This window comes from Lentilactobacillus laojiaonis (genome assembly GCF_020616595.1).
In the GTDB taxonomy this organism is placed as follows: domain Bacteria; phylum Bacillota; class Bacilli; order Lactobacillales; family Lactobacillaceae; genus Lentilactobacillus; species Lentilactobacillus laojiaonis.
Genome location: NZ_CP085278.1, coordinates 1,095,757 through 1,211,099, shown reverse-complemented (window position 1 = coordinate 1,211,099; position 115,343 = coordinate 1,095,757). Strand labels below are relative to the sequence as shown.

Sequence of the window (115,343 nt, the reverse complement as noted above, 5' to 3'; positions counted from 1 at the left end):
GCGATTGATGCGGGGAAAATGTCACCTGGTGATGATTAAAAGTTTCATGTGAAACAAAAAAAGACCACTTTACAGTGGTCTTTTTTTAAACTAATTATTTAAAAGTTTTAAATCTTTCAGCATCGTCCATGTATTCTTTTTCGCCGGCTTCGCCTTCTTTAGAACCAAAGACTAATTGTGAACGAAGTTTCCAGTTAGCTGGAATGTTCCATTCTTTAGCAACGGCTTCATCAATAATTGGGTTGTAGTGTTGTAAGTTAGCACCTAAACCTTGGTCTTCTAAGGCTACCCAAGTGTTAGCGTTAGCAATTCCGTTTGATTGTTCAGCCCAACCAGGGAAGTTGTCAGCATAAGGAATGAATTGGTTTTGTAATTCAGTAACTACATCAGTATCAGTGAAGAACATTACGGTACCGAAACCATCACGGAAGCCTTTTAACTTAGCTTGAGTACGTGGGAAGTTTTCAGCTGGAGTAAGTGGTTTAACAGTATCTTCCACAATGTTCCAAAGAGTTTCGTGAGCATTTCCAAATAGGATTACGGCTCTAGTAGATTGAGAGTTGAAGTCAGTAGGACTTTGTTTGATAGCTTCTTTAATTAAAGCTTCAAGTTCTTCTGGGGTTTGTTTAACGTTACGGCCTAATGCGTAAATTGAACGACGGTTTTTTAAAGTATCAGTAAATTTAGTCATAATCAATCTCCTAACTTATTGTAAGTGTTAAATATAATATATCATCTAACAAAAAGTAAGTAAATAGAAATTGCAAATAAAATTTCACATATTTTAAATTTTTTTCGGTAGAATAGAGCTAAAAACAAGATAAAGGTGGTTAGTAAGTTGAAAATTTTGCAAATTTTAAAAAGTACCAATCAACAATTTATTAATCATTGGAAAGATTATATCAGTCTGATGGTGTCGATCAGTCTCCTCACGGACTTAATTTTAGTGGGGGTCTTTATCTTGCTAGGCGACGTAATTCAAAATACTTATCAGGTGGGCTTTATTTCCTATCGTAATTTTTTCGAACTTTGGGAAAATAAACCCTTTTTAATGCTAGGCATCTTATTAATATGGGGATTAGCGGTATTAATTTTATACTTTAAATTTATTTTTGTGATCTTAGGTAATTACCAAATCAGTCATAATATGTACGTTCGTTTTACTAGCCTAATTAAACAAACTTTTGCGGCTATCCGCCAGGCTGGTAAAGCGCTGGGCATATTTTTAATTTATTTTATTGCTTTAGCGCCATTAGTCGGCTTAGGTTTGCGAATTGATTTATTAGGACGTTTGCGGTTTACCAATCAAGTAATTTCGCTAGTATTTAGTCAGTACTGGGGGCCGGTAATCGTGGCGGTATACTTGGTAATTTTATATTTAAGTATACGGTTAATTTATGTGTATCCCTTAATGCTCTTTAAGCATTATACGGTCCGCCACGCTGTTCAAGGTAGTTTTTCCATTACTGAGGTTAATCAATTAAATTTATTAGGGGCAATTAGTCTACTATTTTTAGTGACTGAAGTAGTGACTTTAGGTATTTTTTGGTTAATTTATCATCTTCAAATTTTAGTGGATCAACATTTAATGACATATGCCAAAATTGTAGTCAGTTTTAATTTTAGTTTGGTTAGCCTCATTATTATTTTTAATGAGATTTACTTAACGACCATGATTATTTTAATCGTGTTACATAAAAGTAAAACTAACCAGCCAATTGATTTTGAACGACCCCATTATCCAATTAGTCGTTGGCTAGTGTTAGGCTTGTTGATTGGTTATTTAGGCGTAAATACTTGGACAGTAAATAGTAAGTTATTAGTGGAACCAATGGTGATTGCGCATCGCGGGGTCAATCAAAATGATGGCGTGCAAAATACCTTGCCAGCGATGTTAAAAACCCACCAAGTAAACCCCAACTATGTAGAAATTGATGTCCAAGAAACTAAAGACCACCAATTTGTAGTTTTGCACGATGATAATCTTAAACAATTAGCCAATCAGAACCACAGCCCACAACATTTTACTTTAAATCAACTGGAAAATATGACGGTTAAAGAAACTGGTCATCATGCCAAGTTAGTGAGTTTTAAAAAATATTTCGCAGTTGCTAAGCAACATCATCAAAAGTTGTTGGTCGAATTAAAGTACACTAAATTTACTAGTGCACAATTTGCTAAAAAATTTATGCAACAATATGGTCAACAACTGGTAAAGGACCATGATTTAATGCATTCAATGAATTTTGAGGCCGTTCAAACCATTAAATCACAAGCCCCAACCTTAAAAACGGGCTATATTATGTCATATAATTTACTAGGAACTCCGCAAATGCATGGGGACATGTACACGATGGAATATCCAACATTAAATACGATGTTTATCATGCAGGCCCATCTACAACATAAAAAAGTATTGGCCTGGACGGTCGATAATGCTAATGATATGAAGAAAATGTATTTTTTAGGCGTTGACGGGATTGTAACTAATGATGCTCAAAAATTAAATCGGGTGTTAGCAGATAACCGCCACAATTATGCTAAACGATTATTAAATTACATGTTAAACGTTCAATTTCCAATTAGATAATATGGAGGAAGAATCATGGCAATCGCAAAAATTATTGAAATTAATGGTAAAAAGGGCATTATTTTACCAGCTAGCATGTTAGAAGAATTAGAACTAACTGAAAAAGACCAAGCAGTGTATTTAGATCATGATGATGAAAAAATTACCATTAAAAAAAAGCCAAACGTATCCAAACTAGATCAACGTTTCGCTAATTTTGATGTTAATAGTTATCATGAAAAAATTAAGAATAACCATGAATTTCATTGGGGAAAATCCATGGGAAATGAAATTTTTAAATAGTGGGGGAAGTAACGATGATTTATGAACAAGGCGATATTATAAAAACTGATTTAAGCCCCGTCAAAGGTCACGAACAATCGGGTTACCGCCCTTTATTAGTAGTATCGAATAACGATTTTAATCATTACACTAATTTAACTAAGGTAGTTCCGATTACTACCCACGGAGAAAAATTTCCGCTCCACATTGAATTACCAGCTAATCTAATTACGAGCGGGCAAATTTTAACCGAGCAGGAACGCACTTTAGATACCCATGCGCGAGATACCCACTTTGTAGAAAAATGTCCGCAAAATATTTTAGATGAAGTATTAAAAATGATTTCAGAAACCTATTAGAGAAGCATTCCTAAAGAATAGTGAATGATCATAGTAATAATTCCGACGATCACGTTACGGGTAACGGCTTCTTTGGTGTTACCGTCACCTAATTTAGCACTAATAAATCCAGTTAATGCGACTGATAAACAAACTGATAGAATCGTAACGGGCCATCTAAATGGTTCCGGAGTTAGTGTCATGGCAAGTAATGGGAAACTACCACCTAGGGCAGCAGCAAAGAGGGATGAAAAAGCTGCTTCCCAAGGGTTAAGATAATGTCCAATTTGAATATTATATTTAACGCTAACCACGGTTTTAAGAGGATTTTTATGCATTAAATCTTCGGCGATTTTATAGGCGGTTTCTTCGGAAACTCCTTTTTGTATATAAAAATCTTGAACGACTTTTAATTCATCTTTAAAATTCGTTTTAATTAAAAGGTTTTCCTTAACAACGGCAGATTTTTCCGTATCTTTTTGGGTACTAACCGAAGCATATTCACCCGAGGCCATCGAAAAGGCACAAGCTAATAAATCGGCTAAACCAGCAATAAAGATCGTGAAGGGATCAGTAGTAGCAATCGCCACACTAAATAAGACTCCCACAACGGTTAAAATTCCGTCATTGGATCCTAAAACCCCGGCACGGAGGGTATTGAGTTTTTCGTCCATAGTTTGTTTAGACTTGTTCTTCTTTGTCATATGGCCCTCCTAAAATTTTCCAATTAAGTGACCAATAAAGTAAGTCACTGCCATGGTGATAATTCCTGAGATAATATTTCTAAGCATCCCATGCTTACGGTTTGAGTTACCTAATTTAGCCGCACTATATCCGGTAATCGCTAAAGCAATTAAAACCGCAATAAAAGTGGCAATAATTTTAATGTTATTCGGAAATATGGAAATCGCCACCATGGGCAAAATTGATCCCAGCGGAAATGCAATCATTGATGAAATCGCAGCATCATAGGGACTGGTAAATTCATTAACGTTAAACCCATATTTTTCACGAATGATGGTAGTGAGGGGATCATTTTCCATCATTTCAGTAGTAGCTTGTCTAGCTAGTTTAGGATCAATACCTTCGTCTAGGTATTTTTGCTCAACAAAGCTAAAAACTTCCTCGTATTTATTTTCTAAATTATCTTTTTCGGTTTTAATCGCAATTTTTTCCGAATCTTTTTGAGTATTAACGGATACATATTCTCCCATTGCCATAGAGACGGTTCCCGCTAAAATTCCGGAGATTCCCGCAATAAAAATGGAAAATTGATTGGTAGTGGCTCCCGCAACTCCAATTACAATTCCGGCAATTGAAATAATACCATCATTGGCGCCCATAACGGCAGCTCGCATAATGTTTAAACGTTTAGCTAAACTAAACTTTTTTTTCATGAAGTCGACCCCTTAGTATAAATTTTAGGTAAATAAGTATAAGTAGATTTATAATAAAGCTAAAGTACATAAAAGTAAATGTTAGGAGAAGTTAACTAATGGAAAATCCAATCTTAGGATTAATGAATGAACATCGCAGCATACGTAAATTTAAAGATAAGCAGTTAACGCAAAAGCAAGTTGATCAATTAATTTCAGCCGCTCAGCATGCCGCTACTAGCACCTTTTCACAACAATATTCAATTATCAGCGTAACGGATCCCGATATTTTACATGAAATTGGTGGATTAACCACCAGACATTGGATGGAAGATAGTGGACATTACTTTGTAATTATAGCTGATCAATATCGAAATTTACAGTTAGCAAAAGAAGCTGGAGTAAATCCTAAAATGCTTAGCTCAACTGATAAATTTTTAGCTAGTGTTTATGATGCATCAATTGCTACTCAAAATATGGTGATTGCCGCTGAAGGAATGGGCTTAGGAACTACTATTATGGGAAGTGTTTTGAATAACTCTCGACACTTAATTGAGTTATTACATTTACCCGAATTGACCTTTCCGTTACTCGGATTAGCCGTTGGCTATCCAGCGGAAATTCCTGATTTAAAGCCACGCTTACCCAAGGAATTAATGTATTTCCAAAATGGTTACAAGGTACCGTTTAATTTTCATGCTAAAATGGCTGACTATAATAAGGTAGTTGCAAATTACTATAATAGTCGTGATACCAATAATAAAAAGATGACTTTTAGTGAACATATTGTGGATGAATTGACCAACCGAATGGAACGTCCTGATGTGTTTGAATCAATCCAATCTCAAGGATTAATGCTCAATTAAAAAACCTCCCTATAAAGGGAGGTTTTTTTATTAAGCAAGTTTCTTTTCGCGACGGTGTTCGGAAATGAAGTAAATTGTGATATATAAGTAACAAAGAGCAGGAACGATGAATGATAGTTGCATTGAACCAGTGATATCAGACACGATTCCTTGAATAGCTGGCATTAAAGCTCCACCGATTAGGGCCATAACAATGATAGCTCCGGCAGTTTCAGTGTATTTCTTATCAGTAACTTTATCTAAGGTGTGAGCGTAAATAGTTGGCCATTCAGGACCAAAGAAGAAACTAGTCATAATTGCGGCATAAACGGCAATCATATTTGGAATGGTAAAGGTAATAACTAAAGCAATCGTTCCTAATAATGAATAAATTGCTAAAACTTTAGTGATTGAGTATTTAGTCATGAAGTAGTTGGCAACGATTTTACCAATAAACCAGGCAACGTAACTGTAGACCATGAAAGTTGAAGCAGCACTATCAGTAATGTGGTGGTTTAAGTTAAGTACTAAACGAATAGTAAATGACCAAACTGTGGTTTGTAAACCAGCATAGATGAATTGAGTGAAAACACCTTTTTTGAAGCCGGAATTTTTTGAAAGATATTTGATAGTATCTTTAAGTGATGGGCGATCTTCAACTTCTTTATCATCATTAGTAGTTGATAAGGCTTTAGCTTTAGGCATTGGAGTAATTGCAAAGATAATTAGCATGATTACTAATACAGCTAAAATGTATTTGTATGGACGAAGAGTTAATTGTAACATCTTTTCGCCATAGGCAATACGAGCGGCCCCATGCATGTGGCTCATTTTTTCACTTAAATTACCAACTGAACCAAAAATTAAAAATTTACCTAATAAAATTCCAGTGATATCTCCTAAAGGAATTAAAGTTTGAGATAGGTTAAGTCGAATGGTAGAAGATTTTTTAGGTCCTAACATTGATACATAGGTATCACATGAAGTTTCTAAGAAACTCAACCCAATGGCAATGGCGAAGATCGCCACTAAGAACATACTATAAGTAGCTACTTGTGATGCTGGGAAAAAGATTGCACAACCAAGAATATAAAAAATAAGTCCCATCATAATAGCAAATTTATAACTATGCTTTTTAATAATTAACGAAGCGGGAATCGCAATTAAGAAATATCCGCCATAAAAGGCACTTTGAACAAAAGCAGTAGCGGCATCATTGAGTTGGAAAACCGTTTTAAATTGTGTGATTAAAATATCGTTTAAACTAGCAGCGGCCCCCCATAGAGGGAAAATAAGTGAAACAATTATATATTGAAATATGGGAGTTTTTGATAGATACCCATCAGAAAGTTGGGTCCAAGAAGAACTCTGTTTAACGGTAGACTGCATTGTAAATCTCCTTTTGGTTTAAAATAGTGTGTTAATAATTTTTTCACAAATGCATTATATCAATAATGTGATAATTTTACCAATTGAATTTGTGATTAATTTAGAAAAATTTATTTAAAAATCAAAATTTAAAGCTTATTGATTGATTTCTATTATAATGGAGCTTATAAAAATTAATTAATTAATGACCGCTGGATTCAAAGTAACCACCTCTTTAGTTTTGTTGATAACGTTTTCATACATGAATTTATTATAACCTAATTGTTTAATAAATTAAATTCAAATTTTATTTAATTATGGAAATTTCTTAGAATAAATTGCTCACAAAAGCTAATTGTTAGGTGTTTTAAAACGTAAAGTTAGGCGATCCAAATTAATTGTTTACAGTTGTCTAAATCGTTGATAAAATGGCATTGGAATAAAAAGGAGGAGTAACATGGCAAACAAGGATAAAAAAGAAAAGAAAACAAAATTAGTTAAATATGCCAACGGTCCATCATTAAGTGAAATTAATGGAACCGTTGAAGTTCCTAAAGATAAAGGTTTCTTTAAAACTTTATTAGCATATTCTGGACCAGGTGCATTAGTAGCAGTTGGTTACATGGATCCGGGTAACTGGTCAACTTCAATTACTGGTGGACAAAGTTTTCAATATTTATTAATGTCTGTTATCTTAATGTCGAGTTTAATTGCGATGCTTCTGCAATACATGGCGGCTAAACTGGGCATTGTGACACAGATGGATTTGGCGCAAATTATTCGTGCCAGAACCAGTAAAGCATTAGGTATAATTTTATGGATATTAACTGAATTAGCAATTATGGCGACGGATATCGCGGAAGTTATTGGTGCAGCGATTGCCCTTTATTTATTATTTGGAATCCCATTATTAGTTGCAGTATTAATCACCGTATTAGATGTTATGGTCTTGTTACTTCTAACTAAAATCGGTTTTAGAAAAATTGAAGCAATTGTAGTTTGTTTGATTTTTGTAATTTTCGTTGTGTTTGTATATCAAGTTGCATTATCTGATCCTAATTGGGGAGCGGCAATTAAGGGGCTTATTCCAACTGCCGGCACCTTCGCTAAGTCTCCAGAAATTGGTGGAATTACTCCAATTACCGGAGCATTAGGAATTATTGGTGCTACCGTTATGCCTCATAACTTATATCTTCATTCAGCAATTTCACAAACTCGAATTGTTGATCATGATGATGAAGAAGATGTTGCAAGAACTGTTCGTTTTACCATGTGGGACTCAAATATTCAATTATCAATGGCCTTCTTGGTTAACGCTTTACTATTAATTGTAGGGGCTGCCGTATTTAAGGCTGGTTCTATCAACGATCCATCATTCTTTGGTCTTTACAAAGCATTATCTGATCCAAGTACTTTAAGTAATGGAATTTTAGCCACCGTAGCTAAAACAGGAATTCTTTCTACTTTATTTGCGGTAGCCTTATTAGCTTCAGGTCAAAATTCAACTATTACGGGTACTTTAACTGGTCAGGTTATTATGGAAGGTTTTATTAACTTACGAATGCCACTATGGTTACGTCGATTAGTAACACGTTTACTATCTGTTGTTCCCGTAGTAATTGCCGTTTTATTAACTAGTAGAAAACCAGAATTACAACAACACGAAGCTTTAAATGAATTAATGAATAATTCCCAAGTGTTCTTAGCTTTTGCGCTACCATTTTCAATGCTCCCATTATTAATGTTTACTGATAGTGAACGTGAAATGGGTAAACGATTTAAAAATTCCACAATTGTTAAATTACTCGGCTGGATTTCGGTAATTGGTTTAACTTACTTGAATATGTCCGGTCTACCAGGTCAATTTGAAGCATTCTTTGGGGCTCATCCAACTAGTCAACAATTGATGATGGCCGATACGCTAGCTTATGCTGTAATTGTACTTTGTCTAGCATTACTTGCCTGGATGATTTACGATTTATATCGTAGTAACAAACGTTATTTAGAATCACAAAATAAGAACTAATTATTAGGGGAAATTGATTATGAATAATAATGAAGTTAGACATAATTTTGAACGAATCCTAGTGGGGGTTGATGACTCACCAGATGCGCAGTTAGCCTATCGCTATGCAGTAAGACAGGCTCGAGATACCGGCGCTACGTTAATTTTAACGACCATCCTAGAAAATGAGGATATGTCAGTATTTCAAGCGCTAGATAAAAATCATATTCATGATGAACGTAATGAAATTATGAAACATTTGAATGACTATAAAAATTTAGCCGAACGAGCTGGTGTTAAGAAAGTTGAAATGGTCGTCGATGAAGGCGATGCTGGTGAGACTATTGTAAATAGTGTCATTCCGGCAACTGATGCGGATTTATTGATCATTGGTTCAATGTCTACCAAGGGTCTTAAAAAGATGTTTGGTTCGCAAGCCGCTTATATGTCAAAACACTCACCAATTTCAGTAATGGTAGTTAGATAAAAAAGATCCCGCTAATGTGCGGGATCTTTTTTAGTATATCGTTGTTGATGATATTCTTTTCTTATTTTTAAAAACGTAAAAATCAGGCAGCCGATGATTAAAATGGTAATTATTAAAAACTCTATCCAACTAACGATATTGTGGTGCGATTTTTTATTAATGATTCTGGGTTTATCAGTAATGTTTTTATTAAATTCATGATAAGTGATTTTATCCGGGTCCTTAGTTTCTGGATTATTTTTAACTTTCTTAAGTTGAAATTGTTGATCTAGAGTAATTGAAGGTACAACTGAAAAACTATTGGCCATAGATGCTTCGTTTTTAGCTACGGTATTAGCCGATACATGATCGGCCAATGCGCCAAAAGATATTAATAATATAATGCTAGATAGCATTGTAAGAAACAATTTAACAACGTCTGTTGAAAATATTTTTTTAACCATATTATCGCATCCCTTCAATCAAATTGTATTTGCTTATAATTTAAGGCCATATACCACTGCTTGCAAGTAAATACAATCGAATTTGCAAACTGTAACGGTTTGTACATCTTTTTGTTAAGGTCCTTTAATATACAATTTAATTAAGTTATGGTTAAATACGAATATTTTATGAAACGATTTGCTATAATATATAGATTAGGATTCGAAAGGAGAAGTTAAAAATGCAAGAAACTGAAAAAATGACCAAATCACGAATAAAAACTGGTATTTTTTGGGCATTAATTGCTTCAGCAATGTGGGGAATTTCAGGAACCGTTTTACAATTTGTTTCTCACCAAGCTTTACCAGCAACTTGGGTTTTATCAGTTAGAACTAGTGGAGCTGGCTTGATTTTAATTGTGGTAAGTTTCATCCGTTATGGAACTAAAATTTTTGATATCTTTAAGTCTTGGCGAGCAGTTGGTTGGTTATTTGCCTATGCAATTTTTGGCTTAATGGCTAATTTATTTACTTTTTACATGAGTGTTCAAAAGGGAAATGCTTCAGCGGCAACTATTTTACAATATTTAAGTCCGTTATTTATTGTAATTGGTGGAGCCTTATTCTTTCATCAAAAATTAGTTTCTGCTGATGTTATTTCCTTTATAGTAGCCTTAGTTGGGGTATTTCTTGCAATTACTCGAGGAAATATTCATGAACTTGCCATTCCAACTAATGCCTTGATATGGGGAATTTTATCTGGAATCACGGCAGCATTTTATGTGGTCTTACCGACACCGATTAATCGGGAATATCCACCAATGATTGTATTGGGATGGGCATTAGTGATTGCCGGAGTCTTATTTAACATTTATCATCCATTCTGGGTAAATGTGCCACCAATTCATACTAGTACGATCGTTGCTATTCTAACAATAATTTTAATTGGAACTATTTTGCCATTCTTAATATTGTTACATAGTTTAAACTTCGCTCCATCATCGGTAGTAAGTATTTTAGATGCGGTTCAACCGGTAGTAACTTTTGTTTTAAGTATTTTGTTCTTAGGCCTTAAGTTTAACTGGGTAGAATGTTTAGGATCTGTCTTAGTAATTATCGCTATCTTTATATTACAACGTTATCGTCGTTAAAAAGCCTATTATATGGGCTTTTTTTGTTAACATTATTTATTAAGTTGCATTTAACTTTCTAAATGTTATAGAATAGTTTTTATTGACAAAAATTCGCTAATAAAAAATAAGGAGAACGTATACATGTCGAAAAAGATAAAACGTACAATCGGAATTTTAATCTTTAGTAACTTCCTCGTCTGTTTAGGAATGAGTTTAATTTTTCCGGTTATGCCCTTTATTAAAACTGAATTGCATTTATCAGCTACTGATATGGGAATTATGAATTCTTTATTTGCTTTTGCTGAATTAGTAGCTTCACCGATTGTGGGGAGAATCTCTGATAAAGTTGGTCGAAAATCAATGTTAGTTTGGGGACTAGCTTTATTCATGTTCTCAGAAATCTTATTTGCTTCTACTAACTATTTATTTATGTTTGATATTTCTAGAACCATTGGAGGATTAGCTGCAGCGATGGTCGTGCCAACCTCAAATGCTTTAGCTGCGGATGTTACTACGCCCAAACAACGGGCTAAGGTAATTGGATTATTGTCGGCAGCCTTTAGTGGGGGACTAATTTTAGGACCCGGAATTGGTGGTATGTTAGCCAAATCGAGTTATAAAACACCTTTTTGGTTTGCTGCGGTTCTAGGACTAATTAGTATGGTCTTATTAATTGCTTTAATGCCTAATGATAAAACCTTACAAGAACAATCTCATATTAAAGTTCACCATCACGAAAGTACGGTTGAGCCTGGTTCAAGTGTCTTAAAAGAAGCCGTTGAAATGCTTAAGGGACCGATGGGAATATTATTTGTAATGATTTTAGTATCCGCATTTGGACTAGTTGGTTTTGAAAGTATTTATAGTATCTATGTAAATGAGGTCTTTCATTTTACCATGGGAAATATTGCCTTAGTTTTAACCTTAAATGGATTAATTTCCCTCTTTTTCCAAATTGCTTTATTTGAAAGAATGGTTACTTGGCTAGGTGAGAAACGAGTAATTCGTTACTGCTTCTTATTAGCCTTTATCGGGACTATTTGGATTATTATGTCACATGGAAAATTAGAAGTTATTATTGCCACCTTATTAGCCTTTACCGCCTTTGATTTGGTTCGACCTGCTATCACTACTTTGTTAACTAAAGCTAGCACCAACAATCAAGGTTTTGTAAATGGTTTAAATATGTCCTTAACCAGTGTGGGTAATATTATTGGACCAATTGTTTCCGGCGCCTTACTAGATATGAATTATCATTATCCATACTTAGTAGTAGCAGTTTTCTTATTTGCATCCTTTATTTTGACTTTTAGAATTAATTCACGAATTCCTAATAGATAATTATGTCTAAGTTTAATATAATTAATTTGTAATTAAAATTAAACTTTGGGGGTAATCATTATGAGTAAACCAGTTGCCATGGTAACCGGGGCTAGCCAAGGAATTGGCTTAGCCATTGCACAACGTTTGTATAAGGATGGTTTTAAAGTCGCTTTATTAGTTGATCGTAGTATCGATAAAGCTACTGAAGAAGCCAATAAATTAGGTGAAGATGCGATTGCTGTTAAAGCAGACGTTTCTAGCCAAGCAGATATGCAAAAAGCAGTTGCAGAAGTGATTGATAAATTAGGTGACTTCAATGTGATTGTTAATAACGCTGGGGTAGCACCTACTACGCCGATTGATACTATTACTGAAGATCAATTCAAACAAGTATACAGTATCAATGTTGGTGGAGTACTTTGGGGCACCCAAGCCGCAGTGGCAGCTTTTAAAAAGTTAAATCACGGTGGTAAAATCATTAATGCTACTTCTCAAGCCGGTGTAGTTGGTAATCCTAACTTAGCCTTGTACTCAGGTACTAAGTTTGCAATTCGTGGAATAACTCAAACCACTGCTAGAGATTTAGCTGAACAAAATATTACTGTGAATGCCTATGCACCTGGTATTGTTAAAACTCCAATGATGTTTGATATTGCTCACCAAGTCGGACAAAATGCTGGTAAAGATGATGATTGGGGTATGGATCAATTTGCTAAAGATATTACCTTGAAACGCTTATCAGAACCTGAAGATGTTGCTAATGTAGTTTCATTTTTAGCTGGTAGTGACTCCGATTATATTACTGGACAAACCATTATCGTTGATGGTGGAATGCAATTTCATTAAAAAATTAAGACTCGCTAATGCGAGTCTTTTTTGTTAGTGTTAGACTAACATGTATAGAGGAGGGATTAATATGAGTAATTTAAAATCAACTTTAGAATTAAATAACGGGGTAAAAATGCCTAAGTTTGGTTTGGGGGTATGGAAAAGTAATAACACAGAAGCTAAAAATGCAGTTTCAACTGCCATTCAGAATGGCTATTTATTAATCGATACAGCTAAACAGTACGGTAACGAAACTGGAGTAGGTCAAGGTATTCGTGAAGGACTTCAAAAAACGGGGATGAATCGGAAAGATATCTTTATTACTACCAAAGTCTTTAATGGGGATCAAGGATACGATAGTACGTTATATGCCTTTGAAAATCAGCTTAAACGATTAAATTTAAATTATCTGGACTTATTACTAGTTCATTGGCCGGTTGATGGTAAATTCATTGATACATATAAAGCAATGGAAACTTTATATAAAAATGGTCGCGTTCGAGCTTTGGGAATTTCTAATTTTAATACTGAAAGATTAAATCAACTATTGGATCGTACTACGATCACTCCTACAATTAATCAGATGGAATTTAATCCCTATAATCAAGAAAATGAAATTTTAAGTAACAATAAATTACAAGGAATTCAAATGGAAGCTTGGTCTCCTTTAGGGGGCGGAGAAGCACTAGCCGACCCGGTAATTAACCAAATTGCGGTCCGCTACAAGAAATCGGTTGCTCAAATTATTTTACGTTGGGAATATCAACGTGATTTAGTTATTATTCCTAAGTCGATTCATGAACAACGAATTATCGAAAATAGTCAAATTTTTGATTTTTCGTTAACTGATCAAGATATGGAACTAATTAATAATTTAGATAAAGGCCAAGATCATCGAGTTCTTCATTATGATGATTTCAAATGGCATAATCCCAACGGATCATGGGGCGATGAAGTTGATCATTGTGAAGATTCTCCGGCTAACTATGCTGATTAACAAAAAAGATTACTTCTAATTAAAGAAGTAATCTTTTTTTATTGCCATAAGATATCGGCGACATGTTTGAGAACCGATTTTTTAGAATGAAGTTGGTAATGAGAAACATTTGGTAAAATTTCTTGATGATAATCTACATTAGGATATCCTTGAACCACCGGTTTTAACGCGGTTGCTTCATTGATATTAACGGAATTATCGGATTTAGTTTTACCTAAGCGCCCCATAATATTATAGATAGAGATTTGCTTTTGATATTTAAGATTATCACGGTTTTTTAATAGTAGTTTATAACTTTTACTTTGCGAAAGGGGCCACCCTGATTTAGGAGTAATTCCACGGGTGTGGAGATTTTCATCAATGGGGGCGCCTAAAAGAATCATTTTATTCAGTTGAGGTTGTTGGTGATTATTGCCATATAAGATCAAATTAGTGGCCGCCACGCTACCTCCCCAGGAATGACCGACGATATTATATTTCTGGACATGATAACGAGTCTTTAACTCAGCTAAAATGTGAGCCAAAACGGGGGCCTGGCTATCGTATTTTAACGGTAAATTCTTGTAAAAGATTACCTGGATCATGGGATTGATCGCACGATTATCCCATTTACCATTAAAATGAAGATGGTCATGAAAATCAACGTAAACCGTTAAAGTTTTTTCAGCGACATGATAACTCTGCATGGCATCAATGGTTTGATTAAAAGTTCGCGAATCGCCTGCCCAACCGTGTAAAAATAAAGTTGGTGTAGTGGAAAATTGATAATTAGAATTACGTTGGTCTAAGTCTAAATGCTGGTCGCTAATGGTTTGCAGACCCATCGACCAATAAATTCCATAACCCACTAAAGCGATCGCCAAAATACTTGAGAAAATGATTGCTAAATGTTTTAGTATTTTTTTCATATTTCTAACCTTCCTTAATTAAAATATTATCACGAAGGTTAGTAAGCATAATTAATTTTGCTTATTTTAAGGCAACAAAAAAAGCCTCAGATTACTGAGGCTTTTTGATTAAAGAATTTTAGTACCAACCGTTAGCTTGCCAGAATGATTGGGCAGCTGACCATGAACCATAGCGGCTAGCAACATATTGGTTAGCAACTCGTTCTTGGTTAGCAGCTGAATAATCACCATTTAGGTATGATGCATCTAATTGATATTTACCAATGTAGCGACCATTAGTAGCAGTGTATGAGCCACCTGATTCGCGAGCTGAGATCCAAGCTTTAGCAGCATCGTCACTTGATGATACTGTTGAAGTTGTGTAGTAGTTTGTAGTGTTATTTACAGTTGTGTTAGCAACTGGAGTAGTTGAAGTAGTGTTAGTATTAGCAGCACTAGTAGTGTTACCAACTTCTAAGCTTTCTCCAACGTAGATTAAGTTAATGTTTGAAATGTTGTTTTTGTTGGCGATATTGGCAACAGTATCATTGTTTGCACTAGCAATAGTAGATAAAGTGTCGCCTGATTTAACAGTGTATGTATTTGCGCTAGCAGTAATTGCTCCTAGACCGAAGAAACCGAAAATAATTGCGAAAGATAATAAATTCTTTTTGATAATAAATAACCACCTTTTAAAATTTAATTAGTCCCTACAATAGGATCTAATATTAAAGGCCATATATACGTAAATGACCACGAGATTAAATATTAACAAATTATAAACATTCGTCAAGCAAGTTTTTAAATAAGACAAAATTATTACATTGATAGATATTATTAAAATGGGGGTTTAATAAAATTATTACAAAATAGTTACAATCACAAAAAATGCTCAAAATTGGTTAAAGGTTTTACATGTTAATTTAATAACAAAGATTGTAAAAACGATTTTAAATTTTGTTAATTAAACAATTATTTTAACTATAAGAAATGTGTAAAGTGAGTTTAAAAATAATATTAATTAGGGATAACTAGTTTTTAATAAAAAATCCACGGTATAATTAAAACAACAATTATTATTGGAGGCACTTTAAATTGGTTAAACAAGGATATTTTGCAAAATCATCTCGAACTAAGCGTATGAATCAATTAAAACGCCGGGTTAAAAAGACGTCACAAGCGACTATTAAAGAACAACAAGTTTTAGATTTTATCTTAGTGCGATATGGCTTAACCTTAAAAAAACATTTTAGCGCCATTCAAGGCGAGACTATTCAACGATTTATTATTGAAATGATCAATGTGGATGACGATTACCAAAATTGGGATATGGAAAAACGATTTAACTTAGCTATTAAAAAAATCGCCACGCAAGTTCCATGGCGATTTTATAAAATTATTTTTGAAGATTGGGGAAAGTTACAAAGTTTTTTTAATAAGGAGTTACCGGCAATACCACTAACTTCTAAAATTATTGTAGATCATCTTGTCGAACAAGTGGGCATAATTGACTTGATTGCTCAACAACTTAGTATAAACTTTTATCTTTTAACTTTTGGTAATAATCCCCAAATGTTGGCTAAAGTTTCCAAGCAACAAATTGAACAATTACAAGCTAGTCTCGTCAGTGGTTCACAAATCAATTGGGATAAAGTAGCTAGTTTGTTGGACGATCACCAAATAAATCTGAATTTAGTTTCGGATTCAGCCACTAAAAAATGGCTATCAGATTTATTAGGTTAGATTATTTTAAGTAGTTTAAAACTGCTAAAGACGATTGTGCCAGTAATTAAAAAGATAAGTAATTCATAACCAAGATTAGTGTATCCTAACGCAGAAATTTGAACTTCGAATATAGTTCCTAAAATCAGGGTAATTAAGCCAATTAGTGAAAATCTTATTTCTTTATTCATTGAAATCATCCTTTCCGTTTTAAAATGATAACGTTTTCATTTACAATTTTATTATAACCTAATTTATCAATAAATTAAATTCAAATGATTGCCATTTAGATTATGAATATTTAAACTGGAACTGTGAATATTAAAAATCTAGGAGGAATTACTATGGATCGCTTAAAAGATAAGGTTGCAATTATTACCGGGGGAGTTGCCGGAATTGGTTTAGGAGTAGCTCAAAGTTTTGTTGACGAAGGAGCTAAAGTTGTAATTACTGCTAATCATAATGTAGATGGTGGTAAAGCTGCTGTAGAAAAATTTGGCGAAGATAAAGCTCTCTTTGTTCAACAAGATGTTGCTGATGAAGCTGCATGGGAACGGGTAATGGACGCTACCATTGATAAGTTCGGTAAAGTAGATATTTTAGTAAATAACGCTGGTATCGGGGGTACTGATGGCAAGATTGAAGATATGAGTTTAGATGCTTGGAATAAAATCATTTCCATTAATCTAACTGGTAATTTCTTAGGTGAAAAGTATGCTATTCGTGCCATGAAAGCAACCAATAATGGTAAGGGTTCAATTATTAATATTTCTTCAGTAGCTGGCTTGGTTGGTTTACCAATGTCACCGGCCTACTCTGCAAGTAAGGGTGGTACGAGAATGTTAACTCATGCTACGGCCCTATCATTAGCTCAAGAAAAATTAAATATTCGAGTAAATTCTGTGCATCCCGGTTGGATTGATACCGCAATTGTACCGGAAGCATATAAAGAACAAATAATTAGCACTATTCCAGTAGGACACATGGGAGAACCACGTGATATTGGTGAAATTTGTGTTTACCTAGGTAGTGACGAATCTAAATTTGCCAATGGGGCTGAATTTGTAGTCGATGGCGGTCAACGCGCCTAATAAAAAGGTCTAAAATCAATTGATTTTAGACCTTTTTATTAGCTATTTTGTTCGGGAACGTTCATTGATCGATCGATAGTTGACCGACCTGTTAAATAATCAAATTTGACATTAGGTTGAACGTTATAAATATAAACATTGAAATTTAAAGATTTATCGGTACTAATTGCTTGTAAATGTACCCCTCGGGCCATCCGTTCATTATCTCTAAAAATGGGATGAGCGTAAAAAATAACTTTTTTATGATGATAGAGGGCATTTCTAACCTGGCTTTCATAAATAGTCTGTAATTTTTGGTTAGAGAAAGCAGTTTGTGTAAATAAATTTTTAGGATTATTTTGATCTCCCGATAAATCACTAGCTGAATAGGTACCACTTTGAGAAATACCTTTAGAGATTGAATAGGCGATCATATGACCTCGATTAATGATAGGCTGACCATCGACAAATTTTTGATGCCAACCAGTGGGATTAACATATTGACGAACTCGTAAATCCCCGGAAGCAATATTCCGATTTTCTAAGTAGCCGATATTATAGCTACTAGTTCGGTTAAGTTGGTCAAGATCCTGATAATTAACTTTGTTGGTATGCCAACTATTAGGATCTAAGGTTGATTGGTTGTGATTAATTTCAACCACCGGATTTGCACCAGATTGGTAATTAAGTTTAGCTAAATCCTCTTCTTTATTACTGGAAATTTCAGTATTTGATTTAGTAAATTTATTGACTACATTACTAACGGTAGTGTTATTCCCGTGGTTAATGGCTTTATCTGTAAAGTACCCACCAAATAATAAGATAATTGCAACTACTAATGTTTGAATTTTTTTATTTTTCATGCGGATTTCCTTTAATTATAAAATGTGAAAGTAAATATAATAATACTATTATATAATAAACTTTTGTTAAAATATTGAATATTTTGTGTCCAGATTAAATTAATTTTAAATTAAGTAAAATAAACGTTTTTTAAGAAAGCGCATACAAAAAGTGTTGACATTTTTTATGTAAACGTTTACCATGAATTTATACAAGATATATTTATAAACTATTATATTAAAATTTATATCGAAATATATTTTTTTGACGTTTTGGTAAACGTTTACCAAAACGGACGAATAGATAATTGAATTGGGGGAGTTTCGTATGTCAGTGTTTATTAATACATGGGTTTTTGAAAATGATGTGAAGATGGGGAAAAGCCAAGTGGATTTACTTTCACGAGTAGCCGACTTAGGTGCCGATGGAATTGAAGTACGTCGAGAATATTTTAAGCAACCCGATAAAGAAATTGAAAAGATCGGTGAATTGGCTAAGAAATATAATTTAGAAGTTAATTATAGTATTCCTGATGAAGTGTTTTTGCCAGACGGTACTGTAAATCCCATGCTTGCAAAATATTTTGAGGAAGCCCAAATTATGGGAATCAAAAAAATTAAATTTAATACTGGTAATTTTGCAAAATTTAATGGTGATTTAAAGCAGGAATTTAGTAAATTGCCACTAAATACTGTAAAAATGAATGTTGAAAATGATCAGACCGAAATTTCAGGTAATATTAACGCCATTAAAAAATTTTTAACTGAAACTAGAGAATTGGGATTAAATAGTATTGGATATGTTTATGATTTAGGAAATTGGGCCTTTACCCATCAAGATGCGTTATTGGCAGCAAGCGAACTATATCCGTATGCAGACTATATTCATTTAAAAAATACCCTTGATGAAAATGGTAGATTAATAACTTCCGATGATTTAAATGCTGGAATTTATGATTGGCGAGATATCATTCATAATTTACCAACTAATGTAGACTATGCCTTAGAATTTCCGATGGATAGTGATGAAAAAATTGTGGAACAAATTAAATTATTAAAAAATGAGGTAGGTGATTAAGTTGGCTGCTACAGCTAGTTCGATTTTGTTATTAATAACATTTATTGCTTTTATTTATTATATTATTAAGGGTGGTAATTTAACGGTTGGATTTTTTGTAATGGCAATATTATGGGCAATTATTGGAATGGTTCCGATGAATCAAGTTATCCAAAAAGTTTTTGCCGAACCTGCTTTAAATTATGGCCCTACAATTATATACATTGTTTTTGGTTCATGGTTTGGTCGAGTATTAGTAGACAGCGGAATTGCAACAGCAATTTCAGAACAAACCAATCGAGTGGGGAAAAAACATCCCTTACTTGCTGCAATTTTAGTTATTTTTGTAACCGCTTTAATTTTTATTAGTGCTTATGGTGTTGGTTCAGTTATAGCTATTGGAGTAATCTTACTACCAATTTTACTATCAGTTGGTTTACCACGAGACTTAGCTTTATCACTTTTTTCATTATCAATTGGGGCTCCAATGTATTTAAATGTTGTTTTATACAACCAAATTAAAGCCTTCTTCCCTAACGCCCAATATGGTGGTAAATATTTAGTCTTTGGTGTAATCGCCATGCTAATTCAAATAGTTGGTGTTATTGTATTTCTATTAATTAATCGTCGTAGAATTGATTCAAATAAAGTAGATGAAAATCTAAAAATTATTGGTGCCAAAAGCTTAGATTCTTCTGATCTTCATTCCGTCCCTAAGATTTCCTTCATTATTCCCGTTATCCCCGTATTTATGAACATGGCATTTAAATGGGATGCCATTCCTGCATTAACTTTAGCAACTATTTGTGCCATGTTAGTTACCGGCCAGTTTAAAAATTATAAGAAATTTGTTGATTTCTTAAATAATTCTGTTCAAACCGCGATTAGTGACATTGCTGGATTAATTATGTTTTTAATGTCATTAATCATGTTTAGTGGGGCAGCTCAATTAGATGCTAAATGCTTTAAACCAATTTTTGAAGCAATTTTACCCCACAATAATCTTATTTTAACAATTGTAGTAGGAGTACTAGCTCCATTAGCCCTATTTAGAGGACCTTTACATGTTTGGGGAGCTGGAGCAGCTACTGCAGCTGTGTTATCAGGAACTGGGCTATTTAGTGATGCATTCTTATTGCCACTTTTATATGTTCCAAGTATCTTGGCAGTTTCAACCGACATTACCCAATCTTGGAATGTTTGGGGCTTAGATTACATGAAAGTATCTACCAAACAATTCTTAAAAAATGGGGTACCAGTAATGTGGGTAATATCAATAATTAATGAAATATTAGTCTATTTCTTCTTTGGATAAAACTATAAAGTGAGGTAAAAATCATGAGTGAATTTATTACAATTGGCGAACCAGTTTTAACTTTTGCATCAAAAGAACCGGATGTATCACTAACGGATGCGATGGAATTTCATAAATTATTAGGAGGTGCAGAATTAAACGTAGCGATTGGTGTGCAACGACTCGGTCATTCAACCGAATATATTTCTCAGGTTGGTAAAGAGCCTTTTGGAGACTATACGCTTAAAACTATTGCCGCAAATAATGTAGGTACCAACTACATTACCGTAGACAATAAACATTGGACTGGCCATCAATTAAAGCAATTAGTAACTAAAGGAGATCCCAAAACATATAATTATCGAACTAATTCAGCAGCAGCTAATTTATCAAAAGAAACCATTGATAAAGTTAATTTAGATGGAGTTAAAATTGCTCACATGTCCGGAATCTTTCCCGCAATTTCTAAAACTGCTGAAGAAACTTTTAGAACATTATTAACCAGATTAGTTGATAATAATATTTTGATTACTTTTGACCCTAACTTAAGACCATCATTATGGGAAAGCCAAGATAAAATGATCTCGACAATCAATGAATTATCGGGTTATGCTGATATTGTTTTACCGGGAATCAATGAAGGTAAAATTCTAATGGGATCAGATGATCCAGAAGAAATTGCCGACTTCTATCTAAAAGGTGACCGTACGCAAACCGTTATTGTAAAACTCGGACCTAAAGGAGCTTTTGTTAAAAATAAAGATGGAGAAAAGTATGTAGTAGATGGATTTAAAGTTGATAAGGTATTAGATACTGTCGGAGCGGGGGATGGATTTGCACTGGGGGTTATCACTGCTTTACTTGAAAATAAATCACTTAAATCTGCTGTCCGTCGTGGAAATGCAGTTGGTGCTTTGCAAGTACAAACTTATGGTGATAATGACGGTTATCCAACAGTTAGTGAGTTACAAAAATTTTATCAAAATGAAGAGGTCAATGAATAATGAAATTACAAGTAGCAATTGATCGAGTTTCGTTAGATTATGCGATTGAATTAGCTAATAAATTAGATGGTATAGTGGATGTGATTGAATTAGGCACCTCACTTGTTAAAGATTATGGCTTAATAACTATTAAGCAAAAGTTACCGTCTTTAAAGAAATCCCAATTATTATTAGATCTAAAAACAATCGATGAGGGTGTTTATGAATTTGATAAGGGATTTGAAACTGGGGCTGATATCTTAACTGTAATGGGTGGAGCATCAGTTGATACTTTGGAAAAAGTTTATAAACAAACTGAAGAATTAGGAAAAACTATGTTAATTGATTTGATGGAAATTAATGATGAAAAAACGAGTCTAATTAATAAATTTCCTAAGGCAATTTATGGAATTCATCATGCTAACGATTCCCAAAATGATTTTAATGCGGTCGATACGGTTATGGAATTTCATAAAAATTATGTGAACATTCAAAAAATTTCTATTGCCGGAGGAATTGATTTAACAGTTGCTCAACAATTAGCTTCGCAAGGAATTGCTGACTATATCATTGTCGGTGGTAGTATTATAAAAGCAGATGACCCAATTAAAGCAGCCAAGAAATTTATGGAGGTAATTAGATAATGAGTCTTATAAATGAAGTTATGAGTGAAATAAATGAGGTTATGAGTTTAGTTAGTGAAGATCAAATTGATGCAGCGGAAAATATAATTCAAAAAGATAAACGTATTTTTGTTTTAGGCGCTGGTCGCTCAGGATTTATGGCTAAAAGTTTTGCTATGCGTTTAATGCATTTAGGCTATACGGTATATGTAATTGGAGAAACTATCACACCATCTATTCAAGCAGATGATGTTTTAGTATCAGTTTCAGGATCAGGAAAAACTTCTAGTACTATTGAGCTTACTCAAAAAGCTAAAGATAACGGGGTAGAAGTAATTTCAATTACTAGTAATGAAAATTCTCCCCTTAGCAAATTAGGAGATGCAGTAATTATTGTACCTGGAGCAACTAAAACTGGAGATGGCGTTAAATCAATCCAGTTATTGAGTACTTTATTTGATCAATCTGTTCATATTACTTTAGATGTATTATGCTTAAAATTAAGTAGACGAGACAATGTGTCTAATGAATCAGCTGGTAATACTCATAGCAATATGGAATAATAAAAATAAAAGCCTACCAATTTTGGTAGGCTTTTATTTTTTTAATATATAATATAGTACAATTGATATTAGCTTGCTTAATGATTGGAATGATAAATAGTGAATGATAAAAAAGTTTCAAATATGAAAGATGTTGCATTACTAGCCGGAGTATCGGTAGCTACCGTTTCTAGATATTTAAATGGTAGTCTAGATAGAATGTCTAAAGCCACAGCTCTAAAGGTTAGCGATGCAATTAATAAATTAAACTATGTCCCGAATTCAATTGCTAGGCAAATGAAAACTAAATCTAGCAAATTTATTGCGGTAATTGTTACTAATATTGATGATTATTATTCTTCCGGTTTATTTAAAGGAATTAGTTCAATTTTAGAAAGTCGTGGTTATGTCGGGGTATTATTTGATGCAGATTCTGATATTGAACGAGAAAAAAGGTTGCTTAATTTAATTGGAATGCAGATGTTTGATGGAGTTATTATTCAAACTATGAATGATGCGACGGTTATTCAAAATGAATTACATAAATCAATACCAATAGTTATTGTCGACAAAGCTCTTGATAACATTGCTTGGCCACAAGTGATCACTGATAATTTTAATGAATCGAAAAAGGCAACCGAATATTTTATTAATAAAGGTTATCAACATATTGTAGTTTTATCTTCAGAAATTAATATGGCGAGATCTAGACAGGATCGTTATAAAGGAATATTGGCGGCGGCTGGTGAAAGTAATGTAGACCTTATTGAAGTTTCTGAAGCATCTTATAACCATAATTCAGTTCGAGATAAGTTGGAAAGTGAATTGAAATTATCAGATAATAATTTAATCTTTTTCCTAAAAGAGCGATGGCTATTGGAATTTTTCCCTAATTTAGTATCGCGGGGATATTTAAATGATAAGAAAATTACGGCTACCAGTTTTGCCGATACCCCATTGGCTAAAAATCTAGAACCAAAATTAAAATTAATATATCAAAATCCCTATTTAATGGGAGCCAGTTCAGCCGAATTAATTCTATCTTTAATTAATAATGAACAAATTAAAGATAATAAAATAATTGTTCCGGCTAAATTTGAATAAAAAAACTCATCACCTAAATTAGGGATGAGTTTTTTATTTTAAAAGAATAATTTACTTACAACAATATCAAAACATAGTAAGACTACTGAACTAGATAAACAAGCTAAGAAAGCCCCTTTACCACGTTTGAAGATAACTTTAAAGTTAACACTAATACCAAGTGCAGCCATAGCCATACCTAAGAAGATGTAGGCTAATTTAACTAATAAGGCTAGTAAAGCAGGTGTAAAGTGGAAGAAAGTTCCAATACAACTTGCTAGTAAAAATCCAGCCATGAACCAAGGAATTGGTAATTTAGCAGATTTCATTTCTTGATCATCAGCATTAGTTTCAGTATTTGAAACTTTCATTCCTTTGGCAGTAATGTTGTGATACCAAATACCGACAAATAAAGCAGCTGGTGCTAACATTAATACTCGAGATAATTTAGTAATTAAGGCAGCATCTAAACTAACAGGACCAGCTGAACTACCAGTAGCTACCGCATGAGCAATTTCATGCAAAGAACCTCCGGCCATAACCCCAAATTGAGTAGGAGTCATGTGAAGTAATGGTTTGATAGCAATTTCTAATAAGGTAAATACTGTACCCATAATACAAATAATGGCTACGGCCATTACTTCATTTTCTTTTTTACGTTCTTCTTGGTCTTTAGGAACGTTAATTTGTGGTGAAATCCCCATAATAGCAGCGGCCCCACAAATAGCAGTACCACTAGCAGTTAAAATTGCTAATTCTCGTTCAACCCCAAATTTACGTCCAAACCAATAAGTTAGACAAATAGTACCAGTAACGATAAAGACTGCCAAAATTAAGTTTTTAACACCGGATTTGGCTAAATCAATTAAATTAAGTTTAAAACCAAGTAAAATAATTCCTAAACGCAAAAATTTGTTGGAAATAAAACCGACACCACCATCCGCTTTACTAGCTTTGGTAATGGGTTGGCTAACTTGAACGGCCATACCTAGTAATAATGAAATAACTAGGGCTCCAACTAAGTTAAACCCAGGAAAACCGGATAATACCGTTCCAATAATTGAACAGATTAATGTAACTAAAGCAGCGATATAAAATCCGCGGGTTTTCATTACTGCGAAATCTTTCATGAAAGTTCCTCCTAAATTTGTATATATAAATAATATTATAAATTATCAATAAAATAAAATAATGAATGGTAATATATATATAAAATAAAATAATAGAAAGGAAATACTTATGGTACTTGATCGCCGGGCTGAGACCTTTTTAACTTTAGTAGATTTAAAATCTTATACCAAAACTGCCGAAAAGTTATATATTACTCAACCGACAGTTACTCAGCAAATTAAAAGTTTAGAAAAAGATTATCAGGCCACGTTAGTCCAATATCGTGGTCGGCATTTAACTATTACTAATGAAGGAAAAGAATTAGCTTCTTTTTTTAGATCGATTCGTTCTCAATTAGATAAATTTCAAAAAAATTTTTCTAAATCTCATGCCAAACCCAAAATTAGTTTTTCAACGACTCAATCTCTTAGTGAAAATTTTATTCCCCCCATTACCGAATATTTAATTAAACATAATTACCAAGAGATTAAAGGTAACGTGACGAATACGGATCGCAGTTTACAGATGTTAAGAAGAGGGGAAGTTGAATTTAGTTTGATTGAAGGTTCTTTTCCCAAAGATGAATTTGCTAGCGAAGTTTTAAAGACGGAACCCTTTGTGGCTGTAGCAGCTAAAGATAATCCGCTAAGCCAAATAAAACAACCGATTGATTTTACGGATTTATTTCAACAAACTCTGATCATCCGTGAACCGGGTTCGGGCTCTAGAGAAATTTTTAATAGTATTTTGAATTATCAAGATACTAATTTAGAAGATTTTTCAAAAATTATTCAAGTGGATAATATTATTGCGATTCGTTCCCTATTAATTAATAACCAGGGAATTAGTTTTATCTATAAAAATATGGTAAAAAATGAAATTGATTCCGGAAAATTAGTGGAATTAAATATTAAAAATGTGAATGTAGTGCATGATCTGTATTTTGTATATTTAAAAAATAATTATTATCAACCAGAATACCAGCAATTAATTCAATGGATTAAAAAAAGCCTCTAATCTTCGAGGCTAATGGCATTAATTTTTACGGTATAAACAGAATCGGGTGAATTAATGGTAACAATGTCCCCAACTTTATGGTTATGTAAGGCTTGTCCTAAAGGTGATCGTAAGGAAATTTTATTTTCATCAATATTAGTTTCGGAAATACCTACTATTATAAAAGTATCATTTTCATGATCATCTAAAAATTCAATAGTAACTTTTTTACCAATTGAAACGATCCCATCATCGCTAACTTCAATAATTTTAGAAAATTGAAGTTGTTTTTGGGTAAAGCGTAACTGACTTTCTAGGTGTCGTAAATCACGTTTAGCAGCGGAATAATCAGCATTTTCCGATAGATCACCTAGGGCCCGAGCCGCTTTTAAGGCAGCAATTTTGTCGGGCCGTTGTTGTTTTAAGGCTTCGATGCGTTGTTCTAACATATGGTATCCCGCTTTAGTGATGGGATTTAAATCATTGTTCATATTCAAGTTCCCCTAATTTTTTTAATTAATTATAAATAAAAAACACGGCTAATAAATAGTATTAGTCGTGTTTTAAAAATTAATTAATCATTGTCGGAAATTACCATAACATTGCAGTCAGCATGACGGACTACATAAGCGGTAGTAGAACCAACCATGATTCGTTGAAGGGCATCGGCACCAGATTTACCCATTACGATTAAATCGATACCATATTTTTCAGGTATATCAGTAGCAATTGCATTTTTAGGGTCAGCTTCTTCGATAACCGTTTGAAATTTAACATTGGCATTTTTAGCAGTTTCAGAAGCTTGGTCTAAATTCTTTTGGGTAAAATCTTTTAGTGGCTTGATAACTGCATCCATTGATGGAGAAGCGTAAGATGAACTAAATCCATGTTGCATTAATCTAACACTATCAACCACGGCTAATAAATAAAGTTCTGAATTGAATTTTTGTGCTAATTCAATAGCTTGATCTAAAGCTAATTTTGAATTTTCGGAACCATCTAAAGGTACTAATATTTTGTTATACATAATATTTCCTCCCTTAATCGCAAAGCTAATTTATGATTCACGCCTATTATAAAAGAATCTTAAATAAATTGATATTAAATGGTTTATTAATTTTGATATTACAAAATGTAATATTATTTTAATGTTTTAGTAAATTATGATTAATTAATTCGTAATTTATAATTGATATATTATACATATTATATTTAGCATATAAATAATAAATAAATTATTATATTGCTTAGGGAGTTTAATTAAAAAATGAATCTTAAAAAATTAATTGTTTTAATCATTAGTTCTATGGCATTGTTTACAGTTATGAATATGAATTCAGTATCAATGACTAGTAATCAATCAGTTTACGCAAGTACTACTTATAAATCAAAATTATCAAAAGCTAATCAAAAAGCTAAAAATTGGATTGCCTACCGTGAATCTCGGGGATCATACAAAGCTCGTAATGGCATTTATATTGGTCGTTACCAATTAACTGCTAGCTATCTTCATGGAGATTTTTCTAAAAATAACCAAGAAAAAACTGCGGATCGATATGTTAAAAATCGTTACGGTAGTTGGGTAAACGCCAAAAAACATTGGATTTATTATGGTTGGTATTAATATAGATTAAAAAACTTCAGTAATTTTACTGAAGTTTTTTTAATCTAAAACATCTTTAATAATTTCAATTAATTCATTAATGGGCTTAGAATTTTTAGTATTTTCCAGGTAGGAAAGTTCAATTTTAGTAGCCAATTGATCTTTAGGTAATTTCATTAAAGAAACTTCGGCATCTTCAAATTGATTCCTTTTGATAATGTATTTAGGAGCAATAACTGCACCGAGATTATTTAAAGCTAATTTAACGGCTAATTGAATAGTAGGAACTTCAAAATTAAATTCCACTGGTAGATTCATTTCATTTAGAAAGCTATTAATCATTCGTTGATAGCTGCTATCGTGGGGAATACTAATAAAGCTGTGGCCGATTAATTCATTTAATATATTAGGGTCGTAATCAATCCATAATTTATCGGCATCAAAACTAGCCATCGATTTTTGAATAACTAGTGCTAAAGCTGTATTCACTAATGATACATGGGTTAATTTAGGATTATTAATTTTTTTACCGATAAAGAAATCTAAGGATCCGGATAAAACTCGTTTTTCGGCATCACGAGCAGTAGTATTTATGATTTGTAAGTGAATATTAGGGTATTTTTTATTAAATTTAGTAATAATTTTACTGTAAGCATCGTCACTTAATGAATCGTCAGATGCAATTGACAGATGACCGTATTTGTATTCGGATAAATGGGTCATTTCTCGATCTAAGGTTACTCTTAGCCGATTTTGTTCTTGTAGATAGCTTAATAAGCGTTCACCAGCATAAGTTAATCTAATAGGATGGGATGAACGGTCGATTAAGTGCACGCCAAAGTGATTTTCAGCATTTTTAATTACTCGGCTGATATATGGTTGTGTGACAAATAGAGTTTGAGCAGCCTTTGACATATTTCCTTGAGTTTTAATCTCTTCTAGAAACGCCAATAGTTTGCTATTCATAATCATTCCTCACCTTCTTTTATAATAAATTCATAATTAATTATATAACCAAGAATTAAATATTTGGTAAAATAAGCCTACATAGCTAAACATCGGCTATTTTTTGTGGTAAAATGCGAAAAATAATTAATGATTGTTGACAGAAATTTAAAATATGTTAAAGTAAATGGTAATGATTACTATTGTAAACTAATTTGATTGTTGAAAGAAGGGAAATCTTATCGCTAAGAAGTCAAAAATTGAAAAAGAAAAACGTATTGAAGCAACTGTTCGAAAATATGAAAAAATTAGACAAGAATTAAAGGCTAAGGGTGATTATGTGGCATTGAGCCGTTTACCACGTAATGCTTCACCTACTAGAATTCATCGCCGTGACGCTATTGATGGCCGTCCACGTGCCTATATGCGTAAATTTAATATGTCTCGAATTAACTTTAGAAAATTGGCTCACGATGGGAAACTTCCCGGAGTTAAAAAAGCCAGTTGGTAAAAAAGTAGTGCATTTAAAATGCACTACTTTTTTTGTGTCTAAATTTGGTATGATGGTTTTAATAATACTTTTAGGTGGGATTTTTAAAATGCAAAAAGCCAAGCGACAATTAATTATTGAAAAAATAATTACCCAACATCAAGTGGGAACTCAAGAGGAGTTAATGCACTATTTACAATCCTCAGGTATAGAAGTAACCCAAGCAACTTTATCCAGAGATATGAAGGATTTAAAGATTATTAAACAAAAAAATAGTAACGGAAAATATTACTATACAGTTTTTAAGTCGGGAAACGAAAATGAATATAAACGCTTATACGAAAATATCAGCGAATATGTTATCTCAATTAAGCAAATTCAGTTTTTAAATATTATTCAAACTATGCCTAATTATGCCAACATGATCGGTGCCATTATTGATGATATTGATTTACCAGAAGTACAAGCTTCCATTGCGGGTCATGATACATTGGTGATTTTTTGTAATGATAATGCCGAGGCTCAAAAATTTAATCAAATTATTAGTCAGCATTTAAAATAAATTAAGAAGCTAGTGAAACTTAGAGCTATACCAATTTACTGGCTTTTTTTAATACCAATTTATGAAAGCGATAACAAAAAATGTTGACGGGTAAAATGTAATCGTTTACAATTAAACGTGTTGATAATAATTAACTTAGGAGGTATACGTATATGCCATTATTAATTGTTGCATTAGGGGTAGTCCTTTTAATTTTCTTAATAACTAAATTAAAATTGAATACCTTTGTTTCTTTAATCATCACTGCTTTTGCAGTAGCCCTTGTATTGGGAATTCCTTTAGATAAGGTTCCAACAGTTATTACTGATGGATTAGGTTCTCAATTAGGTAGTTTGGTAATTGTTTTCGGAATGGGGTCTATGATTGGTAAACTTCTTTCTGAATCTGGTGGGGGTCACCGAATTGCCAATACATTGATTGAAAAATTTGGTAGAAAGCACATTCAACTTGCAGTTATTTTAGCATCATTCATTATTGGTTTAGCACTTTTCTTTGAAGTTGGATTAGTTGTTTTACTACCTATTATTTTCATCATTGCTAAAGAATTAGAAGTTCCATTGATGGAACTAGCTATTCCGATGGCAGCTACATTAAACGTTATGCACGGATTTATTCCACCACATCCTGCACCAACTGCAATTTCAGAAATCTTTAAAGCTAACATTGGCCAAGTTATTATTTATGGATTAATTGTTGCAATTCCAACAGTTATTATTTCAGGTCCGCTTTATAATCGATTTTTGAGAAAAGTTATGCCAGGCGTTTATCGTGTCCAAGATGAAATACCTGCTTTGGGGGAAGTAAAGGAATTTGATTTAAAAGACACACCAAAATTTGGTATTAGTGTGGTAACTGCTATGATGCCAGTTATTTTAATTGGTTTAGCAACTATTATCGAATTTATGATTCCAAAAGGAACTATGGCATATAAGATTGTGGCATTTATCGGTAACGAAAATGTTGCAATGTTAATTTCACTAATTTTTGCCATCTTCACTATGGGTGTTGGTCAACACATCAGTATGAAGAAGATTAGCTCAATTATGGAAACTGCAATTGTACAAATTGCTGGTATGTTATTCATCATCGGTGGTGGTGGTGCCTTTAAACAAGTATTAGTATCTGGTGGAATTTCAGACTATATTTCAAACATCTTTACTAATATCCACATGTCACCATTACTTGCCGCTTGGATTATCACTGCCATCTTACGTGTAAGTTTAGGTTCATCTACCGTTGCGGCTTTAACCGGAGCTGGTTTAGTTACTCCATTAATTGCCCAAACTGGTGCTAACCCGGCTTTAATGGTACTAGCCGTTGGTGCTGGTAGTGTATTTGGCGGTCACGTTAATGATGCTGGTTTCTGGATGGTTAAAGAGTACTTTGGTCTTTCATTGAAAGAAACCTTTGCTGCTTGGTCACCATTAACTTGTTTAATCGGGGTTTCCGGTTTATTGTCAATTTTATGTTTATCATTGTTTGTTTAATCAATAAATTTCAAAAAAAATTTTTGTATAAAAATTCGATATATTCGTTAATAAGTGCATAAAAATATAAATATGCAAATGATAATTCAAAATTATTGAATAATTGAATTTTTACGGAATTATGGGGTAAGCAAAATCAAGATATCGCTTACATGTGTATGCTAAGATTAATTTGTAAATGGAAATGAGGGGGAAGCGTTATGACAACAAATCAAGGTCCAATTCACATCACATCAGAAATTGGAAAGTTAAAGACGGTTTTAGTTAAACGACCTGCTGAAGAAGTCCAAAACTTTACACCGGAAATGATGCCAAGATTGTTATTCGATGATATTCCATATTTACCAATCGCACAGCAAGAGCATGACAACTTTACCAATGTACTTCGAGATAATGGGGTAGAAGTACTATATTTGGAAAAATTAGCGGCTGAAGCTTTAGATGCAGGTGGCGAACAAGTTAGAAATAATTTTGTTGACCGCATGCTTGCTGAATCAGGATTTGTGGGTGGAGTAACTCATGATGCTTTAAAAGAATATCTTTTAAGTATGAATAACCAAGATATGGTTAATAAAATTATGGCCGGGGTTCGAAAAAATGAAGTAGATTTTGTTTCTAATGATCTAGTTGATTTAGCCGAAGAATCTGATTATCCATTTTTCATGGATCCAATGCCTAATTTGTACTTTACTCGTGATCCATCAGCTTGTATTGGTAATGGTTTAAGCATTAATCACATGACTTATCCAGCTAGACAACGCGAATCTTTATTTAACGAAGTAATTATTAAACATCATCCAAGATTTAATAATGAAAATGTTCATGTTTGGCGTGATCGTAATCACAATACCCGTATTGAGGGTGGGGACGAATTAGTATTAAGTGATCACGTAATGGCTATTGGGGTTTCACAAAGAACTTCTGCTCAAGCCATTGAAGATATTGCTAATAGTCTATTTAAAGATAGTCAATTTGATACCGTTGTGGCTATTAAGATTCCACATAACCACGCTATGATGCATTTAGATACGGTCTTTACCATGATTAACTACAATCAATTTACAGTTCACCCAGGAATTTTAAATGGTGGCAAGATTGATACCTGGATTATTACACCAGGTAAAGATGGTCAACTTAACTTAGATCATCGCACTGATCTAAAAGGAGTTTTAAAAGACGTATTAAATCTCGATGAATTAGAAGTTATTCCAACTGGTGGGGGCGATCCAATTATTGCCGGTAGAGAACAATGGAATGATGGCTCAAATACTTTGGCTATCGCACCAGGGGTGGTTGTAACTTATAATCGTAACTATGTATCTAATGAACTTCTTAGAAAACATGGTATTAAAGTAATTGACATTTTATCAAGTGAATTATCAAGAGGACGTGGGGGCCCTCGTTGCATGAGTTGTCCAATCGTTCGAGAAGATATCTAAATTAATTTAAAGGGGTAAATTATTATGGATAAGAATTTTAAACAAAATGTATTTCAAGGACGTAGCATTTTAGCAGAAACTGACTTAACACCAGCCGAATTAAACTACTTAGTTGATTTTGGTTTACACTTAAAACAATTAAAAAAGGATAATATTCCTCATAAATATTTGGAAGGTAAAAACATTGCTTTACTTTTTGAAAAGGCATCTACTAGAACTCGTTCATCATTCGTCACTGCTTCAATTGAATTAGGGGCTCATCCTGATTATCAAGGAAAAGATGATATTCATCTAGGAACTAAAGAATCAGTTGAAGATACTGCTAAAGTTCTAGGTAGAATGTATGATGGTATTGAATTCCGTGGATTTAAACAAAGTGTGGTTGAAGGTCTTGCTAAATATTCAGGAGTTCCAGTATGGAACGGACTAACTGACGAATGGCACCCAACTCAAACTATTCCAGATTTAATGACCGTTAAAGAAAACTTTGGTACCTTAAAAGGCAAAACCTTAGCATTTATGGGGGATGGTCGTAATAACGTTGCTCACAGTTTAATGATTGGTTGTGCCATGGTTGGTATGAACGTTCGTATTGTAGCTCCTAAAGAATTATTCCCTGCTCAAGATCAAATTGATTTAGCTAATGAATATGCTAAAAAATCAGGTGCTGATGTCATGGTAACTGATGATATTGATCAAGGTGTTAAAGGCGCTAATGTTATTTATACTGACGTATGGGTATCAATGGGTGAAGATAATTGGGAAGAACGTGTTAACCTATTAAAACCTTACCAAGTTAATATGGACGTTATGAAGAAAACCGGTAATGCCGATGGTGACGATTTAATCTTCATGCACTGCTTGCCAGCCTTCCACGATACTAATACTGAATATGGACAAAATGTTCAAGCTAAGTATGGTATCCACGAAATGGAAGTTACTGATGAAGTCTTTAATAGTCGTTATGCAAGACAATTTGATGAAGCTGAAAACCGTAAACATGGTATTAAAGCCATGATGGCAGCTACTTTAGGTAATTTATTTATTCCAGAAGTTTAGGAATGCAAAAAATGGCAAATAGTAAATTACTATTTGCCATTTTTTAAATAACGTTAAAAAGGGGAAATAAAAATGGGAAGAAAGATTGTAGTAGCATTGGGTGGAAATGCAATTTTAACGGATAATCCAACCGCTGAAGCACAACAAAAAGCATTATTAAATACCGCAAATGACTTAGTTAAATTTGTTGAAAATGGTGACCAATTAATTATTTCGCATGGTAATGGCCCCCAAGTTGGTAATTTATTATTACAACAAGCTAAAGGAAGTACTAAAGAAAATCCAGCAATGCCTTTAGATACTTGTGTAGGGATGACTCAAGGAAGCATTGGTTACTGGTTACAAAACGCCATGGATCAAGTGCTTCGTGAAAAGAATTTAAATACTAGTGTAGCCACAGTGGTTACTCAAGTTGAAGTTTCTGATACAGATCCAGCTTTTGAGAATCCTACTAAGCCAATTGGTCCTTTTATGACCAAAGAACAAGCAGACCAAGCTCAACAAGCTAATCCGGATTATCGTTTTGTGGAAGATGCAGGTCGCGGATATCGCCGGGTAGTTCCATCACCTAAGCCAATTAATGTAATTGAAAAAGATGCTGTAAATAGTCTGGTTCAAGCTAACATTATTCCAGTCTCAGTTGGTGGGGGAGGGATCCCAGTAGTCAACCAAGATGGTAAATTAGTTGGTCGCGAAGCCGTAATTGATAAGGATTTTGCTAGTGAAAAATTAGCTGAACTAGTTGATGCCGACTTATTAATTATTTTAACGGCTGTGGATTACATTTATGTTAACTACAATCAACCTGATCAAAAGAAATTAGAAAACGTGACAGTTGATGAGCTAAAAGAATATATTGATCAAAATCAATTTGCACCTGGTAGTATGTTACCTAAGGTCCAAGCAGTAATCGATTTTGTGGAACAAACTGGCAAGACCGCCGTGGTAACCTCACTAGAAAATATTGATCAGTTCATTAAGAATCAAGCAGCTACAATTATAACTAAATAAAGTGTGCACTTAAGTTTTCGATAATCGCTGATTAATGGGTTTATAGACCGTGTTTTGATAACTAAAACAAAAACCGCTAACCAATTTGGTTAGCGGTTTTCGTTTGTGCTTGTGGTAAAAAATGTGTATTCTCGAAAAACATGGTACAATTTAGTTATTGATTGTTAGGAGAAAAATGATGAAAAAACTATATTGGGATAGTATTGAATATGATAAACAAAAAATATTTTTTACCGTAAGTGACAAAGGATTAACCTTTGTTTCTTCTCCTGGAAAAAAACTCTCAGAGATTTTTGATTTTTATTCAGGAAATCAATATAATTATGAATTTAAATATGAAGAAGAAAAAACGATTGAAACTAGAATTCAATTATTAGAATATTTTAATGGCAGTAAGAAAGAAAACTTTGATTTACCGATTGATTTAGAAGGCTTTGGAACGGACTTACAAAAACAGATTTTACAAGCGGTGTCGAAAATTCCATATGGACAAACTAAATCTTATCAAGCTATTGCCCAGGAAATTGGAAATCCTAAGGCAATTCAAGCTGTGGTCCATGCCATTGCGCTTAATCCAATTTTATTTGTAATTCCCTGTCATCGGGTAATTAAATCTAATGGAGAAATCGGAGATTATCGTGGTGGTAAGGAATTCAAACAAACCCTAATTGAATTTGAAAAACAAAATTTAACTAAATCAACGGTAACCAAAAAACGCGTTTTTCCCAAAATTAGTCAATTAAATAAAGCTGATCATTAATTAGGTCAAATGGTTGATGGTGGCGATTTAATTGTTTAGTAGCATCTGGTTCTACATAGTTAGCCATTTGCCAAAAATCTGTTGTATTAGTGGCGCCATCTTTTTCGCCGATCACAATTAATTGTAATTTGTGGTCGGCTTTTCTAATGGCTTCTAAAATTTGTTGATCGATGGGATCCCCATCTGGTGACCAACTCATAATTACATAGTCGACGGTGTCTTGATATTTTTCAATGGCTGCCAAAGCATCCAAAGGTTCCACGTCGATGACTGGTTTTTTACCCGTCTGATTTTCACTGGTCCAGGCTAGACTATCCGTTGGATAGACGGTGGTACCTAAGTTTTTAAGCCCTTTAGAAATATAACCATTGCCGGCCATAACTTCTAAAACTTTTTTATCTTTGACATACTCGCTAATATCTTGAACAAATGGAGCTGAAATATAGGCCCACATGCCGTAATGGTCTTCTAAATAGTCCCGATAAGAACGGATTAATTGGTCTAATTTAGGTAAGTTATTAGACAATTCGTTCCAAATTTGGTCGCCTTTGGGATCGTTAGCAGCGTAGGTTTGATTAATTGTGGTGTAGATTTCGTCTTGGATATCATCCGGTAGTAATAACTCGGGTAAGTCTTGAGGTAATAGACCTTTGGAAATTAAGCTATCACTTTGAATAATATTATTAATTAAAAATTTAATGCGCGGATAGTTTTGATACATTTTTTGATATTTTAATAGTTGATCAATGTATGGATTGTTACTTTTTGATGCTGAGCGATGTTTTAATAGCTGTTTTTTACGTTTATTAGATACCATCTGAATCCCTCCTAGTGGGTTTATTAAATTATTATACTGTATTTTTTAGTGGACTCAAATGTGTTAGGGCATGTTGTATTTTTAAATTACTGGGGCTATACTGAAGAAACTACAGTAAGGGAGCGAATAGTTTGAAAGCTAAAAAAGTTATTTTAATTACTCTAGGCGTGGTTGCGGTGATTGTAGCTGCCCTTTTTGGAGCCGGATTATATTTTTATCAGGTAGCGGTGGTACCGAGTCAAAAATCGTTTTTATCTGAAGAAAAGATTACCAAAGATAATCCTTTATATCCGGAAAAGCAATGGTATCAGCATGTCGATAAACTTAGTTGGACAGAAGAATCCACTACGCGCCATTTAAAGTTAAGAGCTAACTACATTAAAGCTGATCAAGCTACTAATAAGACGATTGTGATTGCCCATGGATTTATGGGCAATAAAGACAAAATGTATCCTTATGCCTACTTATTTCACAAACTAGGATATAATGTTTTACTTCCAGATGATCGCGGCCATGGTCAAAGTCAGGGGAATTATATAGGTTATGGTTGGCCAGACCGCATGGACTATATTAAATGGATTAACAAGTTGGTTAAATATACTGGCCCCGATTCTAAAATTGCAGTCTTTGGAACTAGTATGGGTGGCGCCACTACTATGATGATCAGTGGTGAAAAAAGTGTTCCTAAACAAGTTAAAGCTTATATTGAAGATTGTGGTTATACTAGCGTGTATGATGAAATTAAGTACCAAGCTAAAACCATGTATCACTTACCAGAATATCCGTTGGTGCCAATTGTTAGTTTAATTAACGATTGGAAGAATGGTTATACATTTAAAACGGCGAGTGCATTAAATCAAGTTAAGAAAAATAAAAAACCGATGTTATTTATTCATGGCTATGATGATAAATTTGTTCCTACTAAGATGGTTAAACAAGTTTACCAAGCCGACCAAGGACCTAAACAATTGATTGTTATGCCTGGAAAAGGCCATGCTAAGTCGTATGAAAATAATATGTCAGCATATACGAAGGATGTTAACAAATTTTTGAAAAAGTATTTAGATTAAGGGGTGTTTTTGGCATTTTTTCAGTTATAATGTAAGGTAGTGTATAGATAAAGCAAGAAAGTTGGTAAGAAATTGTTAATTACATTATTAATTGCAATCTTAATCGGCGGATTTTGCGGTATTTACTTTCAAAAAAAACATTATCAAGCAGAATTAGAAGATGCTAGAAATAAAGCTAATCAAATCATCCAAAAAGCTAACGTACAGGCGAGCAGGGAAAGCCATAAAATTGAGGAAGATGGTAAACGTAAAGTACTAGAATACCAAGAATCAATTATGGAAGAATTAGATAGTTTCATAGCCGACAATCAAATTCGTAAAACTAGAATTGATCAAAGACAAAAGGGTCAATTACAAACTGAACAACGGTTAGACACCTTTGGTCAAAATTTAGAAGAATTAAATGATAATTTAGATCAATTGCATGGCGAAATTAGTGCAATTGAAAGTAAATCTCAAAAATTAGTTGAGAAAAGAAGCGAAGTTTTACAAGAACGGGGCCGGCTTAGTAAAGCAGAGGCCCGCACCCTCATTTTTGAGGAGCTAAACGAAGAACTACAGCGAGAAGCGGACATCGAGTTACGTTATTTAAATGATGAAGCCGTAACCAATGCTAGTAAAAAAGCTAGAATGTTGGCCGAAGATGCTATTGAACGTGGACCGGTAGATTTACCACGAGAACACATTGAACATTCCGTATTGATTACTGATAATGAAACTAAGCGGAAATTAGTTGGCCACGATGCCCAAGATATTCGCTATGTGGAAACTTTAACGGGAACCGATTTAGTGTTTGATGAACAAGATGATAACCTCTTGCATGTAGTTACTCAAGACCCAATTAGACGGGAAACTGCTCGATTGATCTTATCTAATTTATTGATTACTAAGCAAATCACGCCAGCGTCTATTGAACAACAAGTTCAAAAAGCTCAAGATGAAGTAAACGCCAATTTAAGAAAATCGGGTGAGCAGGTTGTGGCTTCACTCCACATTGGTTGGATGCATCCTGATTTACTAAAAATTTTAGGACGTTTAAAATATCGAACTAGTTACGGTCAAAATGTATTAAATCATTCGATTGAGGTTGCCCAGATTGCGGGAGTACTAGCTGCTGAGCTAGGAATCGATGTCAAAATGGCTAAGCGAGCCGGTTTATTGCATGATATCGGTAAGGCCATTGATCATGAAGTCGACGGAACTCACGTAGAACTAGGGGTAATCCTAGCAGAAACTTATGGTGAAGATCCTACTATTATTAATGCGATTGCGGCACATCATGGGGATGTTGATGTCCAAACCCCAATTGCGGATTTAATTGAAGCGGGGGATTCGATATCTGGTGGACGCCCAGGTGCTCGTAGTGAATCGGTAGAAGATTATGTTAATCGACTAAAAGGCTTGGAAAAAATTGCTAACCAACATATTGGTGTTAAAGATAGTTATGCAATTCAAGCGGGTCGTGAAATTAGAATTTTAGTAGATCCTAAAATTGTCGATGATTCACAAAATAAAAAAATTACCACCGAAGTTAAAAATCAAATTGAAAATGAACTTACCTATCCAGGTAAGATTAAAGTTACCACGATCCGAGATTTTCGAGCAATTGCCTATGTTGGTGATGATCGACGTAAAAAACGAAAATTTAAAGTGGCTAAATAAAAAACTCGAGGAAATTTTCCTCGAGTTTTTTATTTTAAAACGCGATTATAGATTTTATCGACGTTTTGTAAATGGTAATTTAAATCAAATAGCTTATCCCATTCGTCAACTGCAATGGTTGACGCAATATGTGGATCTTGTAATAAAACGGTTTTGAAATCTTCTCCGGTTCGCCAAACGCGCATGGTTAAAGGTTGGATAGCATCGTAAGCTTTTTCGCGTGACCAGCCGTGATTAATTAAGGCTAACAGTACATGTTGAGAAAAAATTAATCCGTGATTTAATTCTAGGTTCTTTTTAATTTGTTCGGGATTAACCACTAAGTTATTAATAATTCGGTTCATCCTTTGTAATACATAATCCGTGATTGCGGTACTATCGGGTAAAATTACTCGTTCAGCAGAAGAATGTGAAATATCTCGTTCGTGCCATAAATTGATATTTTCAAAGGCAGTTAACATTTCACCACGAACGACTCTGGCAAGGCCAGAAACGTTTTCTGATCCAATTGGGTTACGTTTATGTGGCATAGCAGAAGATCCCTTTTGACCGGCCGCAAAGCCTTCTTGTAATTCATTGATTTCAGTTCGTTGTAGGGCTCTAATTTCAGTTGCAATTTCTTCCACCATAGCATTAATTAAGGCTAAACAACTTAAATAATTAGCATGCAAGTCACGTGGCAAAATTTGAGTAGAAATTTCTTGAACACCTAAGCCTAAATCATCGGCTACGAGGGCTTCAATTTCTGGAGAAATATTAGCAAAAGTCCCGACGGCTCCGCTGATTTTAACTACTTCAATCTCTTGGCGAACTTCTTTAAATCGGTGAATGTTTCGCATAACTTGAGAATACCAACGTAAAAATTTTAATCCTAAGGTAGTAGGCTCGGCGTGAATTCCGTGAGTTCGACCGATTACTACTAAATTTTTATATTTTAAGGCCATGGTTTTTAAAGTTTCAGCGAATTGCTGTAAGTCTTTTAAAATAATATCATTAGCAGCCTTTAAACGTAGCGATTGGGCCGAATCAACGACATCGGTACTAGTTAAACCATAATGAATCCATTTGCGTTCAGGACCGAGACTTTCCGATAAAGTGCGGGTAAAGGCAATGACATCATGATGGGTTTGAGCTTCTAATTCAGTAATACGTTTTAATGAATAGTTCGTGTTTTGCTTAATTTTTTGATAATCCGCATCGGGGACTAATCCGACGTGATTCCAGGCTTTAACCACAGCTAGTTCGACGGCTAACCAGCTATCAAACTGCCCTTTTTGACTCCAAATTCTTTTAATATCAGCATTCATATAACGATCGATCATAGTTAAATCTCCTTGTTTATGACTTATATTTTATATCATAACAAAAGTATTCTTTAAAATAAATACGAATTATAAAAATAATTATAAAAATAAATGTTCGTATTTTAGTTGATTATTATTTAATCGTTATGCTATACTTTCTGGGTAAATTAGTATTTACTATTTGAGAGGAGATATGAAAATGACAACAGCAGTGGTAGTAGGAAGTCAGTGGGGCGACGAAGGTAAGGGGAAAATTATTGATTTACTAAGTCAAGATGCTGAAATGACCGTTAGATATTCAGGAGGGAATAATGCCGGTCATTCGATTTCGAATGCGGGGCAAAAAATTGCGCTACATTTGATTCCATCTGGAATTTTAAATAAAACTTCCCGATGTGTTATTTCTAACGGAACGGTAATTAATCCCGAAATATTAATCGCTGAAATGAATAACTTAAAACAACATGGAATTACAATTGACCATTTAACGATTTCTGATCGGGCCCATGTGATTTTTCCATATCATATTCTACAAGATTTACAGCAAGAAAATGATCGTCGCACCATTGGTGATCCGCTAGGTACCACTAAAAATGGGATTGGTCCGGCCTACATGGATAAGATTCAAAGAATTGGTATTCGAGTAGCGGACTTATTAAATCGCGATAAATTAAATCAACAATTGAAATTTAACTTAATGCAAAAACAACGGGTTTTGGATACCGAATTATTTGATCAACTACCACCCTTAGATGAATTAGTTGAAAAATATTATCAAATGGGTCAAGTGTTAAAACCCTATATTAGTGATACGGGATCAGTGGTTAACCAAGCCATTGACCGTAATCAACGAGTCTTATTTGAAGGAGCTCAAGGAGCCATGTTAGATGTTGATCATGGCACCTACCCCTACGTTACTTCTTCTAATCCAGTGTCTGGGGGAGCCTGTATTGGGGCAAGCATTGGACCTAAAGCGATTGACCACGTGATTGGGGTAGGGAAAGCCTATGTTTCTAGAGTCGGGGATGGTCCTTTTCCGACTGAACAAGATAATTCAATTGGTGATTATATTCGTGAAACAGCTCATGAATATGGCGTAGTTACCCATCGTCCACGAAGAATTGGTTGGTTTGACGCTTTCTTAATGAAATATTCCGCCCAAATTAATGGCTTTACTGGTTTGGTGATTAACTGTATGGATGTGTTAACTGGATTTAAAACGGTTAAGTTGTGTACCGGATATAAGTTAGACGGTCAATTAATTGATTTTTATCCTGCCTCTAACGAAGTCTTAAATCAAGTTACGCCGGTTTATGAAGAATTGCCGGGTTGGTCTGAAGATATTACTCAAGTAACTTCGTTTGCTGAATTACCAGTTAATGCGCAAAATTATTTAAATCGAATTGCAGAATTGACGAAGATACCGATTGCCGGCTTTTCCATTGGCCCTGATCGTGATCAAACCGTTCAAATACAAAATATTTGGTAAATAAAAAAGTCGAGGAATTTCCTCGACTTTTAGTTAATCCGTATATATTTTAAAATTATTGTTACAAGTGGCAATAATTAAAGGATTTTTTTGTAAATATTCAAAAATAATTTGTTGAATTGGCGTATTGTCTTCGTGAATAATTTTATCTTTAGTGAACATGCCATAGTGTCCGCCACCTAAAGCGCGATATTTGTTTAAGGCGACCTTTAATTGATCCTCATCTAAAACATCTTTATCATGATATTTTAGTTTGGTCACCCGTTGACCAATGGGACGGCTGATATCTAAATCATATTCGATGCCTTCGTACATATCATAATTATAAAAACGATGTTTCGGGAATAAAAATTCTGGATTGATGATTAGATTACCGTTTTCTTCAGCGAAATACTGGGCACTAGTTTCTAAGGCTTCCCGCAAATCTTTACCTGAAATTTGCGAGACCACTAAAGTATTGGGATAAACATAGTTAGTAATAATGTTGCGCATGGTAATGGGATTTTCGAAGCCGTGTGCTTCATTATTATAAACGGCAGTGGCTGAAACATCTACGCCCATTTTGTCCATTTGGATTTTTTGGATTAATTCGATATAGGCGGTTTCTTGGACTCGAGCATCAAAAGCATTTCTAAAAGTTAGATCGCCGTCAATAATGGCGACCGGATTGTCCAGCCATTGATTTAATTCGCTGACGATGGGAGTAATAATGGCATAAACTTTCGGATCTAAAAAGGCTTTTTCAACATCGATTAACTGAGCATCGGAATGTTGAACTTGTTTAGTTATTGGATCGATATCTAAAGATATTTTACCGACAAATTGACCACGGTAGCCTGGTTGAATAGTAGGACGATCAAAAAGCTTTGTAGCAATTTTACGGTGTTGATGACCAGTGACTAAAGCATCGATTTCGGGAATGCTTTGTAAAAGTTCATAACCTTCATTTTCGCCCACGGTAATATCATTCCAATTACCGTTAATATCACGTTCGAAGCCGCCATGATAAATGCCAATAACGACATCGGCTTGTTGCTTAATTTCGGGCATTAAGGCTTTAGCAGTTTGAACGGCCGATTTTAAATTGAAATTTTTAAGGTTTTTGATGAATTTCCATTTACGGCTACTAGTGGTTGTAAGTCCTAAAAAGGCAACCTTTAAACCATTCATATCAACAATCTGATAAGGTTTTCCTAGTAATGGTTGATCGTTTTGGTCTACTAAGTTAGCGCATAAAAATTGACGATCGGAAGCTTGGATATATGCTTGTAAATAATCCATGCCGTAGTCGAATTCATGATTACCAATGGTACCAAAGTCGTAGTCTACGGCGTTGTAGGCGGCCGCATAAGCCTGTTTAACAAACTCGTTATCAGATGCTGCAATGAAGTCTGATAATGGAGACCCCTCTAAGAAATCGCCATTATCAATGGTAATGATTTTTTCATTGGGATGATGTTTTTTATATTGGTCGATGATAAAAGCAGCCTTTTCCAATCCAAAAGGCATATTTTCGTGTAAATTAACAAAATTGGTTGGTGGAATAAATCCATGGGTGTCGCTTGTAGATAAAATCGTAATTTTCATATAATCACCTGATATTTATATATGATATAAATTATAAGCAATAAGTCTAAATAAGTAAAATTAATCATCAATTGATTGCATATAAACTAATTGATCGGTCGAAATACTGTGATTTAAACGATTGGCCATATCCTGAGAAATGCGATTATTAGTGTATTCATGAAGCACATAGTTGAATTCATATTTAAAAGCGTGGATAAACAAGCGGTTTCGGTTTTCAATGGAAACTTGTGAAAGTGACGATTGATTATGCCGAATATTATAAAATCGCCTTACATAAGCAATGGCAGCCTGATTATCGTTAGTTTCAATTTGGTCTAAATAGCGAATGATATTTTCATAAATTTGATTTTCTACGCTTTTAAAAGTTTCTTTTTTACGGTTAACCATGCGAGGAATATCATTCATTTGCGAATATTTTTGGACGAAATCATTAGCGGTAGACAAAGCCTGACGATTTTTTGGTAAATGAACTTTAAACCAAAATAAAACGCGGTTGTTAAAGCTCATATTATTAATTTTGCTAGCTCGCTGGGCAATGATTTCAGCATCCCGATTGGTGATACGATGATTGCGAACTAGTTCTTTAAGGGTAGAGCGTTCAATGTTAATGGTTTGTCTAAAAAATAACCGAATTTGTTGATTATTAGGTTGGCGTTTGATTTTTTGACTATTTAACATATCGATTACAAAGTCTAAATCGATTAGGGGGGCTTTGTTATATTCTTTTAACCGACTAATCCCATAATTAACCATTTGATTACGGTGCTTAATGTAATCGGCATCACTAGAAGTGGTTTTCTTGGGCAAAATTAGCGGCAAGATAATCGTTGGTAAAAATAAACTAATTAAAATAATTACTGAAGCTACAAAAATTATTTCATTACGATAAGGAAATTCATGACCTTGATAGGTTAATGGAATGGATAGAGCCATGGATAAAGTAATGGTTCCGTGAATTCCACTAATTGCGGTGATAAAGGCATCCTTAATGGAAGTGCTGGAATTATATTTACTTTTGGCGAGTTTGAGACTGACCCAAATAAAGCGAATGGCAAACATAATTAAGTACATAACCACAGCTAATAATAGTAATTCAATCGTTAGAAGTTTGGGATGATAAAAAACGCCTTTTAAAACGGTAGGTAAAATTACTCCTAATAAAACAAATGAAAAACCGTTTAATAAATTAGTTAAAATAGTCCAAGAAGATTTAGAGGTTAGTTGTACGTCAGCTGCGGTTAAACGCATGCGATGTTTATTGATACCTTGGACAATTCCGGCAGCTACCACGGCTAAAATTCCGGATGAATGTAAAAAGATGGCGATGGAATATATCGCAATTGGTGTTAGTAGACTAAAGGGAATAATTACACTGATAGAGTCCATAGATTGGCTAACCATCCATTCTCTAGCGATGATGGCGATGAAACCAAAAATCGTACCAATAATCAATCCACCTAAAAAGCTTATGAGGAAATGTTCGAATCCGGAAAATAGTGATACTTGGCCCGTGATAAAGCCGTTTAAGGCTAAATCAAAAATAACAATTCCTGAAGCATCGTTAAACAGAGATTCATTTTGTAAATTAGATTTAATGTTGTAGGGGATTTTTAAGTTGTCGGTAATGGAAGTTAGAGCTACCGAATCAGTCGGAGTGATGATGGCCGCTAGAGCTAAAGTTAACATAATCGGAATGATTGGGAAAATTAAATGTGCCACGTATCCCAAAATGATGGCAGTAAAGATCGCCAAACCTACCGACATGGATATAATTTGTTTGATCGAATATTGCAGCTGCTTATGATTAGTGTTTTGCCCGTCGTTATACAGTAGTGGAGCAATTACCGCTGAGATAAATAATTCTGAAGATAGCGTATAGTTGTGAAACATTGGAAAAATCGCCAAAATTAAACCACTGAGAACTTGATAAAAGGCTAGGGGGATTTTAGGTAATTTAGTGTAAATCATACTAGATAAAATCGAAGCGATAGCTAATAAAATTACTGAGTATAAAGTTTCCAAATTTAATCACTCCAATTATATTTTAGATTTTCTTAATTATAATTAATTATAGTTTAATTATTACCAAGTCCAAAGAATTTAGTGTTAACATTGAAATGTTAGTTATTCGGCGAAACTCAAAAGTTATGATTTGCTTAATAAGTTTAAATTTAAACAAAAAAATAAAAAAAATCTTGACAAGATAATTTCGTGAATATATTATTAACTTAACGGCATATTACAATCTAATTTTGGGGAAAGTTATTTTGTTTGTCGTAATAAATTTTTATACGTAATGAGGGGTGGATTTATTATGTTAAATCTATACGTAGCACCAAGTAGTGCATCGAGTCGTAAAGCTCGTGCATGGTTGACAGAACACCATATTGATTTTAAAGAAAGAAATATCAATTCAAATCCTATCAACGGGGATGAAGTTAAAGAGATTTTACGTTTAACTGAAAATGGTAGTGAAGATATTATTTCAACTAGATCTAATATCTACAAAGAATTGAATTTAGATATCGATAATCTTTCACTTTCACAATTAATTAACTTAGTTGTGAAATATCCAGATCTAATCAAGCGTCCTATCATATTTGATGACCATCGTTTAGAAGTTGGATTCAATGAAGAAGAAATTCGCCGCTTCCTACCAAGAGAAGTCAGAGAAGCCGAACTTCGGGTGTTGGAATCTAGAATTAGCTAATAAATTAACTTAAAGACAACGAAAATCGAGTATATATTACTCGATTTTTTTATATTAATTGGCTACTAAGTTAAGTTTGGTTAGAGTAAAATAAGGTTATAGAAATCAAGGGAGGATATTGAAATGATTAAAATGATCGCTTTAGATCTTGATGGAACCTTATTAACTAGCGATAAAACTATTAGTAATGCTAACGAAAAAGCTTTAAAACAATTACATGAAGCCGGCGTTAAAATCGTCATTTGTACCGGTAGACCAATTAATGCTATTTGGAGATTTATTGAACAATTAGGATTAACTGAAGAAAACGACTATACTATTACTTTTAATGGTTCATTAGTTGTTCATAACTCGGATAAAAAAGTTTTATTTAGAGAAGGTCTTCAAAAATATGACTTTGACTTACTATATGAATATTGTCAAAAGGTTAATGCACCATTGGATGTTTTAGATTATGAACAAGTTTATTCAATTACGGATTTAAAGCCTTCTAAATACCCGGAACAATTCCACGGTAATATTAAATTTGATTCTGAAACCTTCGAAAATTTAAGTGTAACTAATACATATTCCAAAGGTATCGTTTGTGATGATCCTTACTTAGTTGACGAATATCAATCTAAATTAACTAAAAATATGCAAGAAAAATATCACATTGTTCGTTCACAACCTAAAATTATGGAATTTTTAGCAGCTGGCATGGATAAAGCAGTCGGCTTAAAACACCTATTAAATTATTTTGGTTGGGATTATTCTAATTTAATGGCCTTTGGGGATGCTGAAAATGATCTAGGTATGTTAAAAGCAGCTGAGGTGGGTGTTGTTATGGAAAATGCCAATGCTGATATTAAAGCAGCTGGTAATGCGGTAACTTTAAATAATGATGCTGACGGAGTAGCTCATTACGTTAACAAATATTTCGATCAAAATTAAAATAAAAAGACCTGCCATGAGCAGGTCTTTTTTTAATGTTGACTAAATAAATCAGTTAAGTAAGTCATAAAAGTTTCTAAGTAACGATCTACATCGGCATTAACTGCCACTTTAATGTTGGTATCTGGATCAGATAATCTAGCAGGATCACCAACTGTACGACCGTAATATTTTTCGTCAGTCGTTACATACATGTTTAAATCTAACATTTGGACAAATGAAGGATCAATAGCTACTCCGACGGCAAAAGGATCGTGCAAAGCACAACCATTTAAATCGGGACTGGTTTCTTTATAGGCATCGATATAATAATCAACGATGTCTGCAAAGGCTGAGCCGGATTTAGTATTTAAATCGCGCCAAGTTTTAGTTTCTTGTTTGGTTAAAAGCGTTCTTAAAGTAACGTCTAATCCCACCATATTTAAGTGTAAGGGACTGGTAAATACTCGGTTGGCGGCTGAGGCATCTTGATTAATATTGGCTTCCGTAACGTTAGTAACGTTTCCGGGAACGGTTAAGGCGCCTCCCATGATGGTAACATTTCCAATTTCTCCGGTAATTTCAGGAGCTTTTTTAATGGCGGCATCTAAATTAGTTAGAGGGCCGGTAGGTACTAAGATTAAATCCTTACCATATTGTTTAATAGAATTAATTAAAAAGTCAATGGCGTCACCTGATTCAAAAGAACGTTTAGCGGTTGGTAAATCAACGTCGCCAATTCCGTTTTCACCGTGAATTCTAGCACTAACGGGCATGCGATCGAAGTGATCGGATTCTGATGAGTGAGATAAACCTACGTAAACAGGTACGTCAGTTTGACCTAACAATTCTAAAATTTTAAGTGAATTTTTGGCACCTTCTTCAACATAAACATTGCCGTATGAACCAATAATACCAATTAAATCAACATCCGGACTAGCCACAGCGTAAGCAATTGCTAAGGCATCGTCAATTCCAGTATCTAGATCTAAAATCATTTTTCGTTTAGCCATGATGAAAACCTCCAATGTATTAAATCAAACCTTTAATTTAATCATAACTGAGTTTGAAATTTAAAACAATTAAATTAAAGTTGCATTTGATAGCTAAAAGTTTGTAATATATAACGTAATAAATTATGAAAAGGGTGCGAATGATGGAAGCAACGTATGATATTACCATTATTGGTGGTGGACCAGTCGGCATGTTTGCTGGTTTTTATGCTGGATTAAGAGATGTTAAAGTTCAAATTATTGAAAGTTTAGAACAATTAGGTGGCCAAGTTAGTGCCATTTATCCGGAAAAAACTATTTTAGACGTTGCCGGTTATCCTAAAATTACGGGTAAAGATCTAATTAGTAATTTGAAAGCCCAGTTAGCTGAAGTAGATACAGAAGTTAAACTTAAACAAACCGTTTTAGATGTCGAATCAGTGGGTGATGAATTTAAAATTACCACAAATCAAGAAGTAACTATGTCTAAATCAATCTTAATTGCGACTGGTGTGGGCTCCTTTAATCCGCGAAAATTAGCCGTAGATAACGCTGATGAATTTGAAGATAAGCAATTATTTTATGGAGTTACTGATCTAGATAAATTCAAGAATCAATCCGTTTTAGTAGCTGGCGGTGGTGATTCTGCCATTGATTTAGCTTTATTATTGAATTCGGTCAGTCCAGAGGTCTATTTATTACATCGACGAGATCAATTTAGAGCGATGGAACACAGTGTCAAACAATTGCAGGAATCATCAGTTAAATTACTAACTCCATACCTAATTAAAGGTTTAGAACCAGTGGATCAACAAGTTAAAATAATCGCTGAAAAAATGAAAACCAAAGAACCATTAGAAGTGGTAGTAGATAAATTAGTGGTTAATTACGGTTTTAAATCACAAGACAAGGTTAATGATAATTGGAGTATTGATTTAGCCAAAACTAAGGGCCAAATTAACGTGTCCCAAACCGGCCAAACTAATCTAAAAAATATCGTTGCTGTTGGGGACGTAGCTACCTTTGATGGCAAACAAGCATTAATTTCGACTGGCTTTGGAGAAGCTCCGATTGCGATCAATCATTTGATTAGTAATCTTTATCCTGATAGACGAGGTGCCATGCACAGTACGTCATTAAACAAATAAAAAAACGGAAACCTTAATGGTTTCCGTTTTTTATTTGTTTGGTAAGTTGTTCGATTTGTTTAGAAAGTTGCTGTACTTGTTCATTTAGATCATCGATTTTTTGCTGATTGACTTCATGAGGATCCTTATCGGTGAAAAAATCAGTAATTGTGGAGGTTAGTAAACCAATAAAGCCAATTCCACCAATCATTAAAAAACTAGCGATAATTTTTCCGCCATCGGTTTTCGGCGACATATCACCGTAACCCACTGTGGTAGCGGTAGTTATCGCCCACCAAAGCGAATGCGATAAAGACTGATGTTCAAAAAATGAATAGATTAGCGAACATGACAATAAAATACCTAAACTAATTGAAAAAAGGTAGATAAATCCGGTGTCATACAAAAAGTTATGCACCGATCTCGTGATTGGTCCCGACCAACCTAATTTCCAAAAAAGGTGATAATAACGAATGATCCGAATAATGCGACTAATTCTAAAAAACACAAAGACGGGATGAAAGGGAATTAGCGCTAATAAATCAAACGAATTTTCAATTAAGAACTGCTTTTTAAAGGGTGCCAGCCAAAAGCGGATTACGTAGTCAATTAAAAAGAAGGCCCAAATAATTTGTAATATCCAGAAATAAATTCCGTGTTCTACAGAGATCCAGTGTTTAAAGCTAGCGATTACTAATAAAAATGAAATAAAAATTAAAGTCGTTACTATAAAGTTATAGACATTGACAAAGGATTTGATAGATCCCTTTTTCATAATTAATTCACCTAGATTTAGTTGGTATTGTCATCAGGATTAGTGATCTTGATGCGATTGCTACTGGTAGTTTGATGAGAATCTTCCGGTGCATCAGTTTGATAAATTTTCGATGTAGTTTGGTCATGATTCTTAGAAAAAATACTGGTTGATTTGGTACCAAGTAGTTTTTCAATGTTCTTTTCTTTTTGTAGTTCGTCAGAGTAATTATATTTTCGAGGGTCGACGTCTTTAAAACCGGCCGGATGATAGAAACGAAGCAGATTCTTTTCGTTTAAGGAGTCGGATAAATTAAGTTCCTTGCTAACCCGTTCCGTATCAGCTTTAACAGCCTTAGCGTCATCCGTAAATCCTAAATCTTTACCAGTTTTACTATCATAAATTTCGCCATCGATGGAAGTGTATTTAGGGCTAACCCAATCTTTATTACGAAAGGCGACTACTTGATCGTGATCAGGTGAAAAGACATCTGTCCCAAATTGAATGTATTTTTGACTATCAATGCCTAATAAATGCATCAAAGTTGGTAAAACATCAATTTCACCAGCGTATTCATCCATAACTTTACCATTGGTTTGACCTGGAATGTTAATGATGAAAGGTACGCGTTGCATTTGAGTACTATCAAAGTCGGTCCAAGTCTCTGGATTTTTACCTAGGGCCTTTGCTAGGCCTTCGTTTTCTGAATTAGAAATTCCATAATGATCACCATACAAGACAATCACACTATTTTTTAAGGTACCTGATTTTTCTAGGTAATCATAAAATTCTTTAATTGATTGATCTAAATAATGAGCAGTTAAGAAGTAATTATCAACTACTTTATCACCTGTATTGGTAGTGGTGAAGTTGGTAACATCTTCGGAATCAATATCATATGGGAAATGGTTAGTAACGGTTAAATACTTAGCATAAAACGGTTGTTGAAGATGTTCTAAATATTTGACTGAGTCTTTAAATAATAGTTTATCTTTTAAGCCATATCCTAATGAACGATCACCGGTAGTATTGTAATAACTAGCATCGAAGAAGTATTGGTAACCTAAGTTTTTATAAACGTTATTACGATTCCAAAAACTAGCAATATTTCCATGGAAAACCCCGCTAGAGTAACCCGCCTCTTGTTTTAAAATGGCTGGGGCTGCTTGGAAAGTATTATCACTACCTAATTGAGCAAATAAGGAACCCTGAGGTAATCCATAGGTACTGGTTTCTAACATATTTTCAGCATCGGAAGTTTTTCCTTGTCCCACTTGGTGAAAGAAGTTTTTAAAAGAGTAAGAAGACTTACTATTATATAAACTATTCAAAAATGGGGTTACTTCTTGACCATTAATCTTTTGATTAATTAAAAATTGTTGGAAACTTTCTAAATGAATATAAATTACATTCTTATTTTTAGCAATGCCGTAATATTTTGAATTAGGTTTGGCATAGTGTGATTTGGTAAATTTAAGAATTTCATTTAATTCTGATTTAGTAGCCGAAGCTCTTAAATCATTGTTATGTTGAGATTTCAAACCATCATAAACGGTAAAGGCATCAATTCCTAAGTACTTAACAATATAGGTTCGATCGAAAGTTCTAGTAAGTAATTGCGGACGATCCATTTCGGCTAATGATAAATTAATCGTAAAAAATAAAACCGCCAAGGAACTAAACGCATAGCCGATCCGTTTATTTAAAGGGCGATGATCAATTTTAATTTTGCGAGTAAACAATAAAATAAGAATAATGATTAAGTCAATCCAATAAAGGACATCGTGTGGTAAAGTTAGGGCTAGTGAACTACCACTTAATCCTTGATTGACTTTAGAATATCCCGTCATAGTGCTAACGGTCATAAAATCGGTAAACTCTCTAAAATAAATTACGTTTAAATAAAGTAGGACGGTATTTAAAATATCCATTAAAAAAATGACGGGATAAAAGAACCGACTTTTCTTGCAATATAGCGCAATTCCAAATAATAATAGAGTGGTAGCGATTGGATTAATTAAAACAATTAAAAACTGAAATGGATTAGAAACTGATAAGTGAAAATCAACAATGTAAGCAAACATTGTTTTTAGCCAAAAGATGGCAATTAATAATCCAAAAATTCCCAAACGCGTATTGGGATTTGGTAAGATATTTTTAATTTTTTTCAAGTAGCTGACTCCCTTAATGATTTTTCTGATTTCTATAGTAACAAAAAACTAAGCTATCTAATATAAATTTAAGGCGATCTTTTTTAAAATTTAAGGTGAGATGATATTATTTAGATAATGAGGTGATAAGATGAAATTTAATTTATACGTAGTGCGTCATGGTCAAACTTATTTTAATATTTATAATAAAGTTCAAGGCTGGGGCAATACTCCATTAACTGAGAAAGGTTTAAAAAACGCTGAGGATACGGGTAAACGCCTAGCAGGGATCAATTTTAAGGCTGCTTATAGTAGTGATACCACCCGAGCTTCTGAGACCTGTCAAAAGATTTTAGATTTTAATCAAAGTAACAGCACTAACCAAGTTATTACTTCTAAGTTGTTTAGAGAAGAATTTTATGGCTCTTTTGAAGGCAGCGATATTAACCAAATGTGGTTAATGGCAGGTGGTCCGCATGGGGTGCCAACTTTTAAAGAAATTGTTGATAAGTATTCGATTGATCGTTCCAAAGATTTTATTAAGGCAGCCGATCCATTTCATCATGCCGAAGATAGTTCTGAATATTGGCAGCGTTATAATCAGGGCTTAAAAATGATCGAACAAAATTCAGCGATTGCAGATGGTGACAATGTTTTATTAGTTACCCACGGCAACTCAATTCTAAGCTTGGTGGATAAGTATGGAGCTGGTAAATATGATTTAACAGTCCGTCCACAAAATGGTAGTTACACCAAATTAATAATTAATGACGATCAAATTAAAATTGATCAATATAATCAATAGGAGCAAGTCGATTGGAAATTAAGTATGCAACTGGTAAGGGTGCGATTTATAATGATGCGCTGAGTATTCGTCTAGCGGTTTTTGTAGATGAACAACAGGTCCCTAGAGAATTGGAATATGATGATTTGGATACGCAAGCCAAACATTGGGTTGGCTACGTTGATAACCATCCGGTTGTCACTATTCGGACTTTACCTACAGATAGTGGAATTCATATTCAACGGGTAGCTACAATAAAATCCGCTAGACATCAAGGTTATGCTCGAGAACTCTTAAATAAGATTCTCCAAACGCTTAGGCCTAATTATTTTTATTTGGGAGCTCAACTTACTGCCGTGAAGTTTTACGAAAAATTGGGCTTTAAGGTAACGGGTGAACCATTTATGGAAGCCGGCATTCAGCATCAAAATATGGAAATAAACCTTAAATAACCCCATCTCGGGGTTATTTATTTTAAGAGGAGAAAGTATGAAATTTATAACTAGTGATAATGTTCAGTTAACCTATACTGATGAAGGAGAAGGACAACCGATTGTAATTTTAACGGGAATTGGTGGACACAAATTAATATGGAAAAATCAGGTAAACTTTTTATTGGACCATCATTATCGCGTAATCAATGTGGATGCTAGAAATCAAGGGATATCACAACGGACGTTTAAAGGCCAAAGAATTTTTAAGCATGCGCAAGATATCCATGAATTAATGACCGATTTAAATTTACAGGATCCCGTTTTAATGGGTAATTCGATGGGCGCAGCTACCTTTTTAGCTTATTTTGCTTTATACGGTGATCAACACGTTAAAGCCTTTATTGATGTGGATCAGTCGCCTAAAATGCTTCAAGATCAGGAATGGGCGTTTGGTTTTAAAAATTTAGCTTGGGATAATTTTCCCTATCTAATTAAAAATGATTTCGGAAAAGCGACCTTTCATGAGATTGATGCGACCTTATATCAAGAAATTAAATTACTTAATGAACAGTATCCTTATCACTCAGATCAAAATCAGAGCTTTTTAGAAGATCATGCTACGCAAGACTGGCGGGATGTTATCGTGCAGTTAAAGATTCCTTATTTAATTATTGCTGGTAAACAATCCCCATATTTTGATTATCACTTTGCCGAAGTGGTGGCTAATTTTAATTCTCATGGTCAATTTAAAGTCATTGAAAATGCTGGGCATATTGTTATGGCTGAACAACCCGAGAAATTTAATGAAGTACTGCATAATTTTTTATTAACGTTATAAAGCTCGCATGATAAATTTTTATTATGATAAAAAATCTAATAATTCCCGATGATTGCTGATATTATAAGGGTTATTGCCAATTCTTTTATGATAATACATATTGAAAATTTATAAATTTCACAAAAAAATTTGAAATTTTTAAAAAAATATTGCATAATAATGTGACAAATCAAACATGAAGGTCATAAAATTTTTAAAGGAGTTGGTACAATGACTTTGACAATTAGTAAACCTAAAAAAGTTTTATTAGTTGGCGATGGAGCAGTTGGATCATCATTTGCTTTTGCTTTACAACAAATGGGCGTAGCTGATGAATTAGTAATTGCTGATCTAAAAGAAGATCATGCTAAAGGTGATGTTTTAGATTTAGAAGATATCTCAGCATTCACTAAACGTACTAAAGTTAGATACGGTCAATACAGCGATGCTAAAGATGCCGATGTAGTTGTAATTACAGCTGGTGTCCCAAGAAAGCCGGGGGAAACACGTTTAGATTTAGTTAACAAAAATGTTTCAATTCTCAAATCAATTGTGGAACCAGTTGTGCAAAGCGGATTTGCTGGAACCTTTGTAGTTTCTAGTAATCCAGTGGATATTTTAACTACTATGACTCAAAAACTTTCGGGATTTCCTAAAAACCGAGTTATCGGAACGGGAACTTCCTTAGATACTGCACGGTTATTGGTAGAATTATCTCAAAAATTTGAAGTTTCAATTGATGAGATCAATGCCTATGTTTTAGGAGAACACGGAGATAGTGAATTTGTTGCTTATGACGAAGCTACTATTAATGGGATTGCTTTAAAACAAGTGGCTAACGATCAAAAAATTTCGTCAACTGACTTAAGTGCAATTGAAGAAGATGTTCGTAAAAAAGGTAGTTCAATAATTGGGTTAAAAGGTGCTACATTCTATGGGGTTGCTACTTGTTTAGCAAATATAACAAAAGCTATTTTAACTAACCAAAGTATTGTTTTACCAATTAGTGCACCATATCGTGACAGTGATTTATACATTGGTAATCCAGCCGTAATTAATGGCAACGGAATTGCAAATGTTATTGACATGCCACTAAGTGACACTGAACAAACTCAAATGCAAAAATCAGTAGAAACTATGCAAACCATTTTAAACGATATTAAATAGCAAAAGAAAAAAATAAAAATTTTAGCCATTCATGTGAATAAAATAATTTGATAATGAAAGAGGAAATTGGATGTCATCATTAAGTAAAGTCGATTACAAAAAGTTTTTTTGGCCAATTGTAATCGCTGCAATTATTTGGTTATGTTCTGGATTTAGACCAGACGGGATTTCATTAGAAGCTTGGAGAATTTTAGCAATATTTGTTGGTACCATTATTGGATGTATCGTTCAACCAATTCCAATTGCTGGGGTAGCCATTGTTGGGATTACCATTGCAGTTTTATTAAAAGTTGTACCTATGGAAGAAGCCGTTACTGGATTTGGTAGTAATACTGTTTGGTTAATTGCCATGGCTTACTTCTTATCACGAGGATTTGTTAAAACCGGTCTTGGTCGTCGTGTGGCGTTGATCTTTATACGAATGTTTGGTAAGAAGACTTTAGGATTAGCTTACTCATTAATCGGGGTTGATGTTTTAACCGGTTCCGCTACACCAAGTAGTACAGCGCGTGCCGGTGGGATTGTTTACCCAATTATTGAATCTTTAGCTGAAGTTTACGGATCATCTCCTCAAGATGGTACCGAAAGAAAAATTGGTTCATTTTTAATTTTCTCAGAATTCCATGGTAACAATATCACTAGTGGTCTTTTCTTAACCGCTATGGCTCCTAACTTGTTAGCCGCTACCTTTGCTAAATCAATGGGTATCAATATTTCATGGATTACTTGGTTTACTGCTGCAATTGTTCCCGGAATTTTAAGTTTAATTATTATTCCTTACGTAATTTACAAAATGTATCCACCAGAAATTAAAGAAACTCCTAATGCTAAGGAATGGGCTAATGATGAATTAGCTAAAATGGGTAAAATTACAGTTGCTGAAAAGATTATGATGGCTGTCTTTGTACTAGCTTTAGCATTATGGATGTTATCTAGTTTTATCGGTTTAGATGCTACTTTTGTTGCTTTCTTAGCAGTTTCATTATTATTAGTTACTGGGGTATTAAACGTTAGTGATATTTTAAATGAAACTGGTGCTTGGAACACTTTAATTTGGTTCTCAATTTTAATTTTCATGGCAAATGAATTAACTAAATTAGGTTTAATTGGTTGGCTATCAAAAACTATGGGATCAATGTTAAGTGGCTACAATTGGATGATTGTGTTATTTGTAATTGTGATCTTCTACTTCTACACTCATTACTTATTTGCTAGTGGAACTGCTCAAACTTCTGCTATGTACTCAGCATTACTAGCCGTAGCTATTTCTGCTGGCGCACCACACTTATTATCAGCCTTACTATTAGGCTTTACTGCCGCAATCTTTGGTTCAACTACTCACTACTCAAATGGACCTGCTTCAATTCTATTTGGTACTGGTTATGTTAAACAATCAGATTGGTGGAGAATGAACTTCATCTTAGGATTAATTTATATCGTTATTTGGATCGGTATCGGTACCCTATGGATGAAACTTATCGGAATTTGGTAAACATAAAAACCAGTTATCTTAATTGATAACTGGTTTTTATTTATTAATAATTCGATTGGCTACGGCTTCGTCCATGATGACATCTGTAACTAATTGACTATTTAAGAGACCTAGAGTTGCTTGGCTTTTAAATTTACCGGAAATAATTCCCAACCGGCGAGGGGTTTTTAAAATGGTTTGTAAATCAACGCCAAATACTTTATTTTCATCGGGATTTAGTAGTTGTCCGTTGATATCATAGGGACGTCCATAAATTAAGCCCGCTACTTGATCAAAATCAACTCCGGGAAAAATACGTTCACGATTTTCTTTCCAAAAACTAATGGAATTTAGAGAGTCTAAGGTCCCGACCTCGGTGATAATGAGATCCATTTTAGAAGCAAAGTCAAACGCTTCTTTTAAAGAGGGCTCGTGCTTTAAGTGATTTCTGACCTGATCATTTAGTATGTATAACGGGGCAATCATTGGAATATAGTGAGCGCCAAATTTTTCAGCGGAATTTTCAATGACTTTCATGGATCCATTGGAGGACCCGTATTTAATATTTTCTCCTAAAAATTGAGTAAAGGTTAAATCATTTTTAATAGAACCGCCTAGTTGATGAATCACTTGGTTAATGGTGTTTCCCCAGGTTAAACCAACGATTTTACTATCAGCAATCATAATTTGAGCCTGTTCAGCAGCAAATTGAATTACGTTTTCCCCATTGGTTAAAAAGTGATTGCTATTTTTGACAATATAAATGTTTTGCTTAGGAAATTGCTTTTTAAATTTTAATTCTAATTCAAAATTTCTGGTAATCGGTGAATAAATTTTAATAGTTACTAAGCCAGATGCAGTGGCTTCGTCTAGATACTTAGTAATTAAGTACCGACTTAAATTATATTTTTTAGCAATCTCCCCAATCGTTAATTTAGAGAAATAATAATCCTCTGCAATTAAGGACAGTTCTTTGCGATGTTGGATGTTTTCCAAATTAAATCCTCCCGAAAATTATTAATTAAATTATATCATGTAATTTAATTTTATATTTTTTAAAATTTTTAATTTTTTTTGCAATTTTTCAAAAAATGTTATAGTATAAAAGTGCACAAAGTTAATAGTTAATTTAATGTTTTATGAAATGAGGCTTTGGTATTGAACGATATTGTGGAACTAAATCTTAGTGATCCAATTATTTTTAAACAATGGCAAGAATTTTTAATTTCGCTAAATATTAACGATTTTTCTGCTAATGAAGTGGATAAAATTGACCAAACCATTGGAATTTTTGAAGGTGAACGTTTAGTGGCCACCGGATCAATTGCTGGTAATATTTTAAAATATATTGCGGTTTGCAATAAGGGTCGGGAAAGTGGCACTTATTTTAACACGATAATTTCAGATTTAACTATGCGCTTAGCTCAACAAAATATTTTTCACTTATTTGTTTTTACGAAACCAGAGTATGTGGAAAGTTTTAAACATGTTGGCTTTCAGGCGATCGCAGTTTCTAAGCAAGGTGCTATTTTAGAAAGTGGCGATTACTTAATTCAAGATTATCTAAATTCCATTGTTAAATTTTCCGATAATCAATCAATTGCCGGCATCGTGATGAATGCTAATCCGTTTACCTTAGGCCATCGTTATTTAATTGAGACGGCTGCTAAAGAAAACGATCAAGTATATGTGTTTGTAGTGAATACCGATGCTTCCTTATTTTCAACTAGTGAACGAACCCAATTAATTGAAGCGGGAACGGCGGATTTAGATAATGTAACGGTAGTCAACGGGTCCGATTATATGGTGAGCTTTGCGACTTTCCCAGCTTACTTTATTAAAAGTCAGGCTGAGATAGTAACCTATCAAACTACCCTAGATGCTTTAATTTTTAAAAATTGGATTGCTAAAACTTTGCATATTCAAACTAGATATTTGGGTAGCGAGCCTCATTCTGAAACAACTAATATTTATAACCAGGTTTTAAAAGATGTTTTAGAGCCGGAAGTTAAGGTGAAAATAGTCGATCGCAAAAAAGTTGATCAACAAATTATCTCGGCTCGAGATGTTCGTGAGAATATCCGAGATAATCATCTTGAAAAACTATCTCAATTGGTACCTCAATCAACTATTAATTTTATTTCAAGTAATTTAAGTAACTTACAACAACGGATCCAGAAAGGAATGAACATTGATGGAAATTAAACATACTGCAATTGCAGGAACGTTAGAATCATCTGATATTCAAATCATGCTTAGCCAAGGCACCAATGGCATTGAAATTAATCTAGAATCTGATGTAATTAAACAATTTGGTGATCAAATTAAACAAGTAATTACGGATGTTATTAAAGATTATGGAATTGATAATGCCAAGGTTAAAGCAGTTGATAAAGGGGCTTTAGATTGCGTAATTAAGGCTAGAACTATTACTGCCGTTCAACGTTCAATTGATGCTACCGAACCTAACTGGGAGGTTTTATAAAATGAGTGATAATGAACAACGTTTAAGAAGAACTATGATGTTTGTTCCTGGTAATAACCCGGCTATGCTTAAGGATGCGGGCATTTACGGAGCCGACTCAGTCATGTTTGATTTAGAAGATGCGGTTTCTTTAGCTGAAAAAGATTCTGCTCGTAACTTGGTATACCAAGCTTTAAAAACTGTTGATTACGGTAACACTGAATTGGTCGTTCGTATTAACGGCTTGGATACTGAATTCTATAAAGATGATGTTTATGCCATGGTTAAGGCCGGAATTGATGTAATTCGTTTACCAAAAACTGAAACTGCCGATATGATTCACGAATTAGAAGCAGTAGTAGTAGAAGCTGAAAAGAAATTTGGTCGCGAAGTTGGTAGTACTAATTTAATGGCTGCTATTGAAAGTGCCAAGGGAGTTTTAAATGCTAATGAAATTGCCGGTGCTTCAGATCGAATGATCGGAATTGCTTTATCAGCCGAAGATTACACTACTGATATGAAAACTCATCGTTATCCAGACGGCCGTGAATTAGATTTTGCGCGTAACATGATTTTACATGCTGCTAGAGCTAATGATATTGCCGCTTTTGATACGGTATTTACTAATATGAACGATACCGAAGGATTTATGCGAGAAACTGAATATATCCACCAATTAGGTTACGATGGTAAATCATTAGTTAATCCGCGCCAAATCCCAATGGTTAACCAAGTATATGCACCAACTAAAAAAGAAATTGAAAATGCTAGAGGCGTTATTCACGCCATCGAAGAAGCTAAGATTAAAGGTTCTGGAGTAATTTCTATGAATGGTCAAATGGTTGACCGTCCGGTAGTATTAAGAGCTCAACGTGTAATGAATTTAGCAAAAGCTTCTAACTTAGTCGATGAGGAGGGTAATTACATTGAAGAATAATGTAAATCGCGAATTACCAGATAATTTAATGGAAAAAATGGACTACAAACCATTTGAATCAGTTGAAATTGGTAATCCAGTAGTTCAAAGAGTTGCCCCAACAGTTCGGGTTTCTAATGGTGAAAACAAAATCAAGGATTCTTTAGAAGATGTAGTTAAAGAAAATGTTAAAGATGGCATGACTATCTCATTTCATCACCACTTCCGTGAAGGGGATTATGTATTTAACAAAGTAATGCGTATCATTATTGATATGGGAATTAAGAATTTAACCTTAGCTCCATCTTCACTTACTAATGTTATGAATGACATGGTAGTTGAAGCTATTGAAGCCGGAACCGTTACTAACATTACTAGTTCAGGAATGCGTGGTTCTCTAGGGGATGCCGTTTCTCACGGTGCTTTAAAAGAACCCGTTATTTTCCGTTCACATGGTGGTCGTGCTCGCGCAATTGAAGAAGGTAAAATCAAAATTGATGTAGCTTTCTTAGGAGTACCGAATGCTGATGAAATGGGTAATGCTAATGGTATGGAAGGTAAAGCAGTCTTTGGTTCTTTAGGTTATGCCTTAATGGATGCCCAATATGCTAACAAAGTTGTTTTACTAACTGATAACATTGTTGCTTATCCTAATACCCCTGCTTCAATCAAACAAACTCAAGTTGACTATATTGTCAAAGTAGACGAAGTTGGTAACCCTGATAAAATTGGTTCGGGAGCAACTCGTTTCACTAAAGATCCTAAAGAACTAAAAATCGCTAAGATGGTTAATGATGTTATTACTAACTCACCATACTTCAAAGATGGTTTTTCATTCCAAACTGGTTCTGGTGGAGCTGCCTTAGCCGTTACTCGCTATCTTCGTCAATCAATGATTGATAATCATATTAAAGCCTCATTTGCGTTAGGTGGAATTACTAAACCTACTACTGATTTATTAAAAGAAGGCTTAATTGAAAAAGTCATGGATGTACAAGATTTTGATAAGGGTGCCGCTGCCTCAATGCATGACAATCCTAACCAACAAGAAATTGATGCCTCATGGTATGCCGATCCTGATAATAAAGGTGCGGTAGTTGATAAATTAGATGTCGTGATCTTAAGTGCTTTAGAAGTTGATACTAAATTTAATGTTAACGTTATGAGTGGATCAGACGGAGTTATCCGTGGAGCTATTGGTGGTCACCAAGATGCTGCTACTGCTAAATTAACTATTATTTCAACTCCATTAGTGCGTGGTCGAATTGCTACGGTAGTTAACGATGTTACAACAGTCGTAACCCCAGGTGATTCAATTGATGTTATTGTTACTGAAGTCGGAATTGCTATTAATCCTAAACGCCAAGATTTAATTGATCGTTTAGCTAAAGTTCCAGGACTTCCAATCTTTACCATTGATGAATTACAAGCTATGGCTCAAAAGATCGTTGGTGAAGCTAAACCACTTGAATTTACTGATCGTACTGTTGCGATGGTTGAATATCGTGATGGCTCAATTATTGATACAATTAAAGAAGTTAAAGATTAATTTGAATTAAAATGTTGCTATGTTATGATAACTAGCGACATTTTTTATATATTGAGGAATTTTATATGACAATATTTGATCAAGGAAATGAACAAAGTATCATGAATGTTTTATCCGTTAAAGATAAACGCCAAGCTTTTCAACGTAAATTACTAGCTGAATATCCTGGTAAAACAATTGTTGCTATTAAATTAAATATTCCGGGTCCTATTAAAAATAATTCTAAAATTAAACGTATATTTAATTTAGGGATGGATGAATTTTTAAAACAACTAGCAGATTTTAAAATTTTATTTAGTCACAGCTGGCATTTAGATACGGGCGAGGAAACTTTTTTAGTCATGGATACTAAAGATATCCAAGCTTTAAAATTAATCAGTATTAAGTTTGAAGACGAGTTTAATTTAGGAAGATTATTTGATATTGATATTTTAAGTGACTGGCAACGGGCTTATTCTAGAAAAGATTTAGGGTTTACCCCTAGAAAATGCCTAATTTGTGATCAAGATGCCAAAAATTGTGCTAGAAGTCGCAAGCACTCGATCCCAGAAATGCAAACTAAGATTAGTGAGATGTATGAAAATTATGGAATTAAAGAATAGTGAATATTTTGCCAAAATGGCTGTTCAAGCCATGTTGTATGAAGTTACCGTTAATCCTAAACCAGGTTTAGTTGATCCTATTAGTAATGGTTCACATAATGATATGGATGTCTTTATGTTTATTAACAGTGCAGTGGCCCTAGATGAGTATTATCAAGCTTGTTATGAACAGGGAGAGGCTTTTCAAGGAACGGATTTAACGCAATTATTTCACCAAATTAGACCTTTGGGAGTAGCAGCAGAGCAATTAATGTTTGCTACTACTCATGGAGTTAATACGCATAAGGGAGCCATCTTTTCGTTAGGAATTTTAGTATGTGCCAGTGGCTATGCTAGTCAAACTAACTTAAATTCTGAGCAGGTATTAGCGATAACTAAAAAAATGTTGATGGGTTTAACCAAGAATGATTTTAAAAATTTAGACACTAAGCCTAGTGATCAACTAACTGCTGGAGAAAAGCAATATTTAAAATACGGACTAACCGGAATTAGAGGGCAGGCTGAGGCGGCTTTTCCTAGTGTAAGAAAATATGCCTTACCTTACCTTAAACAGGCGAAAGGGACCCTTAATCAGCGTTTATTAGATACCTTGATGGTCATTGTTAAACATACTGAAGATAGTAATTTAATTAAGCGGGCCAATACTAATGAGATTATTAAAATAGTCAATGATAAAATTGATCAGTATTTTGAACTGGGAGGTAGTTCGACTACCGCAGGTTATGATTACTTACTAGATTTAAATCAATATTTTACTGAGCACAATTTAAGTTTAGGTGGCTCGGCGGATCTATTGATTTTAACCATTTACTTAGCTATGTTAGATCAAAAATATGCAAAATAAAAACCGTTAGGAATTTTCCTAACGGTTTTTTTATATACTCGATGAGAATATTAATTAACGTAAATTATTATTTTAAGCCAGTAACTCTAGCAGTTGCGTAGTAGTTCCACCATGGAGCAACAACTTTTTCAGTAACTACACCGCGGTTTTGAGCATCGATCATTTTACCGCCACCAACATAAATACCAACGTGTGAGATGTATCCACCCCAACCGAAGAATACTAAATCACCTTTTTTAGCATTACGGTAAGCAATTCGTTTACTTGCTGCGTATTGTTGATCAGCAGTTCTAGGTAATGAAATCTTAGCAGCTTTTTTGTATACATAACTAGTAAGACCAGAACAATCAAAAGCATTAGCACCAGTTGCTCCCCAAACGTAAGGTTTACCTAAATTAGCTTTAGCTTGTTTGTAGATAGAAGTACGGATTTGAGCATCAGTTTGCTTAGTAGCAGCTTGAGCATTGAATGAACCTAAACCTAGTAATGAGAAAAATGCGATTAGACTTAATAATAATTTTTTATGTAATTTCATGATTAATTAACATCTCCTATTTAATTTACAAGATATACTTTACCAGTGAAATATTTCATTAGTATGACAAAGTGTTATCAGAGGTATTAAATAAATGTTATGTAATGTTAAATCAGTAATTTTAAATGACTATTTTTGTAATAAAAAGCCCAGATCATTATAATCTGGGCTTTCTTCTATTTAATTAAATGACTTTTACTTGGTAAAGTTACGGACCATTTACCAAATGATGAAATGATCATTGGTAGGACTAAGTAGTAAATGGCAAAAGTGTACATCGCGATTAATGATACAGAAATCATAAGGTAGGATTTGCCAAAAGTTAAACTAATACCGATGGCAACGATGACTACTAACATGTAGCGAACTACTTGACCATAACTAGCTACGGTCGGTCTAATCCAATCTAGAATTGATAGAGTAGTGTATCTAAAGGATAGTCCTAAGCCAATGATTTGCCAGACTGCCACGGCTGTGACGGTTGCAATCATAATAGGCATTACTTGCCAATCTAATTTCCCAGTACCGATTAAGTAGTGCATGGTGATATGAGTTAATTGGATACCGGTAAAGACTGAAATGATAAAGGCAAAGGTCCAATAAATTGGTTGGAGAATTGCGCGACTTAAGATAAAGACCGCTAATAAAGTTACAATAATCAAAATGGCAATTGCATATTTTAGATAGTGTTGCATCCCGTTTTGCAATTGGGCTTCGACGACTGGTTCACCAGTCATGGCAAATTTAGCATGTTTTAAAGTCGTTCCTTGAATTTGATTTTGAACCAAGGTTTGTAAGTTTTGAATTTCTTTGAGGTTATCTTTATTGTTAGCTGAATTATTAAAGACAACTTGTAATTTAGTGATTTTTTTATTTTCACTAGTGTAGTTATACATTGATTGTAAGAAATCGGTATCTGCTAATTGACTCTTAGTAATGTAATAGACGTTAGCAGCCGTTGATTTTTGCAATCCATTTAAATAGCTATAAACATCATTGAGTTGTTGATTAGCCTCATCGGATTCTTCTTTGATTTCATTTAAACTGTTTTTGACTTTTTGTAATTGTTTTTTATAAGTTTTTAAATTAACGTAAATGGTTTCGCCGTAACTCTTAATCGAAGTTGCTTGAGAAGTTAGTTCATCGATATTAGAACTAGCTTCGATTAAGGAGTTATCTAAATTATCAAGATCACGTTGATATTGATGTTTCTTAGAATTTAAAGTATAGGTTTGTAAATCAGTGGCCTTAGTAGCTGCTTTATTAATTTGGGAAGTTACTGAATTGTTGCTACTTTCTAAAGAACCTGCTTGATTTTTTAAATCGTTAATTTCACTGATTTGTTCTTGAAGTTGTTCTAAGTCTAGATTTTCTTTATTTTCATCAATATCTTCAGCGATTTTAGTAAATACACTAGCGGAACCTTTTACGTCATTACTAATAGAATCTAGTTGGTTAGCAACATAGTACTTACTAATTGGCATGCCACTTGGCTGGGTAACGGAGTAAACGGCGTTAACATTTTTAGCGGATTGTAATTTGTTAGTTAAAGCGTCAACTTGTTGGAGATATTTTTCATTATCTAAAGGTCGATTATTTTCTAGATAAATAGTTACGGGAGTAGCTTTACCGTCTGAAAAATGCGTATTTAAAACCTTAGCTCCAGTTACGGCTTGATCATTAGAAATTAAGTTATTAACTGGAGAGTAGTCGGTACTTTGATGATAATTATAGATAAAGGGCACGGTTAGATATAAAACTACAATTAAACCAGCTAAGGGTTTGCTGAGTGAAAAGTCGGCGGCTTTAGTCCAATATCTGGCTTTGGCATTTTTAATCGGTTTATTAGCTGGCCAGAAAATACTTTCCCCTAAGGCTCCCGTAAAAATAGGATTAATGGTTAACACTGCTAGGGTAAGAATTAAGTAGGTAATGCCGACAGCGGCTAGGGAACTAATGGCTTGGTATTTAATAAAGTGAAGTAAACCAAAAGCGATAGTTAGCGTTAGTCCCACTACAGTTACCGGGAATCGTAAGGCACTAATGGTTTGCTTAGTAGCGTAAATAGGATCGCTTTGGAATTCTAAAATCATTTTTAACTTTCTGAAGAGATAAATATTCCAAATTGTACCTAAGATTAAAACGGCTAAACCAATTTCTAAAGGAGTGAATTCAGTAATCGCAAAGTTATGATGAGTTGCTAAATTCAGATTAATTGCTAAAGAAACTACATAGGTAGAAAATAGGGTTACTAATGAAACTAATGGTAATAAAATTGAATGGAAATATACTCCGATAATTAACATGGAAGCAATAAATAGAGCAATTAAGATAATTTTAACGGTCTGAATATTCTTTTGGGCACTAGTCTCACGAATTAATTTTGGGCTAGTAACGTATGAGGATAATCCATTAATTGAACTATCTTGTGAGATTTGTTGAGCTAAGGTAGTTAGCTTTTTATGACTATTTAATGAAATATTGACTATTTCGGTAGTATGATCAGGCGATAATAGTTGCTTTTTACCAGCAACATTAGTTTTTAGTGTTACAATTTTTTTGATGTCATAGTAATCATGATCTTTACGTAATTTTTTAACTACTTTATCGATTTGAGCCTGTTGTTGTGGCTTGATTGCACTATTTTGATTATTGTAAACAATATCTAGTGAATCAGCTTTACCTAGGCCATACCCCCAATGACTTTTGATCTGATCAGCTTGACTAGTTTGTGAACTTTTGTCAAAAACCGGTTGGCCGTAATTTTGGACCGTATCAGTGATGGCGGGCGTCGTGATGATAGCTACAAAAACTACGATTAACCAAACGAAAAGTGAAATAATACGATTTCTATGTAAATTTTTAAATACTTTCTTCATTATATATCTTCCCAAATATTTTATTTTTAAAATGATGTATTATTAAAATTTTACCATTTAAAAACTACTTTGTAATAACAAATTTAAATTTGGCGGGTTTTGGTAGGCTTTCGAATATAAACTTAAAGCTTTTTTATAAATTCAACGCTTAAAAAGCATTTATAATATGAATCAATTATTTATGTGAATGTTAAAATAATAAATAGTAAAAGAGGAACTATTACAGTGTTAAAAACCATAAAATTAATTACATTGACAATTATAGTAGCTGGGGTAGTAGTAACTGGGGGGATGTATATTCGAGGACAACGGTTAATGCATCAGCAAAGCTATCGCCAAGTTGAAGCGACTCAGCAAGCTCAACAGGATCAACAAGAACTACAAGCTCAAGAAAAATTCATCAAAATGGTTGCTGATCCCGCCGTTAAATTATATGAAAGCAAACCCCAAGTGTTGCCTAGTATTGTAATTGCTCAAGCAATTTTAGAATCTAATTGGGGAAAATCTGAACTATACAAGCAAGCCTATAATCCGTTTGGAATTAAAGGTAAATATCATGGCAAGTACGTAAGATTTGAAACTAAAGAATATATTAATCATAAAAATGTTACAATTATGGATAATTTTAGAAAATATCCATCCTTATTAGAAGCCATTGCCGATCATGATACTTTATTGTCTAATAATTTTATTAAAAGTAGTAATGATCAAAGTTATCTTTCTCAAGCTAAACTATTAAAAGAAAATGGTTATGCGACTGATAAAGATTATGATGAAAAATTAATTAAGTTAATCAAGACCTATAAACTAAGTAAGTATGATTTACAGGCAATTAATCAAGAATAGAGAGGAGATATTCAATGCTCGATTGGCTTGTTAAACTTTACGGACCATTTTTCAGTTTAGAAAATTGGCAAAATGTAGTAACTTCAGGAACCGATTGGCTAATTATTTTATCGTTAGTATTAATTGAATGTTTATTATCCGTTGATAATGCGGTAGTATTAGCTGCACAAACTCAAGCTCTACCAACTAAAAAGCAACAAGAAGAATCATTATTTTATGGTTTATGGGGAGCCTATTTATTTCGTTTCTTAATTATTGGTTTGGGAACCTACCTCATTCATTTTTGGGAAATTAAAATTATTGGTGGAGGCTACTTATTATTTTTAGTTTATTCATATTTTAGAAAAACTAAGGTAGTTCATACTAAGAAGTTAAAAAAGAAAAAAAGCGAACGAGCTTTATTTTGGTCAGTAGTTGCACAAATCGAATTTATGGATATAATATTTTCTGTTGATTCGGTATTAGCTTCCTTAGCAATTTCAGAAAATCCAATTATTGTATTAATTGGTGGCTTAGTCGGAATTTTGGCAATGCGGGGAGTAGCGGAAGTAATCATGAAGTTAATGGTTAAGATTCCCGAATTAAAACCGATGGCTTACGTTTTAATTGGAATTATTGCTATTAAATTAATTCTATCGATTCCAGCTATCGACATTGAAATTCCATCATCAATTTTTGGAATTATTGTATTGGCAACGATCGCCGGCACTATTGGCTATCATTATATTAAACAACAGAAAGGTACCAAATAATGGCACAAACTATTACAAGAGATAATTTAAAAGCAGCAACCGATAATAAAATTACCGTTATTGATTTTTGGGCTTCTTGGTGTGGACCATGTAAAATTATGGATCCAATTTTCGAAGAATTAGAGCAAGAATTTGCCGGTAAAATTAATTTTGGTAAATTAAACGTCGAAGATAATCAAGATTTAGCCGAACAATTTAAAGTTATGAGCATCCCGAGCCTCGTCGTTTTTAAAAATGGTGAAGCTAAAGAAAAAGTTAGCGGGCTTTATCCTAAAGATAAACTCGCTAACTATTTAAACAAGAAGCTTACTGAAATGGCTTAATATGCTGTTGTTGGCCAAGCTCTAATAACTTATCATCCAACAAGTCTAAATTTTGTAAGGAAAAACTAAAAATTGGACTTAATAGATGAAATTTCTTAGGATCAGGAACTCGCTGGTCCTTTTTTAATTCCGGTAATAAATCAATTAACTCAACTTTAGTAAGGTTAAGTTGTTTGGCATAGTACATGGTTCGTTCAAAAATAAAGTTTTTGAAACAAAAGAAATATACGATTCCAAATGCTGCCACAAACCAAAAAATGGTCCAAGTAATTCCGATTTTTTGGGGATTTAGATAATCTAACCAGATGTCAGAAATAATGAAGAGAACGTATAAAACAATGCCAGTGCTAATCCATTTAGCTTTTTTAGTCATAGTTAATCAAACCTTCTTTAAGAATATGCAGTTTATTATAACGGGAAATGGATTTTGATCCAAGTTGACGTAAAAAATATTAGATGATAGAATTTCTCTATTATAACTAGATAACTATCTGGGTGTCAGAGAGCCAATGGGTGGTGCGAATTGGTCAGGGTAGTTTATTGAAATACTCATTAATAAAACGGATAAAAATTAGAACCGATATCATCTAAAAAGTTAGGATCATTGGATCTTAAAATGGGTGGTACCACGCAAAAGCGTCCCTACTGAATTTTTCAGTAGGGGCGTTTTTTTATTTTAAAGGAGTGAAAAACGATGCAGGAACAACAACCACAAGTTAGTTTACTGGAAGGTATAACAATTTTAATCATCATGTTAATCATTATGGGAATTAGTATAATTGGCTATCAAATTACTCCAGTTATTCCTATCTTATTAGTAATTTTATTACTAATGGGATGGGGAAAATTCAAAGGTTATACTTGGGATACCATTAATGATGGCCTATCAGAAGGAGTTTTGACGGGCATTATTCCTATTTTTATATTTATTTTAATTGGGGCCTTAATTAGTGTGTGGATTTATGCGGGAGTAATTCCTAGTATGATGGTTTATGGATTTAAATTAATCAGTGCGAAATACTTTTTAGTATCCGTCTTTGTGGTTTGTTCGCTAATTGGTTTAGCCATCGGCAGTGCCTTTACCGTAATTTCAACGATTGGAATTGCGTTTTTAGGAATGGGAATTACCTTAGGAATGCATCCTGCTTTAATCGCAGGGGCTATTATTTCGGGGGCCATTTTTGGCGATAAAACTTCACCTTTATCGGCTTCTGCTAATTTAGCTTCGGCTGTAGTGGGTGCTGATTTGTTTAGTCATATTAAAAATATGTTGTGGACGACGATTCCAGCTTTTCTTGTTTCAATAATTGGGTTTATATTTTTAGGAAATCAAACGCAAACTATGAATACTCAAACGATTCAAACCACCATCGCTACTTTAAATCAACATTTTAATATTAGTTGGTTAAGTTTAATTCCCATTGTGGCCATGTTAGGCTTTGCTTGGAAAAAAGTTCCGGCGATTCCAACCATTTTTATTAACATTGTTTTAACTATGGTATTAATTTTTATTGACCATCCCAATGAAAATGGTCTAAAGATAATTCAATCGATCTCAGAAGGTTATGCTAGTCATACCGGAAATGCTCAGGTAGACACTCTGTTAACTCGTGGTGGAATTAATAGTATGTTACCGACCATTTTACTAGTAATCGTGGCCTTAGGTTTAGGGGGGCTGTTGATTAAATTACAAATTATTAGATCAGTCATGGAGCCCGTTTCTAAACATTTAACCTCAACGGGAAGTCTAATTACGGCAGTTATTTTATCCGCAATCGGCGTTAATTTATTTGTTGGAGAACAATATTTATCTGTAATTTTACCAGGAAATGCCTTTAAAAATGCCTTTCAAAAGGCTGGCCTAGCACCGGTAACGCTTAGTCGAGCATTAGAAGATGGTGGCACGGTAATTAATTACTTAGTTCCTTGGGGAGTAGCGGGAATTTTTGCGGCAAATACTTTAGGAGTTAGTACATTAAGTTATTTTCCATTTGTAATCTTTAGTTGGGTTTCACCAATTATTTCAATTATTAGTGGATTTACGGGAATTGGTATCAAATATTACAAGAGTAGTAATAAATAGCGATAGTGTTGCCTTAAGATAACATTGTTACTGTCGGGGAGAAAAACTTTAATATCGGCGATATTCGCAAGTAATACTGTAACGATACACTATAAATATAGGTAAGCGAGCTAAGCGGTTATGCTCATACCTAAAAATATTTAAATTACTTTATTACTTAGGAGATATGTTTATTATGAAAAAATCAATTGTTAAGGTTCTTGCAACCACAGTCGCAGCATTTGGATTATATTTTGCAGGCTATACATATGCCGATGCTTCTACTACCATTACAGTTCAAGCAGGAGATAGTATTTGGGGACTGTCCCAAAAATATAACGTTACTATGGATGCTTTAGAAAAAGCTAACCATATTAATGTAGACGATGTGATTTTAGTAGGTCAAAGCTTAATCATTCCCGATGGAACTACTACTAACTACTCAACTACTCAAACTAATGCTAGTTATACTACTCCAGTTACTACTAATACTAATTACAGTAATACCAATTCTAATTCTACAGTAGCTACTAATTCAGCTAACGCTACTAAGGTAACTAAAACCACTAATACGGGATCATCTAGTGAATCCAGTGCTAAAGCTTGGATTGCTAACCGTGAATCAGGTGGTTCATACACCGCTACGAATGGTCGTTATATCGGAAAATACCAATTAGATTCAGCTTATCTAAATGGAGACTATTCAGCTGCTAATCAAGAAAAAGTCGCTAACCAATACGTGGCTAACCGCTACGGATCATGGTCAGCTGCGCAATCATTCTGGCAAGCTAATGGTTGGTACTAAAAATTAATTAGTGAATAAAAAGACCCTAACTTTAGTTAGGGTCTTTTTTATATTGACACTCAAAATGCTTCTTGATATAGTTAAACAGTAATTATTACCATTTAATCAAAGGAGTATTTAAATGCATCAATTAAAGAAAAGTGGCTTGTGGTTATTAGGTATTTTAAGTTTAGGATTATTTTTAGCGGGATGCCAACAAGTTAGACCAAAATCTAATGAAATTAAAGTTGTTGCTTCCATGGACTTTTATGGTTCGGTTGCTAAAGAAATTCTAGGCAATCATGGGACGGTGTCATCATTAGTGGACACTACCGAAACCGATCCGCATGATTTTGAACCCACCACCGCTGATGCTAAAAAAATTGATCGAGCTAACGTGATCATTTCCAATGGTCTAGGCTATGATACTTGGATGAATCGTTTATCAACGGATAGTTCGGCGAAAAATATTAAAGTGGGCGAAACGGTTATGCATAAGCAGTCGGGGGATAATGAACATATCTGGTATCAACCAGCAACCATGAAAAATTTAGCGAACTATTTGGCGAACCAATTTAGTCGATTAGATCCTAAGCACCGCAGTGAATACCAAAATAATGCTAAACGGTACATTGCTTCGTTTAAGCAATTAGATCAAACCATTGCTCAAGCTAAACGGGGAGTTACCAATTCTCGAGTAGATGTAACCGAACCCGTCTTTAATTACGCGCTAGAAAATTTAGGCTATCAAGTTAATAATCCGGGATTTGAAAATGCTATTTCTAAAGAAGTTGATCCTACTCCAGATGATATTAAAAAAATGCAAACGGACTTTCAGCACCATAAAATTGCCATGTTAGTCGATAATACCCAATCAGGTGGTAAAATTATTGATAATTTAGTGGAAGAGGCTCGGCAAAATCATATTCCTATTTTAAAAATTACTGAATCTATGCCGAAAAACGAAACTTATTTAACCTGGATGCAAAATCAATATGATGCTTTAATTAAAATTCAAAAGAGTAGTTTATCTTAATGATAAGCTACTCTTTTTATTTTGGTTGCGGTATACTCAATTTGGATACATAAACTAAAAGAATTGGGGAAATTGATATGAAACAAACACCACTTTTTTTAAGCGCTCCATTGCATGAAAAGATTTGGGGTGGTGATCATTTAAAAGACTACGGTTTTGATTTACCTAATGATAAAATTGGGGAAGCTTGGATTGTTTCTGCTCATGATCATGGAGCTAGTACGATCCAAAATGGTGATTTAAAAGGTAAAAGTTTAGTAGAGGTTTGGGAAGCAAATCCGGAACTTTTCGGAGGTCATCCAAAAGGCCAAGCCTTTCCACTCCTAGTTAAAATTTTAGATGCCAATAAAGATTTATCAATTCAAGTTCATCCCGATGATACCTATGCTCGTGAACATGGTGAAAAATATGGTAAAACGGAAAGCTGGTACATTTTATCAGCCAAACCCGATGCGAAACTTTATTTTGGCCATACTGCACAAACTAAATCGGAATTTCAAACCGCAATTGATCAAGGCCATTTAGACGAAAAATTACGAACAATTCCGGTTAAAGCTGGGGAATTCTACTATGTTCCAGCGGGCACCTTACACGCTTTAGGAGCCGGGATTGTCGCCCTTGAAACCCAACAGAGTTCCGATATGACTTTTAGATTTTATGATTTTGATCGAGTTGATGAAAAAACTGGCCAAAAACGTGATTTACAAATCGAACAAGCTTTAGATGTTACTAAGATTCCGCACGTCGATTATCACAATGAGACGAGTACTAAATTAGTGGAAAATGGCCAAATTACTAATTTAGTTGACGAAAAGTATTTTGCAGTCAATAAATTATCAATTAAAGGTATTAGTCATTTGGAAAATGTGGCGCCTTACCAAATTATGACCGTAATTGAAGGATCCGGTTCCTTAATAGTTAATGATGAAAAATATTCCATTGAAAAAGGCATGAGTTGGATTTTGCCTAATTCCATTCAAAATTATGAATTAGCCGGTACGATGACGTTAATTGCTAGTCATGAAAATCGATAAAAATAAAAGGTTCTAGCCATTGGCTAGAACCTTTTATTTAAAGATCAAGATAAATCCTAAAATGATTAAGATAGTTCCGGTGATTAAAGAACCGTATTTTTGAAATACTTTGTTAAGTCCATTTAACTTAGATAGTAAGAATCCTACCACACACCAAATGGCCATAAGGGCTAATAAGTAAATATTAATTCCTAATAGATCTTCCATGGATAGGGATGAAAAGAAGGGAATATATACTCCCAGATTGTCACCACCATCGGCTAAACAGATTGAAAGAATGGATGGTAGGGTAATAATACCAATGTTTTTAGCGGTGCTTTTTCGTTTATGATTGTGTTCCTCGTGGAGATCCCATAAAATTTTAATTCCCATAAATAAAGGGACGGCTCCTAGACCATTGGTAAAAGCTTTTGGAAAGAGCCGTAAGCCGTAACTAGCTACATCACTAAGTAATAAGATGACTAGATAGGCAATTAATTCACCACTAAATATTTTTAGGACGGGGTGATTTTGTTTGATTTTTGGATTGGTGGTTTTCGCAGTCATATAAAAAGTAAACATAATTACTAAGTCATCAATGTCGGTAGCTAGAAATGCAATAGTGGCAGTAATTAAATTATTAATCAAAATTGGCACCTCGGTATATTGAATTATTACCATGGTACAACAAAAAAAGAGTTCTCGGGGGAGAGAACTCTTTTTAATAAAACACATTAAGTTTTATAAACAACAATAATCGTTGTGTAGGGGGAAAATTATGATATGTACTTCTACATAACCAAAATTTATCTACTATAAGATTATATTACAAAATGGTAATGCAAATTAGAATTTTTTATGAAGATTTTGTGATAAAAAAAGAGACTAGTCGGGGGAGACTAGTCTTTTAAGTACTTTATTCTAGGGGAAGAATATGAATATAAAATAATAAATTAAAGGGGGATTTAATTTATTTATATGAGGTAAGTAATAATCACTTATTACTATGTTTAATAATATAAGCCATAAATGTTGTCAATCAAGGAATAAAATATGAATTTTATATGAAGTTATACGTTTTACTAAAATCTATAACGAAATAATTTTTTGGTTATAAAAGCGCTTTATTTATGATTAAATTAAGGTTTTTTAGTGATTTATCTATGATTTTAAAGCTTAATTTAGTAAAACATTTAAATTAAAATAATTATCAAAGTTTTTATTATCCTATTTTCAGTAAGAATTATCTCCGATAACCCTGAAAATACTTAAATTCAGTTTGATTTGATCACATATTAGTACTAACATGTTTATGAAAGGGTATTTTTAAGAAGCTTACCAAAGATTGGTTAGGCTGCTCTGAAGTTACAAACTTAATACTCACGTTGGCAGCAGCTACTAAGATTGATCGACTGCGGTTATAAAATTGTAAGTAATTTAGGTAGAACAGTCTTTAGTGGTTGTGATGATGATTTTTATAGTTAATTTTAATCGAAAGAGGGCTTTTAAATGGTTAATAAAAGTTTTTCTGAAGTTATTATGGACAAAAATTTTGAAGATAACCATTTTTGGTTTGTTCGTTTTAGATCTACTAAGTCATATCAACAACTTTCAACTATGCAAAAGAAAATGGCATTTTATGTAACGCATTCGTTTGCCGGCCTATCATATCAATATGAAAATAAGCTCATTCAAGATTGGAACGTTCAGTCTACTAAAGCAGTCTTACTAAAATATTATCCTAAAAAGATTTCAGCTACTAAAGAATTCTTTGAAAGTGTTGTTCCAGTATTAAAACGTTACATCAATTTTTTAGGAGTTCAAAAAAAGCTTTCTAATTCTAAAGAATTGGTCGAATTTTTAGATTCATTTTCGGAAGATGAATTTATCAATGAAAGTGATAAAAAACACGTTTGGGATGAACATAAACAAAAGGGTATGCAGTATATGCTAGGGTATATTGAAGATGTAAAATACGATGATATCAAGTTATTTGAAAAGCAACATAACATGAACATTCCTTTGAATATCATCTTGCATAAAAAACCAGTTCCCGATAATGTCATTTTATTAACTGAACGACGTAGAAATGAAACGGCTAAACAAATCATGAATAAGATGAAAAAAAACGCAACTAATTAGTTGCGTTTTTTTATTTTTAAAATACCCGAAGATCGGTAATATGTTTAATAGAAAATTCTTGAATTCCCCGAGCGGGTAATTTTATAAAGGTTAAACCGGATCTAACGGCCGCTACCGTTCCAGTAACGTGGCGACCATTAGCGGTAAAAGCAATGATTTGACCGGTTTGAGCAGCTCTAATTAATTGTTTGGAGCTTTCTAATTCATATGTAGTCAAAATTTTCACCTCACAGATTAAAAATAAAGTATAGCTTTACCGTTTGGGAATGTAAAATGATTTGCTCAGGTAATTACTAGCCATATTAATAGTTTATTTATAGTTTTAGCGATAAAATACAATTAAATAATACTTTATGGGGGATAAACTAATGACAGAAAAACAAATGATCGATCAAATTCTAAACACGGTTGATGTATTATATAAATTTGGTGAAGTTAATGCTGATAAAGGTAAATATATTATTTTAGTCAAACAACAAGATGGGGATCGTCGTAAATTACAACAAGTTAACGAAGAAATTAAAAAATACTTTGAAGAAGCTGATTTTACATACACTGAATCTATTAAACCAGCTGATGGTCTAGAAGATATCCGTATAGAAATTAAACGATAATTGGTATATATCAATAAAAGCTTTTAAATAAACAATTTGTAACCTAAAACACATTGTGGTATATTCATAATGTGCTTTTTTGTTATAAGCAAAAATACATATTGAATCTAGCGAATGTGCTAGGATAGGGATAAATTATTGAAGTAATATCCCGTTAGGGGAGGTAAGAGAATGTTAAATGATAAAGAAAAGTATATTTTATCAATCGATCAAGGTACTACTAGTACACGAGCAATGATTTTCGATCACACTGGTAGAAAAGTAATTGAAGGCTATAAACATTTAGATCAAATCATTCCACATAATGGTTGGGTGGAACAGGATGCTAATGATATCTGGAATTCGGTATTAACTGTAATTTCTAGTGCCTTAATCGATGCGGGAATTCATCCCGAAGATATTTCCGGAATCGGAATTTCAAATCAACGTGAAACCACGGTAATATGGGATAAAACCACGGGTGAGCCAATTTATAATGCAGTTGGCTGGCAGTCAAAGCAGACTGCTCACATAACTAAAAAATTAGAAAAAGACGGATATGAAGATTTAATTCATAAAAAAACTGGATTAATTATCGATTCATATTTTTCTGCTACTAAGATTCGTTGGATTTTAGATAACGTTCCTGGCGCTCAAGAGCGTGCTGAAAAGGGAGAATTATTATTTGGAACCATCGATACTTGGTTAGTTTGGAAATTGTCGGGGGGCCGTTATCATATAACGGATTATTCAAATGCTAGTCGAACCATGTTGTTTAATATCCATGCCTTACGTTGGGATGAAGATATTCTTAAACTACTAAATATTCCCAGAATTATGTTGCCCGAGGTCAAAACTTCCAGTGAAGTTTATGGCACGACCCAGAATTATCAATTTTACGGAATTGAAGTTCCAATTGCCGGTATTGCTGGGGATCAACAAGCGGCTTTAATTGGTCAAATGGCTTTTGAACCCGGTATGATTAAAAATACTTACGGTGATGGGGCCTTCATCATGATGAATACGGGAGATACACCGGAATTATCTGATGAAAACTTATTAACTACGATTGCTTATAACATCGGGGGAAAAGTTACGTATGCTTTAGAAGGATCCATTTTTATTGCGGGCACAGCAGTGACTTGGTTAGCCGATGAAATGCATATGATTGATAGCGTACCAGAATCTCGTCAGGCTGCGATGGAATCTAATGATAATGATGATTTATATCTCGTGCCAGCTTTTAATGGTTTAGGAGCACCTTATTGGGATGAAGATGTTCGCGGTTCAGTTTTTGGATTGACTCGTAACACCAATCGGGATGATTTTGTAAAAGCTACTTTACAATCGATTGCCTATGGAACTCGGGATATTATCGAAACTATGGAAAAAGACACCAAAATGCATATTCCGATGTTGATGGCCGATGGCGGCTCTTCTAGAAATCGTTATTTAATGCAATTTCAAGCCGACATTTTAAATATTCCCATTAAACGAGCTAGTGATGAAGATACCACGGCTTTTGGTGCTGCAATTTTAGCCGGATTATCGGTTGGCTTTTGGAAAGATATTGATGAAATTAAGAATTTTGTCGAAGATGGTCGCCTATTTGAACCTAATATGCCTAGTGACAAACGCAAACGCCTTTATCGAGGTTGGAAAGCTGCGGTAACGGCAACCAGGGCCTTTAGATGGACTGATTGCAATGAAAAATGAGGAACCTAAAAATCAATTACCAATGGATGAAACTAAAGATAGTTTTGACCGACGCTACGAAATTCCTAAGGATCGCTTAGAATCGTTTACTGATGGGGTTGTAGCCATTGTCTTAACGGTATTAGTTTTGAATATTAAAATTCCGGATAAACCAACTTGGAGTTCAGTGTATTCCATTCGGCATATTTTGATTGCTTACGTGGTAAGTTTTATATTTGTCGCAATTATTTGGGTTAATCATCATCGGTTATTTCAATTAATTGATACAATTTCTTATCGCGTTATCTGGGCTGATTTATTTTGGCTTTTTTGGCTGACTTTGTGTCCGGCCGTGACCGCATGGATTGGGGATAATCCTAAGGATCTAGTACCTAATTTGCTGTATGTTTTGATTTATACCATGTGGAGCTGGTCGTTTGGCGTACTCGTTAAAGAAGTTATTCACTCAAGTAATCCGCAATCTAAAACGGTGTGGATTTTAAAACGAGATAAACGTAGTCAAATATCCATGTTTTTAAATATTCTAATTTTATTAGGGGTATTTATTTATCCTTCCATTGGATTGGTAGGTCGATTTTTTGTATCTTTTATTTGGATCTTTTCTTATAGACGATCTAATGAAATTCAAACGGCGATTTTTAATCGACTAAAATTAATTTTTAAACATAAATAAAAAAAGCATGGTATCTAACGATACCGTGCTTTTATTTTTTGTGTTTAGTTTTGAGGTAGCCACTTTGAACTAAAATGTCGCGGGAGTGCTGATCGGCGGGAACGTATCCTTTATTAAAGAGATGCCTAAAATACATAAGATTATAAAAGGCGCCCCAGATTACACTCAAAGCATACGTAGCTTCGGAATAGGCAAAATCAATATTTACATTAGTAACTGTAGCAATTAAGAAACCAATGCCCCATTGGACCCCAATCATACAAAGGGCGTTATACCAGTCACGTCTAAAAATAGGGATTAGGATTGAGAAAAGAAAGCTAGTCCATGAAAAACCAACTTTAGCAATTCTAATTTGACCGTTAGATTTGTTAACTACGGTAGCGTAGTTGGGAGGAATCGGTAACATGTTCCGATTATTGTCGTCATCATTAAATGGATTTTTCAATTAAATAGCTCCTTTATTATTTTTTGGTAAATTTAACCACACATTCACAGCGAGCCGTTTGGGGCATCATGTCGATTGATTGAATGTAATCAACGTTATATTTTTTAGTTAATTTTACTAAGTCTTTAGCTAAGGTTGAGGGGTTACAAGAAATATAAACGAATTTCTTAGGAGCACTCTCTAAAATCGCATTAATTAAACTATCTGCTAAACCGGTACGGGGTGGATCCACGATAATTGCATCCGGTTTGAAACCTTCTGCTAACCATTGAGGTAAGAGGACTTCCGCTTCCCCAACTTCATAGTGAGCGTTGGTAATATTATTTTTTAAAGCATTGTGGTTGGCATCATCAACTGCTTCAGCGATCGTATCCATTCCACGAACTTCTTGGACTTCATCCGCAATTGATAAACCAATGGTTCCCACTCCTGAATAAGCATCGACGATCTTTTCGCCACCACGAAGTTCTAAAGCCTTGAAAGCTTCTTGATATAGGGTTGGTGTCATAAAGGAATTAAGTTGTAAAAAGGCACGAGGTGATAAATCAAAACTGACCCCATCTAACTCCTCAGTAATGGTTTTGCGACCGGCTAAATGAATCGTTTCATCACCCCAAACTAGTGGAGTGCGACCGGGATTAACATTTTGCATAACTGAAACCACTTGTGGAAGTTGTTGTTCAATCATTTCTAACAATTGACGTTTTTTAAGTAATTTTTTACTTTGAGTGACAAAAGTTACTTGAACTTGATTAGTTGCTTGAGCAGCTCGAACTACCAAGGTTTTAATAATTCCAGAATTTTGTTCTTCATCATACACCGGAATACCTAATTCTTGAATCATTTTAACTAAGGCATTAATTACTTCCATAGTTAGAGGATATTGCAGAGCACAAGTTTTTAAATCTACCACGTCATGGGTGTTAGCTTTGTAAAGACCGGCGATGACTTGATCATTTTCATCCTTACGGACTTGGAATTGCGCCTTATTACGGTAACCCGTTGGATTTTCCATTCCGATAGTAGCTGGAAGATAATATTTATTGTAGCCCGCTGGTTTATATTTGTTTAAGGCTTGTAAAATAACGTCACGTTTAAAGTCTAGTTGAGCGGGATAAGCTAGGTTTTCTAATTCAAATCCACCGACTTCATTTGCGTAACTGTCAACTGGAGTGATTCGATCTTCACTCGCCCGTTCAATTTTAACTAATTTAGCGTTAATAAAACGCATTTTGTCTTCCACGACCTCTACTAAAACTTTTTCCGTAGGTAGGGCGCCGGGGACAAATACTAATTTACGTTGGAAGTATCCGATACCTTCACCGTTGATACCTAATCGTTTGATCAAAACTGAAAAACGTTGACCAACTTCAACATGGACACTTAACTCTTTTTCTTCAAATTTATTATTATTTCTCATATATTTTTCCTTTGTAATTATTGGTAAATATTATAGCACGTTTTAGATACGAAAAAAAAAGCCGTTCTAAATTTAGAACGACTTTTAATTTAAGCATTAATTTTAAAAATCAGTAGTATCTGGATCGATGGCTAAACCGGCTTTGCCTTGTAAACCATCAAGAGTTTGCATATCTGATTTGTCGATTTCAAAATCGAAAATATCACCATTTTGTTTAATATATTCTTCGTGAGTTGATTTTGGAAGCGGAACAAATCCGTGTTGGAAAGACCAACGAATTAAAATTTGAGCTGCAGATTTGTTATATTTTTTAGCAATTTCTTGGACTGGTTGTAATTTTAATAAGTTACCAGTTCCTAAAGGACTGTATGCTTCGGTTAAAATATCGTGGTCGTCGTTGAAGTCAACGATACCAGTTTCCATATCACTAGGATTTAAGAATAGTTGGTTAACCATTGGAGCGATTTCAGCAGTTTCTAATAAAGCATCAATGTGTTTAGCTCTAAAGTTAGAAACCCCGATCGCTTTGGCTTGACCTTCACGATAAAATTCTTCCATGGCTTTCCAAGTTTCCGCATTAGTTTTTTGCCAATTGCTGCGGAATTCTTTAGGGTTAGGCCAGTGGATTAAATATAAATCAACATAATCGAGACCAAGACGATCTAAGGACTTACCAAAAGCCATTTTAGTTTTTTCATAACCGTGATCGTCATTCCATAATTTAGTAGTGACGAAAAGTTCTTTACGTGGAATACCACTATCTTTAATGGCCTTACCAACACTTTCTTCGTTGCCATAATAAGCAGCAGTGTCAATGTGACGATAACCAGCCTTTAGGGCTGAAAGTACAGAATTATAAGCAACGTCTCCATCAGGAGTTTGCCAAGTTCCAAATCCGATTACCGGAATTTTTACACCATTAGTTAAAGTAAATGTATCTGATAAACCAGCCATAAAATCATCCTCCAATCAAAATTATATTAATTTGAAAATTGACTATATTTTAATCTAAATTTTTATTCAGTCAAATAAAAAGGCTAATAACTAGTTTTGTTGTACACTTAGTTTAAACAATTCTTAACAATTTTATTATGGGGGTGGATTGTATGGCAACGGTACTTGATATTAGAAACATCACCTATCAAGTCGAAAAACAAACAATTTTAAATGATATTAATTGGCAAATTGAAGAGGGCTCTTTAATAACCGTTACGGGACCCTCAGGTAGTGGAAAAAGTACTTTAATGCGAATTATCGCTAATTTACAACCATATTCTAGTGGCGAAATTATTTATCAAGGCAAATCTTTAGACGAGTATGATCCGATTAAATATCGTCAGCAAGTTTCCTATGCTTTTCAACAACCCGATTTATTTGGTCAAACCGTGGAAGATAACTTACGATTTCCCTATATGGCTAGAAATCAATCTTTTGATCAAAACCGGGCTTATGATGTGTTGCAATCCGTGGATTTATCCAAAGACTATCTAACTCGTTCGATTGATAATTTATCCGGTGGGGAAAAACAACGGGTTGCCCTGATTAGAAATATTATCATTATGCCTAAAGTACTTATTTTAGATGAAGTTACAACTGGATTAGATGATGTTACCAAGACCGCGGTTAGAAATTTAATCAAACAAGTCAATCAATCGGGAGTGACCGTTTTACAAGTTACTCATGATGATGCTGAAATTAAAAATTCAGATATGTTAGTCACCGTGGCTAACGAAAAACTAACTCAAAATAAGGAGGAATAACGATGAGTCATCAATTGGTTGCTAATAATTCTTCGGTTATCTTGTCATTTATTTTAGTTTTGATTTCATTATATATTGGTTGGAAAGAAAAATTAGGCGTTGATAAAGAAATTGTTATCGCCGTAGTTCGTGCAATTATCCAATTAACCATTGTGGGTTATGTTTTAAAATATGTATTTAAAATTAATAATTGGATGTTAACCGCAGCAATTATGTTATTTATTATTTTTAATGCCGCTTATAATGCCAAACAACGTAGTAATAAGTTACCACAAGCTATGTGGATCTCCTTATTAGCCATCTTTACGGGAACGGGCGTATCCATTTTCGTGGTAATTTTAACGGGATCAATTAAATTTGTACCGATGCAAATTGTTCCTATTACTGGGATGATGGCTGGTCAATCAATGGTTGCGGTTGGCCTTTGCTATCGCAATATGAATAGCTACTTTAAAGATCGTAGAGAACAAGTCATGGAAAAACTTTCGCTAGGCGCTACGCCCTTACTAGCTTCTAAAGATATTATTCGCGATAGTATCAAAACGGGAATTCAGCCAACGATTGATTCAGCTAAAACTTTAGGGTTAGTTTCCTTACCTGGAATGATGTCCGGATTAATTTTTGCCGGGGTCGATCCCGTTTTAGCGATTAAGTATCAAATAATGGTTTCCTTTATGTTGTTATCTAATACTTCCTTGGCTGCCATTATTGCTTGTTACTGTGCCTATAAAAAATATTACAATTCTAGAGATCAATTAATTACTGATTAGGAGAGATTGTTATGAATACAAAAAAAGTTGCAATTGTCACCGGAGCTTCTTCAGGAATCGGCAAACAAATTGCTAAAAATTTAAAACGTAACGGCTTTGAAGTTTATGCTTTAGCTCGTCGAGTTTATAAAATGAATGATTTAGATGATTTAGGTATTAATACGATGTATGTCGATGTGGCTGATGAAACTTCGATTGAAGAGACGGTAGCTAAAATTTTAGCGCAAACTGGTCGCATTGATGTCTTAGTTAACAATGCCGGTTACGGTTCCTTTGGTTCCGTTGAAGACGTTCCTCTAGCTGAAGGCAAACATCAATTTGAAGTAAATGTTTTCGGTGCCATGAAGATGATCCAAGAAGTGGTACCAACTATGCGGGCCCAATTTAGCGGTCGGATTATTAATATTTCCTCAGTCGATGGTAAAATCGCAAACTTGTTAGGAGCTTGGTATGTAGGCACTAAATTTGCGATTGAAGGCATGAGCGATGCTTTAAGATTGGAACTATCTCAATTTGGCATCGACGTAATTTTAATTGAACCCGCCATGGTTAAATCAAATTGGAGTGAAATTGCGATTGATGGGATGAAGAAAGTTACCCAAATGACTCCATACAATACTTTAGGTCGCCAATCAGCGGATTTCTTTAGAGTAGCTACTAAATTTGCTTCATCACCATATGTCATCGCCCGAGCAGTTGATCGAGCTGCCCTTAGCAAGGCGCCTAAGACGCGTTATGCGGTGGGCATGGTGGCTAAAACGGCTGTTATTAGCCGCAAATTGTTACCCGATAAAATGTTAGATCGAATTTTATTAGATTTAACTAAAAAAGCCCACTATATTACTAATCGCGAAGTGGGGAATAATCGTTAGTTCAAGTTAAGGAGGCAGATTAATGAAAGACTTAAATGATTGGCAAATTAATGCTAAAGCTCAAGCTTTAACGGTAGATAGTTCTACGGGCAATAATTCTACGGGAATTATGCAAGCCGTCAAAATCATGCAAGATCAAGCCGTATTTTCGCAAACGGTGGTAGTAGCTTCTTCCGCGGATACGCCGGACTTTATTCCCATCGAACCGGATTTAATTGATGGTCAATTTAATGAAGTGCGCAATAACGGTGAAGTTAAGGCGGTCTTAATGGGTCAGTTAAATACAGTGGAAACACTAGCGGCAGTTATGCATAATCTAAATGCAATTGATTTTGGTCCCATTGTATTAAATCCCGTTGATACTACTAACAATCTCACTGCCGAAATTAAACAAGAAATTTTACCGCATACCCATGTATTAGTGGCGAATGCTTTTCAAGCTAGTCAATTAACTGGGATGGAAATTAATTCTGAACTAGATGCCTTGGCGGTGGCTCAAAAATTACAGGGATTAGGGGTCGCCAATGTCTTGCTAAATAATTTAACTAAGGACGGTCAAATTCAAGACTTAGTTGTATTACAAGATCAAACTCATTTTTGGCTTCCGTATGCTAAATTTGAAGCCGAAAAATCTTTTGGCTCCGTACCGATTATTGCTGCTAGTATTACGGCAGATTTAGCTAAGGGGACTGAAGTCAAAACGGCCATTGAAAATGGTCACCAATTTGTGCAAAATTTTAAAATTGATTTATAGGGGGATTTATTATGTCACAAGCATTTGAACAGGGCTTGCTTAAGTCCGAATTATTAGTAGGATCACGTCAAATTAGAATTGGCGGTCAAACTATTTCCGCAATTGATTTCATTACGGAAGCGGCTAAAGCGGGGGTAACTGCTGTGGTAATTAACGCCGTTGCCTTTGCTTCGGAAACTGGTCCACAAAAAGTGGCGCTAGGATTGCAAGTTAAAGAACTCTGTCGTCAGTTTAACTTACCGCTAATGGTAGTAGATGATTTTCAAATGGCGCAACAAATTGAGGCCGATGGCTTAATTATTCAACAAGATCCGGATACTTTAAGAGATATCGTGGCGGGAGTTAATAATGATATGTTTATTGGTTATTATTGCGATACCGTCGATAAAATTGATTATGCTAATCGAGTTGATCAAGTTAGCTATGTGATTGTTTCTAACGGTGACGATACTAAGACTTTAATTAATCAAAGCAACAAACCCGTTGCCATTTCTGGAACGGTGTCTGAAGAAGAGGCCAAAACTTTAAAGGGTTACGGAGCTTGTGGCCTAATGTCAACCAACATATTTAGTAATGCGGATGATTTAGCCCAAACGGTTAAAAATGTTAACGCCATCTTTGGTTAATATTACATCTCAATTACATTTTTAATAAATGATTGTGCAAGCTATAACAAACGTGTGAAAATAAGATGAGACATAAAAAACATAGAGGTGGAAAAATAATGCAATCATTAAGATCTGGATTAGTTGCATTAGCTTTTGCGGGAATGTTAGGAACAGTTAATTCGGCTAAAGCTGATATCATTGATGCACCTAGTTCGACCGATAAATTTGAAGTTATTAATGCCGGTAATGTAATGAAGGATTACTCTGATAGTTCTTTAAAAACGGTGGATAATACTACTCCTAGTGGAAACACTAGTCGTAAGTATTACAAATCAACGCTTAACCCGGATGAACCAATTTTAACGAACCACTATTCAAGTATTAGTGGTAGTTCCCAAAAAGTTGCTTTGGAAACTCAATGGTTCTTACCCGACGGTTTCAACTTGGATCAAGACCAACACGGTAATTTCCAAAGTGTGGCGTTAGATGATGACAACAACATCTACTTTGTGGAATCAATGGGTTCTAAGACTAACCGCGGATCCATCGCTAAATTTAATTTAACTAAGTTAAAAGAATTAGGCGTGGATACAGACACTTGGGCTATTTGGAACGCTTATAGTTACTTTGATCCCTACACAACTACTGGTATGGAACACAATCGCCAATACAACGAGTATTACCAAGAAATGAAGACACCAGCTAAGAAAGTTAAATCTTATACGGATGCTATTAACCGTAATAAAGAATGGCGTAACAACCAAGTTAACTACAAAGCTAACGCCGCCAAATGGTACAAACACTGGAAAGCTAAAAAGGCTAACATTGTTAAAAAAGCTAAGAAGGCTAAGAAACCTTACTCAGTTTACAAAAACTACAAATCTTATAAGACTTCCGTAAGTAAAATGGCCAAATGGATGAGTAGTTACAAATACCATGGCAATAAGATTAAGAACTACGATAAAAAGATCGCTAACTACACTAAACAAATGGATACTTATCAAAAACAAGTCGATGAAGTTAAGGCTAAAAATCCCGACATGTTTAAATATGTTGATATTGCCCAAACTGCTCAACTAAGTCCAATTATCGATATTGGTCACGGTCAAACTTTAAGTTTTAACCCTGAAAATAAACACATGTATTTAGCTGAAGACAATACTTTATCTGATTTACCAGTGGATCAAAACAACGAAGTTATGGAACTTGATACCAATACTTTACAACCCGTACGTGAATACAAATTCAAGATGCTCCACAATAATAGCAACATGCAATTACATACTTTAGCTTTCGATAGCCAAGGTAATGCCTACTGGGGTCGTAAAAAAGGTTCCGGATATATGATTTTCTATGGTCGTTTAGATGAATATGGAGTTAACTTTGCTCCTTCTAAACGTATCATTGGCAAACGTGGTGGGGATGCTAACCAATTCTTAAGTGTTAACCCTAAGAATGACCGCATCTACTTTGTTTCTGATGATATCTTCACTTCCATTCCAACTGAAGACATTCGTAAAGGTACCACTACCGCTGATGACATTCACTATCAAGCCTTTAAGTCATTACGAGAATTTGAAGGACTAGCTTTTGACCAAGATGGTTATGGTTATCTATTAGCCTTATGGCCAGCTGAATTGCTTAAGAGTACTAAACCTCTTAATTAAAATAAAAACTTCCATTTTATGGAAGTTTTTTTATTTATTAGGGTGTATAATGGCCGTCATATTGAAAACGTGGGAGGAAATTCATGAGTTACTTAGAACTTAAAAATATTAAAAAGTCCTACTTTTTAGGTAAAGAGGAATTTGAAGTTTTAAAGGGAATTAACCTTTCTTTTGAAGAAGGGGAATTTGTTTCAATCTTAGGTGAATCCGGTGGCGGTAAATCTACCTTGATGAATATCATTGGTGGTTTAGATAGTAATTATTCCGGAGAAGTTATTTTAAAAGGCAAATCACTTAAAAATGATACCAATAAGCAAATGGACGCTTATCGCCGGAAGACTATCGGCTTTATCTTCCAAAACTTTAACCTAATTAGTCATTTAACGATCAAGCAAAATGTCTTGGTTGCACTAGAAATGACTAATCTATCTAAAAAAGAACAAGATAATCGAGCAACTGAATTATTAGAAAAAGTTGGTCTAAAAGAACACATGAATAAGTATCCGAACCAACTTTCTGGTGGTCAAAAACAACGGGTAGCGATTGCTAGAGCCTTAGCAGCTAATCCAGAAATCTTGATTGCCGACGAACCTACCGGAGCTTTAGATAGTAAAAATACCGAAGAAATTCTTCAATTATTAAACGAAATTGCTGCCGAAGGTAAATTAATTATCACCGTAACCCACTCTCAACACGTAGCGGATTATGGTACGAGAATTGTGCGCTTAGCAGACGGTAATATTGTTGAAGATATTCGTTTAAAACCAGCTTATCAACCATCTACTACTCCCGAGATGGATACCCATACTTTACGTTTTGGAGCCACTTTAAAAATGGCGCTAGAAAATATGAAATATAATCTAAAACGTAATCTATTAATTATTTTTGGTGCCGCCATCGGGATCTTTAGTGTCATCATGATGCTGGGGCTTGGTAACGGGGTGAAAGGCTATATTAATCACGAAATCTATTCGCAAATTAATCCCAACGCTGTCCAAGTTGCTAAAGCAGCTAAAAATAAAAATTCGCAAGAAATTCAATATATTAATCAATCTGATATTGATCGCTTGAGTAGCGTTAAAAATGTCGATTCAGTTCAAAAAGGTACTTTTGCGCAAGGTGGGGTTCAAGTTCACTATAATAAGAAATCTCAAACCTTGCCAATCATGCAGACATATAATAGTACAATTAAACAAAAATCGATTAAAAAAGGTGCCGCTCCTAAAGATGGCGAAATCCTAATTTCCACCACTTTAGCTAAGAAATTTAACGCTAAACATCCTAACAGTATGTTAAACAAAAAGATCAAATTATTTGTAACTACTATGGATAAAAATAAAAAACCAGTAACCGTATCGAAAACTTTAAAAGTTAGTGGATTTGCCGAGCTGGGTTCACTAACCGCTATGCCAACTTACGATACGATGGAACAAATGTATCAAACTAAAAACCTAGATTTAAAACCTAGTTTAGTAACCGTAAATATCAAAGGAAATGTGCAAAATGTGCAACCCGCTCAAGACAAAATCAAGAGCTATAAAAACGATAGCAATAAATCGCTTTACCAAATTACCGGGGTCGGTAGTATTGTTTCTACTTTAAATACTTACATTACCTTAGCCGTAGACGTTTTAGCGGTAATTGCCGGAATCTCATTATTAGTTTCTGCAATTATGATTATCGTGGTTCTTTACATCTCTGTTTCCGAACGAACTAAAGAAATCGGAATCTTACGAGCTCTAGGAGCTTCTAAGGGAAGTATCCGTAACCTCTTCTTCTCCGAAGCTTTCTTTATTGGTTTATTCTCTGCCGTATTTGCGATTGTGATCGCCTTTCTAATTCAAATGGGCGCTAACTCCCTCGCTCAAGCGGGAATTCACTATGACATTATGCAAATTAGTATGGGTAACGTGCTTACCGGCTTACTAGTTTCAATCTTTATTAGTTTATTTGCGGCCTTAGCACCAGCTAACAAAGCTGCCAAATTAGATCCAATTGAAAGTTTAAGTCGCGAATAAGCTTAAGGCTAACTGAGAAATCAGTTAGCCTTTTTTTAATGTTTTTAATTAAGTTGATGCAAGCCCAAAGCTCCCGCCATTAAATTACCGCGTTAGGATTTGCGAATGGTCTTTTATAGACTTTTAAGTGTGATAGGGCCCTTGATCAAAACTCAAATAAAGGAAGAATTAACATGAATTCCACCGAATTAGCCTTTGAATTTTTGATGCAAGATGATCACGAAGTAATTATTTATGGAGTCTTGAAGCGACTTAATATCACTAAAAGTCACAAAGATTATGACGATTTATTACAAGAAGGCCGGTTAGCCTTCATCAAAGCTTATCAACGAGCCCCGAAAGATGATGGTCAAGTCTGCTTGCCATATATCTATCAGGGTGTTTATTGGGATCTTTTAGATTATCTCAAACGCCAAACCCGGATTAACCAACATCAAGAAACAGATGACGATAATGAGATTCTCGAACTACCGCAAGCTAATCTACCCGATTGCGAAATCGACTTAGTTTATCAACAAATCCTTAAAAATTGTGATAACTATCAACGCAAATATCTAATTGGTAAATATCAACTGGGCTTAAATCCGACCGAAATGGCCCGCTACTTTGGGGTCTCTAGAAAGACAATCTACCAATGGAAACAAGGCATTTTAGAGATTGGACAAACCGTTTTTAAAGATTAGGGTAACACTTTGTGGGGGCTAATTCGTTATTAACTATGTAAGGGTTAGCGCTAACGCTTAACAAACGATAAAGGAGATTACACCATGCAAACAGATTGGTTAAAAGCCAGTGCCACTTATACTATGACAGGAGCCGGTCACGAAAACGGAGTTAGACATACCTTCGCTAACGTTGCTCAAGCCGCTACTGCCGAACAAATTATGGAATTTGGTAACATCTTAGAAAGTTTGACCAGTGATACGATCATCGACGTTACCGTTTCGCAAACAAATCACATTCTAGCCAAATAATAAAGGAGTTTGATAATTATGAAACACTTAGAATTAGTATTCGCCACTAGTGAAAACAAGTTAAAGACTTTAAGTCTGAACTACGCTAATGAAGATCTCGATGCGGGCACTGTCCAAAAAGCGATGAATCAAATTAGTGAATTAAAGATGTTTGAAAAAGACGGAATTCGCTACTTCGATAAACCCGTAGCCGCCCGTTATGCGGAAAATGTAGTCGATCCAATCTTTGAAACTCGCATGTAATATTTGTAACATTAAAGCCTGGCTTATTTATTGATAAGCTGGGCTTTTTGCGATAATGCCAGAAAAAATAGGCTTTTTTACGAATATAACAATTTAAGAAATAATAAAAATTAGCTTGCTTCACAAATTATTTAGTTATACAATTTCACTTGTAAATAATTCATTATCTTAGGGTTATGAGCTAGTTAGATTATTCTTTGGGAAGAGTCTAATTTAAGTACATAATAGGTGATTGAATTAAAAACAAAAAATAATAGGAGGATTTCTAACATGAAATCTAATTTAAAGAATTCATTATTCGTTGGTTTAGCTGCACTTGGCTTCGTTGCTGCTGCAGGTTCAATCAATGCTGATGCTGCTTCATACGCAAAAGTTACTTCAAACTCAACTATGAAAGCTTCAGTTAACGTTAACTGGAACGCTTCAAACGCTCTATACACTAAAGCTGGTACTTTAAAAGGTGCTAAAGTTGTTGCAAGCAAAACTACTTTAGACGATCTTAAAGACTCAAACAAAGGTCAAAAGAACGTTTTAGCTTACCGTGTTGCTACTACTAACCGCGGTTCAGTATACTACAAAGTTGTTACTTTTGATGGTAAATACCGTGGATGGATCTACGGCGGAAAATCAACTGACAAGATTGCCGGTGGTTTAACTGAATACGCTACTGTTAAAGACACTAAAGATGTTGAATTTGATGGTAGTTACTACAACTTAACTAAAGCTGGTAAAGAAAACAATGGTAAAGAAACTACTTACAAAGCTCCAGCATGGACTACTTACAAAGTAGGTCGTACTGTTGTTGATGGTACTAGCCACGCTAAAGATTTACTAAAAGTTACTAAAGAAGCAACTACTTCACGTGAAGGCCAAAAATGGGTTTACGTTGAAGACCAAACTGATGCTAAATTCAGTGGTTGGGTATTAGATGGTTCATTAACTAAAACTACCGAAGTTCCTGCATCAGAAGGTGTTACTGTAAACTATGTTGACTACAAAAACCCTTCAAAAGTTATTAACAGCATTGTAATGCCATTTGTTGCAACAGATAAAAATGCTGCTGCTGACAAACAAGTTATGGATGCAACTGGTATGAGTAATGGTGCCAGAGCAAAAATTGCTGCTGGACTACAAAAAGGATACTTATTCTCAAACAATGGTACTGCCGTAACAGATGCTAAGAATGGTGTATTTGCTGATTACGCAAGTGCACAAAAAGTTGCTAAGGGTGGCTCAGTAACTGTATACGTTATGCAAGATAAAACTGTTACTGTAAATGGACAATATTTCTATGATGTAGCATTAGGTACTTCAAACCCATTAAATGATGTTAAGAGTTCAACTAATGGAAGTGTTAAATCATCAGATGTTAAATTAAGTGGCGTTAACGGAACTGAAATTTCAGACGAAGATTTAACTAAAGCCGTTTCTGACGCAAAACTTACTAATGTTTACACTGCCAATGCTGATGGTAAATACACTAAATACACATTTGATGTAGCTAGCACAAAAGCTATCAATGGTGGAAGTTCATTAACATTTACTGACAATGGTAAAATTAAATTAGGTTACACTAAAGGTTCAACTACTGTAACTTTAGACAAAAACACTAACACTTTTTCTGAATAATTAATTTTATTTAGCTAAATAAAAACAGTCCTCATTGAGGGCTGTTTTTTTGTGTCACTTTTTCTGCATCAGTCGATTAGTAGCTTCTTCTAGCATTTCTTCGGTATATTCAATATCTAAATACTCAAACATGATTTTTGCATTTTTACGTTTAATAAAACGAATCAGTTCCTGCATTTTATTGGAATTTTTAGCGTATTTATGTTGATTAAATCCGTCAAAATGATCGAAATCATATAAAGTATTAATGTAATCGATAAGGTGTTCTTGAGCTAACCGAATCCGATGGAAATCTTCACTGCGTTGGTGCATAAAGTATTCGGAAACGTCAATTTCCACTTCGGTTTCAATATTATTAAAGATCACGGTAGTTTTACCAGTATGCTGGCCCACGTGATAGTCTTGAATTTGGTGGAGCGCTATGTAAGAGGTAACCCCGTTATTGGTTTTTAGCGGAGCAAAGTTTAATTTACCACACGAAACTGGCCGGTATTTATTAATTTTCATAAAATCAGTTAGTTGATATAAAAATCCGGAACCGATTAATGGATTATCATGATCTAACTCACTAATAATCTGTTGGGGAGTTTGTTTAACGGCATAGATTCCATGATTCGAGTCAATTACGAAGGTTGGATATTGTTTGGAATTTGTACCAATTAGCATACAAACTGTTTTCCAATTGATCGATTTCACATGGTGCTTGAGGTGATGATTTTTGATGATAGCAGTTCTGATTAAGCTTGATTCATACAGGTGTTGCCACTGGGGAGTGATTGATTCGATTAAAAGCAAAATGAACTTCCTTTCTTAATTAATCGTTATTTGAATATACCATTTGTGAAAATATTTGCATAGGGGTTATTTAAAAAAAGCTAGGTAATTTTGAATTTAGGGATTATAATTATTTTGATTTATATTTTTAATTAAGTTTATTAGGGAGAATATGATATGAAATCACATTTAAAAGCTTCATTGTTTGTTGGAATGGCTGCGCTTGGTTTTGTTGCCGCTGCTGGCTCAATTAATGCCGACGCTGCTTCATACGCTAAAATTACTTCAAACTCAACTATGAAGTCATCAGTTAACGTTAACTGGAATGCTTCAAACGCTTTATACACTAAAGCCGGTACTTTAAAAGGGGCTAAAGTTGTTGCAAGTAAGAACACTTTAGCTGACCTTAAAGACTCAAACAAGGGTCAAAAGAATGTCCTTGCTTACCGTGTTGCTACTACTGATCGTGGATCAGTTTACTACAAAGTAGTTACTTTCGACGGTAAATACCGTGGATGGATTTACGGTGGTAAGAGTACTTCTAAATTTGCCGGTGGTTTAGTTAAATATAACACTACTAAAGACACTAAAGATGTTACCGACAACACTCTTTACAAGCTAGCTAATGCTGGTAAGACTAACAATGGTAAAGAAACTACTTACAAAGCTCCAGCTTGGAGTAAATACAAAGTAGGTCGTACCGTTGTTGATGGTTCAAGCCATGCTAAAGACATGCTAAAAGTTACTAAAGAAACTACTACTTCACGTGAAGGCCAAAAATGGGTTTACGTTGAAGACCAAACTGATGCTAAATTCAGTGGTTGGGTATTAGATGGTGCTTTAGTTAAAGCTAACGCCGTTACAGTTAAGTATGTTGAAGAAGGCACTAAGAAAGTTCTTAATACTATTTCAATTCCATTCGTAGCTGGTAAGAATGATACTATGGATATTGCTAGTGCTAATGATGCTAACAAGTTAGTTCTTAATGGTATTCCAGAAGGCTACAAATACACTCAATGGAGCTCATACAATGATGCTTTAGCTATGAAGAATAATAGCGAAGTTACTTTATATGTAGTTAAAGATGATGCATTAGTTTCATTATCTGCTGGTAGCTTATACTCAGTTGAAGCTGGTAAATCATCATTAATCCAAAGAAACGTTTATAACGAATCTGCTAAAGCTATTGATAAGAGCAAATTTGTAGTTAAAGGTTCTAAAGGAACTGCCGTAACTGCAGAAAAATTAGAAGCTGCTGCTAAAGCTGCTGACATTACTACAGTTTACGCTCCAACTTTAGTAAACAATGATGTTGTTAAAGATAGCAAAGGTAATCTTTTATACACCAAATACACATTTGATGCTAAAGGTACTTTAAGCATTAACAACAACCCTAAATTCTCTGATTCAAGCATTAAGTTAGGTTACACTGCTGGTGATACTAACTATGTTAAGGGAACTACTGGTTTTTCAAATAAATAGTAAATAAAAAAACCTAGCCATTGGCTAGGTTTTTTTATTGGTTATTTTTTAGAATTAGTAGCTTTTTTGTTAGTAGTTTTTGTGGTACTTTTCTTAGAAGTAGTCTTCTTTTTAGATTTGTCGGATTTTTTAGTGGTATCAGCTTTTTTATCTTTAGCAGTATCTTTCTTAGGTTGTTCAACCTTTGGCTTACGATCTTCAGGGAAAGTGTTAATCATAAAGTTAGCAATTTCTTTACCCATCATTTGGTAAGTGCGAGCAGTTGGGTGTAAGTGCGCATCATTTAAACGATAAGCATAATTTTTATCAGTGATTAATTGTTTAGCATCATTACGCCAATCTAAGTAAGAAACGCCTTCTTCTTCGTAAGTCTTAGCTAATGCATCTCGTAATTCGTTAAAAGTGTAACCACCTTTTCCGGCAATTTCGTTAGCTGATAAATCTTTATCATAACGATCAATTGGAAGAATTCCGTAGATGATTAGGTTAGGATTTTCAGATTTCATTTTTTCGATGTTATCTTTTAAAACATCGGTAATGGCTGATAAATCATAAGTTGAGTGAGCATAATCATTGGTTCCGTAAGCAATTACAGCTGCATCATAATTTTTAAAGTTATGGTGGTGTAAGACTTCAGTGAAGTCGCCTTTATTTTCGGTAGCTAAGTTAGCGCCGTTGTGGGCGAAGTTGTAAGTTTTGGTGTTTAGGTATTTAGATAACCAAGTTGGATAGTTAGCATCTAATAGATTAGCAGTTCCATCATATCCATAGGTAATTGAATCCCCTAAAACCGCGATATCCATATTTTTGAAGTAGTCACTGTTTTTAGCCGCTACGTTAAAGGCTGAATCGGTGATCGGTTTAACGTAACCACGCCAAACCCAGATAGTTTTAGATTTGTCACCACTTTGAAGTTTTACGTAGATTCCACGGCCGTGACCTTGAGCAGAACGATCAATAGTATATGTACCCATGCTGTACCAAGTAGTACGGGCGAAGTTTTTATATGTACCTAAAGTATCAGTTAGTTCCGGACTAGTGTAAGCATAGCCACCGGATAAGTAATATGGTAATGTTTTATCAACGTCAGCTGATTTAACTACGGTAGCAGCTGGAGTAGGTTTCTTGTCTTCTACTTTAGCAGTAGTTTCAGTATTTGAAGATTTTTTAGAAGCGGCACTAGCTGAAACGTTCATAGCAGTTAGACCGGTAAGTAAAGCAAGCGACGATATTAGTAAACATTTTGATAGTTTCATAATAATTGGAATCTCCTAATAGTTTTTATACTAAAAGCTTATCATATTTTGAATAATTATTGGTTACGTGGATTTTACAATATTGTGTACTAATTATTAAATTGAATGGATTTTACAGTTATTGTATAATCGAATATAGGTAGGTGTGGAAATGAAAACAGGGATAATATCTAAATTTACGATTAGCGGTTTTTGCTTATTAGTGGTTTTTATATTTTTAACTTTTTCTTTTGGTAGCGATTCGAGTGCTTCGAAAACTCCGACAATTCCTTCACTAAGTATTAGTTTCATTAAGAATGTTAAAATCCAGCCTGAAAAACAACATTCGATTTTTAATATGAATGGAATTGTGAGTAACGAGGATCCCGAAGTCCACTCAATTGATATTAGTAGTAATGAAATTGAGACGAGCAATGTTAGAGAATACCAACCCAATATATTCGAAGGTTCTTTACCGATTATTATCGCTTTTGTAGTCGTGGGCCTTTTGATTTTGGTGACGGCATTTATTGATCCTGGCAAATATATAAAGAAATGGCTAAAAAAGCATCATAAATAATTCATTATATTTGTAATACAAATTAATAATGATATGCTTATTTTAAGAAAGAGAATTGTCTAGATAGTTTTTTATTCATAATTCATTAATATTGTTTACTAATAATTAGCGCTCTCTTTCACTAATAGGCTTGACGTGATTTTCATGTCAGGTCTATTTTTTTAAACTCAAGTCAGTGGATTTATCAGCTTAGGTCAATTTGTGCTTTACATAGCAATAATTATTGGGTATTCTAAAATTTAGAAAATTTTATTCTAGAAGGGGAAAATAATATGAATTTCAGACGAGTTATTTTGCTAGATTTGGCGTCATTAGGGATTGGGGAATCTAGTGACGCTAATCAATTTGATTCGGTCGGTGCAGATACTTTACGCCACGCGATCGAGCAAGCTGATATTCCGATCCAAATCCCGCATTTGGAGTCGCTAGGTCTAGCAAATATTTTTTGGCAGAATCCCCTTACTCAATTTGAAAGTAATGAATATCCGAATGGATTTTTCGGGCGTATTCAATTAGCTTCCAAGAGTAATACCAAAATTACTGGAATTCGTGAAATGTTTGATTATCAAGCACCCACGCGAACCGCTAGCGTCTTGGATTCCATTCCTCGTCAACATCCAAAGTTATCTACCACCATTATTAGTTATTTTCAAAGCTATTTTGCTAGCCAAGAGGCTGCTCAATTAGTCGATATTGATAACGACGTTGAAGCGTTCAAACTCCTCAAGGACCAATTGAAAATAGTTGATAGCGGACTATTGTTAGTACGCTTGCAAGCTTTAGAACAAGCGGCTGATGATGGTAATGCTAACCAATACATTGCCAGTCTAAATGACATAGATTTACATATTGGCAAGTTGCTTAGCTCCTTGCATCACAATGATTTGGTAATAATTACTTCTAGTTATGCCAATGACTTCACCTTAAAAGGTGCTCAACCAACGCGTGAGTATCTACCACTCTTAACGTATACACCCAACAATGTTAGTGGACATGCGTTAGGCATTCGTCGGACTTTAGGCGATATCGGTAAGGCCTTAATTGACATATTTAGTATCGATGAAGATCCTAAATATCAAATTCACGGCTTTTTAGGCGAGATGCATTAATTAATTTGGGTTTCAATCATAAAACCAATTTAGATTTAAAAGGAGGGCAGTGGTTCATTTTTACCGTTATATAACTTTTTGGAAGAGAGGATTTAAAATATGTATCTTATCATTAATATCATTGGTATTTTAGTTTTCTTGGCAATCGCTCTACTTTTTTCAAAGAACAAAAAGCAAATCAATTGGAAATCGATCATTATTGTTTTAGCAATTAATATAGTACTTGCTTGGCTTCTTACTAGTTTTTCATTTGGGCGTGACCTGGTTAAAGGTGCCGCTGATGGATTTAATTGGCTGGTTCAAGTTTCTTATACTGGGATTGCTTTTGCGTTACCTAACTGGGTTAACGTTAAACAAATGAATTTCATTACGAGTTCATTGTTACCAATCCTAATGATTGTTCCAATGTTTGATATTTTGACTTATATTGGCGTACTACCTTTTATAATTAAGTGGATTGGTAAAGGTTTATCAATCATTACCGGCCAACCTAAGTTTGAAGCGTTCTTCGCTGTTGAAATGATGTTTCTTGGTAATACGGAAGCCATCGCCGTTTCTAAATTACAATTAAAGAAAATGTCAGCTGAACGTGATTTAACCATCGCTTTGATGTCAATGTCATGTGTGACTGCTTCAATTTTGGGAGCTTATACGCAAATGGTTCCCGGACAATTTGTTCTAACTGCTATTCCGCTTAATATTTTAAATGCTATTATTGTAACTAATATTTTGAATCCTGTTAAAGTAACTCCGGAAGAAGATGTAATTTACTCTCTTAATGGAGATAAAGACCTTGCAGCTGAAGAAGCTATGGGGGAAACAGATTCTGACGGTAAAAAAGAACCCTTCTTCTCATTTCTAGGCGATTCAATTCTAGGAGCCGGTAGATTAATCTTAATTATTACCGCTAACGTTATTGCCTTCGTGGCTTTAGCTGCCTTGATTGACAAGCTATTAGGATTAATTAATCCTTGGCTAAGTCTAGAACACTTATTAGGAATTATCCTATTCCCATTTGCATGGTTACTTGGTTTAGACCCACACCATGCCTTTGAATTTGCGCAATTTATGGGTACTAAATTAGTAACCAACGAATTCGTAGTTATGGGTAAAATTTCAGCCAACATTAACAACTTATCAATCTTCCCAGCTCACTATCGTGCTCAATTAGTAGTCTTCTTGACTTCATTTGCTAACTTCAGTACTACTGGGATGGTTATCGGGGCCTTTAAAGGCATCGTTGATAAGGAAAAGAACGATTTAATTAGTAGAAATGTCGGAACAATGCTACTTTCAGGGATAATTGTGTCACTATTATCTGCTGGAATTGTCGGCTTGTTCGTTTGGTAAAAATAAAAATTGAAAAGGTAGCTATCCGGCTACCTTTTCTTGACTAAGTAATTAGGAGTAGTGATTAATATGACAATTAGAGTAATTATGGATACTGACCCCGGCATCGATGATGCAGCTGCCTTAACTATGGCAATCAATGATCCCCAAATTAATCTTGAATTAATTACCACGGTAGCCGGAAACGTTACAGTAGATAAAACCACTAAGAATGCTTTAAAGATTGTACGTTTCTTTGATCAAGAAATTCCCGTAGCCATGGGGGCCAAAAAACCCTTAATTAAAGAATTTGAAGATGCGGCTCGAATTCATGGTGAATCGGGGATGCCAGGATATGATTTCCCAGCTGATCTTCCGGCTCCCATGGAAATTTCTGCCGTAGAAGCTCTAAGAGATTTCATTTTAGACAGTGATGAAAAAATTACCTTAGTTCCTACAGGATCATATACCAATATCGCGCTACTATTTTCTGAATATCCAGAAGTTAAGGATAACATCGAACGAATTGTAGCCATGGGTGGTGCGCTAGGTAAAGGTAATATGACTAGTGCCGCTGAATTTAATGTCTTTACCGACCCAGATGCCGCTAAGATTGTTTATAACTCTGGTATTCCAATTGTTATGATTGGTTTAGATATTACTATGAAGGCTTTAATCACTCCGGAAACTTTAACTACAATTGAAAAGATGAATGAAACCGGAAAAATGTTGCACGATATCATTATCAATGATGGTGACAACAACTCTAACGGAATTGCCATGCACGATGTAAACACCATTTTCTACCTCTTACATCCCGAAGCAATTCAAACTGAAAAAATGTGGATCGACATAGTAACTGACGGCCCCGCCATTGGTGAAACGGTCGGCGACATTCGTGGGGCTTACCACAATGGTAAAGTTAACGCTAATGTGGCGGTAGATATTGATGCTGCTGCCTTTAACAAATGGTTTATTGATGAAGTTTCTAAAATGCCTAAATAAATAATTAAACAGACTCGATAATTAATTTTATCGGGTCTTTTTATTTTTATTTACGTAATAAAATTATGGAATTTTTTCTCAAGAAATTGCTGCGAGACTGGTTGTCATAAGTAGTAATTTAAGTTAAAGTAAAGTAAGTAAATTGTGGAACAATTGTTTCACGTAATAGGAGATTTTAGATGAATATTGAACAATTTTTGGATGCTTTAGGTCGTGAGGGGATTAACCTATCTCCCCAACAAATAAAGCAATTTGAAGATTACTATGATTTGTTGGTAACCACCAATGAACATGTTAATTTAACGACCATTACTGAAAAACCGGATGTTTATTTGAAACATTTCTATGATTCAATTACACCTGCATTTTTTGTTAAAGATATTCAAACCGAAGCCTTAACACTATGTGATGTAGGAGCCGGAGCCGGATTTCCTTCGATTCCATTGAAAATTGTTTTCCCTAATTTAAAGGTCACCATTGTGGATTCTTTAAATAAACGGATTAATTTCTTACAAACGTTAGTTGACCAATTACAATTGACAGACGTGACTTTGGTCCACAGTCGAGCCGAAGAATTTGGCAATAAAAATTCGGCTGCTCGTCAAAGTTTTGATCTAGTTACTGCCCGCGCCGTAGCCCGGTTGTCAGTCTTAAGTGAATTATGTTTACCATTGGTTAAAGTTGGTGGTAAGATGATTGCTTTGAAGGCCTCTAAAGCTGGTGATGAATTGGATGAAGGTCGTTTTGCGATTGGAACATTAGGTGGTAAAGTTGCTGAAGACTTTGCATTTGAGTTACCAATTTCTAAAGAACCTCGTCACATTATTGTCATTGATAAAGTTAAAGATACGCCGAAAAAGTATCCCCGCAAACCCGGGACACCAAATAAGGAACCCTTATCTAACGCTAAAAAATAAGGAAGTGGGTAAGCATGGTTAATAAAAAGAAATTGGCAGAAATTAACCCCGATTTAGGTCCTTTATTTGATAGTAATCTTAATTTAAATAAGGAAAATGTTATTCAAATTAAGGTAGAGCAAATCAGACCGAATCCCTATCAACCACGACAAACTTTTAAAGATGACGAGTTAAACGACTTAGCAGCTTCCATTAGTCGGGCTGGAGTATTTCAACCGATTATTGTTCGCCAAAAAGCTGCCACTGAAGATACGTATGAATTACTAACGGGTGAACGTCGTTTACGGGCCTCTAAGTTAGCTAATAAAACAACGATTCCAGCGATTGTTCGCACGGCTAGTGAAGAACAAATGATGGAAATTGCAATTCTAGAGAATTTACAACGCGAAGCGCTCACCCCTTTAGAAGAAGCTAAAGCCTACAATATGATGATGACTAAGTTAGATTTAACTCAAGCGCAAGTGGCTCAACGCTTAGGCAAAAGTCGTCCCTATGTTGCTAATTATTTGCGAATTTTAGGTTTACCGCCAGTCGTCAAACAAATGCTACAAGATGAACAACTATCTATGGGACAAGCTCGAACGATCTTATCGGTAAAAAATACTAAAGATCTCATTAAGTTGGCTCGAGACACCGTCAAAAAATCTTTAACCGTTCGCCAATTAGAAAAGCGGGTGGCCGAACTAAATCGTCAAACGCCCGTTACTAAAAAAGTGGTCGAAAAATCCCCATTTGTGAAAGCTACAGAAGACCAATTACAAGAACACTTTGGTAGTCCAGTAGCGATTACGCCCAATGATCGAAAAAACGGGACGGGAAAAATTGAAATTGAATTTGGATCTACTGATGATTTGAATCGAATTTTAGAGTTATTGGATGTTACGTTGAATTAGTATTTTAAAGGAGTGCTATGATGTACGATTTACATGATGTTGTTGAAATGAAAAAGGCCCACCCTTGTGGTACTAATCGCTGGGAAATTATCCGAATGGGCGCTGATATTAAAATTCAATGTTTAGGCTGTGGCCACATTGTAATGTTAAGTCGTCGTGATTTTGAACATAAATTAAAAAAAGTATTAGAAAAAAATGAAGAAAAGAGTGAACATTAATGTCATTAACTGCCGGAATTGTTGGTTTACCTAACGTTGGTAAATCAACCTTATTTAACGCCATTACTAAAGCGGGTGCTGAAATGGCCAACTATCCTTTTGCTACAATTGATCCAAACGTCGGAATGGTAGAAGTTCCCGATGATCGTTTAGCTCGAATTCAAGAATTAATTCCTGCCGATAAAGTAGTTCCTACCACTTTTGAATTTACTGATATTGCCGGAATCGTTAAGGGTGCCAGCAAGGGTGAAGGATTAGGGAATAAATTCTTAGAAAATATTCGCCAAGTGGATGCAATTGTCCACGTAGTCCGAGCTTTTGATGATGATAACATCACGCATGTTTCAGGAAAAGTTGATCCCATTGATGATATTGAAACAATCAATTTAGAATTAGGTTTAGCTGATTTAGAATCTGTGGACAAACGTTTAGCTAAAGTTCAACGAGCTGCTAAGGGTAACGACAAAGAAGCTAAGTTAGAATTAGCCGTTCTAGAAAAAATCAAACCAGTTTTAGAAGCTGGTGGCGCAGTACGTTCAATTGATTTTGATGAAGAAGAACTTCCAGTCGTTAAAGGACTCTTCTTATTAACTTCTAAACCAGTATTATATGTAGCTAATATTGCCGAAGACGATATTGCTGATCCGGAAAATTCTAAATATTTCCAACAAATTAAAGACTATGCGGCTAAAGAAAAGGCCCAAGTAATTGGAGTAGCTGCTGAAGCTGAAGAAGAAATCGCCCAATTAGATGAAGCTGATAAAGCTGATTTCTTAGAAGCTGAAGGCGTTGAAGAACCCGGACTAAACCGTTTAATCCGAGCATCTTATAAATTACTTGGTTTAGAAACTTTCTTTACCGCTGGTGGTAAGGAAACCAAAGCTTGGACTTTTAGAAAGGGAACTAAAGCTCCTCAAGCTGCTGGAATTATTCACTCTGATTTTGAACGTGGATTTATCCGAGCTGAAACGATGTCATTTGCTGACTTAGATAAATATGAAACTACAGCAGCCGTTAAAGAAGCTGGTCGTTTACGTTCTGAAGGAAAAGAATACGTCATGGAAGATGGCGACATCGTTGAATTTAGATTCAATGTCTAATTAAAAGGGGTAATGAATTGTGGAAAATAATGAAAAGCGCAATGCCGATGTAAAGCAAGACCGCCACGCTAAAATTAAAGATGCTCATAGCCAATTTGATGGCATGGGTTTAACTAAACGCAATGCGGAATATATGTATAAATTTACAGTTGCTATTAACCAAACTAAATTATCTAGTGAGGTTAAGACTGATACAGTTTCTCAAATGATTGAAGAATTAAAAGCGGGTCAAAAACAAGGTAAAACCGCCAAAAATATGTGGGGTAGTGTTGAACAAAAAGTTCAAAATACAGTCCATCCCCCTAAGAAAGCCGCTAGTTTCTCTAACGACTATTGGCCTAATGCCATCTATAATATGATCCTTTTCTTTATGATTTTTACTTTATTATATGGTGTGTCATATTTCATTTCACCAAAGAACGGTCGTCAAGCTATGATGGGAATTACCGGGATTATCTTAAGCGCCGTAATTGCTGGATTAGGAATGCCAGTAATTTCACGCTTGTTCGATCCGAACATTAAGCACAAATATAGCGGAATAGTTAGGGTTTTAATTATGGTCGCTTTCTTTATTATTTGGATGGCAATTTTCTTTGCCGCTGGATTAATTCCAAGCGTAATCAATCCGGTATTAAATCCAATTATCTACCTAGTGCTTGGTGTAGCAGCGATTGGAGTAACTATTTGGTATAAACGTCGTTATCAAATTACTGGTGGATTATTCTAAAATAAACGTTTAGAACTGGCTAATTTTGGCCAGTTCTTTTTTTATTTTAACGAATAAAGTGAAAAATAGAGGTTGTTATTGTACGTATTTGGTGGTAAATTATAAAGCAATACTTATTAACTAATAAAGGAGATATGTTTATGTCTAGATGGGAAAACAAATTTAAGAAAAAAGGTTTAACTTTTGATGACGTACTATTAGTACCACAAGCCAGTGATATTTTACCTAATGAAGTTGATTTACATGTTAATTTGTCTGGGAATCTTAAGTTAAATGTTCCCTTTATTAGTGCCGGAATGGATACGGTAACCGAATCTGAAATGGCCATTGCAATGGCAAACATGGGTGGATTAGGTGTAATCCACAAGAATTTAAGCATTGAAGCTCAAGCTGCTGAAGTTGCTAAAGTTAAGGCAGTTACTAAGGATGAAAAGAATTATCCTAATGCTGCAGTTGATGCTAAGAACCGTTTAGTTGTTGCTTCTGCTGTTGGGGTTACTTCAGATACTTTTGAACGTGCTCAAGCCTTATTTGATGCCGGAACTGATGCAATTGTTATTGATACTGCTCACGGACACTCAGCCGGTGTATTGAGAAAAATTAAAGAAATCCGCGACGCTTATCCTAAAGCTACTATTATTGCCGGAAACGTAGCCACTGGTGAAGGAACTAACGCCTTATTTGCTGCCGGGGTTGACGTGGTTAAAATTGGTATTGGACCTGGTTCAATCTGTACTACTCGAGTAGTTGCTGGGGTAGGGGTTCCACAAATCACTGCAATTTATGATGCTGCTGAAGTTGCTAGAAAATGGAACAAACCAATTATTGCCGATGGTGGTATCAAGTACTCTGGCGATATCGTTAAAGCTCTTGGTGCTGGTGGTAGTGCCGTTATGCTTGGTAGTATGTTAGCCGGAACTGACGAAGCACCTGGTGAAGTCTTTGAAGATAATGGTAAGAAATTCAAATCATACCGTGGTATGGGTAGTATCGGTGCCATGGGACAAGCTCATGGTTCTTCTGATCGTTACTTCCAAAGTGGTGTTAACGAAGCTAACAAATTGGTTCCTGAAGGTATTGAAGGCGAAATTGCTTATAAAGGTTCCGTTTCAGACATCATTTTCCAATTAGTTGGTGGACTTAGATCTGGTATGGGTTACACTGGAAGCAAAGACATTCAAACTTTAAATGACGGTGCTCAATTTGTTCAAATTTCTAATGCCGGTTTAATCGAATCACATCCTCACGATGTGCAAATTACTAAAGATGCTCCTAATTATCACCAAGATTAATTAGCCGTCTTATCAAAAAATCTATCCATTTTGGATAGATTTTTTTATTTTCTTAAGAATTTTGTCGTTTAGTGCATAAAAGTGTAAAATTAGTTAGTATATTACCATTCAATTTGATAATAGAGATGAGGTAAATTTTAATGAAAATATTAGTTGTCGATGATGATAAAGAAATTGCACAATTATTAGAAATCTATATCCGTAACGAAGGTTATGAACCCGTATCTGCTTTTAGTGGGGAAGAAGCCCTAAGTAAATTAAGAACGGAATCTAATATCGGTTTAATGATTTTAGATATTATGATGCCGGGAATGAACGGATTAGAAGTTATCAAAGAAGTTCGTAAAGACTCCCAAATTCCTATAATCGTCTTATCAGCTAAAATTGAAGACATGGATAAAATCCAAGGTCTAATTAGCGGAGCGGATGATTACGTTACTAAACCATTTAATCCGTTAGAAATTATGGCCCGTGTAAAATCCTTACTACGTCGTGCCGAAGAACATGTGACTGATGATACTCCGGATGTTTTAGACATTGGTCCTTTAACAATTAATAAAGACTCGCATGAAGTTAAGACTATTGCTGGAGTTACCATTCAATTAACAGCTTTAGAATTTGGAATTTTATACCTATTAGCTAGTCATCCTAACCGTGTATTTTCAGCGGATGAAATTTTCGAACGAGTTTGGCGCCAAGAAAGTATCGTTTCCGCTAAAACGGTTATGGTTCACGTTAGTCATCTAAGAGACAAGATTGAAGAAGCTACCAACGGTGAAAAAGTGATCCAAACTGTTTGGGGCGTAGGTTACAAGATCGAATCTCATTAGAAAGAAGAATTACTTTTGAAATTAACGGGGAAAGAACGCACAGAATTAGTACTAGAAGGGATTTTTACCTTTGTATTATTAATTCTATTAAACTTATCCATAATTATTTTATTTAATCAAATGGTCGCTGCCAATCCGGGAATTCGGGACGGAATTTTTATTATTCGTTATTCAATCGGTGGGGTTCATTTTCCAATGGGGACCGGCTTACGACAAGCACTGCTAGCTGCTATGTTAGTAATAGATATTATTGTAGTAATTTGGCGGTTAATTCGTCGTTACAATCAATATCAACTACATCATATTATTGATGAATTACATTATATTGCGAATGGTCATTTAGAGCATCGCATTAATTTTGGTGCAAAGACTAGTAGCAACAGTGTAAAAAATGTGGCTGAAAGTATTAACGCCTTAGTTGATAGTGTTATCAAAACCATGAATGATGAACGTAAAATTGAACATTCTAAAGATGAATTAATTACCAATGTTAGTCATGATTTAAGAACGCCGTTAACTTCGATTTTAGGGTATTTAGGTTTAATTCAAGATAAACAATATAATAGTGAAGCTGATTTGGTTAAATATGCCAATATTGCTTATCTCAAAGCTAAGCAAATGAAATCGCTAGTAGATAATCTATTTGAATTTACCAAGGTCCGTCAAACTTCGACTAAGTTAACGATTAATAAATTAGATTTAAATCAAATGCTTGAACAATTGGTAGCTAGTTTTGAATTAGAAGCTAAAAAATACGATATTGAAATTACCGCCTTGGATACGGATCATCCCTTTGTAATTGAAGCGGATGCGGAAAAACTTGGACGCGTATTTAATAATTTAATTTCCAACGCTTTAAAATATGCTCGGGATGGCAAATTAGTAACTTTAAAGGCCAGTCAGGTTAATGACAATGAGATTATCATTGATGTTTCTAATGATGGTCCGCAAATTCCCGAAAAGGCGCTCAATCAAATTTTTGAACGATTTTATCGAGTCGAGGAGTCACGTAATAAAGATACGGGGGGAACTGGCTTAGGTTTAGCCATTGCCCAGAGTATTATTCAACTACACGGCGGTTATATTTCAGTAACTTCCGATGAAGACTTAACGACTTTTTCCGTTCATTTACCAGCTAAACCAAATGAAAAACTTTCTTACAATGAGGAGTTATAAATGAAGTTAAAACAAAAAATTATGGTGACCATCACGACTTTTTTGCTGGGGTTAAATTTATTTAATCCCAGTTTTTTGGCTGCAACCACTGATTTATCAGTGGCGGCCAATGCAGCCATTAGTGTGGATGCGAAAACTGGTCAGATCATTTATCAAAAAAATGCCGACCAATCCTTGGCAATTGCCTCGATCTCTAAATTAATTACTACTTATATGGTAGTAGAACAAATCAAACAACATCACTTAAAGTGGAATGACCGCATTAAGATTTCTCAAGGGGTGGCTGATTTAAGCCAAGAAGCCGAGTTAACTAATGTGCCATTAAAAACCGGCGCTAGTTATACCGTTAAAGAACTCGTTGAAGCCAGTTTAATTGCTTCCGCCAATGCAGCAGCCGTAGCCTTAGGTAACCAAGTTGCCGGTAGCCCAATTAAATTTGCTAAAGCCATGAATCAAACCGTTCAAAAAATGGGAATTCATGATGCTAAGCTATATAATGCCGCCGGAGTTACTAATGAAGAAATGGGAACCAGTTTAAAATTAAAATCGGTTGGTGCTAATGCCGAAAATATGATGAGTGCCAAAGATGTTAGTTTGGTAGCTATGAAGTTAATCCAAGCAGATCCCCAAATCTTAAACGTAACTAAGCAAAGTAAGTTTAACTTTGCTGGTACTACATATCCGGGACATAACCAATTGCTAGGAACCGATTTAAAAGTGGACGGTTTAAAAACTGGAACTTCCGATAAGTCCGGAGGTTCATTTGTCGGTACCGCTAACCAAAACCATCACCGCATCATTACGGTCGTCTTACATGCTAGCAATCAATCCAGTGATGATCCTGGCCGATTTAATGAAACTCGAAAAATCATGGAGTATACCTATCAACATTTCAACCGCTATGTCATTGCTGCCGGGCAATCCGTTAATGCGGCTAAAAGTGTTTCCGTAGTTGATGGTAAAAAAGACCAAGTAGCAGTGGGCCTTACGCAAGCCACAGCACTTTGGATGCCAAAAACAGTTAGCCGTGATAAGATATTAGGTAAAATTAAATTGGTAACTGCTAACGATCAATTATCAGCGCCGCTTGAAAAAAATCAAAAGGTGGGAACCATTTCCTTTAAATCAGCTGATTATAAAATAAATTATTTAAATAATTCTTTGGCTCAGCACACAATTAAAACTACTGATTCTGTCGCCAAACAAAACGTTTTCATAAGAATAATAAATCATATAATTGACTGGTTTAAATCCTTTTAATTTAAAAAAAGGTGTTTATTAATTGACTAAGTTCCAATATAATTGTAGGTGCAAACTATGATTTTAAAAATTTGGATTAGATATTAGGCATTTATGGAGGATTGCTCTTGGCTAATAAAGCAGGCCATTCTGGTGAAGCCGTACCTCAGTGGCGCAAAATTTTAGACATTTCCCTACCGGTAGATTTAAGTTATATACCAATTGGTCTAGCTTGTGGGATTTTATTGCATGCATCTGGATTTAACATCTGGATGACTATCTTAGTGTCAATCATGGTATTCTCTGGTGGAGCACAATTTTTAATTGCTTCATTACTTGCTACCAATTCGTCATTGTATACCGTAGTATTAATGATGTTTTTCTTAGAATTACGATATGCTTTACTTGGATCGAGTTTATCTAAGCATCTTCAAGGAAAATCATTAGGATTTACCGCCTTATTTGCGGCATCGATGAATGATGAGAACTATGCCATCAATTATCTTAAATTTTCAACCGATAAAAAATTCACGCCCAAAGATGCTTTGCAGGTAGAACATACCACTTTGCTATTTTGGACAGTAAGTAATATTATCGGTAGTGTAATTGGTAGTTCGATTTCAATCGATTTAACAGTGGTTCATTTCGCTCTTACTGCGCTATTTATCTACATGATAATTATGCAACTAAAAGAAAAATTATTATTTGTAATTTGTCTTTTAGCGGGTGTTTTAGCAGTATTTTTCTTAATGATTACTAAGTCGACTCTAGGATTAGTAATTTCTACCTTAGTTGCTTCATTTATTGGATTTTTAATTGAAAATACCATTCGGAAACATAATCCGAAAAGTTCGTGGATTAAGCAATTAAGAAATCCTGGTGGATCACCAAAAGAAGACGACGATATTTACGAGTAGGAGAAGCACATAATGAAATGGAATACGATGCAACATTTTTGGTTGATTTTAGCTTGTTTTGTAGTTGCTTATCTACCACGAATTTTACCGTTACTATTTTTTAGAACCCGTAAAATTCCCGTATGGTTTAATGAATGGATGAAATACGTTCCCGTATCTTTATTTACTTCCTTAGTAGTTAAGGATATTTTTATTTCATCTGACTATACATTTATGCCACTAACTGCTAGAGTGCCGGAATTAATTGCCGCAGCTTTAGTAATTGGGGTAGCTTATTGGACCCGATCAATGATTATTTCAGTTCTGGTTGGTCTGGGAGCGGTATTTTTACTATCAATTTTAATATAAAAAATAAAGGTATCAGTTCATTTGAACTGATACCTTTTTAAATTATTTATACATATAATCACGAGTCATTGGTAAGTGTTGACCAGCAGCGCCTTTAGTTAATAGGAATTGCATAACGTCAATGTTACCGGATTTAAATGAAGCGGCACAGGCTTGTAAATATAAGTCCCACATACGAACAAATTTTTCATCAAACATGTCAGTGATTTCTTGACGGTGTTCGTTAAAGTTTTGGTCCCAAATTTCGATAGTTTTTTGGTAGTGACGACGAAGTGATTCGAGGTCATAAATTTGTAAACCATTTTCTTCGATGTGAGTGACATTTTCAGCCAATCCAGGAATATAGCCACCTTCAAAGATCCACTTATTGATCCAACCGTTAATGGCACCACCTTGTTGTCTAGTGATTCCGTGAATCAAGGCAACTCCATCACGATTTAAGTAGTTGTTAACACATTTGAAGTATTCACCAAGGTTTTCTTTACCAACGTGTTCGAACATCCCAACGGAAGTGATGTAATCAAATTTGAGGTTACCGAGTTCACGATAATCAACTAATTTAACTTGAGCTTGGTTTTGTAAGCCCATTTTTTCGATTTGTTCACTAACATAGTTGTATTGTTCTTGACTTAAGGTAATTCCCATTACGTTTAAATCATATTCTTTAGCAGCTGTAAGCATTAAAGTACCCCAGCCACAACCGATATCTAAAAGAGTGCGGTGTGGTTTAGGATCTAATTTCTTTAGAATATGGTGAATTTTGTTCTCTTGAGCGGTTTTTAAGTCATCTTCAGGAGTTTCAAAATAAGCACATGAATAAGTTAAAGTATCATCTAACCAAAGTTTGTAGAAATCATTTCCGATATCATAGTGGTTTTGGATGTCTTTTTTACTTTCTTTAGTATCATGTGAAATCTTAGGAAGATAGTGAATGTATTTCTTATTGTGAAAGAAACTTTGGGAACTTTCATAAGCAGCATTAATGACATCTTCGATACTAGCATCAGAAATTTCGATGTCACCGTTCATGTAAGCTTCCCCTAAAGCGATTGATGCATTCTTACTAAGATCGCGAACTGGAATCACTTTATTGAAAGTAATGGTTGCTTGGGGTTCACCATTACCGTATATTTCACTTTTACCATCCCAATAATTAACTTTAATGGGCATATTAAATCCGTTCTTTAAAAGAGTACGGTAGAAACTTTTTTCAAGCATATAGTTTAATTCCTTTCTTCAAATCAAAATAGTGCATAATAACATTATAGAACTAATACTAGTAGAATGTAAGCTAAGTTGTTAAAATGATATCAATCAGCTTAAAGGAATAAAATGGTATAATAATGACAATAAATTTGAGGTGAAATTAGTTGAAAAAAATAATTTGGGGTTTAGTAACAATAATTATAATTAGCATCATCGGATCATTTGCTTATACGGTTCATGCCAATAATAAGCGGGGATATTATGGTGAAATGAATCAGTCTAAAATTTTGATTAATGATAAAAAGTATAGTGCCGCCCAAACTTCTACAATGAACGCACTTGAATATAAGCCACATGATCAACCAGCTAGTAACTTACTTTACCAAATTCAAACCTTTATCGAGGCTAACGATTTAGCTGAAAATAATGAAGTAAGTCATGCGATTGATGAATATTATAAAGTTACTAAGGTAAAAGATGGCAATTCGCAATTAATCAAACGTGCAAAAGTCCAAATCAAAGACCTTACGCTAGTCAAAAATCGATTAGCCGCTTACCAAGATACATATAATGAAGCCTGGGCAGATAATAAAGCCGGGGAATATGCCGATTCAAATGTAACTTTAAATATTATCTTAGATAGTTCGCAAAACAAATTACCATACTATACAGAAATTGTAGATAAAGCGAAAAAATTACAACAGCAAAATAATCAAGCCATTAAGAATAAGAAACACCATCAAACAAGTAAGAGCCAAGTTAATGATTTTGAAACCTCAAGCAAACAAGCTAAAGATAATCCTAATCTTGATTTCAAAAAACCATTAACTAAGAAACAAAAAGTTCAACAAGCTATGCAAGCTGCACAACAAGCTCAAGCCAATTCCCAAAATAAAAATTCGGGGAATGATTTAATTAACCAACATCAATCACTTGATGGAATTTTAAATTCCGTTAAATAATAAGGAGAACAACTAATTGTCAGCATGGGATCGTTTTTTAAGTAATGTACAACTCAGAAGATTTACCGTTCTAGGAATAATTATTTTGGTACTATATCTATTTAGAAGTATGATGAACGTAATGTTATTAACGTTTATCTTTACTTTATTAGTCGTTAAGGCGACTAAATGGATTAAAAAATATGTACCCATTTCTAGTAAAATTATCGTGATTACCATTTACTTGCTCGTAGTTCTCGGGATGTATTATGTAATTACTAAATATGTACCGCAACTAACTGAACAAGCGGTGGAAACCACTAAACAGGTTGTCGATTTTTACTCACAACCGAAGAATTTACCCAATGATGAAATTATGCGCTATGTAGAATCAATCATTGAAAAAAATAACGTCTTAGGCCAAGTTAAGGGTGGCGTTCAGATATTATGGCAATCACTAACTAGTGTAGGTGAGATGGGCGTAACCTTATTTCTTTCCTTAATTTTGAGTTTCTTTTTTACGATTGAAGATAATGCGATGCTTAATTTCTCAAGACTATTCTTAACGAGTCGCTATAGCTGGTTCTTTAAGGATATTCACTTCTTCGGTAAAATTTTTGTTAGTACCTTTGGGGTAGTTATTGAAGCTCAATTCTTTATCGCCATTTGTAATACGATAATTACAACGGTGATTATGGCGTTTATGGGGATGCCACAACTGATTTTATTATCTATCATGATCTTTATTCTAAGTTTAATTCCGGTAGCCGGAGTAATTATTTCAGTAATTCCGCTATCGATTGTGGGTTATTCCATTGGTGGAATTTACGACGTTATTTATATTATTGTGATGATTATTGTCGTGCATACTTTAGAAGCTTACGTTTTAAATCCTAAATTTATGTCTTCTAAAACCCACTTACCAATTTTTTACACCTTCATTATTTTATTAATTGGTGAACATTTCTGGGGTGTCTGGGGATTAATCTGTGGGGTGCCGGTATTTACCTTCTTCCTAGATATTTTAGGTGTAAAAGCTCATCCAAAGAAAGAAACTTCACAATAGGGTGAAAATTCTATTTAAATGGTGTAAAATTTATATAGTAACAATTAAATGAAAGAGGTTATTAATAATGGCTAAATTAGTATTAATCCGTCACGGACAAAGTGAATGGAACTTATCTAACCAATTTACTGGTTGGGTTGACGTTAACTTAAGTGAAGAAGGAACTAACCAAGCAATCAACGCTGGTAAACTTATCAAAACTGCTGGTATTGAATTTGACTTTGCTTACACTTCAGTATTAACTCGTGCAATCAAAACTTTACACTACGCCTTAGAATATTCTGACCAACTATGGATTCCAGAAACTAAGACTTGGCGTTTAAACGAACGTCACTACGGTGCATTACAAGGCCAAAACAAACAAGAAGCTGCTGAAAAATTTGGTGAAGACCAAGTTCACATCTGGCGTCGTTCATACGATGTTTTACCTCCACTTTTGAGTGCAGATGACGAAGGTTCAGCTGCTAACGAACGTCGTTATGCTAACCTTGATCCACACATCGTTCCTGGTGGTGAAAACTTAAAGGTTACCCTAGAACGTGTTATGCCTCTATGGGAAGACGAAATCGCTCCTAAATTATTAGACAACAAGAACGTAATTATTGCTGCCCACGGTAACTCATTACGTGCTTTAAGTAAATACATTGAAGGTATTTCTGATGAAGACATCATTAACCTTGAAATGAAAACTGGTGAACCAGTAGTTTACGACTTTGACGACAAGTTAAACGTTGTTTCAAAAACTAAATTAAACTAATATTAATTAGCTTAAATGAAAAGAGACCATCTCGATATGAGGTGGTCTCTTTTTATTGATTAGTGATATTGTGTAGTGGACTATTCAAGGTTATTATACTAAACATTTACTTCTTAAACTTACAATAGCACATATTAAAAGTGGCTAAGCAAAAATAAATTAAAAATAGTAAAGAGCATTTATAATAATTGCTGTAGTGACCGGTATGATCTTAATTAATATAAATAGCTTTTGAAATAATTATCATTCATATCATTATCATAATAATATTTGAAAAGGAGCGATTACTATGTATCAAGATTTAGAAGGAAAAGTAGCAGTTGTTACAGGAGGATCAAAGGGAATTGGTTCTGCGATTTCAAAACGTTATGGTCAAGAAAAAATGAATGTTGTAATTAATTATAATAGTGATCACGCGGGAGCACAAAAGACTGCCGATTCAGTCATTGCAGCTGGTGGTCATGCGGTGATAGTTCAAGCTGATATTGCTAATGAAGAGGGAGTTAAAACTTTAATGGATACAGCAATAAGAAATTATGGGACACTAGATATCTGGGTTAATAATGCTGGTATGGAAATAAAATCAGCAACACATGAACTATCATTAGAAGACTGGAATAAAGTGATAAATATTAATCAAACCGGTGTTTTTCTTGGGTCACGAATAGCATTGGAATATTTTAAGAGCCATAATAAAAAGGGAAATATTATTAATTTATCATCTGTTCACGAAAAAATTCCATGGCCAACTTTTGCTAGCTATGCTGCTACAAAAGGTAGCGTTAAATTATTTACACAAACAATTGCTATGGAATATGCTAAAGATAATATTCGAGTTAATGCTATTGGACCTGGAGCTATTAATACTCCAATTAATGCTCAAAAATTTTCTGATCAGGAACAGTATGAACAAACGGTAAAGATGGTACCAATGGACCGAATTGGTAAACCAGAAGAAGTTGCAGCTGGAGCTGCTTGGTTAGCCTCTGATGAGTCTAGCTATGTTACTGGAATTACCTTATTTATTGACGGAGGGATGACCCTATATCCAGCATTTAAAGATGGCCAAGGATAAGTTTAGATCCGTGTTTTGTTGAAACAGTTATTAAATTAGGTATTTATCACGTTTTGATTTATAGGAAAAATCTTAGATTATAAATTGATAATGATTTATAAATAAAAAAGCCAACCCCTAATTAAGGTTGGCTTTTTTGTTATTTGTTAGTAGCGTGTTTACCTAATTTGAATGTGTAGTGATATAAGAAGAAATTAATCAAAATTAGGATTGCTGAGAAGATAAAGACGTGTTGAATACCAGACTTCATCACAGTAGCAGCAGTATTACCAGTACCAGAAGCTAAGAAACTTGAAGCAACCGCAGTACCAATTGAACCACCAAATTGTTGTAAGGTGTTAAAGATAGCGTTAGCGTCAGCTTCGGCTTCAGGACCTACTTCAGTTAAGGCATAAGTCATAGTGTTAGCAAATGACATAGTTACCCCAATAGCAAAGATGAAGTAATATACCATAATCATGAATGAAGGTAAGTGGAAACTAAATACGGCAAATAAAATAATTGCTAAGAAGAAGATACTATTACCAATAGTAATTGGACGTTTAGCACCATAGTTATCGTACATTCTTCCCCAAACTGGGTTAAGCAATCCGGAAATTAAACTACCTGGCAGCATAAGTAATCCCGCGATCATTGCAGTAGAATGGTTAGCGATTTGAGCATAGTTTGGTAAAGCAAAGTTTACACCGATATTAGTAAATTGAATAAATACATAAGCTAATAAAGCAGTAGTAAAGATTGGGTTTTTAAAAATGGAAATATTAACTAATACACGTTTAGTACGATTAGAAGCAGCGATAAATGCCCATACAGCAAGTAACATTACTACTAAGTAGATACCAAAGCGCATATTAATCCAACCGTAGTCAGCTACGGTATTAAATCCAAGCGTTAAACTAGTAAAGATAATTGCTAAAAGAATTAAACGTAACCAGTCGAATTTTTCTTGACGAAGTGGAGTAACTTGTTGAATTGAAAAACCAAGTAATAATCCAATAATCATAAGTGGTAAAACAATCCAGAAAATTGCTCGCCAGCTAATTAAGGAAACTACGACCCCACCAAAGGTTGGTCCTAAGGCTGGAGCTAGAGAAATGATTAAACCACCAATTCCCATAAAAGCACCACGTTTAGCAATCGGAGTTCTTTCCATAATAATGTTGAATAACAATGGAATAGCAATCCCGGTACCGATAGCTTGAATTAAACGACCAATTAATAAAATTGGGAAATTAACCGCTAGGGCACAGAAGAGATCCCCAATAATGGCAAAAATGGCTCCTGAAATAAAGATACTACGTTCTTTAAAACGGCCTTTAATATATGAAGAACAAATAATTACTAATGAAACCATTAATAAGTAACCGGTAGTAACCCATTGAATAGTATTTAAACTAACTCCGAATTGGGTAGTTAGGGTTGGAAAGGTAACGTTCATAGAAGTTTCAAT

The 115,343-nt window shown here is 34.4% G+C and carries 120 protein-coding genes (2 of these 120 only partly in view); 87 read left to right on the top strand and 33 right to left on the bottom strand.

The window, feature by feature from the left end; genetic code table 11:
* A protein-coding gene (locus LHL71_RS06290) for a DUF2316 family protein (RefSeq protein ID WP_227360963.1) crosses the window boundary here: on the top strand, positions 1-39 show its end. The gene continues 273 nt to the left of window position 1, outside the view; only the last 39 of its 312 coding nucleotides appear in the window; its start codon lies beyond the left edge, outside the window; its stop codon occupies positions 37-39.
* 55 nt (positions 40-94) lie between these two features.
* Here the strand turns inward: LHL71_RS06290 and LHL71_RS06285 are convergent, their stop codons facing one another.
* Complete coding sequence (locus LHL71_RS06285; RefSeq protein WP_227360962.1) at positions 95-691, bottom strand: nitroreductase family protein; 597 nt, start codon at positions 689-691, stop codon at positions 95-97.
* A 147-nt stretch (positions 692-838) separates the two neighbouring features.
* On the opposite strand from LHL71_RS06285, the gene LHL71_RS06280 reads away from it, so the two are divergent.
* The 3 genes from LHL71_RS06280 to LHL71_RS06270 are packed head-to-tail and all read left to right on the top strand — an operon-like array spanning position 839 to position 3,210.
* Positions 839-2,590, top strand: coding sequence for a glycerophosphodiester phosphodiesterase (locus LHL71_RS06280; RefSeq protein ID WP_227360961.1), 1,752 nt, complete (start codon positions 839-841; stop codon positions 2,588-2,590).
* Between the two features lie 15 nt (positions 2,591-2,605).
* A complete protein-coding gene (locus LHL71_RS06275) occupies positions 2,606-2,872 on the top strand; it encodes an AbrB/MazE/SpoVT family DNA-binding domain-containing protein (RefSeq protein WP_227360959.1) in 267 nt (88 codons plus the stop codon).
* A gap of 14 nt (positions 2,873-2,886) precedes the next feature.
* Positions 2,887-3,210, top strand: coding sequence for a type II toxin-antitoxin system PemK/MazF family toxin (locus LHL71_RS06270; protein WP_227360958.1), 324 nt, complete (start codon positions 2,887-2,889; stop codon positions 3,208-3,210).
* Here the strand turns inward: LHL71_RS06270 and LHL71_RS06265 are convergent.
* Both LHL71_RS06265 and LHL71_RS06260 read right to left on the bottom strand, forming a co-directional pair.
* Positions 3,207-3,893: a VIT1/CCC1 transporter family protein gene (locus LHL71_RS06265; RefSeq protein ID WP_227360957.1), complete on the bottom strand. Its 687-nt coding sequence runs from the start codon at positions 3,891-3,893 to the stop codon at positions 3,207-3,209. The genes LHL71_RS06270 and LHL71_RS06265 overlap by 4 nt on opposite strands.
* A gap of 9 nt (positions 3,894-3,902) precedes the next feature.
* Positions 3,903-4,586, bottom strand: a complete 684-nt coding sequence (locus LHL71_RS06260; protein WP_227360956.1) for a VIT1/CCC1 transporter family protein — start codon at positions 4,584-4,586, stop codon at positions 3,903-3,905.
* A gap of 98 nt (positions 4,587-4,684) precedes the next feature.
* On the opposite strand from LHL71_RS06260, the gene LHL71_RS06255 reads away from it, so the two are divergent.
* Positions 4,685-5,431: an NADPH-dependent oxidoreductase gene (locus LHL71_RS06255; protein ID WP_227360955.1), complete on the top strand. Its 747-nt coding sequence runs from the start codon at positions 4,685-4,687 to the stop codon at positions 5,429-5,431.
* Between the two features lie 30 nt (positions 5,432-5,461).
* On the opposite strand, the gene fucP is transcribed toward LHL71_RS06255, so the two are convergent.
* Positions 5,462-6,799: an L-fucose:H+ symporter permease gene (gene fucP, locus LHL71_RS06250; protein WP_227360954.1), complete on the bottom strand. Its 1,338-nt coding sequence runs from the start codon at positions 6,797-6,799 to the stop codon at positions 5,462-5,464.
* Between the two features lie 436 nt (positions 6,800-7,235).
* Here fucP and LHL71_RS06245 point away from each other — a divergent pair, with 436 nt between their 5' ends.
* Positions 7,236-8,804, top strand: coding sequence for an Nramp family divalent metal transporter (locus tag LHL71_RS06245; RefSeq protein ID WP_227360953.1), 1,569 nt, complete (start codon positions 7,236-7,238; stop codon positions 8,802-8,804).
* A gap of 19 nt (positions 8,805-8,823) precedes the next feature.
* Positions 8,824-9,270: a universal stress protein gene (locus tag LHL71_RS06240; RefSeq protein WP_227360952.1), complete on the top strand. Its 447-nt coding sequence runs from the start codon at positions 8,824-8,826 to the stop codon at positions 9,268-9,270.
* 11 nt (positions 9,271-9,281) lie between these two features.
* Here LHL71_RS06240 and LHL71_RS06235 read toward each other — a convergent pair whose 3' ends face one another.
* Positions 9,282-9,713 (bottom strand): hypothetical protein, encoded by a 432-nt coding sequence (locus LHL71_RS06235; protein WP_227360950.1) that lies wholly within the window; start codon positions 9,711-9,713, stop codon positions 9,282-9,284.
* A 239-nt stretch (positions 9,714-9,952) separates the two neighbouring features.
* Here LHL71_RS06235 and LHL71_RS06230 point away from each other — a divergent pair, with 239 nt between their 5' ends.
* From LHL71_RS06230 to LHL71_RS06215, 4 genes are all read left to right on the top strand, one after another.
* Positions 9,953-10,843, top strand: a complete 891-nt coding sequence (locus LHL71_RS06230; protein ID WP_227361628.1) for a DMT family transporter — start codon at positions 9,953-9,955, stop codon at positions 10,841-10,843.
* Between the two features lie 123 nt (positions 10,844-10,966).
* Positions 10,967-12,166 carry an MFS transporter gene (locus LHL71_RS06225; RefSeq protein WP_227360948.1) on the top strand — a complete coding sequence of 400 codons (1,200 nt, stop codon included), beginning with the start codon at positions 10,967-10,969 and terminating at the stop codon, positions 12,164-12,166.
* Positions 12,167-12,226: 60 nt separating this feature from the next.
* Positions 12,227-12,994, top strand: coding sequence for a (S)-acetoin forming diacetyl reductase (locus LHL71_RS06220; protein ID WP_227360946.1), 768 nt, complete (start codon positions 12,227-12,229; stop codon positions 12,992-12,994).
* A gap of 70 nt (positions 12,995-13,064) precedes the next feature.
* Positions 13,065-13,973: an aldo/keto reductase gene (locus LHL71_RS06215; RefSeq protein WP_227360945.1), complete on the top strand. Its 909-nt coding sequence runs from the start codon at positions 13,065-13,067 to the stop codon at positions 13,971-13,973.
* A 38-nt stretch (positions 13,974-14,011) separates the two neighbouring features.
* On the opposite strand, the gene LHL71_RS06210 is transcribed toward LHL71_RS06215, so the two are convergent.
* Positions 14,012-14,881 (bottom strand): alpha/beta hydrolase, encoded by an 870-nt coding sequence (locus LHL71_RS06210; protein ID WP_227360944.1) that lies wholly within the window; start codon positions 14,879-14,881, stop codon positions 14,012-14,014.
* 118 nt (positions 14,882-14,999) lie between these two features.
* On the bottom strand, positions 15,000-15,539 hold the full coding sequence (gene apf / locus LHL71_RS06205) for an aggregation-promoting factor (protein WP_430689990.1): 540 nt from the start codon (positions 15,537-15,539) through the stop codon (positions 15,000-15,002).
* A gap of 416 nt (positions 15,540-15,955) precedes the next feature.
* On the opposite strand from apf (LHL71_RS06205), the gene LHL71_RS06200 reads away from it, so the two are divergent.
* Positions 15,956-16,603 (top strand): hypothetical protein, encoded by a 648-nt coding sequence (locus LHL71_RS06200; protein WP_227360943.1) that lies wholly within the window; start codon positions 15,956-15,958, stop codon positions 16,601-16,603.
* Here the strand turns inward: LHL71_RS06200 and LHL71_RS06195 are convergent.
* Complete coding sequence (locus LHL71_RS06195) at positions 16,600-16,773, bottom strand: hypothetical protein (RefSeq protein WP_227360942.1); 174 nt, start codon at positions 16,771-16,773, stop codon at positions 16,600-16,602. The genes LHL71_RS06200 and LHL71_RS06195 overlap by 4 nt on opposite strands.
* A gap of 153 nt (positions 16,774-16,926) precedes the next feature.
* Here LHL71_RS06195 and LHL71_RS06190 point away from each other — a divergent pair, with 153 nt between their 5' ends.
* A complete protein-coding gene (locus tag LHL71_RS06190; protein WP_227360941.1) occupies positions 16,927-17,673 on the top strand; it encodes a glucose 1-dehydrogenase in 747 nt (248 codons plus the stop codon).
* A 38-nt stretch (positions 17,674-17,711) separates the two neighbouring features.
* Here LHL71_RS06190 and LHL71_RS06185 read toward each other — a convergent pair whose 3' ends face one another.
* Complete coding sequence (locus tag LHL71_RS06185) at positions 17,712-18,515, bottom strand: DNA/RNA non-specific endonuclease (RefSeq protein WP_227360940.1); 804 nt, start codon at positions 18,513-18,515, stop codon at positions 17,712-17,714.
* 307 nt (positions 18,516-18,822) lie between these two features.
* Between LHL71_RS06185 and LHL71_RS06180 the strand changes: the two genes are divergently transcribed.
* The 6 genes from LHL71_RS06180 to LHL71_RS06155 all read left to right on the top strand — a co-directional run bounded on the left by LHL71_RS06180 (position 18,823) and on the right by LHL71_RS06155 (position 24,097).
* Positions 18,823-19,572 (top strand): sugar phosphate isomerase/epimerase family protein, encoded by a 750-nt coding sequence (locus LHL71_RS06180; protein ID WP_227360939.1) that lies wholly within the window; start codon positions 18,823-18,825, stop codon positions 19,570-19,572.
* 1 nt (position 19,573) lies between these two features.
* Positions 19,574-20,866 (top strand): gluconate:proton symporter, encoded by a 1,293-nt coding sequence (locus LHL71_RS06175; protein WP_227360938.1) that lies wholly within the window; start codon positions 19,574-19,576, stop codon positions 20,864-20,866.
* A 23-nt stretch (positions 20,867-20,889) separates the two neighbouring features.
* Complete coding sequence (locus LHL71_RS06170) at positions 20,890-21,849, top strand: sugar kinase (RefSeq protein WP_227360937.1); 960 nt, start codon at positions 20,890-20,892, stop codon at positions 21,847-21,849.
* On the top strand, positions 21,849-22,472 hold the full coding sequence (locus tag LHL71_RS06165; protein WP_227360935.1) for an orotidine 5'-phosphate decarboxylase / HUMPS family protein: 624 nt from the start codon (positions 21,849-21,851) through the stop codon (positions 22,470-22,472). The genes LHL71_RS06170 and LHL71_RS06165 overlap by 1 nt, the downstream gene beginning before the upstream one ends.
* Entirely contained in the window at positions 22,472-23,014 is a 543-nt protein-coding gene (gene hxlB / locus LHL71_RS06160) for a 6-phospho-3-hexuloisomerase (protein WP_227360934.1), read from the top strand. Before LHL71_RS06165 ends, hxlB begins: the two co-directional genes overlap by 1 nt.
* Before the next feature lie 99 nt (positions 23,015-23,113).
* Positions 23,114-24,097, top strand: a complete 984-nt coding sequence (locus tag LHL71_RS06155; RefSeq protein WP_347339033.1) for a LacI family DNA-binding transcriptional regulator — start codon at positions 23,114-23,116, stop codon at positions 24,095-24,097.
* Positions 24,098-24,135: 38 nt separating this feature from the next.
* Here the strand turns inward: LHL71_RS06155 and LHL71_RS06150 are convergent, their stop codons facing one another.
* Complete coding sequence (locus tag LHL71_RS06150; RefSeq protein ID WP_227360933.1) at positions 24,136-25,206, bottom strand: YeiH family protein; 1,071 nt, start codon at positions 25,204-25,206, stop codon at positions 24,136-24,138.
* 109 nt (positions 25,207-25,315) lie between these two features.
* On the opposite strand from LHL71_RS06150, the gene LHL71_RS06145 reads away from it, so the two are divergent.
* Entirely contained in the window at positions 25,316-26,203 is an 888-nt protein-coding gene (locus tag LHL71_RS06145; protein ID WP_227360932.1) for a LysR family transcriptional regulator, read from the top strand.
* Here LHL71_RS06145 and greA read toward each other — a convergent pair.
* Together greA and LHL71_RS06135 are read right to left on the bottom strand one after the other, a co-directional pair.
* Positions 26,200-26,673: a transcription elongation factor GreA gene (gene greA / locus LHL71_RS06140; protein WP_227360931.1), complete on the bottom strand. Its 474-nt coding sequence runs from the start codon at positions 26,671-26,673 to the stop codon at positions 26,200-26,202. The genes LHL71_RS06145 and greA overlap by 4 nt on opposite strands.
* 83 nt (positions 26,674-26,756) lie before the next feature.
* A complete protein-coding gene (locus LHL71_RS06135) occupies positions 26,757-27,209 on the bottom strand; it encodes a universal stress protein (RefSeq protein WP_227360930.1) in 453 nt (150 codons plus the stop codon).
* Positions 27,210-27,506: 297 nt separating this feature from the next.
* Between LHL71_RS06135 and LHL71_RS06130 the strand changes: the two genes are divergently transcribed.
* Positions 27,507-27,806: an aggregation-promoting factor C-terminal-like domain-containing protein gene (locus LHL71_RS06130; RefSeq protein WP_430689989.1), complete on the top strand. Its 300-nt coding sequence runs from the start codon at positions 27,507-27,509 to the stop codon at positions 27,804-27,806.
* A gap of 39 nt (positions 27,807-27,845) precedes the next feature.
* Here LHL71_RS06130 and LHL71_RS06125 read toward each other — a convergent pair whose 3' ends face one another.
* The gene (locus LHL71_RS06125) at positions 27,846-28,751 is read right to left on the bottom strand and encodes a LysR family transcriptional regulator (protein ID WP_227360927.1); all 906 of its coding nucleotides are present in this window, start codon (positions 28,749-28,751) and stop codon (positions 27,846-27,848) included.
* 220 nt (positions 28,752-28,971) lie between these two features.
* Between LHL71_RS06125 and rpsN the strand changes: the two genes are divergently transcribed.
* From rpsN to LHL71_RS06090, 7 genes are all read left to right on the top strand, one after another.
* Positions 28,972-29,241, top strand: coding sequence for a 30S ribosomal protein S14 (gene rpsN, locus LHL71_RS06120; RefSeq protein WP_227361625.1), 270 nt, complete (start codon positions 28,972-28,974; stop codon positions 29,239-29,241).
* A gap of 88 nt (positions 29,242-29,329) precedes the next feature.
* Entirely contained in the window at positions 29,330-29,782 is a 453-nt protein-coding gene (locus tag LHL71_RS06115) for an arginine repressor (protein WP_227360926.1), read from the top strand.
* A 152-nt stretch (positions 29,783-29,934) separates the two neighbouring features.
* Positions 29,935-31,269, top strand: coding sequence for a gluconate:H+ symporter (locus LHL71_RS06110; protein WP_227360925.1), 1,335 nt, complete (start codon positions 29,935-29,937; stop codon positions 31,267-31,269).
* A gap of 200 nt (positions 31,270-31,469) precedes the next feature.
* Complete coding sequence (arcA, locus tag LHL71_RS06105; protein ID WP_227360924.1) at positions 31,470-32,708, top strand: arginine deiminase; 1,239 nt, start codon at positions 31,470-31,472, stop codon at positions 32,706-32,708.
* 24 nt (positions 32,709-32,732) lie between these two features.
* Positions 32,733-33,767, top strand: a complete 1,035-nt coding sequence (gene argF, locus LHL71_RS06100) for an ornithine carbamoyltransferase (protein ID WP_227360923.1) — start codon at positions 32,733-32,735, stop codon at positions 33,765-33,767.
* A gap of 72 nt (positions 33,768-33,839) precedes the next feature.
* Positions 33,840-34,778, top strand: a complete 939-nt coding sequence (arcC, locus tag LHL71_RS06095; protein WP_227360922.1) for a carbamate kinase — start codon at positions 33,840-33,842, stop codon at positions 34,776-34,778.
* A gap of 178 nt (positions 34,779-34,956) precedes the next feature.
* Positions 34,957-35,538 carry a methylated-DNA--[protein]-cysteine S-methyltransferase gene (locus LHL71_RS06090; RefSeq protein WP_227360921.1) on the top strand — a complete coding sequence of 194 codons (582 nt, stop codon included), beginning with the start codon at positions 34,957-34,959 and terminating at the stop codon, positions 35,536-35,538.
* Here LHL71_RS06090 and LHL71_RS06085 read toward each other — a convergent pair.
* Positions 35,510-36,355 carry an SAM-dependent methyltransferase gene (locus LHL71_RS06085; RefSeq protein ID WP_227360920.1) on the bottom strand — a complete coding sequence of 282 codons (846 nt, stop codon included), beginning with the start codon at positions 36,353-36,355 and terminating at the stop codon, positions 35,510-35,512. The two genes, LHL71_RS06090 and LHL71_RS06085, sit on opposite strands and share 29 nt — an antisense overlap.
* A 131-nt stretch (positions 36,356-36,486) precedes the next feature.
* On the opposite strand from LHL71_RS06085, the gene LHL71_RS06080 reads away from it, so the two are divergent.
* Both LHL71_RS06080 and rny read left to right on the top strand, forming a co-directional pair.
* Positions 36,487-37,425, top strand: a complete 939-nt coding sequence (locus tag LHL71_RS06080; protein WP_227360919.1) for an alpha/beta hydrolase — start codon at positions 36,487-36,489, stop codon at positions 37,423-37,425.
* Positions 37,426-37,497: 72 nt separating this feature from the next.
* On the top strand, positions 37,498-39,087 hold the full coding sequence (gene rny / locus LHL71_RS06075) for a ribonuclease Y (protein ID WP_227360917.1): 1,590 nt from the start codon (positions 37,498-37,500) through the stop codon (positions 39,085-39,087).
* Between the two features lie 29 nt (positions 39,088-39,116).
* Here the strand turns inward: rny and purB are convergent, their stop codons facing one another.
* Positions 39,117-40,409, bottom strand: coding sequence for an adenylosuccinate lyase (gene purB / locus LHL71_RS06070; RefSeq protein WP_227360916.1), 1,293 nt, complete (start codon positions 40,407-40,409; stop codon positions 39,117-39,119).
* A 181-nt stretch (positions 40,410-40,590) separates the two neighbouring features.
* On the opposite strand from purB, the gene LHL71_RS06065 reads away from it, so the two are divergent.
* On the top strand, positions 40,591-41,880 hold the full coding sequence (locus LHL71_RS06065) for an adenylosuccinate synthase (protein WP_227360915.1): 1,290 nt from the start codon (positions 40,591-40,593) through the stop codon (positions 41,878-41,880).
* A gap of 33 nt (positions 41,881-41,913) precedes the next feature.
* Here LHL71_RS06065 and LHL71_RS06060 read toward each other — a convergent pair whose 3' ends face one another.
* Positions 41,914-43,467, bottom strand: coding sequence for a bifunctional metallophosphatase/5'-nucleotidase (locus LHL71_RS06060; RefSeq protein ID WP_227360914.1), 1,554 nt, complete (start codon positions 43,465-43,467; stop codon positions 41,914-41,916).
* Between the two features lie 60 nt (positions 43,468-43,527).
* Entirely contained in the window at positions 43,528-45,492 is a 1,965-nt protein-coding gene (locus tag LHL71_RS06055) for a cation:proton antiporter (protein WP_227360913.1), read from the bottom strand.
* Between the two features lie 292 nt (positions 45,493-45,784).
* On the opposite strand from LHL71_RS06055, the gene spx reads away from it, so the two are divergent.
* A complete protein-coding gene (gene spx / locus LHL71_RS06050) occupies positions 45,785-46,180 on the top strand; it encodes a transcriptional regulator Spx (protein ID WP_227360912.1) in 396 nt (131 codons plus the stop codon).
* A gap of 123 nt (positions 46,181-46,303) precedes the next feature.
* Positions 46,304-47,113 carry a Cof-type HAD-IIB family hydrolase gene (locus LHL71_RS06045; RefSeq protein ID WP_227360911.1) on the top strand — a complete coding sequence of 270 codons (810 nt, stop codon included), beginning with the start codon at positions 46,304-46,306 and terminating at the stop codon, positions 47,111-47,113.
* Between the two features lie 32 nt (positions 47,114-47,145).
* Here the strand turns inward: LHL71_RS06045 and LHL71_RS06040 are convergent, their stop codons facing one another.
* Positions 47,146-48,105 carry a nucleoside hydrolase gene (locus tag LHL71_RS06040; RefSeq protein WP_227360910.1) on the bottom strand — a complete coding sequence of 320 codons (960 nt, stop codon included), beginning with the start codon at positions 48,103-48,105 and terminating at the stop codon, positions 47,146-47,148.
* 143 nt (positions 48,106-48,248) lie between these two features.
* On the opposite strand from LHL71_RS06040, the gene LHL71_RS06035 reads away from it, so the two are divergent.
* The gene (locus LHL71_RS06035; RefSeq protein WP_283812388.1) at positions 48,249-49,232 is read left to right on the top strand and encodes an NAD(P)/FAD-dependent oxidoreductase; all 984 of its coding nucleotides are present in this window, start codon (positions 48,249-48,251) and stop codon (positions 49,230-49,232) included.
* A gap of 13 nt (positions 49,233-49,245) precedes the next feature.
* Here the strand turns inward: LHL71_RS06035 and LHL71_RS06030 are convergent, their stop codons facing one another.
* Together LHL71_RS06030 and LHL71_RS06025 are read right to left on the bottom strand one after the other, a co-directional pair.
* Complete coding sequence (locus tag LHL71_RS06030; protein WP_227360908.1) at positions 49,246-49,986, bottom strand: potassium channel family protein; 741 nt, start codon at positions 49,984-49,986, stop codon at positions 49,246-49,248.
* 17 nt (positions 49,987-50,003) lie between these two features.
* The gene (locus LHL71_RS06025; protein WP_430689988.1) at positions 50,004-52,127 is read right to left on the bottom strand and encodes an LTA synthase family protein; all 2,124 of its coding nucleotides are present in this window, start codon (positions 52,125-52,127) and stop codon (positions 50,004-50,006) included.
* Between the two features lie 139 nt (positions 52,128-52,266).
* Here LHL71_RS06025 and LHL71_RS06020 point away from each other — a divergent pair, with 139 nt between their 5' ends.
* The 5 genes from LHL71_RS06020 to LHL71_RS06000 all read left to right on the top strand — a co-directional run bounded on the left by LHL71_RS06020 (position 52,267) and on the right by LHL71_RS06000 (position 56,809).
* Positions 52,267-52,920: a histidine phosphatase family protein gene (locus LHL71_RS06020; protein WP_227360907.1), complete on the top strand. Its 654-nt coding sequence runs from the start codon at positions 52,267-52,269 to the stop codon at positions 52,918-52,920.
* Between the two features lie 11 nt (positions 52,921-52,931).
* The gene (locus tag LHL71_RS06015; RefSeq protein WP_227360906.1) at positions 52,932-53,351 is read left to right on the top strand and encodes a GNAT family N-acetyltransferase; all 420 of its coding nucleotides are present in this window, start codon (positions 52,932-52,934) and stop codon (positions 53,349-53,351) included.
* Positions 53,352-53,388: 37 nt separating this feature from the next.
* Positions 53,389-54,171 (top strand): alpha/beta fold hydrolase, encoded by a 783-nt coding sequence (locus LHL71_RS06010; RefSeq protein WP_227360905.1) that lies wholly within the window; start codon positions 53,389-53,391, stop codon positions 54,169-54,171.
* A 210-nt stretch (positions 54,172-54,381) separates the two neighbouring features.
* Positions 54,382-55,317 carry an L-lactate dehydrogenase gene (locus LHL71_RS06005; protein WP_227360904.1) on the top strand — a complete coding sequence of 312 codons (936 nt, stop codon included), beginning with the start codon at positions 54,382-54,384 and terminating at the stop codon, positions 55,315-55,317.
* 70 nt (positions 55,318-55,387) lie between these two features.
* Positions 55,388-56,809 carry an anion permease gene (locus tag LHL71_RS06000; RefSeq protein ID WP_227360902.1) on the top strand — a complete coding sequence of 474 codons (1,422 nt, stop codon included), beginning with the start codon at positions 55,388-55,390 and terminating at the stop codon, positions 56,807-56,809.
* Positions 56,810-56,845: 36 nt separating this feature from the next.
* Here the strand turns inward: LHL71_RS06000 and LHL71_RS05995 are convergent, their stop codons facing one another.
* Entirely contained in the window at positions 56,846-57,784 is a 939-nt protein-coding gene (locus tag LHL71_RS05995; RefSeq protein ID WP_227360901.1) for a sugar-binding transcriptional regulator, read from the bottom strand.
* Positions 57,785-57,946: 162 nt separating this feature from the next.
* Between LHL71_RS05995 and citC the strand changes: the two genes are divergently transcribed.
* The 6 genes from citC to citG all read left to right on the top strand — a co-directional run bounded on the left by citC (position 57,947) and on the right by citG (position 63,163).
* Positions 57,947-58,993 (top strand): [citrate (pro-3S)-lyase] ligase, encoded by a 1,047-nt coding sequence (gene citC, locus LHL71_RS05990; protein ID WP_227360899.1) that lies wholly within the window; start codon positions 57,947-57,949, stop codon positions 58,991-58,993.
* Positions 58,983-59,273, top strand: coding sequence for a citrate lyase acyl carrier protein (citD, locus tag LHL71_RS05985; RefSeq protein ID WP_227360898.1), 291 nt, complete (start codon positions 58,983-58,985; stop codon positions 59,271-59,273). The genes citC and citD overlap by 11 nt, the downstream gene beginning before the upstream one ends.
* Before the next feature lies 1 nt (position 59,274).
* Positions 59,275-60,189, top strand: coding sequence for a citrate (pro-3S)-lyase subunit beta (gene citE, locus LHL71_RS05980; protein WP_227360897.1), 915 nt, complete (start codon positions 59,275-59,277; stop codon positions 60,187-60,189).
* A complete protein-coding gene (citF, locus tag LHL71_RS05975; protein ID WP_227360895.1) occupies positions 60,179-61,717 on the top strand; it encodes a citrate lyase subunit alpha in 1,539 nt (512 codons plus the stop codon). Before citE ends, citF begins: the two co-directional genes overlap by 11 nt.
* A 65-nt stretch (positions 61,718-61,782) precedes the next feature.
* A complete protein-coding gene (citX, locus tag LHL71_RS05970) occupies positions 61,783-62,319 on the top strand; it encodes a citrate lyase holo-[acyl-carrier protein] synthase (RefSeq protein WP_227360893.1) in 537 nt (178 codons plus the stop codon).
* Positions 62,294-63,163 carry a triphosphoribosyl-dephospho-CoA synthase CitG gene (gene citG / locus LHL71_RS05965; protein WP_227360892.1) on the top strand — a complete coding sequence of 290 codons (870 nt, stop codon included), beginning with the start codon at positions 62,294-62,296 and terminating at the stop codon, positions 63,161-63,163. The genes citX and citG overlap by 26 nt, the downstream gene beginning before the upstream one ends.
* A gap of 67 nt (positions 63,164-63,230) precedes the next feature.
* Here the strand turns inward: citG and LHL71_RS05960 are convergent, their stop codons facing one another.
* Both LHL71_RS05960 and LHL71_RS05955 read right to left on the bottom strand, forming a co-directional pair.
* A complete protein-coding gene (locus tag LHL71_RS05960) occupies positions 63,231-63,698 on the bottom strand; it encodes a C40 family peptidase (protein WP_227360891.1) in 468 nt (155 codons plus the stop codon).
* 176 nt (positions 63,699-63,874) lie between these two features.
* Complete coding sequence (locus tag LHL71_RS05955; protein WP_227360890.1) at positions 63,875-66,577, bottom strand: MMPL family transporter; 2,703 nt, start codon at positions 66,575-66,577, stop codon at positions 63,875-63,877.
* A 225-nt stretch (positions 66,578-66,802) separates the two neighbouring features.
* On the opposite strand from LHL71_RS05955, the gene LHL71_RS05950 reads away from it, so the two are divergent.
* From LHL71_RS05950 to trxA, 3 genes are read left to right on the top strand one after another with little or no spacing between them, the layout of a single operon-like run.
* Positions 66,803-67,423: a glycoside hydrolase family 73 protein gene (locus LHL71_RS05950; protein ID WP_227360889.1), complete on the top strand. Its 621-nt coding sequence runs from the start codon at positions 66,803-66,805 to the stop codon at positions 67,421-67,423.
* A 14-nt stretch (positions 67,424-67,437) separates the two neighbouring features.
* The gene (locus tag LHL71_RS05945) at positions 67,438-68,175 is read left to right on the top strand and encodes a TerC family protein (protein WP_227360888.1); all 738 of its coding nucleotides are present in this window, start codon (positions 67,438-67,440) and stop codon (positions 68,173-68,175) included.
* The gene (gene trxA / locus LHL71_RS05940) at positions 68,175-68,498 is read left to right on the top strand and encodes a thioredoxin (protein ID WP_227360887.1); all 324 of its coding nucleotides are present in this window, start codon (positions 68,175-68,177) and stop codon (positions 68,496-68,498) included. The genes LHL71_RS05945 and trxA overlap by 1 nt, the downstream gene beginning before the upstream one ends.
* Here trxA and LHL71_RS05935 read toward each other — a convergent pair.
* On the bottom strand, positions 68,482-68,871 hold the full coding sequence (locus LHL71_RS05935; protein ID WP_227360885.1) for a hypothetical protein: 390 nt from the start codon (positions 68,869-68,871) through the stop codon (positions 68,482-68,484). The genes trxA and LHL71_RS05935 overlap by 17 nt on opposite strands.
* Positions 68,872-69,192: 321 nt before the next feature.
* Here LHL71_RS05935 and nhaC point away from each other — a divergent pair, with 321 nt between their 5' ends.
* The 4 genes from nhaC to manA all read left to right on the top strand — a co-directional run bounded on the left by nhaC (position 69,193) and on the right by manA (position 73,414).
* The gene (gene nhaC / locus LHL71_RS05930) at positions 69,193-70,581 is read left to right on the top strand and encodes a Na+/H+ antiporter NhaC (protein WP_227360884.1); all 1,389 of its coding nucleotides are present in this window, start codon (positions 69,193-69,195) and stop codon (positions 70,579-70,581) included.
* A gap of 175 nt (positions 70,582-70,756) precedes the next feature.
* A complete protein-coding gene (gene apf, locus LHL71_RS05925) occupies positions 70,757-71,365 on the top strand; it encodes an aggregation-promoting factor (RefSeq protein WP_227360883.1) in 609 nt (202 codons plus the stop codon).
* A gap of 121 nt (positions 71,366-71,486) precedes the next feature.
* A complete protein-coding gene (locus LHL71_RS05920; RefSeq protein WP_227360882.1) occupies positions 71,487-72,380 on the top strand; it encodes a metal ABC transporter solute-binding protein, Zn/Mn family in 894 nt (297 codons plus the stop codon).
* Positions 72,381-72,457: 77 nt separating this feature from the next.
* On the top strand, positions 72,458-73,414 hold the full coding sequence (gene manA / locus LHL71_RS05915; protein ID WP_227360881.1) for a mannose-6-phosphate isomerase, class I: 957 nt from the start codon (positions 72,458-72,460) through the stop codon (positions 73,412-73,414).
* Positions 73,415-73,447: 33 nt separating this feature from the next.
* Here the strand turns inward: manA and LHL71_RS05910 are convergent, their stop codons facing one another.
* Positions 73,448-74,041 (bottom strand): cadmium resistance transporter, encoded by a 594-nt coding sequence (locus tag LHL71_RS05910; protein WP_227360880.1) that lies wholly within the window; start codon positions 74,039-74,041, stop codon positions 73,448-73,450.
* A gap of 861 nt (positions 74,042-74,902) precedes the next feature.
* Between LHL71_RS05910 and LHL71_RS05905 the strand changes: the two genes are divergently transcribed.
* Positions 74,903-75,535, top strand: coding sequence for a hypothetical protein (locus LHL71_RS05905; protein WP_227360879.1), 633 nt, complete (start codon positions 74,903-74,905; stop codon positions 75,533-75,535).
* 16 nt (positions 75,536-75,551) lie between these two features.
* Here LHL71_RS05905 and LHL71_RS05900 read toward each other — a convergent pair whose 3' ends face one another.
* Positions 75,552-75,752, bottom strand: coding sequence for a hypothetical protein (locus LHL71_RS05900; protein ID WP_227360878.1), 201 nt, complete (start codon positions 75,750-75,752; stop codon positions 75,552-75,554).
* A 151-nt stretch (positions 75,753-75,903) separates the two neighbouring features.
* Between LHL71_RS05900 and LHL71_RS05895 the strand changes: the two genes are divergently transcribed.
* The 3 genes from LHL71_RS05895 (at position 75,904) to LHL71_RS05885 (ending at position 78,517) form a co-directional block, all read left to right on the top strand.
* On the top strand, positions 75,904-76,149 hold the full coding sequence (locus LHL71_RS05895) for a hypothetical protein (RefSeq protein ID WP_227360877.1): 246 nt from the start codon (positions 75,904-75,906) through the stop codon (positions 76,147-76,149).
* A gap of 171 nt (positions 76,150-76,320) precedes the next feature.
* Positions 76,321-77,844 (top strand): glycerol kinase GlpK, encoded by a 1,524-nt coding sequence (gene glpK / locus LHL71_RS05890; protein WP_227360876.1) that lies wholly within the window; start codon positions 76,321-76,323, stop codon positions 77,842-77,844.
* A gap of 61 nt (positions 77,845-77,905) precedes the next feature.
* Positions 77,906-78,517 carry a TMEM175 family protein gene (locus LHL71_RS05885; protein WP_227361623.1) on the top strand — a complete coding sequence of 204 codons (612 nt, stop codon included), beginning with the start codon at positions 77,906-77,908 and terminating at the stop codon, positions 78,515-78,517.
* A 31-nt stretch (positions 78,518-78,548) separates the two neighbouring features.
* On the opposite strand, the gene LHL71_RS05880 is transcribed toward LHL71_RS05885, so the two are convergent.
* The 3 genes from LHL71_RS05880 to LHL71_RS05870 all read right to left on the bottom strand — a co-directional run bounded on the left by LHL71_RS05880 (position 78,549) and on the right by LHL71_RS05870 (position 81,336).
* The gene (locus tag LHL71_RS05880) at positions 78,549-78,962 is read right to left on the bottom strand and encodes a hypothetical protein (protein WP_227360875.1); all 414 of its coding nucleotides are present in this window, start codon (positions 78,960-78,962) and stop codon (positions 78,549-78,551) included.
* Between the two features lie 16 nt (positions 78,963-78,978).
* Positions 78,979-80,382 carry a 23S rRNA (uracil(1939)-C(5))-methyltransferase RlmD gene (rlmD, locus tag LHL71_RS05875; RefSeq protein WP_227360873.1) on the bottom strand — a complete coding sequence of 468 codons (1,404 nt, stop codon included), beginning with the start codon at positions 80,380-80,382 and terminating at the stop codon, positions 78,979-78,981.
* 102 nt (positions 80,383-80,484) lie between these two features.
* On the bottom strand, positions 80,485-81,336 hold the full coding sequence (locus LHL71_RS05870; protein ID WP_227360872.1) for an aldo/keto reductase: 852 nt from the start codon (positions 81,334-81,336) through the stop codon (positions 80,485-80,487).
* A gap of 152 nt (positions 81,337-81,488) precedes the next feature.
* On the opposite strand from LHL71_RS05870, the gene LHL71_RS05865 reads away from it, so the two are divergent.
* The 11 genes from LHL71_RS05865 (at position 81,489) to LHL71_RS05815 (ending at position 91,677) form a co-directional block, all read left to right on the top strand.
* Positions 81,489-82,142: an ABC transporter ATP-binding protein gene (locus LHL71_RS05865; protein WP_227360871.1), complete on the top strand. Its 654-nt coding sequence runs from the start codon at positions 81,489-81,491 to the stop codon at positions 82,140-82,142.
* A gap of 2 nt (positions 82,143-82,144) precedes the next feature.
* Positions 82,145-82,912: an ABC transporter permease gene (locus LHL71_RS05860; RefSeq protein ID WP_227360870.1), complete on the top strand. Its 768-nt coding sequence runs from the start codon at positions 82,145-82,147 to the stop codon at positions 82,910-82,912.
* Positions 82,913-82,923: 11 nt separating this feature from the next.
* Positions 82,924-83,784 carry an oxidoreductase gene (locus LHL71_RS05855; RefSeq protein WP_227360869.1) on the top strand — a complete coding sequence of 287 codons (861 nt, stop codon included), beginning with the start codon at positions 82,924-82,926 and terminating at the stop codon, positions 83,782-83,784.
* 22 nt (positions 83,785-83,806) lie between these two features.
* Positions 83,807-84,538, top strand: coding sequence for a PfkB family carbohydrate kinase (locus tag LHL71_RS05850; RefSeq protein WP_227360868.1), 732 nt, complete (start codon positions 83,807-83,809; stop codon positions 84,536-84,538).
* 11 nt (positions 84,539-84,549) lie between these two features.
* Positions 84,550-85,164 (top strand): thiamine phosphate synthase, encoded by a 615-nt coding sequence (locus LHL71_RS05845; protein ID WP_227360867.1) that lies wholly within the window; start codon positions 84,550-84,552, stop codon positions 85,162-85,164.
* A gap of 98 nt (positions 85,165-85,262) precedes the next feature.
* Complete coding sequence (locus LHL71_RS05840) at positions 85,263-86,813, top strand: hypothetical protein (RefSeq protein WP_227360866.1); 1,551 nt, start codon at positions 85,263-85,265, stop codon at positions 86,811-86,813.
* An 83-nt stretch (positions 86,814-86,896) separates the two neighbouring features.
* The gene (locus tag LHL71_RS05835; RefSeq protein ID WP_227360865.1) at positions 86,897-88,831 is read left to right on the top strand and encodes an ABC transporter ATP-binding protein/permease; all 1,935 of its coding nucleotides are present in this window, start codon (positions 86,897-86,899) and stop codon (positions 88,829-88,831) included.
* Between the two features lie 173 nt (positions 88,832-89,004).
* Positions 89,005-89,514, top strand: coding sequence for a sigma-70 family RNA polymerase sigma factor (locus LHL71_RS05830; RefSeq protein WP_227360864.1), 510 nt, complete (start codon positions 89,005-89,007; stop codon positions 89,512-89,514).
* An 84-nt stretch (positions 89,515-89,598) separates the two neighbouring features.
* Positions 89,599-89,805, top strand: a complete 207-nt coding sequence (locus LHL71_RS05825; protein ID WP_227360863.1) for a DUF1659 domain-containing protein — start codon at positions 89,599-89,601, stop codon at positions 89,803-89,805.
* Positions 89,806-89,823: 18 nt separating this feature from the next.
* Positions 89,824-90,048, top strand: coding sequence for a DUF2922 domain-containing protein (locus tag LHL71_RS05820; RefSeq protein WP_227360862.1), 225 nt, complete (start codon positions 89,824-89,826; stop codon positions 90,046-90,048).
* Between the two features lie 270 nt (positions 90,049-90,318).
* On the top strand, positions 90,319-91,677 hold the full coding sequence (locus LHL71_RS05815) for a hypothetical protein (protein ID WP_227360861.1): 1,359 nt from the start codon (positions 90,319-90,321) through the stop codon (positions 91,675-91,677).
* A gap of 54 nt (positions 91,678-91,731) precedes the next feature.
* Here LHL71_RS05815 and LHL71_RS05810 read toward each other — a convergent pair whose 3' ends face one another.
* Complete coding sequence (locus LHL71_RS05810; protein WP_227360860.1) at positions 91,732-92,472, bottom strand: hypothetical protein; 741 nt, start codon at positions 92,470-92,472, stop codon at positions 91,732-91,734.
* A gap of 156 nt (positions 92,473-92,628) precedes the next feature.
* Here LHL71_RS05810 and LHL71_RS05805 point away from each other — a divergent pair, with 156 nt between their 5' ends.
* Positions 92,629-93,933 (top strand): hypothetical protein, encoded by a 1,305-nt coding sequence (locus LHL71_RS05805; protein WP_227360859.1) that lies wholly within the window; start codon positions 92,629-92,631, stop codon positions 93,931-93,933.
* Positions 93,934-93,974: 41 nt separating this feature from the next.
* Here the strand turns inward: LHL71_RS05805 and LHL71_RS05800 are convergent, their stop codons facing one another.
* Positions 93,975-95,189, bottom strand: coding sequence for an SGNH/GDSL hydrolase family protein (locus tag LHL71_RS05800; protein WP_227360858.1), 1,215 nt, complete (start codon positions 95,187-95,189; stop codon positions 93,975-93,977).
* 151 nt (positions 95,190-95,340) lie between these two features.
* Between LHL71_RS05800 and LHL71_RS05795 the strand changes: the two genes are divergently transcribed.
* The 15 genes from LHL71_RS05795 (at position 95,341) to LHL71_RS05725 (ending at position 108,848) form a co-directional block, all read left to right on the top strand.
* Positions 95,341-95,748, top strand: a complete 408-nt coding sequence (locus tag LHL71_RS05795) for a hypothetical protein (protein WP_227360857.1) — start codon at positions 95,341-95,343, stop codon at positions 95,746-95,748.
* Positions 95,749-96,020: 272 nt separating this feature from the next.
* On the top strand, positions 96,021-96,857 hold the full coding sequence (locus LHL71_RS05790; RefSeq protein ID WP_227360856.1) for an alkaline phosphatase family protein: 837 nt from the start codon (positions 96,021-96,023) through the stop codon (positions 96,855-96,857).
* 99 nt (positions 96,858-96,956) lie between these two features.
* The gene (locus tag LHL71_RS05785; RefSeq protein ID WP_227360855.1) at positions 96,957-98,207 is read left to right on the top strand and encodes a NupC/NupG family nucleoside CNT transporter; all 1,251 of its coding nucleotides are present in this window, start codon (positions 96,957-96,959) and stop codon (positions 98,205-98,207) included.
* Positions 98,208-98,276: 69 nt separating this feature from the next.
* Complete coding sequence (rihC, locus tag LHL71_RS05780; RefSeq protein WP_227360854.1) at positions 98,277-99,191, top strand: ribonucleoside hydrolase RihC; 915 nt, start codon at positions 98,277-98,279, stop codon at positions 99,189-99,191.
* A 179-nt stretch (positions 99,192-99,370) separates the two neighbouring features.
* Positions 99,371-100,108: a 16S rRNA (guanine(527)-N(7))-methyltransferase RsmG gene (rsmG, locus tag LHL71_RS05775; protein ID WP_227360853.1), complete on the top strand. Its 738-nt coding sequence runs from the start codon at positions 99,371-99,373 to the stop codon at positions 100,106-100,108.
* Positions 100,109-100,122: 14 nt separating this feature from the next.
* Positions 100,123-101,001 (top strand): ParB/RepB/Spo0J family partition protein, encoded by an 879-nt coding sequence (locus LHL71_RS05770; protein ID WP_227360852.1) that lies wholly within the window; start codon positions 100,123-100,125, stop codon positions 100,999-101,001.
* 20 nt (positions 101,002-101,021) lie between these two features.
* Entirely contained in the window at positions 101,022-101,219 is a 198-nt protein-coding gene (locus LHL71_RS05765; RefSeq protein WP_227360851.1) for a DUF951 domain-containing protein, read from the top strand.
* Positions 101,219-102,319 (top strand): redox-regulated ATPase YchF, encoded by a 1,101-nt coding sequence (gene ychF, locus LHL71_RS05760; protein ID WP_227360850.1) that lies wholly within the window; start codon positions 101,219-101,221, stop codon positions 102,317-102,319. The genes LHL71_RS05765 and ychF overlap by 1 nt, the downstream gene beginning before the upstream one ends.
* Positions 102,320-102,338: 19 nt before the next feature.
* Entirely contained in the window at positions 102,339-103,046 is a 708-nt protein-coding gene (locus tag LHL71_RS05755; RefSeq protein WP_227360849.1) for a DUF1129 family protein, read from the top strand.
* Between the two features lie 140 nt (positions 103,047-103,186).
* Entirely contained in the window at positions 103,187-104,338 is a 1,152-nt protein-coding gene (gene guaB / locus LHL71_RS05750) for an IMP dehydrogenase (protein WP_227360848.1), read from the top strand.
* A gap of 140 nt (positions 104,339-104,478) precedes the next feature.
* Positions 104,479-105,168: a response regulator transcription factor CroR gene (gene croR, locus LHL71_RS05745; RefSeq protein ID WP_227360847.1), complete on the top strand. Its 690-nt coding sequence runs from the start codon at positions 104,479-104,481 to the stop codon at positions 105,166-105,168.
* A gap of 15 nt (positions 105,169-105,183) precedes the next feature.
* Complete coding sequence (locus LHL71_RS05740; RefSeq protein WP_227360846.1) at positions 105,184-106,344, top strand: sensor histidine kinase; 1,161 nt, start codon at positions 105,184-105,186, stop codon at positions 106,342-106,344.
* The gene (locus LHL71_RS05735; protein ID WP_227360845.1) at positions 106,345-107,604 is read left to right on the top strand and encodes a serine hydrolase; all 1,260 of its coding nucleotides are present in this window, start codon (positions 106,345-106,347) and stop codon (positions 107,602-107,604) included.
* Between the two features lie 107 nt (positions 107,605-107,711).
* Positions 107,712-108,500, top strand: coding sequence for an AzlC family ABC transporter permease (locus LHL71_RS05730; protein ID WP_227360844.1), 789 nt, complete (start codon positions 107,712-107,714; stop codon positions 108,498-108,500).
* Between the two features lie 12 nt (positions 108,501-108,512).
* Positions 108,513-108,848: an AzlD domain-containing protein gene (locus tag LHL71_RS05725; RefSeq protein ID WP_227360843.1), complete on the top strand. Its 336-nt coding sequence runs from the start codon at positions 108,513-108,515 to the stop codon at positions 108,846-108,848.
* 42 nt (positions 108,849-108,890) lie between these two features.
* Here the strand turns inward: LHL71_RS05725 and LHL71_RS05720 are convergent, their stop codons facing one another.
* Positions 108,891-110,066: an SAM-dependent methyltransferase gene (locus LHL71_RS05720; protein ID WP_227360842.1), complete on the bottom strand. Its 1,176-nt coding sequence runs from the start codon at positions 110,064-110,066 to the stop codon at positions 108,891-108,893.
* Between the two features lie 152 nt (positions 110,067-110,218).
* On the opposite strand from LHL71_RS05720, the gene LHL71_RS05715 reads away from it, so the two are divergent.
* The 4 genes from LHL71_RS05715 to LHL71_RS05700 all read left to right on the top strand — a co-directional run bounded on the left by LHL71_RS05715 (position 110,219) and on the right by LHL71_RS05700 (position 113,893).
* A complete protein-coding gene (locus tag LHL71_RS05715) occupies positions 110,219-111,016 on the top strand; it encodes a hypothetical protein (RefSeq protein ID WP_227360841.1) in 798 nt (265 codons plus the stop codon).
* Between the two features lie 16 nt (positions 111,017-111,032).
* Positions 111,033-112,061: an AI-2E family transporter gene (locus LHL71_RS05710; RefSeq protein WP_227360840.1), complete on the top strand. Its 1,029-nt coding sequence runs from the start codon at positions 111,033-111,035 to the stop codon at positions 112,059-112,061.
* Between the two features lie 67 nt (positions 112,062-112,128).
* Entirely contained in the window at positions 112,129-112,818 is a 690-nt protein-coding gene (locus tag LHL71_RS05705; protein WP_227360839.1) for a 2,3-diphosphoglycerate-dependent phosphoglycerate mutase, read from the top strand.
* A gap of 289 nt (positions 112,819-113,107) precedes the next feature.
* The gene (locus tag LHL71_RS05700; protein ID WP_227360838.1) at positions 113,108-113,893 is read left to right on the top strand and encodes a glucose-1-dehydrogenase; all 786 of its coding nucleotides are present in this window, start codon (positions 113,108-113,110) and stop codon (positions 113,891-113,893) included.
* A gap of 139 nt (positions 113,894-114,032) precedes the next feature.
* On the opposite strand, the gene LHL71_RS05695 is transcribed toward LHL71_RS05700, so the two are convergent.
* A protein-coding gene (locus LHL71_RS05695; RefSeq protein WP_227360837.1) for a DHA2 family efflux MFS transporter permease subunit crosses the window boundary here: on the bottom strand, positions 114,033-115,343 show its 3' portion. It continues 81 nt past the right edge of the window; the window shows 1,311 of its 1,392 coding nt (coding positions 82-1,392); its start codon lies off the right edge, out of view; its stop codon occupies positions 114,033-114,035.

Bases quoted from the DNA above. Each gene is read 5' to 3' on its own strand.
- LHL71_RS06285 (WP_227360962.1), bottom strand. From the start codon at position 691: ATGACTAAATTTACTGATACTTTAAAAAACCGTCGTTCAATTTACGCA.
- LHL71_RS06275 (WP_227360959.1), top strand. From the start codon at position 2,606: ATGGCAATCGCAAAAATTATTGAAATTAATGGTAAAAAGGGCATTATT.
- LHL71_RS06270 (WP_227360958.1), top strand. From the start codon at position 2,887: ATGATTTATGAACAAGGCGATATTATAAAAACTGATTTAAGCCCCGTC.
- LHL71_RS06265 (WP_227360957.1), bottom strand. From the start codon at position 3,893: ATGACAAAGAAGAACAAGTCTAAACAAACTATGGACGAAAAACTCAAT.
- LHL71_RS06260 (WP_227360956.1), bottom strand. From the start codon at position 4,586: ATGAAAAAAAAGTTTAGTTTAGCTAAACGTTTAAACATTATGCGAGCT.
- LHL71_RS06255 (WP_227360955.1), top strand. From the start codon at position 4,685: ATGGAAAATCCAATCTTAGGATTAATGAATGAACATCGCAGCATACGT.
- fucP (WP_227360954.1), bottom strand. From the start codon at position 6,799: ATGCAGTCTACCGTTAAACAGAGTTCTTCTTGGACCCAACTTTCTGAT.
- LHL71_RS06245 (WP_227360953.1), top strand. From the start codon at position 7,236: ATGGCAAACAAGGATAAAAAAGAAAAGAAAACAAAATTAGTTAAATAT.
- LHL71_RS06240 (WP_227360952.1), top strand. From the start codon at position 8,824: ATGAATAATAATGAAGTTAGACATAATTTTGAACGAATCCTAGTGGGG.
- LHL71_RS06235 (WP_227360950.1), bottom strand. From the start codon at position 9,713: ATGGTTAAAAAAATATTTTCAACAGACGTTGTTAAATTGTTTCTTACA.
- LHL71_RS06230 (WP_227361628.1), top strand. From the start codon at position 9,953: ATGACCAAATCACGAATAAAAACTGGTATTTTTTGGGCATTAATTGCT.
- LHL71_RS06225 (WP_227360948.1), top strand. From the start codon at position 10,967: ATGTCGAAAAAGATAAAACGTACAATCGGAATTTTAATCTTTAGTAAC.
- LHL71_RS06220 (WP_227360946.1), top strand. From the start codon at position 12,227: ATGAGTAAACCAGTTGCCATGGTAACCGGGGCTAGCCAAGGAATTGGC.
- LHL71_RS06215 (WP_227360945.1), top strand. From the start codon at position 13,065: ATGAGTAATTTAAAATCAACTTTAGAATTAAATAACGGGGTAAAAATG.
- LHL71_RS06210 (WP_227360944.1), bottom strand. From the start codon at position 14,881: ATGAAAAAAATACTAAAACATTTAGCAATCATTTTCTCAAGTATTTTG.
- LHL71_RS06195 (WP_227360942.1), bottom strand. From the start codon at position 16,773: ATGAATAAAGAAATAAGATTTTCACTAATTGGCTTAATTACCCTGATT.
- LHL71_RS06190 (WP_227360941.1), top strand. From the start codon at position 16,927: ATGGATCGCTTAAAAGATAAGGTTGCAATTATTACCGGGGGAGTTGCC.
- LHL71_RS06185 (WP_227360940.1), bottom strand. From the start codon at position 18,515: ATGAAAAATAAAAAAATTCAAACATTAGTAGTTGCAATTATCTTATTA.
- LHL71_RS06180 (WP_227360939.1), top strand. From the start codon at position 18,823: ATGTCAGTGTTTATTAATACATGGGTTTTTGAAAATGATGTGAAGATG.
- LHL71_RS06170 (WP_227360937.1), top strand. From the start codon at position 20,890: ATGAGTGAATTTATTACAATTGGCGAACCAGTTTTAACTTTTGCATCA.
- LHL71_RS06165 (WP_227360935.1), top strand. From the start codon at position 21,849: ATGAAATTACAAGTAGCAATTGATCGAGTTTCGTTAGATTATGCGATT.
- hxlB (WP_227360934.1), top strand. From the start codon at position 22,472: ATGAGTCTTATAAATGAAGTTATGAGTGAAATAAATGAGGTTATGAGT.
- LHL71_RS06150 (WP_227360933.1), bottom strand. From the start codon at position 25,206: ATGAAAGATTTCGCAGTAATGAAAACCCGCGGATTTTATATCGCTGCT.
- LHL71_RS06145 (WP_227360932.1), top strand. From the start codon at position 25,316: ATGGTACTTGATCGCCGGGCTGAGACCTTTTTAACTTTAGTAGATTTA.
- greA (WP_227360931.1), bottom strand. From the start codon at position 26,673: ATGAACAATGATTTAAATCCCATCACTAAAGCGGGATACCATATGTTA.
- LHL71_RS06135 (WP_227360930.1), bottom strand. From the start codon at position 27,209: ATGTATAACAAAATATTAGTACCTTTAGATGGTTCCGAAAATTCAAAA.
- LHL71_RS06130 (WP_430689989.1), top strand. From the start codon at position 27,507: ATGAATATGAATTCAGTATCAATGACTAGTAATCAATCAGTTTACGCA.
- LHL71_RS06125 (WP_227360927.1), bottom strand. From the start codon at position 28,751: ATGAATAGCAAACTATTGGCGTTTCTAGAAGAGATTAAAACTCAAGGA.
- LHL71_RS06115 (WP_227360926.1), top strand. From the start codon at position 29,330: ATGCAAAAAGCCAAGCGACAATTAATTATTGAAAAAATAATTACCCAA.
- LHL71_RS06110 (WP_227360925.1), top strand. From the start codon at position 29,935: ATGCCATTATTAATTGTTGCATTAGGGGTAGTCCTTTTAATTTTCTTA.
- arcA (WP_227360924.1), top strand. From the start codon at position 31,470: ATGACAACAAATCAAGGTCCAATTCACATCACATCAGAAATTGGAAAG.
- argF (WP_227360923.1), top strand. From the start codon at position 32,733: ATGGATAAGAATTTTAAACAAAATGTATTTCAAGGACGTAGCATTTTA.
- arcC (WP_227360922.1), top strand. From the start codon at position 33,840: ATGGGAAGAAAGATTGTAGTAGCATTGGGTGGAAATGCAATTTTAACG.
- LHL71_RS06090 (WP_227360921.1), top strand. From the start codon at position 34,957: ATGAAAAAACTATATTGGGATAGTATTGAATATGATAAACAAAAAATA.
- LHL71_RS06085 (WP_227360920.1), bottom strand. From the start codon at position 36,355: ATGGTATCTAATAAACGTAAAAAACAGCTATTAAAACATCGCTCAGCA.
- purB (WP_227360916.1), bottom strand. From the start codon at position 40,409: ATGATCGATCGTTATATGAATGCTGATATTAAAAGAATTTGGAGTCAA.
- LHL71_RS06065 (WP_227360915.1), top strand. From the start codon at position 40,591: ATGACAACAGCAGTGGTAGTAGGAAGTCAGTGGGGCGACGAAGGTAAG.
- LHL71_RS06060 (WP_227360914.1), bottom strand. From the start codon at position 43,467: ATGAAAATTACGATTTTATCTACAAGCGACACCCATGGATTTATTCCA.
- spx (WP_227360912.1), top strand. From the start codon at position 45,785: ATGTTAAATCTATACGTAGCACCAAGTAGTGCATCGAGTCGTAAAGCT.
- LHL71_RS06045 (WP_227360911.1), top strand. From the start codon at position 46,304: ATGATTAAAATGATCGCTTTAGATCTTGATGGAACCTTATTAACTAGC.
- LHL71_RS06040 (WP_227360910.1), bottom strand. From the start codon at position 48,105: ATGGCTAAACGAAAAATGATTTTAGATCTAGATACTGGAATTGACGAT.
- LHL71_RS06035 (WP_283812388.1), top strand. From the start codon at position 48,249: ATGGAAGCAACGTATGATATTACCATTATTGGTGGTGGACCAGTCGGC.
- LHL71_RS06030 (WP_227360908.1), bottom strand. From the start codon at position 49,986: ATGAAAAAGGGATCTATCAAATCCTTTGTCAATGTCTATAACTTTATA.
- LHL71_RS06020 (WP_227360907.1), top strand. From the start codon at position 52,267: ATGAAATTTAATTTATACGTAGTGCGTCATGGTCAAACTTATTTTAAT.
- LHL71_RS06010 (WP_227360905.1), top strand. From the start codon at position 53,389: ATGAAATTTATAACTAGTGATAATGTTCAGTTAACCTATACTGATGAA.
- LHL71_RS06005 (WP_227360904.1), top strand. From the start codon at position 54,382: ATGACTTTGACAATTAGTAAACCTAAAAAAGTTTTATTAGTTGGCGAT.
- LHL71_RS06000 (WP_227360902.1), top strand. From the start codon at position 55,388: ATGTCATCATTAAGTAAAGTCGATTACAAAAAGTTTTTTTGGCCAATT.
- citD (WP_227360898.1), top strand. From the start codon at position 58,983: ATGGAAATTAAACATACTGCAATTGCAGGAACGTTAGAATCATCTGAT.
- citE (WP_227360897.1), top strand. From the start codon at position 59,275: ATGAGTGATAATGAACAACGTTTAAGAAGAACTATGATGTTTGTTCCT.
- citX (WP_227360893.1), top strand. From the start codon at position 61,783: ATGACAATATTTGATCAAGGAAATGAACAAAGTATCATGAATGTTTTA.
- citG (WP_227360892.1), top strand. From the start codon at position 62,294: ATGAAAATTATGGAATTAAAGAATAGTGAATATTTTGCCAAAATGGCT.
- LHL71_RS05960 (WP_227360891.1), bottom strand. From the start codon at position 63,698: ATGAAATTACATAAAAAATTATTATTAAGTCTAATCGCATTTTTCTCA.
- LHL71_RS05955 (WP_227360890.1), bottom strand. From the start codon at position 66,577: ATGAAGAAAGTATTTAAAAATTTACATAGAAATCGTATTATTTCACTT.
- LHL71_RS05945 (WP_227360888.1), top strand. From the start codon at position 67,438: ATGCTCGATTGGCTTGTTAAACTTTACGGACCATTTTTCAGTTTAGAA.
- trxA (WP_227360887.1), top strand. From the start codon at position 68,175: ATGGCACAAACTATTACAAGAGATAATTTAAAAGCAGCAACCGATAAT.
- LHL71_RS05935 (WP_227360885.1), bottom strand. From the start codon at position 68,871: ATGACTAAAAAAGCTAAATGGATTAGCACTGGCATTGTTTTATACGTT.
- nhaC (WP_227360884.1), top strand. From the start codon at position 69,193: ATGCAGGAACAACAACCACAAGTTAGTTTACTGGAAGGTATAACAATT.
- apf (WP_227360883.1), top strand. From the start codon at position 70,757: ATGAAAAAATCAATTGTTAAGGTTCTTGCAACCACAGTCGCAGCATTT.
- LHL71_RS05920 (WP_227360882.1), top strand. From the start codon at position 71,487: ATGCATCAATTAAAGAAAAGTGGCTTGTGGTTATTAGGTATTTTAAGT.
- manA (WP_227360881.1), top strand. From the start codon at position 72,458: ATGAAACAAACACCACTTTTTTTAAGCGCTCCATTGCATGAAAAGATT.
- LHL71_RS05905 (WP_227360879.1), top strand. From the start codon at position 74,903: ATGGTTAATAAAAGTTTTTCTGAAGTTATTATGGACAAAAATTTTGAA.
- LHL71_RS05895 (WP_227360877.1), top strand. From the start codon at position 75,904: ATGACAGAAAAACAAATGATCGATCAAATTCTAAACACGGTTGATGTA.
- glpK (WP_227360876.1), top strand. From the start codon at position 76,321: ATGTTAAATGATAAAGAAAAGTATATTTTATCAATCGATCAAGGTACT.
- rlmD (WP_227360873.1), bottom strand. From the start codon at position 80,382: ATGAGAAATAATAATAAATTTGAAGAAAAAGAGTTAAGTGTCCATGTT.
- LHL71_RS05870 (WP_227360872.1), bottom strand. From the start codon at position 81,336: ATGGCTGGTTTATCAGATACATTTACTTTAACTAATGGTGTAAAAATT.
- LHL71_RS05865 (WP_227360871.1), top strand. From the start codon at position 81,489: ATGGCAACGGTACTTGATATTAGAAACATCACCTATCAAGTCGAAAAA.
- LHL71_RS05860 (WP_227360870.1), top strand. From the start codon at position 82,145: ATGAGTCATCAATTGGTTGCTAATAATTCTTCGGTTATCTTGTCATTT.
- LHL71_RS05855 (WP_227360869.1), top strand. From the start codon at position 82,924: ATGAATACAAAAAAAGTTGCAATTGTCACCGGAGCTTCTTCAGGAATC.
- LHL71_RS05850 (WP_227360868.1), top strand. From the start codon at position 83,807: ATGAAAGACTTAAATGATTGGCAAATTAATGCTAAAGCTCAAGCTTTA.
- LHL71_RS05845 (WP_227360867.1), top strand. From the start codon at position 84,550: ATGTCACAAGCATTTGAACAGGGCTTGCTTAAGTCCGAATTATTAGTA.
- LHL71_RS05840 (WP_227360866.1), top strand. From the start codon at position 85,263: ATGCAATCATTAAGATCTGGATTAGTTGCATTAGCTTTTGCGGGAATG.
- LHL71_RS05835 (WP_227360865.1), top strand. From the start codon at position 86,897: ATGAGTTACTTAGAACTTAAAAATATTAAAAAGTCCTACTTTTTAGGT.
- LHL71_RS05830 (WP_227360864.1), top strand. From the start codon at position 89,005: ATGAATTCCACCGAATTAGCCTTTGAATTTTTGATGCAAGATGATCAC.
- LHL71_RS05825 (WP_227360863.1), top strand. From the start codon at position 89,599: ATGCAAACAGATTGGTTAAAAGCCAGTGCCACTTATACTATGACAGGA.
- LHL71_RS05820 (WP_227360862.1), top strand. From the start codon at position 89,824: ATGAAACACTTAGAATTAGTATTCGCCACTAGTGAAAACAAGTTAAAG.
- LHL71_RS05815 (WP_227360861.1), top strand. From the start codon at position 90,319: ATGAAATCTAATTTAAAGAATTCATTATTCGTTGGTTTAGCTGCACTT.
- LHL71_RS05805 (WP_227360859.1), top strand. From the start codon at position 92,629: ATGAAATCACATTTAAAAGCTTCATTGTTTGTTGGAATGGCTGCGCTT.
- LHL71_RS05800 (WP_227360858.1), bottom strand. From the start codon at position 95,189: ATGAAACTATCAAAATGTTTACTAATATCGTCGCTTGCTTTACTTACC.
- LHL71_RS05795 (WP_227360857.1), top strand. From the start codon at position 95,341: ATGAAAACAGGGATAATATCTAAATTTACGATTAGCGGTTTTTGCTTA.
- LHL71_RS05790 (WP_227360856.1), top strand. From the start codon at position 96,021: ATGAATTTCAGACGAGTTATTTTGCTAGATTTGGCGTCATTAGGGATT.
- LHL71_RS05785 (WP_227360855.1), top strand. From the start codon at position 96,957: ATGTATCTTATCATTAATATCATTGGTATTTTAGTTTTCTTGGCAATC.
- rihC (WP_227360854.1), top strand. From the start codon at position 98,277: ATGACAATTAGAGTAATTATGGATACTGACCCCGGCATCGATGATGCA.
- rsmG (WP_227360853.1), top strand. From the start codon at position 99,371: ATGAATATTGAACAATTTTTGGATGCTTTAGGTCGTGAGGGGATTAAC.
- LHL71_RS05770 (WP_227360852.1), top strand. From the start codon at position 100,123: ATGGTTAATAAAAAGAAATTGGCAGAAATTAACCCCGATTTAGGTCCT.
- LHL71_RS05765 (WP_227360851.1), top strand. From the start codon at position 101,022: ATGTACGATTTACATGATGTTGTTGAAATGAAAAAGGCCCACCCTTGT.
- ychF (WP_227360850.1), top strand. From the start codon at position 101,219: ATGTCATTAACTGCCGGAATTGTTGGTTTACCTAACGTTGGTAAATCA.
- guaB (WP_227360848.1), top strand. From the start codon at position 103,187: ATGTCTAGATGGGAAAACAAATTTAAGAAAAAAGGTTTAACTTTTGAT.
- croR (WP_227360847.1), top strand. From the start codon at position 104,479: ATGAAAATATTAGTTGTCGATGATGATAAAGAAATTGCACAATTATTA.
- LHL71_RS05735 (WP_227360845.1), top strand. From the start codon at position 106,345: ATGAAGTTAAAACAAAAAATTATGGTGACCATCACGACTTTTTTGCTG.
- LHL71_RS05725 (WP_227360843.1), top strand. From the start codon at position 108,513: ATGAAATGGAATACGATGCAACATTTTTGGTTGATTTTAGCTTGTTTT.
- LHL71_RS05720 (WP_227360842.1), bottom strand. From the start codon at position 110,066: ATGCTTGAAAAAAGTTTCTACCGTACTCTTTTAAAGAACGGATTTAAT.
- LHL71_RS05705 (WP_227360839.1), top strand. From the start codon at position 112,129: ATGGCTAAATTAGTATTAATCCGTCACGGACAAAGTGAATGGAACTTA.
- LHL71_RS05700 (WP_227360838.1), top strand. From the start codon at position 113,108: ATGTATCAAGATTTAGAAGGAAAAGTAGCAGTTGTTACAGGAGGATCA.